This is a genomic window from Halomonas sp. JS92-SW72 (assembly GCF_003547075.1).
GTDB lineage: Bacteria > Pseudomonadota > Gammaproteobacteria > Pseudomonadales > Halomonadaceae > Halomonas > Halomonas alkalicola.
This window is the reverse complement of record NZ_CP032147.1, coordinates 1,009,430-1,120,341: the sequence shown is the minus strand read 5'-3', so window position 1 is coordinate 1,120,341 and position 110,912 is coordinate 1,009,430. Positions and strand designations below refer to the sequence as shown.

General features: G+C 66.2%; 121 protein-coding genes, 1 tRNA gene and 1 other RNA gene (2 of these 123 running past the window's edge). 80 read left to right on the top strand and 43 right to left on the bottom strand.

Annotated elements, in window-relative coordinates; genetic code table 11:
• The 5 genes from ahpF to D1793_RS05345 all read right to left on the bottom strand — a co-directional run.
• On the bottom strand, window positions 1-1,329 hold the 5' portion of the coding sequence (ahpF, locus tag D1793_RS05365; protein ID WP_119021232.1) for an alkyl hydroperoxide reductase subunit F. It extends 228 nt beyond the left edge of the window; the window shows 1,329 of its 1,557 coding nt (coding positions 1-1,329); its start codon is at window positions 1,327-1,329; its stop codon lies beyond the left edge, outside the window.
• A gap of 167 nt (window positions 1,330-1,496) precedes the next feature.
• Window positions 1,497-2,060 (bottom strand): alkyl hydroperoxide reductase subunit C, encoded by a 564-nt coding sequence (ahpC, locus tag D1793_RS05360; protein ID WP_119021231.1) that lies wholly within the window; start codon window positions 2,058-2,060, stop codon window positions 1,497-1,499.
• A 138-nt stretch (window positions 2,061-2,198) separates the two neighbouring features.
• Complete coding sequence (locus D1793_RS05355; RefSeq protein WP_119021230.1) at window positions 2,199-2,603, bottom strand: ribonucleotide reductase subunit alpha; 405 nt, start codon at window positions 2,601-2,603, stop codon at window positions 2,199-2,201.
• 150 nt (window positions 2,604-2,753) lie between these two features.
• A complete protein-coding gene (locus D1793_RS05350) occupies window positions 2,754-3,794 on the bottom strand; it encodes a proline racemase family protein (RefSeq protein ID WP_119021229.1) in 1,041 nt (346 codons plus the stop codon).
• Entirely contained in the window at window positions 3,791-5,011 is a 1,221-nt protein-coding gene (locus tag D1793_RS05345) for a zinc-binding dehydrogenase (RefSeq protein WP_119021228.1), read from the bottom strand. Before D1793_RS05345 ends, D1793_RS05350 begins: the two co-directional genes overlap by 4 nt.
• Window positions 5,012-5,258: 247 nt before the next feature.
• On the opposite strand from D1793_RS05345, the gene D1793_RS05340 reads away from it, so the two are divergent.
• From D1793_RS05340 to D1793_RS05320, 5 genes are all read left to right on the top strand, one after another.
• The gene (locus D1793_RS05340; protein ID WP_162899920.1) at window positions 5,259-6,107 is read left to right on the top strand and encodes an alpha/beta hydrolase; all 849 of its coding nucleotides are present in this window, start codon (window positions 5,259-5,261) and stop codon (window positions 6,105-6,107) included.
• Window positions 6,108-6,115: 8 nt separating this feature from the next.
• Window positions 6,116-7,108 (top strand): sensor domain-containing diguanylate cyclase, encoded by a 993-nt coding sequence (locus D1793_RS05335; protein ID WP_119021226.1) that lies wholly within the window; start codon window positions 6,116-6,118, stop codon window positions 7,106-7,108.
• A gap of 593 nt (window positions 7,109-7,701) precedes the next feature.
• Window positions 7,702-8,709, top strand: coding sequence for a DctP family TRAP transporter solute-binding subunit (locus tag D1793_RS05330; protein WP_119021225.1), 1,008 nt, complete (start codon window positions 7,702-7,704; stop codon window positions 8,707-8,709).
• A gap of 60 nt (window positions 8,710-8,769) precedes the next feature.
• On the top strand, window positions 8,770-9,324 hold the full coding sequence (locus D1793_RS05325) for a TRAP transporter small permease (protein ID WP_119021224.1): 555 nt from the start codon (window positions 8,770-8,772) through the stop codon (window positions 9,322-9,324).
• 12 nt (window positions 9,325-9,336) lie between these two features.
• Entirely contained in the window at window positions 9,337-10,632 is a 1,296-nt protein-coding gene (locus tag D1793_RS05320) for a TRAP transporter large permease (protein ID WP_119021223.1), read from the top strand.
• Window positions 10,633-10,715: 83 nt separating this feature from the next.
• Here the strand turns inward: D1793_RS05320 and D1793_RS05315 are convergent, their stop codons facing one another.
• The 22 genes from D1793_RS05315 to D1793_RS05215 form a co-directional block, all read right to left on the bottom strand.
• Complete coding sequence (locus tag D1793_RS05315) at window positions 10,716-11,663, bottom strand: acetamidase/formamidase family protein (RefSeq protein ID WP_119021222.1); 948 nt, start codon at window positions 11,661-11,663, stop codon at window positions 10,716-10,718.
• Window positions 11,660-12,934, bottom strand: coding sequence for an amidase (locus tag D1793_RS05310; protein WP_119021221.1), 1,275 nt, complete (start codon window positions 12,932-12,934; stop codon window positions 11,660-11,662). Before D1793_RS05310 ends, D1793_RS05315 begins: the two co-directional genes overlap by 4 nt.
• 39 nt (window positions 12,935-12,973) lie before the next feature.
• Entirely contained in the window at window positions 12,974-13,762 is a 789-nt protein-coding gene (locus tag D1793_RS05305; RefSeq protein ID WP_119021220.1) for a sulfite exporter TauE/SafE family protein, read from the bottom strand.
• A gap of 72 nt (window positions 13,763-13,834) precedes the next feature.
• Window positions 13,835-14,809 carry an ABC transporter substrate-binding protein gene (locus D1793_RS05300; protein ID WP_119021219.1) on the bottom strand — a complete coding sequence of 325 codons (975 nt, stop codon included), beginning with the start codon at window positions 14,807-14,809 and terminating at the stop codon, window positions 13,835-13,837.
• A 75-nt stretch (window positions 14,810-14,884) separates the two neighbouring features.
• Window positions 14,885-15,715, bottom strand: a complete 831-nt coding sequence (locus tag D1793_RS05295; protein ID WP_119021218.1) for an ABC transporter permease — start codon at window positions 15,713-15,715, stop codon at window positions 14,885-14,887.
• On the bottom strand, window positions 15,712-16,554 hold the full coding sequence (locus D1793_RS05290; protein ID WP_119021217.1) for an ABC transporter ATP-binding protein: 843 nt from the start codon (window positions 16,552-16,554) through the stop codon (window positions 15,712-15,714). Before D1793_RS05290 ends, D1793_RS05295 begins: the two co-directional genes overlap by 4 nt.
• Window positions 16,535-16,702, bottom strand: coding sequence for a hypothetical protein (locus tag D1793_RS19385; protein ID WP_162899919.1), 168 nt, complete (start codon window positions 16,700-16,702; stop codon window positions 16,535-16,537). The genes D1793_RS05290 and D1793_RS19385 overlap by 20 nt, the downstream gene beginning before the upstream one ends.
• A gap of 168 nt (window positions 16,703-16,870) precedes the next feature.
• Window positions 16,871-17,242 (bottom strand): hypothetical protein, encoded by a 372-nt coding sequence (locus D1793_RS05285; protein ID WP_240407779.1) that lies wholly within the window; start codon window positions 17,240-17,242, stop codon window positions 16,871-16,873.
• 69 nt (window positions 17,243-17,311) lie between these two features.
• Complete coding sequence (locus D1793_RS05280; RefSeq protein WP_162899918.1) at window positions 17,312-17,821, bottom strand: YgjV family protein; 510 nt, start codon at window positions 17,819-17,821, stop codon at window positions 17,312-17,314.
• Window positions 17,818-19,326: an amidohydrolase gene (locus tag D1793_RS05275; RefSeq protein WP_119021215.1), complete on the bottom strand. Its 1,509-nt coding sequence runs from the start codon at window positions 19,324-19,326 to the stop codon at window positions 17,818-17,820. Before D1793_RS05275 ends, D1793_RS05280 begins: the two co-directional genes overlap by 4 nt.
• A 60-nt stretch (window positions 19,327-19,386) precedes the next feature.
• The gene (locus D1793_RS05270) at window positions 19,387-20,355 is read right to left on the bottom strand and encodes a tripartite tricarboxylate transporter substrate binding protein (RefSeq protein WP_162899917.1); all 969 of its coding nucleotides are present in this window, start codon (window positions 20,353-20,355) and stop codon (window positions 19,387-19,389) included.
• Window positions 20,352-21,902, bottom strand: a complete 1,551-nt coding sequence (locus D1793_RS05265; RefSeq protein WP_119021213.1) for a tripartite tricarboxylate transporter permease — start codon at window positions 21,900-21,902, stop codon at window positions 20,352-20,354. Before D1793_RS05265 ends, D1793_RS05270 begins: the two co-directional genes overlap by 4 nt.
• A complete protein-coding gene (locus tag D1793_RS05260) occupies window positions 21,899-22,384 on the bottom strand; it encodes a tripartite tricarboxylate transporter TctB family protein (RefSeq protein WP_119021212.1) in 486 nt (161 codons plus the stop codon). The genes D1793_RS05265 and D1793_RS05260 overlap by 4 nt, the downstream gene beginning before the upstream one ends.
• On the bottom strand, window positions 22,381-23,151 hold the full coding sequence (locus D1793_RS05255; protein WP_119021211.1) for a fumarylacetoacetate hydrolase family protein: 771 nt from the start codon (window positions 23,149-23,151) through the stop codon (window positions 22,381-22,383). Before D1793_RS05255 ends, D1793_RS05260 begins: the two co-directional genes overlap by 4 nt.
• Window positions 23,139-24,590: a dihydropyrimidinase gene (gene hydA / locus D1793_RS05250; protein WP_119021210.1), complete on the bottom strand. Its 1,452-nt coding sequence runs from the start codon at window positions 24,588-24,590 to the stop codon at window positions 23,139-23,141. Before hydA ends, D1793_RS05255 begins: the two co-directional genes overlap by 13 nt.
• A complete protein-coding gene (locus D1793_RS05245) occupies window positions 24,587-25,318 on the bottom strand; it encodes an aspartate/glutamate racemase family protein (RefSeq protein WP_119021209.1) in 732 nt (243 codons plus the stop codon). The genes hydA and D1793_RS05245 overlap by 4 nt, the downstream gene beginning before the upstream one ends.
• Window positions 25,315-25,767: a DUF3830 family protein gene (locus tag D1793_RS05240; protein ID WP_205527631.1), complete on the bottom strand. Its 453-nt coding sequence runs from the start codon at window positions 25,765-25,767 to the stop codon at window positions 25,315-25,317. Before D1793_RS05240 ends, D1793_RS05245 begins: the two co-directional genes overlap by 4 nt.
• Entirely contained in the window at window positions 25,764-26,516 is a 753-nt protein-coding gene (locus tag D1793_RS05235; protein WP_119021208.1) for an aspartate/glutamate racemase family protein, read from the bottom strand. Before D1793_RS05235 ends, D1793_RS05240 begins: the two co-directional genes overlap by 4 nt.
• Before the next feature lie 14 nt (window positions 26,517-26,530).
• Entirely contained in the window at window positions 26,531-27,889 is a 1,359-nt protein-coding gene (locus D1793_RS05230) for an amidohydrolase family protein (protein ID WP_119021207.1), read from the bottom strand.
• Window positions 27,890-27,907: 18 nt separating this feature from the next.
• Entirely contained in the window at window positions 27,908-29,188 is a 1,281-nt protein-coding gene (locus tag D1793_RS05225; RefSeq protein WP_119021206.1) for a TRAP transporter large permease, read from the bottom strand.
• Complete coding sequence (locus D1793_RS05220) at window positions 29,185-29,736, bottom strand: TRAP transporter small permease (protein ID WP_119021205.1); 552 nt, start codon at window positions 29,734-29,736, stop codon at window positions 29,185-29,187. Before D1793_RS05220 ends, D1793_RS05225 begins: the two co-directional genes overlap by 4 nt.
• Window positions 29,737-29,745: 9 nt before the next feature.
• Window positions 29,746-30,744, bottom strand: coding sequence for a TRAP transporter substrate-binding protein (locus tag D1793_RS05215; protein WP_119021204.1), 999 nt, complete (start codon window positions 30,742-30,744; stop codon window positions 29,746-29,748).
• 370 nt (window positions 30,745-31,114) lie between these two features.
• Here D1793_RS05215 and D1793_RS05210 point away from each other — a divergent pair, with 370 nt between their 5' ends.
• On the top strand, window positions 31,115-31,795 hold the full coding sequence (locus D1793_RS05210; protein ID WP_119021203.1) for a GntR family transcriptional regulator: 681 nt from the start codon (window positions 31,115-31,117) through the stop codon (window positions 31,793-31,795).
• Window positions 31,796-32,194: 399 nt separating this feature from the next.
• On the opposite strand, the gene D1793_RS05205 is transcribed toward D1793_RS05210, so the two are convergent.
• Window positions 32,195-32,926 (bottom strand): FadR/GntR family transcriptional regulator, encoded by a 732-nt coding sequence (locus D1793_RS05205; protein WP_119021202.1) that lies wholly within the window; start codon window positions 32,924-32,926, stop codon window positions 32,195-32,197.
• 237 nt (window positions 32,927-33,163) lie between these two features.
• On the opposite strand from D1793_RS05205, the gene D1793_RS05200 reads away from it, so the two are divergent.
• The 9 genes from D1793_RS05200 (at window position 33,164) to D1793_RS05160 (ending at window position 42,644) form a co-directional block, all read left to right on the top strand.
• Window positions 33,164-34,141 (top strand): asparaginase, encoded by a 978-nt coding sequence (locus D1793_RS05200; RefSeq protein ID WP_240407778.1) that lies wholly within the window; start codon window positions 33,164-33,166, stop codon window positions 34,139-34,141.
• Window positions 34,142-34,274: 133 nt separating this feature from the next.
• Window positions 34,275-35,276, top strand: a complete 1,002-nt coding sequence (locus tag D1793_RS05195; RefSeq protein WP_119021200.1) for a TRAP transporter substrate-binding protein — start codon at window positions 34,275-34,277, stop codon at window positions 35,274-35,276.
• 44 nt (window positions 35,277-35,320) lie between these two features.
• Complete coding sequence (locus D1793_RS05190) at window positions 35,321-35,842, top strand: TRAP transporter small permease (RefSeq protein WP_119021199.1); 522 nt, start codon at window positions 35,321-35,323, stop codon at window positions 35,840-35,842.
• Between the two features lie 15 nt (window positions 35,843-35,857).
• Window positions 35,858-37,132, top strand: a complete 1,275-nt coding sequence (locus D1793_RS05185) for a TRAP transporter large permease (protein WP_119021198.1) — start codon at window positions 35,858-35,860, stop codon at window positions 37,130-37,132.
• Window positions 37,133-37,143: 11 nt separating this feature from the next.
• Window positions 37,144-38,412, top strand: a complete 1,269-nt coding sequence (locus D1793_RS05180; RefSeq protein WP_119021197.1) for a M20 family metallo-hydrolase — start codon at window positions 37,144-37,146, stop codon at window positions 38,410-38,412.
• Window position 38,413: 1 nt separating this feature from the next.
• A complete protein-coding gene (locus D1793_RS05175; protein WP_119021196.1) occupies window positions 38,414-38,884 on the top strand; it encodes a RidA family protein in 471 nt (156 codons plus the stop codon).
• Between the two features lie 17 nt (window positions 38,885-38,901).
• Window positions 38,902-40,302 (top strand): amidase, encoded by a 1,401-nt coding sequence (locus tag D1793_RS05170; RefSeq protein ID WP_119021195.1) that lies wholly within the window; start codon window positions 38,902-38,904, stop codon window positions 40,300-40,302.
• Window positions 40,303-40,369: 67 nt separating this feature from the next.
• Window positions 40,370-41,635, top strand: coding sequence for an amidase (locus tag D1793_RS05165; RefSeq protein WP_119021194.1), 1,266 nt, complete (start codon window positions 40,370-40,372; stop codon window positions 41,633-41,635).
• A 28-nt stretch (window positions 41,636-41,663) separates the two neighbouring features.
• Window positions 41,664-42,644, top strand: coding sequence for an acetamidase/formamidase family protein (locus D1793_RS05160; RefSeq protein ID WP_119021193.1), 981 nt, complete (start codon window positions 41,664-41,666; stop codon window positions 42,642-42,644).
• A 182-nt stretch (window positions 42,645-42,826) separates the two neighbouring features.
• Here the strand turns inward: D1793_RS05160 and D1793_RS05155 are convergent, their stop codons facing one another.
• Window positions 42,827-43,585 carry an XRE family transcriptional regulator gene (locus D1793_RS05155; protein ID WP_119021192.1) on the bottom strand — a complete coding sequence of 253 codons (759 nt, stop codon included), beginning with the start codon at window positions 43,583-43,585 and terminating at the stop codon, window positions 42,827-42,829.
• Between the two features lie 163 nt (window positions 43,586-43,748).
• On the opposite strand from D1793_RS05155, the gene D1793_RS05150 reads away from it, so the two are divergent.
• The 50 genes from D1793_RS05150 to D1793_RS04915 all read left to right on the top strand — a co-directional run bounded on the left by D1793_RS05150 (window position 43,749) and on the right by D1793_RS04915 (window position 79,761).
• Window positions 43,749-44,105, top strand: a complete 357-nt coding sequence (locus D1793_RS05150; protein ID WP_162899916.1) for a helix-turn-helix domain-containing protein — start codon at window positions 43,749-43,751, stop codon at window positions 44,103-44,105.
• A 2-nt stretch (window positions 44,106-44,107) separates the two neighbouring features.
• On the top strand, window positions 44,108-44,545 hold the full coding sequence (locus D1793_RS05145; protein WP_119021190.1) for a hypothetical protein: 438 nt from the start codon (window positions 44,108-44,110) through the stop codon (window positions 44,543-44,545).
• Window positions 44,542-46,632, top strand: coding sequence for a DNA-binding protein (locus D1793_RS05140; RefSeq protein WP_119021189.1), 2,091 nt, complete (start codon window positions 44,542-44,544; stop codon window positions 46,630-46,632). The genes D1793_RS05145 and D1793_RS05140 overlap by 4 nt, the downstream gene beginning before the upstream one ends.
• A gap of 38 nt (window positions 46,633-46,670) precedes the next feature.
• Entirely contained in the window at window positions 46,671-47,393 is a 723-nt protein-coding gene (locus D1793_RS05135) for an ATP-binding protein (protein ID WP_119021188.1), read from the top strand.
• A gap of 2 nt (window positions 47,394-47,395) precedes the next feature.
• The gene (locus tag D1793_RS05130) at window positions 47,396-48,025 is read left to right on the top strand and encodes a hypothetical protein (RefSeq protein WP_119021187.1); all 630 of its coding nucleotides are present in this window, start codon (window positions 47,396-47,398) and stop codon (window positions 48,023-48,025) included.
• Window positions 48,022-48,423: a hypothetical protein gene (locus D1793_RS05125; RefSeq protein WP_119021186.1), complete on the top strand. Its 402-nt coding sequence runs from the start codon at window positions 48,022-48,024 to the stop codon at window positions 48,421-48,423. The genes D1793_RS05130 and D1793_RS05125 overlap by 4 nt, the downstream gene beginning before the upstream one ends.
• Window positions 48,420-49,040: a hypothetical protein gene (locus tag D1793_RS05120; RefSeq protein ID WP_119021185.1), complete on the top strand. Its 621-nt coding sequence runs from the start codon at window positions 48,420-48,422 to the stop codon at window positions 49,038-49,040. Before D1793_RS05125 ends, D1793_RS05120 begins: the two co-directional genes overlap by 4 nt.
• Entirely contained in the window at window positions 49,037-49,330 is a 294-nt protein-coding gene (locus D1793_RS05115) for a hypothetical protein (RefSeq protein WP_119021184.1), read from the top strand. Before D1793_RS05120 ends, D1793_RS05115 begins: the two co-directional genes overlap by 4 nt.
• Entirely contained in the window at window positions 49,317-49,727 is a 411-nt protein-coding gene (locus D1793_RS05110; protein ID WP_119021183.1) for a hypothetical protein, read from the top strand. The genes D1793_RS05115 and D1793_RS05110 overlap by 14 nt, the downstream gene beginning before the upstream one ends.
• A gap of 2 nt (window positions 49,728-49,729) precedes the next feature.
• Complete coding sequence (locus D1793_RS05105; protein WP_119021182.1) at window positions 49,730-50,359, top strand: DUF3164 family protein; 630 nt, start codon at window positions 49,730-49,732, stop codon at window positions 50,357-50,359.
• A gap of 1 nt (window position 50,360) precedes the next feature.
• Window positions 50,361-50,609 carry a hypothetical protein gene (locus tag D1793_RS05100; protein WP_119021181.1) on the top strand — a complete coding sequence of 83 codons (249 nt, stop codon included), beginning with the start codon at window positions 50,361-50,363 and terminating at the stop codon, window positions 50,607-50,609.
• On the top strand, window positions 50,602-50,754 hold the full coding sequence (locus D1793_RS19380) for a hypothetical protein (RefSeq protein ID WP_162899915.1): 153 nt from the start codon (window positions 50,602-50,604) through the stop codon (window positions 50,752-50,754). The genes D1793_RS05100 and D1793_RS19380 overlap by 8 nt, the downstream gene beginning before the upstream one ends.
• A 1-nt stretch (window position 50,755) precedes the next feature.
• Entirely contained in the window at window positions 50,756-50,995 is a 240-nt protein-coding gene (locus tag D1793_RS05095; protein ID WP_119021180.1) for a hypothetical protein, read from the top strand.
• Window positions 50,996-51,005: 10 nt separating this feature from the next.
• The gene (locus tag D1793_RS05090) at window positions 51,006-51,230 is read left to right on the top strand and encodes a hypothetical protein (protein ID WP_119021179.1); all 225 of its coding nucleotides are present in this window, start codon (window positions 51,006-51,008) and stop codon (window positions 51,228-51,230) included.
• An RNA gene (locus tag D1793_RS05085) (hammerhead ribozyme type II) lies at window positions 51,228-51,304 on the top strand. Before D1793_RS05090 ends, D1793_RS05085 begins: the two co-directional genes overlap by 3 nt.
• A 9-nt stretch (window positions 51,305-51,313) precedes the next feature.
• On the top strand, window positions 51,314-51,721 hold the full coding sequence (locus tag D1793_RS05080) for a hypothetical protein (protein ID WP_119021178.1): 408 nt from the start codon (window positions 51,314-51,316) through the stop codon (window positions 51,719-51,721).
• Window positions 51,718-52,134: a regulatory protein GemA gene (locus D1793_RS05075; protein ID WP_119021177.1), complete on the top strand. Its 417-nt coding sequence runs from the start codon at window positions 51,718-51,720 to the stop codon at window positions 52,132-52,134. Before D1793_RS05080 ends, D1793_RS05075 begins: the two co-directional genes overlap by 4 nt.
• Window positions 52,127-52,543, top strand: a complete 417-nt coding sequence (locus D1793_RS05070; RefSeq protein ID WP_119021176.1) for a Mor transcription activator family protein — start codon at window positions 52,127-52,129, stop codon at window positions 52,541-52,543. The genes D1793_RS05075 and D1793_RS05070 overlap by 8 nt, the downstream gene beginning before the upstream one ends.
• 12 nt (window positions 52,544-52,555) lie before the next feature.
• Window positions 52,556-53,002: a hypothetical protein gene (locus D1793_RS05065; protein ID WP_162899914.1), complete on the top strand. Its 447-nt coding sequence runs from the start codon at window positions 52,556-52,558 to the stop codon at window positions 53,000-53,002.
• A 174-nt stretch (window positions 53,003-53,176) separates the two neighbouring features.
• Window positions 53,177-53,500: a putative holin gene (locus tag D1793_RS05060; protein ID WP_205527630.1), complete on the top strand. Its 324-nt coding sequence runs from the start codon at window positions 53,177-53,179 to the stop codon at window positions 53,498-53,500.
• 1 nt (window position 53,501) lies between these two features.
• Entirely contained in the window at window positions 53,502-54,056 is a 555-nt protein-coding gene (locus D1793_RS19375) for a hypothetical protein (protein ID WP_162899913.1), read from the top strand.
• Window positions 54,053-54,787, top strand: a complete 735-nt coding sequence (locus D1793_RS05050; RefSeq protein ID WP_205527629.1) for a transglycosylase SLT domain-containing protein — start codon at window positions 54,053-54,055, stop codon at window positions 54,785-54,787. The genes D1793_RS19375 and D1793_RS05050 overlap by 4 nt, the downstream gene beginning before the upstream one ends.
• Entirely contained in the window at window positions 54,781-55,173 is a 393-nt protein-coding gene (locus D1793_RS05045) for a hypothetical protein (protein WP_119021173.1), read from the top strand. Before D1793_RS05050 ends, D1793_RS05045 begins: the two co-directional genes overlap by 7 nt.
• Window positions 55,163-55,576 (top strand): hypothetical protein, encoded by a 414-nt coding sequence (locus tag D1793_RS05040; RefSeq protein ID WP_119021172.1) that lies wholly within the window; start codon window positions 55,163-55,165, stop codon window positions 55,574-55,576. Before D1793_RS05045 ends, D1793_RS05040 begins: the two co-directional genes overlap by 11 nt.
• Window positions 55,573-55,920 (top strand): hypothetical protein, encoded by a 348-nt coding sequence (locus tag D1793_RS05035; RefSeq protein ID WP_205527628.1) that lies wholly within the window; start codon window positions 55,573-55,575, stop codon window positions 55,918-55,920. The genes D1793_RS05040 and D1793_RS05035 overlap by 4 nt, the downstream gene beginning before the upstream one ends.
• Entirely contained in the window at window positions 55,917-56,225 is a 309-nt protein-coding gene (locus tag D1793_RS05030; RefSeq protein WP_119021171.1) for a hypothetical protein, read from the top strand. Before D1793_RS05035 ends, D1793_RS05030 begins: the two co-directional genes overlap by 4 nt.
• A gap of 10 nt (window positions 56,226-56,235) precedes the next feature.
• On the top strand, window positions 56,236-56,784 hold the full coding sequence (locus D1793_RS05025) for a DUF3486 family protein (protein WP_119021170.1): 549 nt from the start codon (window positions 56,236-56,238) through the stop codon (window positions 56,782-56,784).
• A complete protein-coding gene (locus tag D1793_RS05020) occupies window positions 56,784-58,286 on the top strand; it encodes a hypothetical protein (protein WP_119021169.1) in 1,503 nt (500 codons plus the stop codon). The genes D1793_RS05025 and D1793_RS05020 overlap by 1 nt, the downstream gene beginning before the upstream one ends.
• Window positions 58,280-59,929, top strand: coding sequence for a DUF935 domain-containing protein (locus D1793_RS05015; protein WP_119021168.1), 1,650 nt, complete (start codon window positions 58,280-58,282; stop codon window positions 59,927-59,929). The genes D1793_RS05020 and D1793_RS05015 overlap by 7 nt, the downstream gene beginning before the upstream one ends.
• Complete coding sequence (locus D1793_RS05010) at window positions 59,926-60,747, top strand: phage minor head protein (RefSeq protein ID WP_119021167.1); 822 nt, start codon at window positions 59,926-59,928, stop codon at window positions 60,745-60,747. The genes D1793_RS05015 and D1793_RS05010 overlap by 4 nt, the downstream gene beginning before the upstream one ends.
• The gene (locus tag D1793_RS05005) at window positions 60,740-61,237 is read left to right on the top strand and encodes a phage virion morphogenesis protein (RefSeq protein WP_162899912.1); all 498 of its coding nucleotides are present in this window, start codon (window positions 60,740-60,742) and stop codon (window positions 61,235-61,237) included. The genes D1793_RS05010 and D1793_RS05005 overlap by 8 nt, the downstream gene beginning before the upstream one ends.
• 268 nt (window positions 61,238-61,505) lie before the next feature.
• On the top strand, window positions 61,506-62,429 hold the full coding sequence (locus D1793_RS05000; protein ID WP_162899911.1) for a hypothetical protein: 924 nt from the start codon (window positions 61,506-61,508) through the stop codon (window positions 62,427-62,429).
• A 103-nt stretch (window positions 62,430-62,532) separates the two neighbouring features.
• Window positions 62,533-63,690 (top strand): phage protease, encoded by a 1,158-nt coding sequence (locus D1793_RS04995; RefSeq protein WP_119021164.1) that lies wholly within the window; start codon window positions 62,533-62,535, stop codon window positions 63,688-63,690.
• A 36-nt stretch (window positions 63,691-63,726) separates the two neighbouring features.
• Window positions 63,727-64,161 carry a hypothetical protein gene (locus D1793_RS04990; RefSeq protein WP_119021163.1) on the top strand — a complete coding sequence of 145 codons (435 nt, stop codon included), beginning with the start codon at window positions 63,727-63,729 and terminating at the stop codon, window positions 64,159-64,161.
• 15 nt (window positions 64,162-64,176) lie between these two features.
• Window positions 64,177-65,079, top strand: a complete 903-nt coding sequence (locus D1793_RS04985) for a Mu-like prophage major head subunit gpT family protein (protein WP_119021162.1) — start codon at window positions 64,177-64,179, stop codon at window positions 65,077-65,079.
• Window positions 65,080-65,155: 76 nt separating this feature from the next.
• On the top strand, window positions 65,156-65,581 hold the full coding sequence (locus D1793_RS19660) for a hypothetical protein (protein ID WP_205527627.1): 426 nt from the start codon (window positions 65,156-65,158) through the stop codon (window positions 65,579-65,581).
• A 118-nt stretch (window positions 65,582-65,699) separates the two neighbouring features.
• Window positions 65,700-66,107: a DUF1320 domain-containing protein gene (locus D1793_RS04975; protein ID WP_119021161.1), complete on the top strand. Its 408-nt coding sequence runs from the start codon at window positions 65,700-65,702 to the stop codon at window positions 66,105-66,107.
• Window positions 66,107-66,583: a hypothetical protein gene (locus D1793_RS04970; RefSeq protein WP_119021160.1), complete on the top strand. Its 477-nt coding sequence runs from the start codon at window positions 66,107-66,109 to the stop codon at window positions 66,581-66,583. Before D1793_RS04975 ends, D1793_RS04970 begins: the two co-directional genes overlap by 1 nt.
• 29 nt (window positions 66,584-66,612) lie before the next feature.
• Window positions 66,613-66,831 carry a hypothetical protein gene (locus tag D1793_RS04965; protein WP_119021159.1) on the top strand — a complete coding sequence of 73 codons (219 nt, stop codon included), beginning with the start codon at window positions 66,613-66,615 and terminating at the stop codon, window positions 66,829-66,831.
• 3 nt (window positions 66,832-66,834) lie between these two features.
• A complete protein-coding gene (locus D1793_RS04960) occupies window positions 66,835-67,623 on the top strand; it encodes a hypothetical protein (protein ID WP_119021158.1) in 789 nt (262 codons plus the stop codon).
• 10 nt (window positions 67,624-67,633) lie between these two features.
• Window positions 67,634-68,116 (top strand): DUF6631 family protein, encoded by a 483-nt coding sequence (locus D1793_RS04955; protein ID WP_119021157.1) that lies wholly within the window; start codon window positions 67,634-67,636, stop codon window positions 68,114-68,116.
• A gap of 160 nt (window positions 68,117-68,276) precedes the next feature.
• A complete protein-coding gene (locus tag D1793_RS04950; protein ID WP_119021156.1) occupies window positions 68,277-68,666 on the top strand; it encodes a hypothetical protein in 390 nt (129 codons plus the stop codon).
• 8 nt (window positions 68,667-68,674) lie between these two features.
• A complete protein-coding gene (locus tag D1793_RS04945) occupies window positions 68,675-71,209 on the top strand; it encodes a phage tail length tape measure family protein (RefSeq protein ID WP_119021155.1) in 2,535 nt (844 codons plus the stop codon).
• A 26-nt stretch (window positions 71,210-71,235) separates the two neighbouring features.
• Window positions 71,236-71,976 (top strand): hypothetical protein, encoded by a 741-nt coding sequence (locus D1793_RS04940; protein ID WP_119021154.1) that lies wholly within the window; start codon window positions 71,236-71,238, stop codon window positions 71,974-71,976.
• Between the two features lies 1 nt (window position 71,977).
• Window positions 71,978-73,288, top strand: coding sequence for a hypothetical protein (locus D1793_RS19370; protein ID WP_162899910.1), 1,311 nt, complete (start codon window positions 71,978-71,980; stop codon window positions 73,286-73,288).
• A 2-nt stretch (window positions 73,289-73,290) separates the two neighbouring features.
• Entirely contained in the window at window positions 73,291-74,121 is an 831-nt protein-coding gene (locus D1793_RS04935) for a phage BR0599 family protein (RefSeq protein ID WP_162899909.1), read from the top strand.
• 12 nt (window positions 74,122-74,133) lie between these two features.
• Window positions 74,134-74,364, top strand: coding sequence for a hypothetical protein (locus D1793_RS04930; RefSeq protein WP_119021152.1), 231 nt, complete (start codon window positions 74,134-74,136; stop codon window positions 74,362-74,364).
• Window positions 74,361-74,579, top strand: a complete 219-nt coding sequence (locus tag D1793_RS04925; protein WP_119021151.1) for a hypothetical protein — start codon at window positions 74,361-74,363, stop codon at window positions 74,577-74,579. The genes D1793_RS04930 and D1793_RS04925 overlap by 4 nt, the downstream gene beginning before the upstream one ends.
• Window positions 74,569-77,634 (top strand): phage tail protein, encoded by a 3,066-nt coding sequence (locus tag D1793_RS04920; protein WP_119021150.1) that lies wholly within the window; start codon window positions 74,569-74,571, stop codon window positions 77,632-77,634. The genes D1793_RS04925 and D1793_RS04920 overlap by 11 nt, the downstream gene beginning before the upstream one ends.
• Before the next feature lie 9 nt (window positions 77,635-77,643).
• Window positions 77,644-79,761, top strand: coding sequence for a LamG-like jellyroll fold domain-containing protein (locus D1793_RS04915; RefSeq protein WP_119021149.1), 2,118 nt, complete (start codon window positions 77,644-77,646; stop codon window positions 79,759-79,761).
• 368 nt (window positions 79,762-80,129) lie between these two features.
• Here the strand turns inward: D1793_RS04915 and D1793_RS04910 are convergent.
• Window positions 80,130-80,206, bottom strand: a tRNA-Arg gene (locus D1793_RS04910).
• A gap of 246 nt (window positions 80,207-80,452) precedes the next feature.
• Here D1793_RS04910 and D1793_RS04905 point away from each other — a divergent pair.
• The gene (locus tag D1793_RS04905) at window positions 80,453-81,289 is read left to right on the top strand and encodes a c-type cytochrome (RefSeq protein ID WP_119023578.1); all 837 of its coding nucleotides are present in this window, start codon (window positions 80,453-80,455) and stop codon (window positions 81,287-81,289) included.
• Window positions 81,290-81,420: 131 nt separating this feature from the next.
• Here the strand turns inward: D1793_RS04905 and rep are convergent, their stop codons facing one another.
• From rep to pyrE, 4 genes are all read right to left on the bottom strand, one after another.
• A complete protein-coding gene (gene rep / locus D1793_RS04900) occupies window positions 81,421-83,496 on the bottom strand; it encodes a DNA helicase Rep (RefSeq protein ID WP_119021148.1) in 2,076 nt (691 codons plus the stop codon).
• Window positions 83,493-83,984, bottom strand: coding sequence for a tRNA (uridine(34)/cytosine(34)/5-carboxymethylaminomethyluridine(34)-2'-O)-methyltransferase TrmL (gene trmL / locus D1793_RS04895; RefSeq protein ID WP_119021147.1), 492 nt, complete (start codon window positions 83,982-83,984; stop codon window positions 83,493-83,495). Before trmL ends, rep begins: the two co-directional genes overlap by 4 nt.
• A gap of 79 nt (window positions 83,985-84,063) precedes the next feature.
• Window positions 84,064-84,618: a YfaZ family outer membrane protein gene (locus D1793_RS04890; protein WP_119021146.1), complete on the bottom strand. Its 555-nt coding sequence runs from the start codon at window positions 84,616-84,618 to the stop codon at window positions 84,064-84,066.
• A gap of 66 nt (window positions 84,619-84,684) precedes the next feature.
• The gene (gene pyrE / locus D1793_RS04885; RefSeq protein WP_240407777.1) at window positions 84,685-85,365 is read right to left on the bottom strand and encodes an orotate phosphoribosyltransferase; all 681 of its coding nucleotides are present in this window, start codon (window positions 85,363-85,365) and stop codon (window positions 84,685-84,687) included.
• Between the two features lie 92 nt (window positions 85,366-85,457).
• Between pyrE and D1793_RS04880 the strand changes: the two genes are divergently transcribed.
• Entirely contained in the window at window positions 85,458-86,225 is a 768-nt protein-coding gene (locus tag D1793_RS04880) for an exodeoxyribonuclease III (protein WP_119021145.1), read from the top strand.
• Window positions 86,226-86,329: 104 nt separating this feature from the next.
• On the opposite strand, the gene rph is transcribed toward D1793_RS04880, so the two are convergent.
• Window positions 86,330-87,067 (bottom strand): ribonuclease PH, encoded by a 738-nt coding sequence (gene rph, locus D1793_RS04875; RefSeq protein ID WP_119021144.1) that lies wholly within the window; start codon window positions 87,065-87,067, stop codon window positions 86,330-86,332.
• Between the two features lie 147 nt (window positions 87,068-87,214).
• On the opposite strand from rph, the gene D1793_RS04870 reads away from it, so the two are divergent.
• From D1793_RS04870 to D1793_RS04860, 4 genes are all read left to right on the top strand, one after another.
• Window positions 87,215-88,078 carry a YicC/YloC family endoribonuclease gene (locus D1793_RS04870; protein ID WP_119021143.1) on the top strand — a complete coding sequence of 288 codons (864 nt, stop codon included), beginning with the start codon at window positions 87,215-87,217 and terminating at the stop codon, window positions 88,076-88,078.
• 346 nt (window positions 88,079-88,424) lie between these two features.
• Window positions 88,425-89,687 carry a site-specific integrase gene (locus D1793_RS04865; RefSeq protein WP_119021142.1) on the top strand — a complete coding sequence of 421 codons (1,263 nt, stop codon included), beginning with the start codon at window positions 88,425-88,427 and terminating at the stop codon, window positions 89,685-89,687.
• Between the two features lie 100 nt (window positions 89,688-89,787).
• Complete coding sequence (locus tag D1793_RS19365; protein ID WP_162899908.1) at window positions 89,788-90,426, top strand: hypothetical protein; 639 nt, start codon at window positions 89,788-89,790, stop codon at window positions 90,424-90,426.
• Window positions 90,419-91,600, top strand: coding sequence for an XRE family transcriptional regulator (locus D1793_RS04860; protein ID WP_119021141.1), 1,182 nt, complete (start codon window positions 90,419-90,421; stop codon window positions 91,598-91,600). Before D1793_RS19365 ends, D1793_RS04860 begins: the two co-directional genes overlap by 8 nt.
• Window positions 91,601-91,936: 336 nt before the next feature.
• On the opposite strand, the gene dmpG is transcribed toward D1793_RS04860, so the two are convergent.
• Both dmpG and D1793_RS04850 read right to left on the bottom strand, forming a co-directional pair.
• On the bottom strand, window positions 91,937-92,962 hold the full coding sequence (dmpG, locus tag D1793_RS04855) for a 4-hydroxy-2-oxovalerate aldolase (protein WP_119021140.1): 1,026 nt from the start codon (window positions 92,960-92,962) through the stop codon (window positions 91,937-91,939).
• A gap of 11 nt (window positions 92,963-92,973) precedes the next feature.
• Entirely contained in the window at window positions 92,974-93,915 is a 942-nt protein-coding gene (locus tag D1793_RS04850) for an acetaldehyde dehydrogenase (acetylating) (RefSeq protein WP_119021139.1), read from the bottom strand.
• Between the two features lie 179 nt (window positions 93,916-94,094).
• Here D1793_RS04850 and D1793_RS04845 point away from each other — a divergent pair, with 179 nt between their 5' ends.
• Window positions 94,095-95,852, top strand: a complete 1,758-nt coding sequence (locus tag D1793_RS04845) for an IlvD/Edd family dehydratase (protein WP_119021138.1) — start codon at window positions 94,095-94,097, stop codon at window positions 95,850-95,852.
• Between the two features lie 101 nt (window positions 95,853-95,953).
• Here the strand turns inward: D1793_RS04845 and D1793_RS04840 are convergent, their stop codons facing one another.
• From D1793_RS04840 to D1793_RS04830, 3 genes are read right to left on the bottom strand one after another with little or no spacing between them, the layout of a single operon-like run.
• Window positions 95,954-97,387 (bottom strand): FAD-binding oxidoreductase, encoded by a 1,434-nt coding sequence (locus D1793_RS04840; protein ID WP_119021137.1) that lies wholly within the window; start codon window positions 97,385-97,387, stop codon window positions 95,954-95,956.
• A 1-nt stretch (window position 97,388) separates the two neighbouring features.
• Window positions 97,389-98,690 (bottom strand): L-fuconate dehydratase, encoded by a 1,302-nt coding sequence (locus D1793_RS04835; protein ID WP_119021136.1) that lies wholly within the window; start codon window positions 98,688-98,690, stop codon window positions 97,389-97,391.
• 25 nt (window positions 98,691-98,715) lie between these two features.
• Window positions 98,716-99,879 (bottom strand): fumarylacetoacetate hydrolase family protein, encoded by a 1,164-nt coding sequence (locus tag D1793_RS04830; RefSeq protein ID WP_119021135.1) that lies wholly within the window; start codon window positions 99,877-99,879, stop codon window positions 98,716-98,718.
• A 198-nt stretch (window positions 99,880-100,077) separates the two neighbouring features.
• Between D1793_RS04830 and D1793_RS04825 the strand changes: the two genes are divergently transcribed.
• From D1793_RS04825 to nanR, 8 genes are all read left to right on the top strand, one after another.
• Window positions 100,078-100,842 (top strand): SDR family oxidoreductase, encoded by a 765-nt coding sequence (locus D1793_RS04825; RefSeq protein ID WP_119021134.1) that lies wholly within the window; start codon window positions 100,078-100,080, stop codon window positions 100,840-100,842.
• Window positions 100,839-101,837 carry a 4-hydroxythreonine-4-phosphate dehydrogenase PdxA gene (gene pdxA, locus D1793_RS04820; protein WP_119021133.1) on the top strand — a complete coding sequence of 333 codons (999 nt, stop codon included), beginning with the start codon at window positions 100,839-100,841 and terminating at the stop codon, window positions 101,835-101,837. Before D1793_RS04825 ends, pdxA begins: the two co-directional genes overlap by 4 nt.
• A complete protein-coding gene (locus D1793_RS04815) occupies window positions 101,834-103,033 on the top strand; it encodes a four-carbon acid sugar kinase family protein (protein WP_119021132.1) in 1,200 nt (399 codons plus the stop codon). Before pdxA ends, D1793_RS04815 begins: the two co-directional genes overlap by 4 nt.
• Before the next feature lie 99 nt (window positions 103,034-103,132).
• Window positions 103,133-104,128 carry a sialic acid TRAP transporter substrate-binding protein SiaP gene (locus D1793_RS04810; protein WP_119021131.1) on the top strand — a complete coding sequence of 332 codons (996 nt, stop codon included), beginning with the start codon at window positions 103,133-103,135 and terminating at the stop codon, window positions 104,126-104,128.
• A 72-nt stretch (window positions 104,129-104,200) separates the two neighbouring features.
• Window positions 104,201-104,734, top strand: a complete 534-nt coding sequence (locus tag D1793_RS04805; protein WP_119021130.1) for a TRAP transporter small permease — start codon at window positions 104,201-104,203, stop codon at window positions 104,732-104,734.
• A gap of 48 nt (window positions 104,735-104,782) precedes the next feature.
• Entirely contained in the window at window positions 104,783-106,162 is a 1,380-nt protein-coding gene (locus D1793_RS04800) for a TRAP transporter large permease (RefSeq protein ID WP_119021129.1), read from the top strand.
• 63 nt (window positions 106,163-106,225) lie between these two features.
• Window positions 106,226-107,275: an Ldh family oxidoreductase gene (locus D1793_RS04795; protein WP_240407776.1), complete on the top strand. Its 1,050-nt coding sequence runs from the start codon at window positions 106,226-106,228 to the stop codon at window positions 107,273-107,275.
• A 66-nt stretch (window positions 107,276-107,341) separates the two neighbouring features.
• Window positions 107,342-108,064, top strand: a complete 723-nt coding sequence (nanR, locus tag D1793_RS04790; protein WP_119021128.1) for a transcriptional regulator NanR — start codon at window positions 107,342-107,344, stop codon at window positions 108,062-108,064.
• A 72-nt stretch (window positions 108,065-108,136) separates the two neighbouring features.
• Here the strand turns inward: nanR and D1793_RS04785 are convergent, their stop codons facing one another.
• The 3 genes in view from D1793_RS04785 to D1793_RS04775 are tightly spaced (at most 12 nt apart) and all read right to left on the bottom strand, a layout consistent with a single transcriptional unit that may run on beyond the window.
• The gene (locus D1793_RS04785) at window positions 108,137-109,777 is read right to left on the bottom strand and encodes an altronate dehydratase family protein (RefSeq protein WP_119021127.1); all 1,641 of its coding nucleotides are present in this window, start codon (window positions 109,775-109,777) and stop codon (window positions 108,137-108,139) included.
• Window positions 109,755-110,825 (bottom strand): zinc-binding alcohol dehydrogenase family protein, encoded by a 1,071-nt coding sequence (locus D1793_RS04780; protein WP_119021126.1) that lies wholly within the window; start codon window positions 110,823-110,825, stop codon window positions 109,755-109,757. Before D1793_RS04780 ends, D1793_RS04785 begins: the two co-directional genes overlap by 23 nt.
• Before the next feature lie 12 nt (window positions 110,826-110,837).
• Window positions 110,838-110,912, bottom strand: the end of a protein-coding gene (locus D1793_RS04775) for a fumarylacetoacetate hydrolase family protein (protein WP_119021125.1). The gene runs 777 nt beyond the window's last position; only the last 75 of its 852 coding nucleotides appear in the window; its start codon lies beyond the right edge, outside the window — the gene reads right to left on this strand; its stop codon occupies window positions 110,838-110,840.

Genomic DNA, 110,912 nt, shown 5'->3' with positions numbered 1-110,912 from the left:
GCCTTCCAGGTCGAGCTTCCTGATCTCGCCGCTGGCGCGCTCTTCAAAGGTGAGGCCGTTGACGCGGGTGCCGTCGCCGTTCACCTCGGTGGTGCGGGCCCCGAGGATGATGTCGACGTTGGGCAGGCTCTTCAGCTTCTTCTGCAGCACGGCGTCGGCGCGCATCTCGTCCATGAACTCGATCAGGGTCACATGGCCGACGATGCCGGCCAGGTCGATGGCCGCCTCGACGCCGGAGTTGCCGCCGCCGATCACCGCCACGCGCTTGCCCTTGAACAGCGGGCCGTCGCAGTGGGGGCAGTAGGCCACGCCCTTGTTGCGGTACTCGGCCTCGCCCGGCACGTTCATCTCGCGCCAGCGGGCGCCGGTGGCCAGGATCAGGGTCTTGCTCTTCAGGCTCGCCCCGGACTCGAACTGCACCTCGTGCTCGCCGCCGGCCTCGCCGGCCGGTACCAGCTTGACCGCACGCTGCAGGTTCATGATGTCGACCTCATACTCCTTGACGTGCTCCTCCAGCGCCGCGGCCAGCTTGGGGCCCTCGGTGTGGGAGACGGAGATGAAGTTCTCGATGGCCATGGTGTCGAGCACCTGGCCGCCGAAGCGCTCGGCGGCAACGCCGGTGCGGATGCCCTTGCGAGCGGCATAGACCGCCGCCGCGGCGCCGGCCGGGCCACCGCCCACCACCAGCACGTCGAAGGCGGCCTTGTCGTTGAGCTTGGCGGCCTCACGCTTGGCGGCACCGGTATCCACCTTGGCCAGGATCTGTTCCAGGCTCATGCGGCCCTGATCGAAGGGCTCGCCGTTGAGGTAGATGCTGGGCACCGACATCACCTGGCGCTCTTCCACCTCGTCCTGGAACAGGGCACCGTCGATGGCCACGTGGCTGACGCCCGGGTTAAGCACCGCCATCAGGTTCAGCGCCTGCACCACGTCCGGGCAGTTCTGGCAGGAGAGCGAGTAATAGGTCTCGAAGTGAAGCGGACCCTCGAGGCCCTTGATCTGCTCGATCACCTCGGCTCCGACCTTGGGCGGATGACCGCCCACCTGCAGCAGCGCCAGCACCAGGGAGGTGAACTCGTGGCCCATGGGGATACCGGCGAAGACGACACCCGTCGCCTCCCCGCCACGGGTGAGCGCGAAGGAGGGACGACGGGCGTCCTGACCATCGAGCTCGAGAGAAATCTTGTCGCTCAGGCCGGCGATATCGGTCAGCAGACCGTGCAGTTCCTGAGACTTGGCGCCGTCATCGAGGGAAGCGACGATCTCGAACGGCTGGGTGACCTTCTCCAGATAGGCTTTGAGCTGGCTTTTCAGATTGTCGTCCAACATGACAGCGGTTTCCTTCATGTTCGCGAAACAGGGTCACAAGGGGGCCGTACGAGCGCCGCAGGGCGTCGCGAGGGCGGTCTTGTGAGGGGGTAGGAACACCCGGGCAGGACTGCCCGGGTGGGGAGCGGCGAGGCCCGGGGCGGGGCCTCGCGGCAGGGGCAGATCGTTTAGATCTTGCCGACCAGGTCCAGGGACGGAGCCAGGGTCTTTTCGCCTTCCTTCCACTTGGCCGGGCAGACTTCGTTCGGGTTGTTGCGAACGTACTGGGCGGCCTTGAGCTTGCGCAGGCTCTCGGTGACATCGCGGGCGATGGCGTTGTCGTGGATCTCCAGGGTCTTGATCACGCCGTCCGGGTCGATCACGAAGGTGCCGCGCAGGGCCAGGCCGGCTTCTTCGATGTGCACACCGAAGGCGCGGGTCAGCTGGTGGGTCGGGTCGCCGACCAGCGGGAACTTGGCCTTGCCCACTGCCGGGGAGGTCTCGTGCCACACCTTGTGGGAGAAGTGAGTGTCGGTGGTGACGATGTAGACTTCGGCACCGGCCTTCTGGAACTCCTCGTAGTGGTCGGCAGCGTCCTCGACCTCGGTCGGGCAGTTGAAGGTGAAGGCGGCCGGCATGAAGATCACGACGGACCACTTGCCCTTCATGTTCTCTTCGGAGATCTCGACGAACTCACCGTTGTGGAAGGCGGTGGCGTTGAACGGCTGGACTTCGGTGTTGATCAGGGACATTCGAGAATGATCCTTTCGACTTTGGTATGAGGGGTGACCGGAATACGAGACGCATGGTAGCCCGCATCCGCCGATAGCGTAAATTGAATGGTGGCATCGAGGTGATAATTCAACCCTATGGGTGATGACACCCCGATGTCAGCCGATCTGGACGGCCTCGCCCTGGCGATCCAGCGCCAGGAACTGCTCGACGTTGCCCATCTTGAGCGACTCCACCATGCGGTTGAGCTGGGCCTCGGCCTGCTCCGCGCTCGGCGCCTCGCCGCCGCGGCCTGAGAGGGCGCCGACGAAGACGATGTCCCACTCGATGCCGGTCTCCCGGGACTCCGCCACCAGGGCGGCCATGTCGCTGAGCTCCTCGGGCGCCTTGTCGACGCAGAGCACCGGGGTGAGCACGCCGCCTACGCCCTGCTCGAAGTTGCGGCGCTGCTCGGCGGTGGGGTTATCGGGCAGCTCGGCCCGGGTGAAGACGAAGAGCAGGCGCTGGGCGTCGGGCTGCAGGCGCGACTCGCCGAGCAGATCGGCAAAGTTGGTGATGGCCAAGGGAACCTCCGGAGCGAAAGCGTGATCGATGAGCGCTAGCCTGCCCCCTTTCACGATGGCGCTCAAGGGGCAGGCGGGCGAATTGATTGAGTCAAGAGGGGCGGGGCAAGCTTGCCCCCGGCGCCCCTGGCTTGGCGGCTTGCGTGAGACTCAGCCGTGGCGGGCAGAGAGGATGGAGGAGAGGCCGTCGCAGGCCACCAGAGGGTCGTCGCAGTTGACCACCACCTCGGTGTGGCCGAGCACAAAGGCCTTGCCGGTGATGGTGTTCTCCACCACGGTGTGGGGCCCCTCCTGGCGGGTGCCGGTGAAGGTGCCGATGAAGCCGGTCTCGCGCAGGGAGACGGTCTCCAGCCGGTCGCCGGGGCGGATGCGCCCCTCGTGGTTCATCAGCGCCAGCCGCGCCGAGGTGCCGGTGCCGGTGGTGCTGCGGCAGATCACTCCCGGGTGAACGTAGGTGGTGGAGCGGGAGCGGTAGAAGTCGTCGGCCACCTGCTCCACCGGCCCCATGAAGTGCAGGAAGGGCAGCGGGCCCACGTCGCCCAGGGTGTAGTGGGAGAAGCCCCGCTCGGCCTGGATCGCCTCGACGATGCGGTGGGCGCACTCCGCGAGGCGCCGCTCCTCCTCCCGCACCAGCGAGAAGCCGAGCTCGGTGGCATCCACCAGGGCGTAGAAGCCGCCGCTGTAGGCCACCGAGTAGGTGACATCCCCCACCTCCGGCACATGGATCGACGCGCGGTAGGTGTCGATGTAGCTGGGCAGCCCCTCGCAGGTGATCGCCTCCACCACCCCGTTCTCCACCCGGGCCTCGATGTGGACCCGTCCCGCCGGGGCCTCCAGGGTGAAGTGCTGCACACCCTCCCGCTTGGGTACGATGCCGGCCTCGAGCACCGCGGTGGCGGTGCAGATGGTGTTGGAGCCCGAGTAGATGGGGTAGCCCATCACCTCCATGATGATGTAGCCGGCGGCGGCCTCCGGGTCGGTGGCCGGCACGATCAGGTCCACCGACATCTCGGGGATGCCGTAGGGCTCGAAGAGCAGCAGCTTGCGCAGGCCGTCGGCGGCGTCGCGCAGGTAGTGCATCTGGTCGCGCACCGTGTCGCCGGGCAGCGGCGCGATGCCACCGAGCACGATGCGGCTGACGTCGCCGCCGGCGTGGGTGTCCATCATCTGGAAGGTCAGCGGGCGGCTCATGGGCGCGGCTCCTGGCGGGCAGAGGGCTGGCTGGTAGAGGAAGAGACAAGGGCGAAGGGAGCGCCGTGCTCGTCCCACTGGCTATCGGGGACGATCACGATCTTGCCCAGGAAGTTGCTGCCGCGGCTGACGAAGTAGCGCTCGGCGGCGTGCAGCTCGGAAAGCTTGAAGGCGGCGTGGAGCACCGGCTTGAGCTGGCCCCCGCGGATCCACTCGACCAGCTGCTCCGCCTCCTCGCGGGTGCCGTGGGAGACGCCGAAGATCTGCACCTGGTAGAGGTAGATGCGCGTCCAGAGGATCTCCGAGATGTTGCCGCCGCTGGCGCCGGCGATGGAGAGCCGCGGATAGGTAGCGCGGGCCTTCATGTCGTGGATCATGGTGTCGATGAACAGATCGGTCATCTCGCCGCCAACCAGATCCATCACCGCGTCAACCGGCGCGCCGCCGGTGGCCTCCAGCACCCGGGGCACGAAGGTGGCCAGGTCGCCGCGGTCGATCACCGCCTCGGCCCCCAGCGCCTTGAGCGCCTCGGCCTTCTCAGGCTGGCTCACCGCATAGGGAATGGCCCCGACGATGCGGCAGAGCTGGATCAGCGCCGTGCCCACCCCGCCGCTGGCGCCGGTGACCAGCACCCGCTCGCCGGCACTGACCCGCGCCGAGGTCATCATATGATAGGCGGTCTGGTAGGAGCACATGCCCAGGGCGGCGAGCTCGGCGTCGGCAAGCTCAGGGTTAGACACCTGGTGGAACTGGTCCGCGGGCACCGCCACGTACTCGGCGAAGCCGCCGTCGGCGCCGTGGCCGTAGTAGTCCGGAGTCAGGTTGATGTCGCGGCGGGCGTCGGCGTAGAGGTTGAAGTCGAGCAGACCGCGCTCGCCGATCCGCGCCGGATCGACCCCCTCGCCCACCGCCGCCACGCGCCCGGCGATATCGGCACCCTGGATGCGCGGGAAGGTCAGCGTCGGCTCGCCGCCCATGGCAAAGGAGGTCACCTGCCCCTTCTTGACCGGGTAGAGCCCCTCGCGGGCCTTGCGATCGGTGTTGTTCTTGGCGGTGGCGGTGACCCGCACCAGCACCTCGCCCGGCCCCGGCCGGGGAACGGGGACATCGTCACGGTAGACCAGCCGGTCGACGTCACCGTGGCCGGTCAGCAGCATGGCCGACATGGTGGCGGGAATCTCGGTGGAAAAGGGAGAGTCGGGGGACGTCTCTGCCATCTGCTGCCTCCTCTGGCGATGCGCCCGGCAGGAGGCCGGGCGCAGGTTGTGCTGAGCGAGACGATAGCAGAGGCGTCCCGGGCGGACCGAGGGGGCCACCCGGTATTTCGGCCTCCCATTCTTTCTGTTCTTGCCGCCCGGAAGTTGCGATTCTTTCGGCTCGCTGCGGATGGCGCCGGGCCCGGAGCGAAATCAACGCCGCCGATGCGCTACCCTGAAGGCGACCGCCACGCCACCAGACCCGACCATGACCCGCAACCTGACCCGCAACCTGACCCGCAACCTGACCCGCAACCTGACCCAGCAACTCAATGTGACCCGGCATGGACGCGGTGCCATCCCGGTGGTTATGCTCCACGGCTTCGGCTGTGACCAGACGGTATGGAGCCGCCTGCTGCCGCGCCTGGAGGCCGACTACCAGCTGATCCTGCTCGACCTGCCCGGCTTCGGCGCCGCCGACCCCGCCGCCTTCGACCCGGACCGCCACGGCACCCCCGCGGGCCATGCCGAGGACGTGGCCGCCCTGTGCGAGGAGCTCCAGCTTGAGGGAGCGATGCTGGTGGGGCACTCCATCGGCGGCACCATCGGCATGATGGCCTCGCTGCTGCGCCCCGGCACCTTCGACAAGCTGGGCCTGATCTGCAGCTCGGCCCGCTACCTGGATGAGCCACCCCACTATCGCGGGGGCTACAGCGAGGCGGAGCTGGAAGGACTGATGCAGCTGATGGAGCAGAACTACCTGGACTGGGCCGGCGCCCTTTCCACCATCGCCCTGGGCGATGCCGGCACGCCGAGCCACCGACACGACCTCCAGCAGCGGCTGCTCGCCGTGCCGCCGGAGGTACTGCGCCCCCTGGCGCGCAGCATCTTCTTCGGCGATACCCGCCATCTGCTCCCCGGGGTGAGCGTGCCCAGCGTCGTCGTGCAGACCGCCCACGACGCCATCGTGCCGATGGAGGCCGCCGAGTATCTCGCCGACCACCTGCCCCAGGGCGAGCTGGTGGTGATGCAGAGCGCCGGCCACTATCCGCAGCTCACCGACCCGGAGACCCTGGCCTGGGTGCTGCGGGGCTGCCTGACCCTTCACGACCACTGAGGCGCTGCATGTCCATAGGCCCCACCGAACTGGCCCACTTCTGGGATCTCGCCCCGGCAGGCCAGGCCGTGGTCGACGAGCACGGCATCCTCCTGGCCGCCAACCGCACCCTGGCCGACTGGATGGGGGTGCCTCCCGCCGCGCTGGCCGGCAGCCCCGCCAGCGACCTCTTCACCTCGACGGCCCGCGTGCTCTACCTGGGCCTGCTGGCTTACCGCCTGGCCGAGCGCGGCCGGGCGGAGGAGGTCCACCTCGAGCTGGCCGTGCCCGGGACGCTCTCCCTGCCTGTGCTGTGCAGCGGGCGACGCATCCGCTACCACGGGGCTCACCTCATCCTGCTGACGCTGCAGGAGTTCTCCCGCAAGCATGCCCTCGAGAAGGAGATGCTGGCGTCCCGCCAGGCCAGCGAGCGGGCCCTCAGCCAGCGCGAGGCGGCCATCGCCGAGCTGGAATCCCTCGGACGCATCCTGGAGGCACGGCGCCTGGAACTCGAGGCGATCAACCAGCGCCTGGACCACGAGGCCAGCACCGACCCGCTCACCGGGCTGCCCAATCGGCGGCGGCTGGACGAGGCCCTGCTGGGCGCCATCCGCCACGGCGAGTCCCTGTCACTTCACGGCAGCTTCAGCCTGGCGCTGCTGGATGTAGATCACTTCAAGCAGATCAACGACCACCATGGCCACGCCGCCGGCGACCGGGTACTGGCGCGCCTCGCCGCCCTGCTCGAGGCCACGCTGCGCGGCGACGACCTGGCGGCTCGCGTCGGCGGCGAGGAGTTCGCCCTGCTGATGCCCCACACGCCCATGGGGGCGGCCCGCGGCGCTCTCCAGCGGCTGCTCGAGGCCATCCGGGCCCATGACTGGGAAGGTCTCAGGGTCACCGTCAGCAGCGGGCTGACCGACTTTCGGCCCGGCGACAGCCCACAGGCGATGCTGGAACGCGCCGACCGGGCACTCTACGCGGCCAAGGCCGCGGGACGGGACCGCATCGAGGACGGCTAGCCGGGTGGGCGTGATCACCGGAAGAAACAAGGGCCTACAACATCGTTGTAGGCCCTTGTCATTCTGGCGCGCCCGGCAGGAATCGAGCCTGAGAATGGCTCGCTGACCTCGGGCCGCTGAATACTTGACCCGCTCCCCAGGAACCATACTTGGCATGAATCATGCTTGAGTATATTGCGGTGTAGCCTCTTGACCAGGCCCGACAGACAGCAACGGAGGCATAGCTGTAGGCCAATTTTTTGAATTCATTATTCTTTTAGAAAATGGCTCGCCGGATCATGCGCAGCTTTCTGCACCAGGATGGAACGCAGGTGATGAATAACGGAGTGACAATGCACCGAAAAGTACCTCACCACCCTCACTGAACCGGCGCCCATCAAAGGCCACCGACCGGGAAGAAAGGCGCGAGAGCGTTACCTATCCAGAGCCGGACAGAGAGAGCGCCTGAAGGATTCGCAGCTGGACACAGGCAACAAGAAATGCCAGCGACCATTCATCTGACTGGAAAAGGAGGAGCTAGCGTTACACCGGCATCATGAAGCCAATCAACAAGTGCAAACAACGAAACCTAACCGCACCTTGGGAAATTCATCATGAAAATCAAGAAAGCATTTCTCGCTACCACCTTGTCTCTGGCGAGCCTCATGGCTGTCGCAACGGCCTACGCTCAGCAGCCAGTGAATGTCTCCTATAACGTAGCCGAAGGATCAAGCTGGCACCAAGGCGCGGAGCGCTTTCGTGATCTGGTAACCGAGTATTCAGATGGCGCTTTCCAGGTTCGCCTGCACCCCAATGCCGCCCTGGCCGGCGGTAGCGATCGGGTAGAAATGGAAATGACGCAGTCAGGCGCTATTCACTTCTTGATCAAGTCTACTACTTGGATGACAGGTCTGGATTCTCGATACCAGGTGCTGGGCTTACCATGGCTGTTCCCCGACCATGACACCGCCAATGCCGTGCTCGACGGCCCTGCAGGCGAAGCGCTTCTCCAGGACCTGGAACAGCGCGACTTGGTGGGGCTCGCCTGGGGCGTCAATGGGTTCCGCCAAGTCACCAACTCGCGTGGGCCCATCACCGAGCCAGCGGACCTGGATGGTCTGCGAATCCGCGTACCCGGCATCGAGCTATATCTTGCCATCTTCGAGGAATTGGGTGCCTCCCCCACCACCATGAATTTTGCTGAGGTGTTCACCGCATTGCAGACTGGAGCAGTCGATGGGCAGGAAAATCCTCTCTCCCTTATCTGGTCTTCAAGATTTCATGATGTCCAGGATCATGTGACGATCTGGAACTACTCCTACGATGCCTTGGCCTTCCTCGGCAGCGGCCCTTTCTGGCAAGGACTGAGTGCTGAAGACCAAGAGATGTTCCGTCGTGCCGCCAAGGAAGCCATGGACTTCCAGCGTGAAGTCGTCAAGCAGGAAGATATTGATCTTGTAGCAGAGCTGGAAAATGCCGGCATGACCGTGACCACTCTCAGTGATGAACAACTGGCTGCATTCCAAGAGGTTCTGGCGCCCGTCTATGAGCAATATAAATCCTCACTGGGCGAAGATTTCGTCAGCCTATTTGAAGAGGGAGTTGCGGAACAACAGCAGTAACTAGCCAGGCGGCCTGCAGTGCAGGCCGCCTGATATCCTGGACGGCGTGAGGCGCACTTGATGCAACTCCTGAAGAAGCCACTTACCTTTCTGCTCAGCCACTTTGAAGAAATCATAGTGGTCATCTGTATGTTCGGCATCGTGATATTGACCTTCACGGCTGTCATTGCCAGATATGTATTACGCATGCCAATCGCAGGGGCTGACGAAATAGCCACCTTCATGTTTCTCTGGGCGTCCTTGTTTGGCGCTTCCGCGGCATTCAAGTACAACAAACATGGCGGTGTGCCACTGCTGGTCGACCTGCTGCCAGTCAAGCTTCGCCGACTATCCGATCTGCTGGTACTGACTATAACCGCGATGTTCTTTGCCTTTCTTTCCTATTACAGCTGGAAGTTTCTCAGCCAATCGATAAGAGTGGGCCAAACCAGCCCAGCTACCGGCATACCGGTCTGGACCATTAATGCCGGAATCTTCGTAGCCTTGAGCATGTGCGCGATACGATGCCTTGAGGCCGTCGTGAGAGATCTGATCGGCATAAGCCGATTCCCTGCCGTACCTGTGTCGGACAACATAATATCCGAAGACAACCTGGAAGCATCAAACAAAACTTAAGCGAGCGCCTCAATGGACATCTTAACAAGCTCTGGAATTATCGCACTACTGCTTTTCTTTATATTCCTGCTCGCCAGCTTCCCCATCTCCGTTGCCTTGGGCCTGGGGGGTCTTGCTGTTTTTGCCTACCAGCAAATTGCACCCTTCACGACATTGCCACAGATTTTTTCAGGTGCAATTGACTCATTCACACTACTGGCCATACCGCTCTTCATTATCGCAGGAAACATGATTGCGCAAACAGGAATAGCGGCAAAGCTGGTATTTCTGGCTCAATTCATCCTTGGCAAGGTGCCGGGTGGACTTGCCATTACGGTCATAGTAGCAGGGGCATTCCTGGGGGCACTATCGGGGTCCAACGTGGCCGCCATCGCAGCATTAGGTTTCATGATTGCCGCCATGCAAAAAGCCGGTTATCCACTGGGCTTTTCCTGTGCTACCGTTGCAGCAGGCTGCACCTTCGGTGTCGTCATCCCCCCCAGCATCAACCTTATTCTCTATGGTGTGATTGCCAATGCTTCCATCCCGGCCCTGTTTGCCGCCGGGATTGGCCCCGGGATCATACTGGCAGTTGTGCTGTGCTCATACATATACATCGTGGCAAGGAAGAACAACTTCCCCATTGCCGATATCGAACGAAACTGGCCGGCATTCAGGCGTGCCTTCAAGGATGCCTTCTGGGGGTTGATGGCGCCGGTGATCATACTTGGCGGCATTTATGGAGGCATTTTCACGGCTACCGAAGCCGCCGCCGTCGCCGTTATCTATGTATTTATCATCGACCGCTTCGTCTATCGTAGGATTCGACTGAAAGATTATCCCTATCTCATGCTTCAATCCGGCCTGACCACCGGCGTGGTCATGCTGATTCTTGCCATGGCATCCATACTATCGTTTATCCTCATGGTAGATGGCACCGCCATGCAAGTGCGCGACTGGCTATTAACTGCAAGTGGCGGCAGTGCAACCATCATGCTGTTGCTGGTCAACTTCATCCTCTTTTTTGCGGGGGCCTTCCTGGACCCGGTCTCGGCGATTTACCTTCTTGTTCCGCTTCTCTTGCCTTCCGTACAGGCGGTAGGTGTCGATACCGTGCACTTCGGAGCCATCATGACCACCAACCTGTCGATGGCCCACATCACGCCCCCAATCGGGCTGGCGCTGTATCTGGCATCGCAGATCGCAGGTATTCCATTCACCAAGGCTGCCAAAGCCGTTCTCCCCTTTGTCGCCTGTGAAGTGGTGGCACTGATGATCGTCACCTTCGTGCCCGGCTTCACGCTGTTCTTTGTCAATCTCCTGACCTGACTGAAAAAACCCCACCGCCATGAGGCGGTGGGGTGGTCAGGTGCCATATGACTGGCGTGACATAGCGCTCGATACCGGCTCCTTCACTCAAACACGATGCGGGGAAAGTAGAAGCTCACCACCCAGTTCGGTGCATCGACGATCTCACTGATGCGCAGGTCGCCACACACCGAGCACAGCATGTACGCCTGCTCGGCGGGCAGGTTGCGGGTCTGGACCAGCCACTCGATGGCGCCCTCCAGCGCCTGGCGAGCCCCGCTCATCAGGTCGGGACCGATGCCGGTGAAGACCTCGTACCCGGCTCCGTCCAGGTGGCGCGTCACCGGGCCGGGGGTCGAGAAGCGAGGCATGGCAAGCGGGGTGTCCTTGATCAACTCCAGGGTGATGCTGACGTCCATGGCACTCTCGATGGCGGTGCCGCACACCTCGCCGTCACCCTGGGCGGCATGGGTATCACCGATGGAAAACAGCGCACCAGCCACTTCTACCGGCAGGTAGAGTACGCTTCCGGCCCCCAGGTCGCGGATGTCCAGGTTGCCGCCAACCCGGCGCGGCGGCACGATGGAGTGGCAGCCCTGGGCAGCCGGGGCCACGCCGATGGTCCCCGCAAACGGCTTGAGCGGTACCCTCGCATGCTTGCCGAAGGCGGCCGGGGTGAGTGTCTCACGCTCATAGCCCCATAGCGCCAGCGCTGGCTCGGGAAACTGGTCGGCGAGCAGGCCGAACCCGGGAATATTGGCGGTCCAGCCGAACCCGGAGGGGATGAAGTCGTTGAGGGTGATCTTCAGTATGTCACCGGGGACCGCGCCCTCGACATGGATTGGCCCGGTCACCGGGTTGATACGTTCGAAGGGCATCGTGGTCACCGCCTCGACACCCGATTCTCGAGTGAAGTGGCCTCCCGCAGCGTCGTGGCAAGCAAAGAGGAGCGTGGTGCCCGGCGCCACTCTCTCCACTGCGGCAATGCTGTTGTCCCAGCCGTGATGACAGTGGTGACCGTGAATGGTCTTGATCGGCAGTGACGGGCTCATGCGGGCGTCTCCTGCCCCATCAGGGTGAGGGCGATCTGCAGCAGCCGTGCATCCTGCCAGCGGTCGGCCACCAGTTGAACGCCCACCGGCATGTCGTTCTCGCCGTGGCTGAGCGGCAGGTTGAGGCATGGCACACCGAGCAGCGTCCAGGCCCGACAGTAGAGCGGATCGCCGGTGGCATCGATACCCTTCGGCGCCACCCCGGCTGCGCTGGCGGCGAGAATGACGTCGACCTCGCTGGCGAACACACCGGTCAGCGCCTTCTGCATGGCATCCGCAGCTCGGCGTGCCTCAAGATAGCGCGAGTGGCTCAGCGCTCTCCCCTCCTCGATTATCTCGACCAGCTTGGGGCCCATATGCTCGGATAGCCGCGCATATTCGCTGGCCAGGGTCTGGGCGGCCTCATAGGCCATGACCACTTTCTGATGCTCGACCAGCGCCTCATAACGCGCATCCAGCGCAAGCGGCACCACGATGGCGCCGGCCTGCTCCAGGCGCTCCTGGGCGTGGGCCAGGGCTCGCTCGACGTCGGCGTCGGCGTCGAGCGGCGTATCGCCAGGCAGGCTCCTTACGCCGACACGCACGCCGGCGAGACTCTCCAGCGGCTTGATGCGCGGTGCCCGGGTCAATGCGGAGTAGGTGGTGCAGATGTCCTCCATATGCCGCGCGAACCAGCCCAGGGTATCCAGCGACGGCGAGAAGGACTTCACGCCGGCGGCGCTGAGCGTATCGAAGGTCGGCTTGAAACCGAACACCCCGCAAAAGCTCGCCGGACGTATCATGCTGCCGGCGGTCTGGGTGCCGAAGGCCAGCGGCACCATGCCGGCGGCCACTGCCGCCGCCGAACCGCTCGATGAACCGCCGGGGGTTCGGGTGGGATCATGGGGGTTGCGGGTCTGGCCGGGGGTGAAGTAGGCGAACTCGGTGGAGACGGTCTTGCCCATGATCAGCGCCCCCTGCTGCTTGAGCAGCGTGACCAGGGCGGCATCCATCAGCGCAGATGGGGAGTGCAGGTAGCCGCGGGTCCCCCAACTGGTGGGCAGATCGACGGTGTCGATGATGTCCTTGAGGCCAACCGGGACGCCGTACAGCGGCTTGTCGGCCAGGCGGGCATCCAGCGTCGCGGGCTCTGCCGTCAGCGTTTCCCACGCCTGTACCTCGGGCTCCCGCTGCTCGATACGCTCACGGCATGCCTGCCACCAGTCGAGCGGCTGTGCGCTGCCCTCGCGCAGCGCGGTCTGATAGTTATCAATGGTGATGTCGTAGTTCACGTCACGTCTCCGCTTGCGTCCAGCAGCCGGATGGCTCGCTCAGACGATCAGATTGAAGCCGACCAGCAGCATCAGCAGCGCGAACAGGCGCCGGAGTAGCCGCTGCGACAGGTGGTGTGCGAGCCTCACGCCGAGTCTCGCGCAGGGCACGCTGAACAGCGCGATGCCGGCGAGTGCCGGCCAGTAGAGGTAACCCGTGCTGTAGGCAGGGAGATTGGTCTGGCCATGCCCCGTGATCAGGAAGGTAGCCGCCCCGACCGCTGCGATCGGCAGACCACAGGCCGCCGAGGTGCCGATGGCCCGCGCCAGGGTGGCACCGTTGCGCGACAGCCATGGCACGCTGAGCACCCCGCCGCCAACGCCAAATAGCGCCGAGAAGCTGCCAATCAAGGTACCCGCTGCCAACATGGCCGGCATGCCGGCCGGTTGCCGACCCTGGGCGGGCGGCCTGGCCAGCAGCATGCGTAGCGCCAGCAGCAGCATGAACAGCCCGAAGTACCGCTCCAGCAGCTCTGCTCGCAGCTGACCGGCGATCACTCCACCGATCACCGCGCCAAGCATCAGGCCGGGCAGCATCTTCCGCAGCAGAGCGGTCACTACCGCGCCTTGCTTCCAGTGGCCCAGCGCTGAGGACGCCCCGGTGACGGTGATGATCGCGAGAGAGGTGCCAATGGCCAGGTGAATCACCACGCTGGGCTCGACCCCCTGCTGGTTGAGGGCAACGATCAGCGCCGGCACGATCACCACTCCGCCCCCGATACCGAACAGACCGGCAATTACGCCGGCCACCGCACCCACCAGGCAGAAAAAGAGCAGCGCTGAAAGCATCCGGGTCTCGCTCCAACGTCGGTGACGGGTGGGGCCGACAGGCCCCCACCCGAGGATACGCTGCCACGGTGGTTACTGGACGACCTCGCTGGCAAAGGAGGCGTCGACGATATCGTCGTAGTACATCTCACCCTGAATATTGCCGACGAACTGCTGCATCTCGATGGCATTGGTGAAGGCGTCTTCGGTGATCATGACGCTCTCAGGATAGACGTTATTGTCGATCATCCTCTGCACGGCCGCGTTGACGACGTCACCTTGCAGGTCGCCGAATTCAATCCTCGCCACCGCCTTTGCGGTCTCGGCGTCGGAGTGGATCAGTGCCAAGGAGTCGTTGATCGCGCTCACGAAGCGCAACACCAGGTCGGGGTTGTTGTCGATCATGGCCTGCGAGGTATTGATGGTCGAGAAGGCATACTCGGGGTAGTCATCCGTGAAGGCGTGGATGATCTCGAGCCCCTGTGAGATGCCTTGCTCCACCTGAGGCTGGTAGGCGACGGCGATGTCACCCCGGCCGGACAGCACCGGACCCAGTTCGGAGCCGTTCTGCACCTCGGTGACGGTGACCTGTCCGTTGAGCCCGGCATCCTCGATCATTCGCCGGATCAGGGTGTTGGAGGTGCCCGGCGCCAGCCCGACTACCACGGTTTTACCTTCAAGATCCGCCGGCGAAGAGTAGCCAAGCTCGGGGTGCGCCAGCACCCAAACCGGCGCACTGTTGGCCACGGCACTGATTGCCTTGCCGCTTCCGCCCTGCTCCTGGGCGAAGCCGACATGCTCGGGGCCATGCACGGAGAACTGCGACTCTCCTGAGAGCACCGAAGCCAACGCCGCCGGCCCCGAGCCCGCGGAACGTACCACCGGCACATCAATATTGTGGTTGTTGAATAATCCCTCATGCTTGGCCACATACACCGGCAGGTAGAGAAGCGAGTGGAACGCCTCGTTAATCAGGATAGTGTCCATGTCCTGGGCTTGAGCAGAAGCCCCCATGGCCAGCAGGCCAGCGCCGAGAGCGAGTTTCTTGTAAGCGGAAGATATTTTCATCGTTAAATACCTCTTGTGATAATGATAAGCCTTTCTTTAATGTTAACGATACCGACAACATTACTGGTGTTATTATTATCCTTTTGCCCACGGCAACAATCGCTTCTCGACCTGAGAGACGATGATATAGAGCACGATTGCCACGATCATCAACATGATCACACCGACCCAGACCACGTTGAGATTGAACAGGTTTCCGGCGACGAAGATCATGCGGCCAAGGCCACGATCAGAGGAGATGAACTCACCGCCGATTTCGGCAATCAGCGCAAAGCCGATATTCAAGCGAAAGGCCGAAATGATCCACGGCAGGGTCGCCGGCGCCACCACCTTTGTAAAGATTTCACGGCGGCTCGCACCCAGCGAACGCATCAGGTTGATCAGGTTTCGATCGATCTGGTGAGTCCCCTGGTAAGCGGACAGCAGAGCGACCACGAAGGTGGCGACGAACGCCAGCATAATTTTGGAAAACATGCCCGAGCCGAACCAGATGATGATCATTGGTGCCAGGGCGATCTTGGGCAGGCCGTTGAGCGCTACCATGAAGGGGTCGATGATGCGCGCCGTGGTGCGCGAGAACCAGAGCATCAAGCCACACAGTGAACCCAGAATACTACCAGCCAGGAAGCCCACCACCGTCGCATAGACCGTAGCGACCGTGTCGTTGAGCAGCTGTCCCGACTGAATCAGCCGCCAAGCCTCTCCGACGATACCCACCGGCGAGCCCATCAGGAAGGGATTGATCCAGCCCTGATTGACCCCGACTTGCCACATGATGATGACCAGCGCCAGGCCAGCTCCGCGCCAGAGATTGTCGGTCAGCAGCGTATTTCGATGCAGGTTCTCGTTGTTATCCTTGACGCTACCGGCGCGAATGGTATGTGTGTACAGCTGTGCTTCACTCATGACTCATCCCCGGTGATTTGAATATCGAGGTCATTCCAGATACTGTCGAAGAGCTCCTGGTAACGGGGATCGCTGCGCGCCTTGAGGCATGACCCCAGTTCACGGGAAAGGCCGACGTCGTAGACCTTCTTCACCGAAGTAGGGCGCTGGGTCATCACGGCAACTCGATCCGACATGGCAATGGCCTCACCGATATCATGCGTAATCAGCACCACTGTCTTGTGATTCTCCTTGAGGATATTGACTATTTCTTCTTCCAGAACCAATCGGGTCTGATAATCGAGAGCCGAGAAGGGCTCATCAAGAAGTATCAGGTCAGGATCGGTGATCAGGGTACGAATCAACGCCACCCTTTGGCGCATACCGCCGGAGAGTGTGCTGGGATACTGTTCCGCAAAGTCCGCCAGCCCGTAGCGGGCCAGATGGTCTCGCGCCATTTCGTAGCGCCGCGCCTTTTGCATGCCTCTTATCTCGAGGCCCAGACAGACGTTATCGATGATAGTGCGCCATGGAAACAGCAGATCACGCTGGAGCATATAGCCGATGCGCGCACCACACTCAGGGTCACTCCCGCGCAGAGTGATGCTTCCATCACTGGGCTCGAGCAGGCTGGCAATGATGTTGAACATCGTGCTTTTCCCGCAACCGCTGGGCCCCACAATGCTGACAAACTCTTCACTATGAATATCCAGGGTGATGTCCCTTATCACCTCAACATCTTCACCACCTGGGCTCGAGAATGTCTTCCTGACCCCCTCCAGGCTTATGACACCTTCACTGAGGAACCGCGAATCATCTGAACCTTTGAATCTGGCCGGACTAGAGACTGGAGCATTCATGGTCAATCCTTCCCAAGGCAGGGCGCCATAAAGAAAATAATGAATGCAAAATACAAAGCATCATTGATGCCACGACGAGATAAAAACCAACAGAATCAATAGATAATTTAAATTCCCCCGTCATCACGGACCAGGCATCCAGCGCCATGCCGCCCTCCAGTGGTGCAGGGCGTCACATGAATGCACTAAATCGCCCTGGCCAACAGGCAAAGGAAAGTTTCATGAATCACGCAGGCAGGCCTGGCAACCCAGCTGCTAATCGACAAAACCAGGCCCCTTGATACTTGATATTCACCCAGCACACGAACAAGGGCGCTCAGGGAGTCTTCACGCCACGCCTCGGCGCCGCCTGGCGCTGCTCCAGTCGTCGTTCGTAGAATCCCTTGGCAATGAGTGTCATCAGCAAGGAGAGGGCCGCGGCGATCAGAGGGCAGGTAGCCAGGATCAGCAACACGTTGCCCGCCCTGGTGTACTGGTTGCCGAGCACGAAGCCGCAGGTGGTCAAGCTGAACAGCAGCGCCACGGCGATTCCGATGCCGCCGCAGCGGCGATAGGCGGCCAGAGTGTCGCGGCCATGGCGGGCCAGCACGATCAGCAGGAAGCCGAGGGCCGACAGGTAGCCGCGCCACATCAGGATCTCGGCATCGGGCAGGGCCGCCAGCTTGATCAGCAGGGCATCGGGCGCCATGATCAGCGCCCCGGCCCCGGTGATATGGCCAAGGCTTCAGCCGGCTGCCTTCCCTCTGAAGCCTACCTCTCAGTCGCCCATCGAGCGAACTGCTCGCCGCAGCCGGTACATCCTCAGCGCGTTGGACAGTGCATCCGCCCCCATCACCACGACGCCGGGTATCGACCCCGCTTGCAGATTGAACGCCACCCAGAGCAGGCTGCCGAGAAGCAGGGCCCCGCGGCGGGAGAGGCCTTGAAGGAAGAACACCCCCACGCTGCCGGATACCACCGCAGTGATCGGCAGCAGATCCCAGGCGCTCTGCCAGCTCATGCCCCCTGAGACCAGGTAGAGCAGGATGAACAGGCCCGCCAGCCACGCACCCCGGTAGCGGATGCCGACCAGATTGCGCACCGCCGTGATCAGGTTGAGCAGTGCCGCCGTGGGCTGGGCCAGCATCAGGAAATGCAGGCTCCAGGCCACGCAGGAGCCCGAAAGCAGCACCAGCATTCTGACGTCCTGACGGCACTGGAAGGCCAGCACGCCGAGCAGGGCCGCCACGCCGCCGATCCCCTGTGACCACAGCCAGGCATCGCTCACGAAGCGTCGAACCGCGCCGCGATGGTGCCGGGCGCCAGTGGCAGCGCCTGGCAGCGCGTCCAGATGCGCTCATAGGCGGGGCGCAGTGTCTCCGTGCGTTGTTCGGCTTCCCCGATGGCCGGCCTCAGTCGCTCCATCGCCTGCTCAATGCGCCGGGCGATTTCGCGCTGATCGAGCCGCGTCAGCTGGCCATCGGCCACCACCCGCTCGCCCTCGACGAACACCGAATCGATGCCGATACCGCTTTCACCAAACACCAGCTGGCGCAGGGGGTCATTGAGTGGCGTGAAGGCCGGCGCATCGAGCCGGTAGAGCACCAGGTCGGCACGCTGCCCCGGGGCGATACGCCCCAGGCGGTCCTCCAGGCCCAGGGCGCGGGCACCGCCCAGGGTCGCGGCCTCAAGGGCCTCTTCGGCCCCGATCCAGCGCCGGTAGTCGTCGCCACGCAGCTTGTGGAGCAGCGCCGTGTTGGCGACCACGCGGAGCATGTCGGTGGATTCCAGCGAGCCGCAGCCGTCGGTGCCCAGGCTGACGTTGACACCGGCGTCGAGCAGCGCACGCATCGGCATCAGCCCCGAGCCCAGCTTGAGGTTGCTGTTGGGGTTGTGCTGCACGCTGGCACCGCTCGCCGCGATCCGGGCGATATCGTCGGGAGTCAGCCAGACGGCATGAATCAGCGAGGTCCCAGGGGCCAGGAAGCCCAGCTCGTCGAGATGCTGGAACAGCGTTTTGCCGCGCTCGTGCCAGGCCGAGGCGGCCTGGAGCCGGGTCTCCTGCACGTGGATGATCACCGGCAGTTCGGTGGCATCGGCCAGCTCGCGCACCCGGCGCAGGAAGCCATCGCTGCAGCGCTGAGGTGCCGAGGGCGCCAGCAGAACGCCAACCCGGTTCTCTCGCGGGTGGCGAGTGGCCGCCAGGGTCTCGACGAGCCGCAGGTACTCGTCCGGCGGCGTGGCATGGGCAGGCGCCAGGCCGGCCAGGGTCTCGGCACAGCACTCCTCACGGATGAACGGCACGCTTTCGTGAAACGGCACATCGAACAGCGTCGGGCCGAGCAGCGCGCGAATGCCGATATCCTCGTAGGCGGCCAGCGCCGCCTCGACGTGTTCGGGGTCGAGCACCGGTGACGCATTGAAGTCGTCGACGATGCAGGTGGTCCCTGAGAGCAGAGCCTGGCTCGCTCCCACCAGGGTTCGCAGGTAGACGTCATCGGCGGTGAGCGGCAGCGGCTTCGCCGGGCGGACGTAGTTCATCCACAGCTCGAGGGGCAGACGGTCGTAGCGCCCCTTGTGGAAATTCTCGTGGGAGTGGTGATGGCCGTTGATGAAGCCGGGTACGGCCAGGGTATGCCGGGCATCGATGGCCTCGCCCACCGGTGGCGCCGACCCGGCCGGTCGCACGGCACGAATCTCGCCGCTTTCGATGACGATATCCACGGGATCGGGCAGCACGCCGGCCCCATCCTCGGTGAGGGCTCTCGGCCCCATCAGGGTCAACTGGGTCATGATGAAACGGGCCGACGACCGCGAATGGGCGGCCGTCGGCGCTCTCCTTGAGGTAGTGGGTCACTCGCCCAGGTAGGCCTCGCGCAGGGCGGCCTGCTCGGCTTCCAGCGCCTCGGCAAACTCCTCATGCCCCAGGAACTGGATACCGGAGCCGATCTGGCCGATCAGGCGCAGGAAGCCTTCGTCCTGGGTCAGGCGCTCGAAGCCGTCGCTGAGCTCGGCAATCACCTCCTCGGGCGTGCCGGCCGGCGCCATCACCCCGCGCCAGAACTGGAAGACCACGTCATAACCCTCCTCCTGGCAGGTGGGGATATCGGGAAAGGCCTCGTCGCGCTCGATGTCGGTCACGCAGAGCCCCACCAGGGTCCCCGCTTCGAGGTGCTCGCCCACCACGCTGGCGTCGCCGGCATAGGCCATGGTGTTGCCGCCCAGCAGCTGGGTCACGGCGGGGCCACCACCGCCCAGCTCCACCCCGCGCATCTCGATATCGGCAGTGGACTTGAGCATCTCGAAGACGGTGTAGGTCCAGCCGTTGCGGTTATCGGAGCTATAGACCAGGTCGCCCGGGTTGTCTGCGGCATGCTCGACCAGCTCGCCGATGGTCTGGAAGGGCTGATCCGGCGTGGTGACGAAGATCGCCGAACTGTAGTTGATGCGCGCCACCGGCACGAAATCCTCCATGGCGTAGGGCAGGTCCTCGACCTGGGGGCGCAGCGAGTTGATGGTGGGGTCGCCGAACAGCAGCATGGTGCCATCGGGCGTGCTGCCGGCGACCTCCGCGGCCGCCACGGCGCCGCCGCCGCCGCCGCGGATCACCGAGATCAGCGGACGCCCGATGAACTCTTCACCGACCGCGGTGATGATGCCCGCATGCAGCGAATGGGAGCCACCGGCCGGATAGGGGGTGACGAAGCGAATCGGTTCGTCGGGAAGATGGCTCTCCTCGGCCAGTACGGCAGTGGCAGAGCCGAGGCTGGCGGCGGCCAGCGATGCAGAGAGCAGCGTCAGGGACAGGGCGTGACGGGTCATGAGTCGCCTCCTTTGGCGTTGTGGGACTTCATGCGACGGGACCTGGGGAGCCGAGAGGCGGCCCCCTGGGGCTTCAGCCCTCGCCACGCCATGACGACGATGACCAGGGCCAGAAGACAGAGAAGCGCGAGGCTGCCCGGGCGCGACCAGAAGATCGCCAGGCTGCCGTTGGAGAACACCAGGGACTGCCGGACGGCGGTTTCGAAGCCCGGCCCCAGCAGCAGCCCGATGATCAGCGGCGCGATGGGAAAGCCGGTGCGCCGCATCAGGTAGCCCAGGCCGCCGCCGAAGGCCAGGATCAGCAGGTCGAAGCGGCTGGAATTGACGGCATAGGCGCCACATACGCAGAGCAGCAGCACGCAGGGGTAGAGCACGCTCGGCGGGATGCGGGTCACCTGCTTGAGCCAGCGAATCGCCGCCAGGCCAAACACCAGCAGCAGCACATTGGTCACCAGCAGCACCAGGAAGAGCCCAAACAGGAAGCCGGGATTCTGCTGGATCAGCAGCGGCCCCGGCATCATGCCCTGGGCCATCAGCGCCCCGATCAGCACCGCCGTGATGGTGTCACCGGGGATCCCGAAGACGGTCATGGGAATCAGTGCCGCGGGCACCACGGCATTGTTGCCGGCCTCGGCGGCGGCCAGCCCCTCGGGGGAGCCCTTGCCGAACCGCTCCGGTTCGCGGGAGCGGCCGCGTGCCAGGCCATAGGCGATCCAGCAGGCGATCTCGGCACCCAGCCCCGGCAGCGATCCCAGGAAGGCCCCCACGGAGGTAGAGCGAAGGAGGGTGGGTCGCAGCGCCCAGAACTCCGCCCAGCGCAGCCGTTCGCCGCCATGCTGGACCCGCCCGGCGCTCTCCTGTGCAGAAGGCGGATGGGTCAGCTGCATCAGGATCTCGCTGAGGGCAAACATGCCGATCAGCAGCGGAATCAGTGATACCCCCGCCAGCAGGTCGGTATTGCCGAAGGTGAAGCGCTGGTAGCCCGACATGGGGTCGAGCCCGATGCAGGCCACCAGCAGGCCCAGCCCTGCCGCCGCCAGGCCCTTGAGGAAGCTCTCGCCGCTCACCGTGGCGATCATGGTCAGGGCGATCAGGTAGAGGAGCGCAAACTCCGGCGAGCCGAACCGGATCGCGATGGTCGCCAGCGGCACCGCCACCAGGATCAGTACCAGGGTGGCCATGAAATCGGCGACCACCGAACTGTAGAGGCTCAGTTCCAGCGCCTTGCGCGACTTGCCCTGAACCGTCATGGCGTAGCCGTCCCGGGCGGTCGCAGCCGCGGCCGCCGTGCCCGGCGTATTGACCAGGATCGCCGGAATGGAGCCGCCGTAGATGGCCCCCTTGTAGATGCCCAGCAGGAACGGGATGCCGATGGCCGCTTCCATGAAGAAGGTGAAGGGCGCCAGCACCGCCACCGCCATGGTCGCCGTGAGGCCGGGCAGCGCACCGATCAGGATGCCGCCGGCCAGACCCGCCGAGAGCGCAAGGAAGGTCCAGGGCGAGGCCAACATGGCGAGCCCCTGCTGGAGGATGCCGAAATCGATCACCGCAGCACCCCCCGGGGGAAATAGATCCCCATCACGCCTTCGAAGAGGTGAATGACCAGGGTCGGCGGCACGATCGCCAGCGCCAGCAGTAGCGGCCAGCGCCGCTCACCGAACAGCAGCGCCAGCGAGGGCACCGCGAGCATGGTCACCAGCCAGATGCCCAGCCAGGGCAGGCCTGCCGCCACCGCGACCATCAGGCCATAGGCCACCAGGGCACGCGACGTGCGCCCCCGGGACATGCTCACCGGGGCAGCCGGGCGCCAGGCCATGAGCACCAGCACCAGGCCGACGCCCGTGACCAGCAGGGCCACCAGGCCCGGAAAGAAGGCCGCCGAGCCGATGTCGCCCGGATCGCCATAGGGCGGGGGCGTGGCATGGACGATCCGCAGGAACAGCAGGCCCACCGCCATGACGGCCAGGCCCATCAGGGTCTCGACCGTCCGCGCGAGCCGCGACGGCAGGAGAGGCGTGTCGGAGGTCATCTCGTCACCTCCCCGGCCGGACGCGTCAGCGCGACCTCGCCCACCCCGTCAAAGCGGGCCTTTACGCCTCCACCCGGTGGCACCTCGAGCATGCCGCACCAGCTGCCCGTGGCGATGAGGTCACCGGCCTGCAGGGGCCAGCCACGCGCGGCGGCATGGGTGGCCAGCCAGGGCAGCAGGGCCAGGGGGTCATCCAGGGGGTGGTGCCAATCGTCATGAGCTTCCGCCACCCCCGTGGCCTCGAGGGACAGCCGAGCCGGGTGGACCCAGCCCGATACGCCGGCGCCTGTCACCAGGCCTCCGTGCATCTGCAGGTCGGCCAGGAGAAAGGCCGGGGGCAGCTTGCGCCAGGCCTCTGCCCGCACATCGAAGCACTCGATCACGGCAAGGGTTTCCCCTACCGCGGCCTCGGCCTCCTGGCGGCCGGCGCCTGCCGGCAGCGGGCGAGACAGGCGAACCGCCAGCTCCACCTCGATACCGGCCACGCTCACCGGGTCGCGCATCCGGGCCGGGCTTTGCTGGTAGAGGCCATCGGGAATCGGCGCTGCCTTGGGTGGATGGCCCATGGCCAGCTTCCATCCGTGCGGGCGGCCAGATGGCCACCAGCCCAGGCGCGTGCCCAGCGCCGTCTGAACCGCATAGGCGGCATCGTCCCCCGTCGGGGACAGGCGCCGGGCCTCCTCGGCCGACATCGGCTGGCCCGTCTGCCAGGCCAGGGCCAGCGCCTCGACCAGGGGCGCCGCCGGCTTGCCGCTCACGCCGACCATGTCACGCCACCCTCGGGTCGCGGCTTGGGTCGGGCCGGCTCCGGCAGGTCGCAGGGCAGGAAGTGGCCGCGACCGGCGACCCCCAGGTAGGCGCCATCACGCCAGACGACCTCACCACGGGAGAGGGTCAACGCCGGCCAGGCACTGACCGGTATGCCCTCATAGGGGGTGTAGTCGACGGCGTGGTGCAGGTCCGCGTTGCGAATGGTGCGCGCAAGCCCGGTCTCCCAGATCACCAGATCGGCATCCGCCCCCACGGCAATCGAGCCCTTGCGGGGATAGAGCCCGTACATCCGCGCCACGTTGGTCGCCGTCAGGGCCACGAACTGCTGGATAGTCAGTCGGCCGGTCTCCACGCCATGGCTGAACAGCAGCGCCAGACGCGTCTCGAGACCGGGAATCCCGTTGGGGATACGGTCGAAGCTGGCCTCTTCGCCGGCGGCAAACTTGCCCTCGGGGCCGGCAAAGGTGAAGGGGGCATGGTCCGAGGAAAAGACCTGGAAGACACCGCTCTCGAGGCCGTCCCAGACCACCTGCTGATTGGCACGATCCCTGGGTGGCGGGCTGCAGATGCACTTGGCGCCATGATGATCGTCATCGCTGATGCCGAGATCCTCGGCGGTCAGGAAGAGGTACTGAGGGCAGGTCTCGGCATAGATCCGCAGGCCGTGGCTGTGGGCCCAGCGCAGCTGTTCCACCGCCTCGCGACCGGACACATGCACGATCAGGATCGGCACATCGACCAGCTCGGCGTAGGCGATGGCCCGGTGGGCGGCCTCCCGCTCGACCAGCATGGGACGGGCCGCCGCGTGGTAGCGCGGGGCGGTATGGCCCTGCGCCAGCAGGCGCTCGGTCAGCCAGGCGATGCAGTCGGCGTTCTCGGCGTGCACCATCACCATGGCGCCGTGCTCGCGAGCGACCGCCAGCACGTCGATGATCTCCCGGTCGGCGAGCTTCAGATCGTCATAGGTCATGTAGATCTTGAAGGAGGTGTAGCCCTCGCGTATCAGTGCCGGCAGTTCCTCGCCGAGCACCTCGGGCGTGGGGTCCGTGACGATCAGGTGAAAGGCATAGTCGATGCACGCCTTGCCCTCGGCGCGGCGGTGGTAATCCTCCACGGCCGCTCGCAGGCTCTGTCCCTTGATCTGCAGCGCGAAGGGAAATACGGTCGTGGTCCCGCCGCAGGCCGCCGAACGGGTCCCGGTGAGGAAGTCATCAGCCATCCGCGAGCCGTCCGATGTTGGCTGGTCGAGATGGCAGTGCCCATCGATGCCCCCGGGGAGTACCCAGCGGCCGGCGGCATCGATCTCCTCGCGCCCGGCGGCCAATCCGCTGCCCAGCGCCACGATGATGCCGTTGCGGATGCCGATATCGGCCTCGAAGACGTCGGCCGCCGTGGCGCAGCGGGCGTGACGTATGACCAGGTCAAATTCGCTCATGGGTTCAGTCCTCCTTCCATCAGGCGGCCCCAGCCGGTGACGGGAATGCCCCCTTGCCCGGTCATCCGCAGCATCTTCCATACGACGGTGGCGGTGGTGTCCAGCACCGGCACTCCCAGCTCGGCCTCCCACTGGGGTACCAGATGGGCGGAACAGAGATTGGTACAGGCCACCACGATGGCCGGTGCTCCGGCCGCCGCCACCCGCCTCACCTGTGCCGTGAGGGCCTCCGCCGTGACTTCGGCGTAGGCGAAGTTCTCGCTGATACCGAGGTGATCCTCGGCCACGACCTCGAAGCCGGCGGCGCGGTAGTTCGCCAGAATCCGCGCCTGAACGTCCTCCGTGTAGGGAGTGACCAGGCCAAACTGCTTGAGCCCATGGGTCTCGAGGATCTCGTTGAGCGCCAGCATGGAGGTGGTCGCCGGCGTGCCGGTCTCCGCCTCGATGCGCTGACAGAGCGCGACGTCATGGTCGAACCCCAGCCATCCCGCGGAGGTCCCGCTCCAGCCGATCACATCGACGCGGGCGTCGGCGAGCAGGTTTGCCGCAGCGAGCACGTGGCGGTCGTCGAACTGCCCAAGTGCCTGCTCGCTCAGGGCAATCTCGGTAACGGTGAAGCGTGAGAAATGCGCGCTGACGCCAGGCAGCTGAGCCACCATCGCCGACGTGAGTGGCTCCAGGGCGGTATTGGACGAGGGTGTGAGCACCCCGAAACGAATGCGGGTCATAGTGAGGTTTCCCGATGAGCGTTGGTTTCAAGGCGGGTCAGCGTCAGCGGCTGTGCGCCCTCCCAGAGACAGCGGCGGCCCAGCTCGGGAAGCTGATCAAGCCCCTCCACCACCGTCATCACGTGATTACCGGCGATCGGCCCCAGCCGGCTGGCGAAGGCACAGGGTCCGTAGGCCAGCAGGATCTCGGTCTCGCTGTAGCCGCCGGGGTAGAAGAGCACCTCGCCGGGGGCGGGATAGCGGGTAGGTGTCTCCCAGGGCAGATCGAAGTCACGATCGCCAAGCGGTACCCAGACGCCCTCACCGCTCCAGCGCACGTGCACCAGCTCGGTCTCCCAGGGCAGCAGGCCCAGCAGGACCTCGACGCTGCGCGGTGCCTCCGGGTGCGTCTCGGCAATGAAGGTCAACTCACGACTGGTCAGGCAGAGGCGGTGCACGGGGTGGCTCATGACACGCCCTCCCGCCCCACCAGCCCGGCCAGGGCGCCCGGCAGGCCCAGGCAGGGCTTGGTGGGAGGAGCGGCATAGCTGCCTGAGGTCGCCGGGCGCGGGGCCAGCCGGGCCAGCAGCTCGGCCTGGCGCACCGCGCAGCTCACGCCATCGACGATCGGCACGGGGATTCGGCTCTCCACCTGACGGGCCAGGCCGGCCAGCGGCGCACCGGCGATGATCAGCACGTCGGCGCCATCCTCACGCACCGCCGATTCGCACAGGGCCACCAGTTGCTCTCCCTTGTCCTCCTGCACGGACCCGATGTTGCGCAGGGGCTCGTCCAGGCAGCGGATACCTGCCAACCGCGAAGCCATGCCGTAACGATCCACGGTCTCGCGATACCAGGCCTGAATGCGCCGGGAGATCGCCACGATTCCGATGCGACCACCCAGCATGGCGGCGCTCATCAGCGCACTCTCGGTCAGCCCGACCACCGGGATCGGCAGCATCTCGCGAGCCGCCTCGAGGCCCGGATCGCCGAAGGCGGCGACCACGGCCGCGTCATGCCCGCCATGGTGCTCGGCCAGCTCCACCAGCGTGGCGTAGGCGCCGATCGCCGCCTCGGCCCGCGTCTCGATATAGGCCACCCCGAAGGCGGCGGTGCGCAGGGTCAGTTCGGTGTCGGGAGCGGCGCTGCGCCGTGCCTCGTTGGCGATCAGCTCGGTGACGCTGTGGGAAATGTTGGGATTGACGATCAGCAGCTTCATCGGGTGCTCTTCCTTCATAGCTGGGCACGGGCACGCTGCCACAGCGCCTCGGCGGCAGACTGGGCATCGGCCAGCAGGGTCGCGGTGTCGGCGCGGCAAAGCTCACCGCCCTCGACCACGACCTCTCCGTTACAGATCACGACGTCGATATCCCGCCCCTGGGCGGTATGCACCAGGTTGCCGAGGGCATTGATCAGCGGGACGAGATGCGGACGGCGGAAATCGAAGGCGACCAGGTCGGCGCGCTTGCCCGGGGTGAGCGACCCCAGCTCGGCCTCCAGTCCGAGTGCCCGGGCGCCACCGAGAGTGGCCATCTCCAGCACGTGATGAGGCTGCCAGGTCTCGTTGACCTCCCCCTCCTGCACGCGCCCCATGATCAGCGCCCAGCGCATCACCTCGACCATGTCGGCATGCATGTTGTCGGTGGCCAGTGCCAGGTTGGCGCCGGCCTCGCGCAGGCGGGTGGTGGGCGCGATACGTCCGCCGGTGGCATTGCCGCGCGGCACATGGGCGATATTGGTGCCGCTGGCGCCGATGCGTGCGATGTCGCTGTCGCTGACGTACATGCAGTGGGCGGCGGTAAACCGGGGCCCGAGCAGGCCGACCTCCTCGAGCAGCTCGGTGGGGCTCATGCCGTCGCGCTCCTGCACGCGGTGGTTCTCCTTGAGGCTCTGGGAGAGATGGCCATTCACCCGAATGCCCAGGGCGTCACGGGCCTCGGCCACCCTGGCCAGCAGGTCACGTGAGCAGGTGTCCGGGGCATGAGCCGCCAGCTCGACTCCGAGCCGCCCGTCCATGCCGCCCTGCCAGCGCTCATGCAGTGCCACGGCCTGGGCCAGGGTGCGCTCGCCGATCTCGGCGCGGTGCTCCCAGATCCCTTCGTGCACTCGGCTGAAGTCCACGTCGTGGATACGCCCGCAGGTGATCACCCGCATGCCCAGTTCCCCCATGGCCGGCAGGGTCAGGTCGGCATGCACATAGCTGTCGTTGATCAGGGTGGAGCCGAACAGCAGCGCCTCGGCGGCACCCAGCCGGGCCAGTGCCACCGCCTCCTCCTCGCTGACCTCGTGACCGTGGGGCACGCCCGGGGTATAGGCCGGGGCAAAGCCCATGTCCTCGGCGACACCGCGCACCATGGTCAGGATGGTGTGGGTATGCACATTGACGAAGCCCGGCGTGATGACATGGCCGCTCAGGTCCAGCGTTCGCCGCGCCGGTGGCAGCGGGACGCCGGGGTCGTCCGGCCCGATCTCGACCAGGCGTCCGCCGTGGATCACCAGTCGTGCGCGGGGAATCTCGCCGAGCACCGGGTCGACGGTGATGGCGCGAGGGCCATGAATCACCAGGTCGGCGGGGTGGGCAGCATCAAACATCAGCGTCTCCTTGTGGAATCAGAAGCCCAGGGCCCGCGGCAGCGCCGTGACGAGCTGCGGGAAGGCAATGCAGAGGCCGAGGATGGCGAACTGGAAGGCGACGAACGGCAGGGATTCGGCGACGAGCTTCATCATGGGAACGCGGGTGATGCCGCTCATGACGAAGTAGAGAACACCGACGGGCGGCGTCATCATGCCGACCACCAGGTTGTACATGAACAGGAAGCCGAAATAGAGCGGATCGATGCCGTAGGCCACCGCTACCGGCGCGAACAAAGGCACCAGCATGATGTAGGCCGCATTGGACTCGATCAGCATGCCCACCAGGACCAGCAGCGCCATGGTGAGCAGGATGAACAGCATCGGGTCGCTGGTCAGGGATTGGATAAAGGCCGACAGCATCATCGGCACCATCTCGATGGTGAAGACGAAGGTCAGCGCCGAGGCGAAGGCGATCAGGGCCCCGACCATGGCGGAGGTGACCGCCGCCCGGTAGAGGCAGCCCGGCAGGTCGGCCAGGCGCAGCCGCCGGGTGATCACGAAGCCGATGAAGGCGGAATAGACCACCGCAATGGCGGCACCTTCCGTGGCGGTGAAGACGCCGCCGACGATGCCCCCCACCACGATCACCGGCATCAGGATGATGACGACGGCGCGCCGCGCCTGATGGGCCACGTTGCAGAGGTTGAAGCGCTCGCCGGTCAGGGCGTAGCCGCGCTTCCAGGAGATGAACGAGGCGATCGCCATGAACCCCAGGGCCAGCAGGATGCCGGGCACGATCCCGGCCAGGAAGAGCCCGCCCACCGAGACCGATGAGCCCGCCATCAGGGCGTAGACGATCATGGCGTTGCTGGGCGGAATCACCGGGCCAAGATTGGCGGCCGAAGCGATGACGGCGCCGGAGTAGGCGTCCGGGTAGTACTTGCGCAACGCCGGCACCAGAGTGCTGCCCATGGCGCTGGCGCTGGCCACGGCCGCCCCGCTGACCGAGGCGAAGATGGTGCCTGAGGTGATCGTGACATGGGCCAGGCCACCGTGCATGCGCCCGACCAGGCTGTTGGCGAAGGCGATCAGGCGATCCATGATGCCGGCCCTCACCATCAGCTCGCCTGCCAGCATGAACAGCGGTATCGCCATCAGCGGGAAGCTGTTGACGGCATGCATCATGCGCTGGGGCATCACCACCAGCTCGAAGTCGAGCATCCAGAGCCCGGCCAGGGAACCGAAGCCCAGCGCAAAGGCAAGCGGCATGCCGAGCACGGCAAGGAAGAGAAAGAGTCCTACGGCGAGCCAGGTCATGCGATCTCCTCCTCCCAGGTGCGCGAGCCGCCCCAGGCCAGCAGCGCCAGGTGCAGAAAGGCATGCAGGCCGCAGATCAGCACGGCGATGTAATAGATGGATGAGGTGATGGGCAGGGTCGGCATCAGCTCCGGCCAGCGGTCCACGGTCGCGACCCAGGCCCCCAGGGTGACCGTCAGCATCAGCAGGGTGGCGATAGCGGCCATGGCCCGGAAGAGCCACTCCCGCAGCCAGACAGGCATCAGCATTACAAAGAGGTCGATGCCCACATGGACGCCATGCTTCACCCCGTGGGGAATGGCCAGGAAGATCGCCCAGATGAAGAACAGCCGGGACAGCTCATCGGCGGAATCGATGGACGACCCCAGCACGTAGCGCCAGAACACCTGCAGCGACACGATGGTGGCCATCAGACCCATGACCAGGACGATGGCCCAGTAGGTCGTCGCGTCGCAGACGCCGACCAGGCGCTTGAGGGCGCCGAAGGCCCCGCCCCTGGGCGGCGGGGCAGGACGGGTCTCACGGGACGGATCGGACGAGAGCGTCATGACGAGACCTCACAGCGCCGCTTCGGCTTCCTGGAACACCAGCTCGATGAAGTCCGGGTCCACCCGGTCCTTGAGGCTCTCGGCGACCTCCAGGGTGGCCTCACGCAGTTCGGCGCGCAGTTCGGTGGAGATCGGGGTGAACACCATGCCCCCCTCGATCAACTGCTCGCGCCAGGCGTCCTCTTCTTCCGTGGCGGCCTCACGCTGCCAGAGCATCGCCGTCTGCATGGCATCGTCGATGATCTCGCGATGCTCCTCGGACAGGGCGTTGTAACGTCGCTGGTTGGCCACCGCGTTGATGAAGTCGTAGAAGTGCCCGCTGTCCGACAGGTGCTCCTGAACCTCGTTGAAGCGACGACTGGCGATGATGTTGTAGGGGTTCTCCTGCCCATCCAGCACGCCCTGCTGCAGGGCAGAGTAGAGTTCGGAGACATCCATCGAGACGGGGTTGGCGCCCAGTGCACGGAAGGTCTGCAGATGTACTTCGTTGGGCTGCAGGCGAATGCGCATGCCCTCGAAATCCTCCACCGAGGTGATGGGACGCAGGTTGTTGGTGACGTGACGAAAGCCCAGCTCGCCGTAGCCCAGGTTGACGAGGCCCAGTTCCGCCATCTTGGCGTCAAGATGCTCGCCGACGGGGCCGTCCATCACCGCAAACGCCTGGTCGCGGTTGTCGAACAGGAACGGAAGGCTAACCGCCTCGTAGTCCGGGACGGAGCGGGTGAAGTAGGCAATGGATGTGAACACCGCGAAGATGCTGCCGGAGCGGACCTGATCCACGTTCTCGGTCGCCCCACCCAGCTGCATGGCCGGGAACAGATCGACGCGGATCTCGCCGTTGGAGGCGCTCTCTACCTCCTCCTTGAACACCTCCATGGCACGGGACACCGAGTGGTCGGTCGGGAAGTTGCCAGCGACCCGCAGGCGTTCGGTGGCCAGCACCGAGGAGGACAACAGCATGCCAGCCGTCAGCAGAGACGCTACTTTCAGCAGGTGGGACTTGGACATCAGGAAACCCTCCGTTCGTTGTCGTGGGGGCGGCCTGGACATGATTGACCCTTGCCGCCTGCCAGGATCCAGCAAGCGGTATGCCAGCCGCATAGGCCCACATCGGGCGTTAGCGCCAGCGATGTCTCAAGCTCCTGATTTTAATTGTAAAAGATTTTGTCTTTAATTTTTTACAAAGATAATGTTTTATATATTGAGTACAATTTGTGAGTTAGGAACCGCACGCAAAGTGTGCAAGAATCACGGCAACGCGCCCTGACGGTGCATTCCAGCTGCCGATCGACATGGTCGGCCCCGGGGCAGATCGCCGTTTCTGGCACGCATCGAGCTGCGGCATACTGAGCCCCACCATCAGACGGACGAGGACACCATGGACGCCTCCACCTCGAAACTTGCCATCGAGCAGATCGCCGAACGCATCACCGATGCGGTCATGGAGCATCGGCTGCCGCCGGGCATCAAGCTGGTGGAGGAAAAGCTGGCAAGCGCCTTCGGGGTGAGCCGGACGAAGATTCGTCAGGCGCTGACGCTGCTCGCCAAGGAGGGGCTGGTGACGTTGCACCCGAACCGGGGGGCCTTCGTGACGCGACCCAGCGCAGCTGAGGCACGCGACCTATTCGCCACACGCCGCCTGGTGGAGCCCGAGATTGTTCGCAACGTCATCGAAAGAGCCTGCCCGGGTGACCTGGCCAGGCTGCGTGCGCATCTTGAAGAAGAGGCCGAGGCGCGCCGCCAAGGTGACCGGCGGCGCATCATTCGGCTATCGGGGCAGTTTCATATGCTGCTGGCGAAGGTCAGCGGCAACAGCTTCATCGAGAAGCTGATGGCAGAGCTCTGCCCTCTGACCTGTCTGATCATCGCCCTCTACGACGAACCGCAGACCCCCGCCTGCCCGGAGGACGAGCACAGCGACATCGTCGAGGCGATCGCTCAACGGGATGAGACGCGAGCCATTGCGCTCATGCTCCATCACTTGCACCACATCGAGCAGGCACTGCATCTGGACTCCCCCTCCGAGCGGGACATCCACTGGGAAACCCTCTACGGGTAGTGGCAGTTTCAGGCTTGCATTGCCACCCAAACGGGTAGAGGCCGGTGTCACCCCCGGCGCCCTCCCACACCACCTCGGGTACCTTTGGGCATACGGCGGTTCATGAAGAACGGCTAAGCCCTCTCGCCGTGTCGAGTACCGAGACCGGGCCAAGCCAGTCGAACCACTTCCGCGGCAGCGCCTGATTCATGCGCGAGGCGCCGACATTCCGCCAGGGGCCTCGCCCGCTACCCGGTGACTGCCAGGCACGCTGAGGATCCAGCCCCAGCCCTGCAGGACAGGGGGCCGCTCTTCGATCACACGTCCGATGGTTCGCCCCCTGTCGCGCTTGAGGGTCTCACGAACACGCTGCATCAAGCGCTGCAGACGGGCCATGGCGATGGCCAGCCGGGCCTCAGATCAGTCGACGTAGGTCAGGTTGGTCTCCCAGCTCTCGCTGCTGACCTCGATGGCCGCCCTTACCGCCGCCTCATCGCCCGCCTGGAAGGCGGCATAGATGGCCCGATGGTCCTTGAGTGCGACCTCGGGCAGCGTCTGCATGGAGGTTTCCAGGGCCGCCTCGATCAGTTGGATCAGGGTCTCGCCCACCCGGATGGTCATCGGGTTGTGGGTCGCCTGCAGGATCGCGCGGTGGAAGGCGACATCATGACGCGCCGTCTGCTCCCCGTTGGCGATCGCCGAGGCCATGGCCTCGATGCTCTGCTGGATGCGGACATGGTCCTCCGGCCGGGCATTGTGCATGGCCTGCAGGGTATAGGCGGGCTCGAACATCTGGCGGAACTCGAGCACGTCTCGTGTCATGCCCCGAGCCAGGATCATGCCGAAGGCCATCGGGTCCACCAGGGGGGCCCCCGGCTCGCGGCAGATCATGGTGCCCTGCCCCCGCTTGACCTCCACGATGCCAATGGCCTGGAGCATCTTGATGGCCTCACGGACGCTCGACTTGCCGATCCCCAGGGTCTGGGTCAGCTCGGTCTCCGATGGCAGGTAATCGCCCGGCTGGAGCTCACCGCGAATCAGGGCCTCCTTGATGCGTTCCAGTAGCTGCAGGGCGACAGAGCTGCGGTCGATGGAGCTGCCGAAACTCTCCATGGAGGTGAGCGGCAGTGTGGGCTGGCGTTTCAGGCTCATGCTGGCCTCTCGTGTTGGCGTGGCGTGCCGCATCGAAGCGAATTTTGATTTGTCGATGCCGAAAAAGTTGGACGTCCTGTCATTTCCCGCTTGCAGGCGACTCGAAATCGAGTCTAGCATGGGCTCAGACAGCAGACAGCAGACATCTGATGTCTGAACACTGAAACGGCATCACGGGCCCAGGCCCGCATGCCCGAAACGGTGACAACAATGACAAGAACCAGGACAAGCGCCCGAGTGGTGGTCCTCACCACCGGCGGCACCATCGCCAGTAGCCCGGATGACTCAGGCCGCAACCGGTCAGGAGCGCTGCAGGGTGACGTACTGATGAGCCGGGTCTCGCTACCGGAAGGCGCGGCCATCGATGTCGAGGTCCGCTCCCTGCTGCAGAAGCCCAGCAATGCCATCACCCGCGATGACCTGATGCGCCTGCGCCGGGAGTGCCAGGCCCTGGCCGAGTCCCCTGATGTAGCGGGCATCGTCATCACCCATGGCACCGATACCCTCGAGGAGACCGCCTACTTCCTCGATATCACCCTGTCGGCTTCCCCCACCATCGTGCTGACTGGCTCGCAGCGCGCCCCCCACGAGCCCGGGACGGATGCCTTTCGCAACATCGCCGACGCCGTGATGGTCGCCGCCAGCGATGAGGCCCGCGGCCTCGGCACTCTGGTGGTGTTCAACCAGTCGATCTTTTCTGCCAGGCAGGTGCGCAAGGTCAGCAGCTTTCAGGTGAACGGCTTCGCCGCACCCGAGGCCGGCCCGCTCGGCTATGTCGACGGCGCAAGGGTGTGCGTCGCGATGCACCCCGCTCGCCCCGAGGCCCTGGGGCTCCCCGCCGATGCCACGCTGCCGAGGGTCGACATCCTGCCCGCCTACCTGGACGCCTCGCCCACCCTGCTGGAGGCCGCCGTTGCGGGAGGGGCCGCAGGCCTGGTGATCGATGGCCTGGGGCGTGGCCATGTCCCCCCGGACTGGCTGGATGCCATGCCGCGCATTACCGCGCAAGGCATCCCGGTGGCGATCGTCAGCAGCTGTCCCTCCGGGCCGGTCCACACCAGCTACGAATTCCTGGGCAGCCTGGCGAGCCTGGAGGCGACCGGCGTCATCGCCGTACCCGACCTGAGCGCCCGCAAGGCACGGCTCGCCCTGTCGGTCCTCCTCGCATCCGCGAACGGTGAGGTCGCCGCACCACTGCGAACCCTGACGGCCTGAGCATGGCCGGCAACATGCTCCGCCTGGCCGCGTCAGGCTGAAAGGGCCCGTACCGAGTGCGGGTGGCGCCGGGTCACGCCGGTGTCGAACGTCACGCGAAGATGCACACCAACAACCCAACAAGGTGCTGACAATGAAGAGCAAACTGACCAAGGTGTCACTGGTGGCGGCGATTGCCGCTGCATCCTTCGGCATGAGCCAGGCACAGGCCGCCGAGTACACCTTCAGCTTCGCCCACGTCCTGATCGAGGAGACCCCCAACGGGCAGGCAGCACTTCGCTTCAAGGAGGAAGTCGAGGAGAAATCCGAGGGACGCATCCAGATCAACGTACTGCCCGCAGCCCAGGTCGGCGGCGACGTGGAGATCATCGAGCAGATTCAGATGGGCCTGGTCGATATCGGCATCCCGCCCACCGCCACGCTGGGCAACTTCGAGCCGCGCATGCAGATCCTCGACCTGCCATTCCTGATCGCCGACTACGACACCATGGTGTCGACCCTGGATGGCGAAGTGGGGCGCGAGATCCTGGACACCCTGAGCGGCCACAACATGTATGGCGTGAACTTCTGGGGCGCCGGCTTCCGCCACATGACCAACAACATCAGGCCCCTCCATGGCCCAGAAGACCTCGATGCCATCCGCATGCGCACCATGCAGGCACCGATCATCATCTCCACCTATCAGAACTTCGGTGCCAACGCCACCGCCATGGCCTTCACCGAGGTCTACAACGGCCTGCAGCAGGGCGTCGTCTCCGGGCAGGAGAACCCGCTGGCCAACATCTACACCATGCGCTTCCACGAAGTGCAGGACTACCTGTCGCTGACCAACCACGCTTACCACGCCTATGCGGCGGTGATCAATCAGGACTCCTGGGACTCCCTCCCCGAGGATCTGCAGGCCGTGATGCTCGAGGCCTTCGACAACGGGCGTACCGCCTCACGCGAGCTGACCTTGCAGGACGAGGAGACGATTCTGGCCGCCATCCAGGACGAGATCGCGATCAACGAGATCACCCCCGAGGCGCGCGAGGCCTTCATCGAGGCCAGCATGCCGGTGCATGAGGAGTACGAGAGCGTGGTCACCACCGAGCTCCTGCACAAGGTCTATGACGCGGTGGGCATCGAGTACTGATCCCGCCATCCCCTTCGATGTCATGCTAATCCGGTGCACTCACCATGTTTGAAGCACTCAACAAGGTGATTGATTTCCTGGAGAGTGTGGCGATGGTCGCGTTCATGTCGATCGCGACCATCATCACCACCATCCAGGTCGTCTATCGCTACGGCTTCAATGGCTCGCTGTTCTGGGCCGAGGAAGTCGTCATCTATTCCATCATCTGCATGAGCTTCGTCGGAGCCAGCATGGGGGTCAGGCACGGCGTGCATATCTCCGTCGACGTGCTGAACGCCTTTGTGCCGCCCGCCATCAACCGCTGGTTGCATATCATCGCCGCCGTGCTGGGCATCGCCTTTGCCGGCTTCCTGGCCTACTACGGTTTCCAGCTCTACTTCAACACGCTGGGACGCGGACAGCTGACGGCCGCCCTGCGACTGCCCATGGCCTGGTTCTACCTGCCCATCGGCATATCCGGAATCCTGCTGATCCTGCGCTACCTGTGGGTCATCCATGAGGCCTGGACCAAGCCGCCGGTCACTCTCGCCGAAGAGCTCGCCGCCGAGAAAGACAAGCTCGTCTAACGACTGGAGACCCTCATGATCACGGCACTTCTTCCCATCTTCTTCGCGGTGCTGCTGCTGGGACTGCCGATCTTCGCGGCCCTGGCCTTCTCCGTCATCCTGGCCATCGAGTTCTTCGGCACCACCAACCCGGTCATCGTGCCGATGCGCATGTTCACCGGGATGAACAACTTCTCGCTGATGGCCATCCCCTTCTTCATTCTGGCCGCCGAACTGATGCGCATCGGGGGGCTCTCGGATCGGCTCATCAACCTGGCGAAGGCGCTGGTTGGCTGGGTACCTGGAGGCCTTGCGGCAGCCACCGTGCTCTCCTGTCTGTTCTTCGGCGCGATCTCGGGTTCCAGCCCCGCCACGGTGGTGGCCATCGGCACGATCATGTTCCCTGCCCTGGTGGCTGCCGGGTACGACAAGCGCTTCGCCATCGGCTTGATCGCCACCGCGGGCACCCTAGGGCCCATCGTGCCGCCCAGCATCGCACTGATCATCTATGGCTCGGTGACCGGCACCTCGGTCGGCCGGCTGTTCGCGGCGGGCCTGCTGCCGGCCATCCTGATCGGCTCGCTGCTGATCGCCTACTGCATCGTGTACGCCTCGTTCAAGGGCTACGAGCGCTCGCCATTTCCGACCCTTCGCGAAATCGGCGCGGCGTTCAAGTCAGCCGCCTGGGGCCTGGGTCTTCCGTTCATCCTGCTCGGCGGGATCTACAGCGGCATCTTCACCCCCACCGAGTCCGCGGCGGTGGCCTGCATGTATGGGCTGTTTGTGGGCATGGTGGTCTACCGCAGCATCGATTTCCGCACCCTGCTCGGCACCCTGCGCAGCTCCGGCCTGATCTCGGCCACCCTGCTGCTGATCACTGCCGGGGCCTCGGCCTTCTCGTGGCTGCTGGCCATTACCGGCACCCCGACCCAACTGGCTGGGCAGGTGTTCTCTCTTACCGACGACCCGTTATTGGTGATGGCGCTGTTCAACGTGGTGATGATCGTTGCCGGCTTCTTCCTCGACAGTGCCTCGGCCATCATCGTGCTCTCGCCGCTGCTGCAGCCGATTGCCGCCCAGGTCGGCGTGGATCCCGTCCACTTCGGGGTGATCACCCTGGTCAACTTCTCCGTCGGCATGATCACTCCGCCGGTCGGGCTCAACCTGTTCGTGGCCATGGCAATCTCGAAGATGTCGCTGCAGGAGGTCTTCAAGGCCTGTCTACCGCTGATCCTGATCATGTTGATCGCACTGATGGTAATCACCTACGTGCCCTGGATCAGCACCTGGATGCCATCGCTGCTCTACTGAGGAGGCCAACTATGCAGACAACGAGTTTATCCCTGGCCGCCGCGGTCGACGGCGAGCGCTTCTGGGCCGATCTCGAGGCACAGGCCCGGATCGGCGCCCTTTCCCCTCGCGGCATTCGTCGCCTGGCCCTGGACGATCAGGACAACCGCGCCCGGCGGTGGCTGATGGCGCAAGGCGAGGCGCTGGGGTGCAGCGCCCACTACGATGCCATGGGCAACGTCTTCCTGCGCCGAGAGGGGCAGGATCCGACCCTCGCCCCGCTGCTGATCGGCAGCCACTTGGACAGCCAGCCAAACGCGGGGGCCTATGACGGCACCCTGGGCGTGGTGGCCGGCCTTGCCGTGCTGCGCGCCCTGGCCGAGCAAGATGCCACCCATGCTCGCCCGGTCGAGGTGGTCTCCTGGACCAACGAGGAGGGGGCACGCTTCGCCCCTGGCGCCTCGGGCTCCGCCTGGTTTACTGGCCGGCGTGACGCCGAGACGATCCTCGCCGCGCGGGACGACGAGGGAATCACCTTCGAGGCGGCGCTGGCCGACTGCCTGGCACTGCTGGAGGCCCATGGGGCCCACTTCCGGCCCGAGCCGGTCGTGCCCCACGCCTTCCTGGAACTGCACATCGAGCAGGGGCCCGTGCTGGAAGAGCAAGGGGCCCCGGTGTGCGTGGTCACCGGCATCCAGGGCGTCCACTGGTATGAGGTCGAGGTCCATGGACAGGCCAACCATGCGGGCACCACACCGGAGGCGTCGCGCCGCGATGCCTTCATGGGCGCCCACGCTCTGGTTGGCGCCCTGAAGGCGGCGGTGGCAGCCCACGACGACCAGGTGCGCTTCACCATCGGCAAGTTCGCGCTGTCGCCCAGCTCGGTGAATACCATCCCCCAGCAGGCTCGCTTCACCATCGACCTTCGCCACCCCGACCCGGCAGTGCTGGAGGCGCTGGATGCGGCCTTCCAGCAGCTGGCGCAGCAGCAGTGGTCCAGCTGCACGGCCAGCCTGCAGATTACCTCGCGGGTGGCCCCGGTAGCCTTCGATGACGCACTGGTTGCCGTGCTCGACGAGGCCGTCGAGGCGCACTGGCCAGAGGCCCCGCGGCTGGTGTCAGGGGCCTTCCACGACGCCATCCATCTTGCCCACCTCTGCCCCACGGCGATGCTCTTCACCCCCTGCCGCGCGGGCATCAGCCACCACCCCGATGAACACATCGAGCGCGCCGACGCCGAGGTTGCCGTCCGCACCCTGGCTCATGCCGTCGAGCAGCTGCTCATGACAAGGAATGATTGAGATGACCCAGACCATTGACGCAGCCGTGGCCGCACAAGGCCTCACCCTGCCCGCCATCCCCCACCCCCGAGGCGCCTTCCTGCCCTGGTCACGGCTGGGCAACCAGCTCTTCCTGGCCGGCCAGATCTGCGAGCGGGGCGGCGAGGTCCTCTACCCCGGCAAGGTGGGTGCCGAGTTCGACCTCGAGACCGGCAAGCTGGCCGCCCAGGCCTGTGCCCTCAACCTGCTGGCCTCGCTCGGCGATGCGGTGGGCGGCGACATGAGCCGCGTCGTGCGCTGCGTGCGGATGAACGGCTTCGTCAACGTGGCGCCCGGTTTCCACGACGTGCCGCTGGTGATCAACGGCGCCTCGGAGCTGTTCATCGCGCTGTTTGGCGAGAACGGGCGCCATGCCCGCACCGCCATCGGCGTCGCCACCCTGCCCGGCAACGCCGCCGTCGAAGTCGAAGCGATCTTCGAGATCCGCGACTGATCAAAAGGAAGCCCGCCATGACCGACTCTCCCCTGAAGCGCCCGCTCCGCGAGCTGTACGCCGGGCTGCGCAGCGGCACACTCACTGCCACCCGCCTGGCCGAGGCCTCCCTGGCGGCCCACCAGGCCCGCGGCAAACATGACCATGCCTACCTGACCTGGAACGGCGAGGCCACGCTGGCCTTCGCCCGTGCCACCGATGCGGTGATCCACCAGGGCGGGGATACCGGGGCCCTGATGGGCATTCCCGTCTCCATCAAGGACATCTATGCGGTACCGGGCCTGCCGACCTACGCCGGCTCGTCGCGGCGTCTTCCCAAGGCGTGGGAACAGCCCGGCCCCATGGTCGCCGCTCTGCTCGCCCAGCTGCCGAGCGTCATGGGCAAGACCCACACGGTGGAGTTTGCCTTCGGCGGTCTCGGGACCAATGCCCATTGGGGCGCGCCTCGCAACCCCTGGGACCGCCAGAACCACCGGACGCCGGGTGGCTCCAGCGCCGGCGCCGGGGTGTCACTGGTGGGCGGCACCGCCAGTCTTGCCCTCGGCACCGATACCGCCGGTTCGGTGCGCATTCCCGCCTCCATGACCGGGATCGCGGGACTCAAGACCACCGCCGGCCGCTGGTCGACGCAGCAGATAGTGCCCCTTTCCAGCACCCTGGACACCCCGGGGCTGCTGGCTCACCGAGTGGACGACCTGGCCTTCGCCTTCGATGCGCTAGACGGCACCCTGACGAGCCGGGCCACCCGCGTTCCGGCGCCGCCCGCGCTGGCCGATCTGACCTTCGGCGTGCCCAGCACCTTCTTCTGGGAAGACTGCAGCCCGGGGATTGCCGAAGCCGTCGAGGAGGCCATTCGCCGGCTCGAGGCGGCCGGAGCCCGCGTGGTGACCCTCGACCTGCCCCATACCGACGAGGCGTACACCCTGTTCCAGCAGGGGGGGCTGGCCGCGGCGGAGCTGGCGGCCTTCCTCAAGACCGAGCTGCCCGAGATGATCGAGGCACTCGATCCCAATGTCGCTGCCCGGGTCAAGGCCGCGGACGACATGCCGGCCTGGGAGTACGTGCGCCGTCGCGCCGTCATCGACAAGCTGACTGCCGCGGCCGCAACGCGCCTGGCCGACGTGGACGCCCTGCTCACCCCCACCGTGGCGATCACGCCGCCCACCCTGGCGAGCCTGCTCCCCGAGGGCGCCTATGCCCGGGCCAACATGCACGCGCTGCGCAACACGGTGATCGCCAACTTCATGGGGCTGTGCGCCTTGACCCTGCCGGTGGGCAAGGACGCTGCCGGCATGCCGGTCGGGCTGCAGGTGCTGGCCGGCCCCTGGCAGGACGCCCGCTTGCTGGCCATTGGGCAGGCCATCGAGGAGCAGCTGGGCACCGGCCCCGACCTGCTCGGCGAGCCGCCGGCCCCCTGAGCCTCCGCTTGGCCGGAGCGCTCACGCCCCCCTTCACGCAGCAGCGTCAGTCAGGAGAGTAAGGCAGATGACCGATTGGGCCCGGATGACCCTGGCGGGCTTTCAGCGCGGACTCGCCCGCGGCGAGTTCGCGCCACTCGACTGGTGGCGGGCCTGCCGGGAACGCATCGATGCCCTGGAGCCCACCCTCCAGGCCTGGGAGTGCCTGGCCCCCGAGCCCGCCATCACCGCCCCTGATGGCGTGAAGCCTGGCCAGTCCCTGTTCGGGATACCGGTGGGCATCAAGGACATCATCGATACGGCCCGGCTGCCCACCACCTGGGGCACCCGAGGCTATCATCGGGTCGCTCAGTCTGATCTGGATGCCTCCATCGTCACCGAGCTCGTCCGCCTCGGCGCCCTGCCCCTGGGCAAGACGGTATCGACGGAATATGCCTACTTTCAGCCGAGCAAGACGCGCAATCCGCACGACCCGACACGCACCCCGGGCGGCTCCTCGAGCGGTTCGGCGGCGGCTGTTGCCGCTGGCATGGTGCCCGTAGCGCTGGGCACCCAGACAGTGGGCAGCATCATTCGTCCCGCCAGCTACTGCGGCGTCGTGGGGTTCAAGCCCACCCACGGCATGCTGAGCGTCGCCGGGGTGAAGGCACTGGCGCCGTCGCTGGACACCCTGGGGTGGTTCACGCGGCACCTTGCTGACACTCGCACCCTCTTCACCGCCCTCACCGACGGTGAGCCAATCGCGGCGCTGGCTCGGCTCGATGGCGTGCGCGTCGGCCTCTGCCGGGTGCCCAGCACGCGGCCTCCGTCGCCAGAGACCACCGCCGCCCTGCAAGGCGCCGCCGCGAAGATGTCGTTGCTCGGCGCCCAGGTCAGCCACGCTGACCTGGGTGCATCCTTCGATGAGCTCGTGGCGCACCAGCGGATCATCCTGGCCTATGAGGCCACGAGAGCCCTGGCCAGCGAGCGTGAACGCCTCGGGGCATCGATGAGTTCGCCCCTGCTTGAGCTGCTGGACGAGGGGCAGCGCCTCACCCTCGCCACTTACTGGCAGGCGCGGCAGGCCACCGAGCGGGCCAGGCTCGAGTTGTCGCGACAGCTTGCCGAGCGCTTCGACGTGCTGCTGGCCCCCAGCGCCCCGGGCGCGGCTCCGGAAGGCCTCGCCAGCACCGGCGACCCGATCTACTCGCGGGCCTGGACCCTGCTGGGAGTGCCCTGCGTGAACCTGCCCCTGCACTGGACGCCCCAGGGCCTGCCCGTCGGCGTGCAGCTGATCGCCGACCGCTATCGGGATCAACGGCTGCTGAGTATCGCGAGCGCCCTGATGCCCTGAGTCATCCACCCCGGAAGGAGATGCCGCCATGGCCCACCCGACGCCCATCAAGACGATTCATGGCCAGCACTGCCATCACGGCTGGAACCATGCCAACGCTCCCGTCGAGACAGTGACCCCCGGAACCACGCTCTCCTTCGAGTGCCAGGATGCAGCGGGCGGGTACTTCACCCGAGAGGCGAAGGCGGCGGACGTGGCGACCATGCCGTTCGAGCACCTCAACCCGGTGACCGGCCCCATCTTCGTCGATGGTGCGCAACCGGGCGACATCCTCAAGGTGACGATCAACGAGTTCCGCCCCTCCGGGTTCGGCTGGACCGCCATCATCCCCGGGTTCGGACTGCTGCACGATCAGTTCACGTCCCCGGCGCTCTTCCTCTGGGACTACGACACCAGCACTCGGACACCTGCCGCCTACGCAAGCCAGGCACGAATCCCCATGAAGCCATTCGCCGGCACCATCGGGCTGGCTCCCGCCGCCGCGGGCACCCACTCCATCGTGCCGCCGAGGCGCATCGGTGGAAATCTCGACATTCGCGACCTGAGCGCCGGCAGCACGCTCTATCTCCCCGTGGAGGTCGTCGGGGGGCTGTTCTCGATCGGGGATACGCATGCCGCCCAGGGCGACGGCGAAGTCTGCGGCACCGCCATCGAAAGCGCGATGACGGCCAGCGTCACCCTGGACCTGATCAAGGACACACCCCTGGCCATGCCACGTTTCAGCACGCCAGGGCCCGTGACGCGCCACCTGGACGGCGCCGGCTATGAGGTGTTCACGGGCATCGGTCCCGACCTGATGACAGGGGCACGCCAGGCGGTGGAAGGGGCCATCGACTGGCTGGGCAAGTCTCGGAACATGCCGGCCGAACAGGCCTATGTGCTCTGCTCGGTGTGCGGCGACCTGCGCATCAGCGAGATCGTGGATGCGCCCAACTGGGTGGTCTCCTTCTATCTGTGGGTTAGCAGTAGATATGGCACCAGAGGCGCAATGTGGGACAACAAACGATGAAGTGGGATTATCTGTGACGAGGTAGGTCAGCAAGTGGCTGATATATCAGTGACTAAGGTTGACCAGGAGGGTTTATCCGGGCGCGCTGGATAAACAGAAGAAGTGCCAAAGGTGCGCGAAACAGGAAAAGGGCCGTCTCGGTATGAGGCGGCCCTTTTTGCTGGGTGTTTGGCACAGGGCTGTCAGAGCCACCCCGCCGCCCAGACGGCGCGGCCGATGATCTCCAACTCATCGAGGCGGTCGCGGGGCACCTGGATCTCCCTGTATGCCGGGTTCTCGCTGATGATCGCCACGCCATCGAAGCTGCGCTGCAGCCGCTTGGCGTAGAGGTGGTGATCCAGGCGGATGATGTAGATGCCTTCACCCTCGATGTGCGTCCTGGTGTGGTCGATCAGTACGGTGTCGCCTGCCTCGAGCACCGGCTCCATTGAGTCGCCATCCACACGGATCGCAGAGAGGTGCTCGGGAGTCAGGCCCTGCTTGCGCAAGCTGTAGCGGGTGAAAGCCAGGTGGGTAAGCACCTGGCAATTCTCGTTCCAGGCGCCGTCACCGGCACTGCATTGGGCGTCGTAGAGCGGAACCAGGGCATAGTCCGCCATGGCGGATTCGCTCTCCGGCGATGAAGCGGACGCCTCCTGGGCGCACATCAGCTCCTCGCTGGCGTTTGCATAGACCCTGTGCATCGCTCTGGCCATGTCGTCGCCATAAGCCACCCAGTCAAGCGACACACCTGCCGCCATGCACAGCCTGGCGACCCCAGCGAAGACCGGAACTGACTCTCCAGTGGTCCAGCGATTCAAGGTCGACACGGAAACACCTGCAGCGCTGGCGGCCTTTTTACGTCCTCCCAAGCGGTCTGCCACCTCTGCGATTCGAGTTCCGATTCCATCTGTGGGATTCGGAACCGGGTTTGGTTCTTTCTCGTCCAGTTCCGTTTCCATCTAAGCACCTGATTTCATTTGATTGTCGCCAAGTTTGGTGGCATCCCGGGCGAGTTGAGGAAAAAGAACACCAAACATGGGTTGATAGCGCTCCAAGTTCGGGCTAGTGTTTATGGCAAGTGCCAGGTTAGACACGCCAGAAAAACGCCACCGAGGTGACGCCATGAAGCCCGACATTCCACGCAATCCCCACCAGCGCTGGGAATGGATCAAGTACCAGCTGCGCAGCAAGGGATCCAGCCTCAGCCGTCTGGCTGGCGAGCTGGAGGTATCGGGCAGTGCCGTGCAACTAGCCAAGTACGTGCCATACCCAAGAATGGAGCGGGCGATCGCTAAGAAGCTGGCGCTTGCGCCGACCCAGATTTGGCCAGAGCGCTGGAATGCCGACGGCACTCCGGCTCGGCAGCGACCCAATCGCGCGGAAAAGCGCTCCAGCACCAACCCATCTTCGCGCCTCCATTCCGCTCAGGATAGCGATTCTAACGCTATCGCGCACCGTCAATTGGCGCGGGAGGCGTGATCATGCGACGTGTCAACGATACCGAGACGCTTGACCTCTTCGAGGTACCACGTCCGGTGATCCCAAACCCGGGTTGCGGCAACTACGCCGCCCTGGTGAGTGAGCTGGTAGGGGCGGTGCTGAAGGACACCCCGGTGGATCGCCACGAGATCGCCGCGCAGATGAGCCGCCTTTCCGGCGACGACGTCTCCAAGCACATGCTGGATGCCTGGAGCTCCCCGGCGCGGGCCGATCACAACATCCCGTTATACCGCGTGCCGCTTCTCGAGGAGGTATGCCACAGCCACGCCTTCACCGACTGGCTGGTGCACCAACGCGGCGGGCGGGTGGCCTATGGACGCGAGGCGCTGGCCGCCGAGTATGGCAAGCGCCAGCGGATGATGGACCAGCTCAAGGCCGACATGCGTGAGCTGAAACGGCTGATGGGGGAAGAGGAATGAACTGCCAGACCTCCAACCTCACCCGCGGCTGGTTCACCGCCAGGGAGCTCGCTGGGCTGCCCGGGATGCCGGGCACCGAGCGCGGCGTGAAGAAGGCCGCCGAGCGCGAAGGCTGGGAAGGCCAGCGCCGTCTGGGCACCAAGGCCCTGGAGTACGCCTTCGCCGTGCTGCCGGCCGAGACCCAGAAGGTGCTGATCGCGCGCAGCGTGGGCCAGGCCGAGCCTGAGACCGTCGAGCTCGAGGCCACCCAGCCCGCCGGCGAGATCCGGCCCGCCGACGTCGACACCCTGCGCCTTACCGACACCCAGCGCCGGGTGATGAGCGCCCGGGTCGCCTTCGTTCGCGAGATCGAGCGCATGAGCCAGCTGGTCAGCCAGCAGCAGGCCATCGAGACGTTAGTCGCCCTGGCCAAGGCCGGCGATCTAACGCCGTACCTCGCCGAGCGGGTGGTGATCGCCAACGACCGCAAGAGCGAGACTCGCACCCTCAGCGAGCGGACCCTCAAGCGCTGGGTCTCCGCCTTCAAGAAGGAGGGCGAGCGCGGCCTGGCACCCAAGCGGCGTCGCGCCGATATGAGCATGCCGCCCTGGGCGGGGGCGTTCCTGAAGCGCTACCAGCGCCCGCAGAAGCCCAGCGTCGAGGCCGCCTACCAGCTGCTGGTCGAGCAAACCGATCCGCCGCATCCCAGCATCCACCAGGTGCGCCGTTTCCTGGCCAAGCTCAGCCCCGAGGCCCGCGAGCGCGGCCGCATGGGCCCCCGAGAGCTCAAGGCCCTGCAGCCGTTCAAGCGCCGCAAGACCGAGCACCTGCTGCCCAACGACGTGTGGGTGGCCGACGGCCACACCTTCGATGCCGAGGTGATCAACCCGCTGACAGGCCAGGCCTTCCGCCCCGAGGTCACGATGATCATCGACTGGGCCACGCGCCGCATCGTCGGCTTCGCCATCAACCTGGCCGAGTCGACCCTCGCCACCCTGGACGCCCTGCGCGACGCCGTCAGCCGCGTCGGCATGTTCAACCTCTTCTACGTCGACAACGGCTCCGGCTTCGACAACGCCTCGGTCTATGAAGTGGTCGATCGTCTCGGCGGCACCATCACCCACTCGCCGCCTTACAACTCCCAGGCCCGCGGCGTCATCGAGCGCCCGCACCAGAGCATTCTGGTGAGACTGGCCCGCGAAATGCCCAGCTATATCGGCGCCGACATGGACCCCGAGGCCGCCAATCGTGTGCACAAGCTGTCGCGCAAGGCGATCAAGGAAGGCCTCAAGCCGGCGATGATTCCCACCTTCCAGGAGTTCTACGAGCGCCTGAATGCCGCCCTGGATGCCTACAACTTCCGGCCACATTCCGCGCTGCCCAAGATCCGCGACCTGGAGACCGGCCAGCGCCGCCACCAGAGCACCATGGAGGCCTGGAAGAGCGCCGAGGCCGAGGGCTTCGAGGCGCTGACCGCGCCGGCCGAAGTGGTCGCTTCGCTGATGCGCCCCCAGGAGATCCGCAAGACCCATCGCGGCGAGGTGCGCTTCGCCGGCGGCCTCTATTTCCTGCGCGAGCTGAACGACTTCCACGGCGACGAGGTGAAGGTGGCGTGGGACTACCGCGACGTCAGCCGCGTGGGCGTGTTCACCCTGGAGGGCGAGTGGATCGGCGAGGCCATCCTCGATGGCAATGCCACCCCGGCGATGCCCGCCAGCATGATCCAGCGCGCCGCCGACAAGCGCGAGGCCGGCCAGCTGAGCCGACTGGTCAAGAAGGCCAAGACCATCACCGGCCAGGACGTCGAGATCCGCACCCTCGAGCCGGCCACCGAGCGCACCTATGACGAGCGCCGCCTTGAAGCCGGCCGTGCCAAGGCCCGCGAGCTGGCCGCGCCCCAGGCGCAGACCTTCGAGATTCCACGCGACCCCACCCAGCGCTATCGCCTGTGGCAGCAGCTGGACGCGCGTCAGCACTCCGGCGAGGTGCTCGCCGAGCAAGAGAAGAAGTGGTGGGAGAACTACCCGAAGACGACAGGATTCCGCGCCATCCAGCGCGTGATGGATGCCGAGGGACGGCAATCCCCCGGCACCCGGCGGGCCATGTAAAGGCATGGCCCATGACACCCAAGCAAGTGAGGACTGATATGAGCGTCAACACCATTGTACCACTGACCAACGTGGGCCTCCTGGCCACCGCCGTCGAGAACGTGATGAACCGGCCGCCGGAGCTGCCCGGGGTCGCGGTGATGTACGGCTTCAGCGGGCTGGGCAAGAGCCTGGCCGCCGCCTACACCGCTAACCTGCACCGCGCCTACTACCTGCAGTGTAGGGAGAGCTTCACCCGCAAGGCCTTCGTGCAGGCCATGCTGCGCGAGATGGGCATCACGCCGATGAAGACGCTGAACGAGATGATCGACCAGGTCGCCGAACAGCTCAGCCGCTCAGGCCGTCCGCTGATCATCGATGACGTGCAGTACGTCATCGAGAAGAGCGCCGCCAACATCATCACCGACCTCTACGAGGCCAGCCAGGGCACCCTGGTGCTGATCGGCGAGGAGCATGTGCCCACCGCCATGAGCAAGCGCCTGGAGCGCCTGCACAACCGGGTGCTGGAGTGGGTGCCCGCCCAGGAGGCCACGCTGGACGACGTGCGCCTGTTGGCCGAGAAGAGCTACCCCGACATCGAGATCGGCGTCGACCTGCTCGAGCGGGTGAATACCCGGGTGCGTGGCTGCCTGCGCCGGGTGGCGGTGAACCTCTACCAGATCCACAGCGAGGCGCTGGCCAACGGCTGGGCCCACGTGGACCTAGCCACCTGGGGGGATCGTGACATCCACACCGGCCAAGCGCCGGCACGGAGGGGCTGACCATGTCACGCAAGCCCGTCCATCTCGAAGCCCAGGGCCCCAAGGGCGACCGCCAAACGATGTGGGAAGTGGTGCGCCGCCTGCATGCCGACGAGCTACCGATCAGCGCCCCCGAGATCCGTGGCCAGCTGAGCGGCGCGGTGCCGCTGGGGCGCGTGCGCGACTACGTGACCGGCCTGGAGCGCGCCGGCTACCTGGCCCGTCTGGAGGAGCCCCGCAAGAACGGCGAGGCGGTGCACTACCGACTGGACCGGGACGTCGGCGTTGAGGCCCCGCGAGTCAACAGGGATGGCCGCCACGTCACCCAGGGCCTGGCCCGCGAGCAGCTGTGGCGCACGCTCAAGATTCTCGGCGACTTCAGTGCCGCCGAGCTGGCCGATGCCGCCAGCACCCCCGCGGTGCGGGTGGCCGAGCCCAGCGCCGCCGAGTACTGCCACTTCCTGGAGCGTGCTGGCTATCTGCGCATCACCCGCCAGGCCAGCCCCGGGATCGCTGCGCGCTACAGGCTGGTGCCCAGCCGCTGGAGCGGCCCGCGCCCACCGATGATCCAGCGCGTGAAGCAGCTCTATGACCCCAACCTGGGCGAGGTCGTGTACACCCGCGAGCCCAGCGCGGAAGGAGGTGCCGAATGAGCCCGCGCAACCCCCGCCCGGTGGATCTCTCCGCCTGGGGCCCCGAGCCGCCGCGCTGGATCCGCCTGCTGGCCAGCGAGGTGCAGGCCAGCAACCGCACTGAGACCGGCCTGCGAATCGGCATCTCACGCACCGCGGTGTCGCTGTGCCTGGCCAACAAGTACTCGAGCCCCAGCACCGCCGGCATCGAGCGACGCGTGCTGGCCGCACTGGATGGCCGCGACTGCCCCGCCCAGGGCAAGCGCATCAGCGCCGAGGCCTGCCGGGAGTTCCGCGCCCGCCCGGCCCCCACCCACAACCCCATGGCGATGCGCATCTGGCGCACCTGCCAGGGCTGCCCGCACAACCCCGAATGCGAGAGCGCGCGCGGGCAGGACGCCAAGGGAGGTGAGTCATGACCATCCGTGGCATCTGCCCCGAGTGCGGGCTCTCCGCCGAGCTGGCGGCATTCGTCACCCAGGGCGAGCACAACCAGGCGCTGGCCGCCGCGCTGGAGATCCCCGCGCTGCTCGGCCCCCGCGTGGTGCGCTACCTGGGCCTGCACCGGCCGCCCAGCCGGGCGCTGGCCGGGGCCAAGGCGGTGCGCCTGCTCACCGAGCTCCGCGACGTGATCGTCAGCGGGCGCATCGAGCGCAAGGGCATCAGCCGCCCGGCGCCGCTGCAAGCCTGGATCGCCGCCCTGGACAAGCTCCTCGAGCGCCCACCCAGCAAGTTGCCGCTCTCCGGTCATGGGTATCTCTTCGAGATTGTCGCCAGCGAGGCCGACCGGCTCGACGCCGAGGCCGAGAAGCGCAAGGAAGAGGCCGTTAGAAGCGGGGCCAGCGCACCGCCTTCTAACGCCTCGCCCGCCGTACGCGAGCGCAGCACCGAGGACGTGCTCGCCGAGCACCGCCGCCTGGCCGCCCAGGGTGGAAAGCCCCGGGCAGGCGGCAAGGAAGCGGCACCGCGCCGCGGCAAGCAAACCATCAGCCAGCTGCTGGAGGGCGCACCGCGCCCCGAGGAAGGCGAGTCATGAGCGAGCAACCCATCATCCGCAACCCCTACCAGGCCCCGCGCGTCGCCTACCGCCCGCGCTACGCCTGCCCGGAGTGCGGCCCACTGGGCAGCAACGAGTTCACCCTCGACCACCGCTGCGCCCGCTGCAACCGCCCGGTCCTGGCGATTCGCAAGCTCAGCGAGCGACACGACCGTGTGATGGTCAGCCTGCCGCGCCGTGACCTGGAGCTGATCATCGAGCACTGCGGCTGCGCCTACACCCACACCGCCCTGCACGAGCTGCTGGAGGCCCACGATGCGGACCTATAGCGACGCCACCCTCGAGCACTACGCCGACCGCTTCATCGCCCTGCGCCTGGCGCGGCACGGCGTCAACCTCGAGCAGTACCTGGCCAACCCGGCGCGCTTCGAGCGCCTGGCCCTGGAGCCCGAGCCCCCGCTGCCCGCCCAGCAGGCCGCTGCCCTGCGCCTGTGGTGGGCCTGGGATACCGGCCTGGCGCCGGCCGGGGCCAGCACCGTTCCCACGGCGCTGCCTGCCAACTACCAGTGCTGGCGCGAGCTGATCGCCCAGTGGCGCCATGCCGAGGCCACGGTGGAGCGCGACATCGCCCACCTGCCGCGCCGCAATGGCGCCTTCATCGAGCCGCTGCATCACCACCGCTTCCCGCGCGGTGGCCAATCCGACTTCACCAAGCGAGGAGCCTGACCATGAACGCCAAGACCCCCACCGCCGACAGCGTGCCCGAGGGCTTCCGCCAGGATGCCAAGGGCCGGCTGGTGCCCGAGGACCAGATCAAGGAGATCGACAAGCTGCGCGACGAGTTCGTGCTCTCCATCGTCGACCGCGCCTGCGAGCTGCGTGACGAGCTGCGCGACTTCAAGGGCGACGTCTTCTCCGAGATCGAGGCCTTCGTCGAGACCAGCGCCCAGGAGTACGACGTCCAGATCGGCGGCAAGAAGGGCAACGTCCAACTCACCAGCTTCGACGGCCAGTACAAGGTGATCCGCGCCATCCAGGAGCACATCACCTTCGACGAGCGCCTGCAGGCCGCCAAGGGGCTGATCGACGAGTGCCTCAAGGAGTGGACCGCCGACGCCCGGCCCGAGATCGCCACCATCGTCCAGGACGCCTTCCGGGTGGACGCCGCCGGCAACATCCGCACCGGCCAGGTGCTCGGCCTGCGCCGGCTCAACATCCAGGACCCGCGCTGGCTGCGCGCCATGGATGCCATCGCCGACGCCGTGCAGGTCACCGGCTCCAAGAGCTACGTGCGCATCTACAAGCGCGACGAGAGCGGCCGTTACCTGCCCATCAGCCTGAACATCGCGGAGGTGTGAGATGCAGTTCGATGAAACCGAGTTTTCGAAGCTGAGCACCAAGGCTGACCGTGCCCGGTATCTGCTGAGAGTTGGTGTGACAGCCAGGCTGACCATCGACCCGGAAAAACTTCATCCGGCTTATGTGCCGAAGGTTGGCGACATCCTCATGGCCTCGCTATGCGGCTATTTCGATAGCGAAGAGGGCGCGATAGAAGCTGGCACCAAAAGGCTTCAGGACTACGCCGGCGAGGAGGTGTGTGATGCCTAGCAAGTGCGAGTTCTTCCATCGACTCCAGGCGCGCGGGGTGACCCCCGCCGCCGCCAAGAAATGGCTGAAGGCCAACCCCCCGCCCAAGGGCTGGAAGCACAGCGCCTGGCGCTGGGCCTTCGAGAACATGACCCCGGAGGTGTGACATGAGCACCGCAACCCAGGGGCCCACCGGGCCCCGCTGCACCATCACCATCGAGCAGGGCGAGGCCGGCGTCATCGTCGCCGCCGAGCTCGGCGAGGGCCTGGACTTCCGCGAGCCCATGCTCACCCAGGCCCTGGCGCTGAGCGGTATCGACGCCATCAACCGCCAGCTCGCCGACCTGCGCGAGATCGCCGAGGCCAGCGGCCAGCCGCTGCACCCCACCCGCCCCTACAACCACTGAGGTGACTGCGATGAACGAGCCGATCCTGATCCGCGTGCGGCTCAGCACGCAGACCTACACCGCCAGCGCCGCCGGCAAGCGCGCCAGCGCTACCGCCGGGCACCGCCAGGCCGCCGAGCGCCTGGCCGAGAAGCTGGCCGAGCCCGGCACCTGTGAGCTGTGCTTCGCCGGCATCGACAACCGCGACCCGGCCCGCGCGGTGCACTGCTACAAGCTCTACCCCAACCCGCAATAGCGAAACGTCCCGGCTCTGATTCAGAGCCGGGCGTCGTCCGGCGGTGGTGCGCCGGGCCTGATGAGCAGCCAACGAGGTGACGTGTGAACAAGTGGCAACAGCTCGAGGAGCAACTCAAGGGCGTATTCGGCAGCGCGACGATACTGGCCGATGGCCACGAGGTGATATTCCAGAAGCGCCTCGACGGCGAGAAGCTGGTGATCCAGGTCGGCGTCGACGGCTGGATCAAGGGCACTTGGCACAAGGTTGACGAGCACGGCAATCCAGAGCACCCCGAGGGGCGCTTCTGGCGACCCATGAAGCGCCGCGCCTGGCAGCTCAAGCAGTACAAGGAGCTGAAAAAGGTCTTCGGCAAGAAGAAGGCCGACGAGATGACGGCCCTGCGCACCGTGGCCTTCAGCCCCTACTGGGGTAGCCCGCGTCCGCTGATCAGCCACCTCAAGCGCCACTTCCCGGATCTCGAGCTTAAGCGCGACGAGGTGACGTCATGATCAGCAAGGGCAAGCTCGCCCAGATCCATATCGCCAAGGCCCAGCTCGGCCTGAGCGATGACGAGTACCGGGCTATCCTGGCGCGCACCGCCGGGGTGAGCAGTGCCAAACAGCTCACCAACCGCAACGTCGGCAACGTGCTCCACGAGTTCCGCCGGCTGGGCTTCGTGCCTAAGCCGGCCAAGAAGGCCGGGCGGAAGGCGCCGCGCCCGCCGCGCAGCCGCGCCCGGGTAATGGACAAGATCGAGGCCATGCTCGCCGAGGCCGGCCGCCCCTGGGGCTACGCCGACGGCATGGCCCGCCACATGTTCCAGGTCGAGCGGGTCGACTGGCTCGACGACGACCAGCTCCAACGGCTGATGCAGGCGTTGATCATCGACGCCAAGCGGCACAAGAGGTACCCCGATGAGTGATGACAACCTGGATCTCGGCTTCGCCATCCCCGACGACGCCCTGGAGCGACTCGAGGACCCCGAGCTGCTCAAGAAGTGGCCCCAGGGCCTCACCGACATGATCATGGTGATCGAGGCCGCCATGGTGCGCCGTGGCGCCACCCGCGAGCAGGCCCGCCGGGTCGCCTTCGTGGCGGTGCGGGCCCTCAGCCAGTTCGCCGGTGGGCGCAGCTTCTACATCCCCAAAGGCGAGGCGCTGGACCGCGCCCTGCGCGACCGTGAGCTATGGGAGCGCTTCGACGGCAGCAACGTCAGTGAGCTGGCCGCCTGGGCGCACCTGACGGAGGTGCAGGTCTACGCCATACTGGCAGAGCAGAGGAAGCTGGCGCGCCGGAGAGTGCAGCCAGGGCTGTTTGAACACCAGGCCTGAGGGGAACAGGGCATGAAGAGAAAAACGATAATAGGGATCGTCCTGCTGTGCGCAGGACTCGCGGGGTGCTCATCCACCCCGGTCAACAAGGAGACACGCTCGGGATACGCCGAGGCGATGATTCCGCACCTCAGCGGCGAGGAGATCCGCGATAGGATTGTGTCTCGCTGCCTGGATCGTGGCTTTTCGATCGACACTTCTACCGAGACCCAGGTGGTCTGTCGCCAGCGGATAGACGGTGCGGCAGGCATCATGACCTGGGCCATGATCGGCAACAGTTACTCCACCCAGCCCGATGCAGTGCTGCGCTTCACCATTGCCAACAGCGAAGGCGCCTACCGTGTGGTGGCACAGCCTCATGCCGAGACCCAGATGGCCATGGGCCAGATGCAGCGCATGGACTTGAAAGCGAACAACGAGCTGCGCAACAACATCCAGGCCTTTCTGGACTCGCTCTAGCCCGGCTTTACAGCCCGCCCACGATCACGCTAAATACCTCCACCACGCCCCGCCATCGAGCGGGGCGTTTTTGTAAGACGCCTGATTGCCGGGCATCTATAGCCAGCCTCTAGCCTGAATTCATAAGAGACATGAATCCATCAGGCGAGGTTCCCCGTGTTATCAAGAAAGGTTTTGGACAAGCTGCGCGTTGGCCCCTGGCTGGTCGCCGCGCTGATCATGGCCGCCGTCGTCGGCCTGCTCTACCCCCACCAGTTGGGCGTGCTGTTGTGGAGCCTGACCAAGCTGAGCTTCGGCGCCTACCTCGGTTACTGGATCGACCGCTCGATCTTCCCCTATGCCCGCCCGGGCGATGCCCTGGATCCACCCCCGCCGGAAGCCCGCGACTACTATCTGCCGTTGATGGTCGAGGAAGGCATGATGGACCCCGCCATGCTGATGCTGCGCCGGGCGATTATCATCGCCGCCGCCATCATCGCGCTGGGGCTGGGGGTGTAACGTGGCCCTCGATCGGCGCACCGTGCTGGCGGCCATTGCCGCGGAGACCGCGGACCGTTCCGGCCCCATGCCGGTATGGCTGGTGGAGGTGGCGGCCAACGCCAAGACCAAGCCCGAACGAGACTTCGTGGCCACCGAGCTGATCGCGCTGCGCCAGGAGCAGCTGATCGAGTGCCACCGCCAGAACGGCGCCAGCGGGATCTCGTTGACCGAGGCCGGCCGCGCCGAGCTCAGGGCCCTCAACCAGGGCAAGCCTTCGCCGGCTGCCTCTCGGCCAGCCCCCACCCCGGCCGCCCCAGTGCCGCCGGGCGCGCCCCCAGTGTCCGAGGTGGTGTCTGAGTCGGCGCCCCCGGCGCCACCTGGCGACGCCTTGCTGCCGGTGGCGGAGATCCTTGACCCCATCGATCAACCTCGGCTTTACGCCCTGGTGATGGCGCTTTCGCGCGTGACCATGAGCGAGCTCGAGGCTGCTATCGAGACGCGCGACCTGGCCCGGGCCCGCGAGCTGCAGGCCCTGCTGGACGGGGTGCGTCGGCACCTGGGGAGGCCGTCATGAAGTCGCGCATGCCACCTTGCCTCGAGCCGTACCTGGGGATTGCCGTGTGGGGCCTGGCGGCGGTGCTGTGGTACCTGGTCCTGTGGACGCTGCTGGCGTGCCGCGCGCTGGCCAGCCGCTATGGGCTGGCGGCACTGCTGGTGGTGTTGATCATCGTCAGTTGCCAGCCCGTCAGCGCACAGGGCATCCCTTCCGCCGCTGCCCAGTATCAGCGCGAGCTGACCCGCGTGGTTCAGCACGAGTGGGGAATGAATGGCCGGGTGGCGGTGCATGCCGCACAGATCCACCAGGAAAGCGCCTGGCGCCCCCACGTCAATAGCCCGGTGGGCGCCCAGGGTCTGAGTCAGTTCATACCGACGACCTCGGCATGGATCGTCGAGATCTATCCGGATCTCGGCACCGCTGCGCCTTACTCCCCAGGCTGGGCGATGCGCGCCCAGGCCCGTTACAACAAATGGCATTGGAACCGCCTTGCCGGCACGGCCGATCAGTGCGAGCGCTGGGCGATGACCATGAGCGCCTACAACGGCGGGCTTGGGTGGGTGAATCGCGACCGGCGCCTGGCGCGCGCCGCCGGCGACGACGATGCCCGGTGGTTTGGCCACGTGGAGCGCTACACGAACCGCGCCGGCTGGGCCGAACGCGAGAACCGCGACTATGTGCGACGCATCCTGCTGACCCTGACCCCGCGCTATGTGCGAGCTGGCTGGGCGGGAGGTGCCCCGTGCTAAGCGTCGCTCGCAAGCTGGTGCCCGCCTGGGTGTGGGCCGCACTGCTCGGCCTGCTGGCCTTGGGTGGACTGGGCTGGTGGGGCGTGACCACCTGGGAGGGCCGCGTGGCCGAACGCGAGGCGCTCGCCCAGGAGGTGGAAGCCCTGACCGCCAACCGCGACCGCTGGCAGCAGCGCACCATGGACGTGCTCGAGCAGCTGGGCCAGGCCCGCGAGCGCACCCGCCAGGCCGAGGCCGCGCTGGCCGAGCTGCAGGAAGCTCTGGCCGAACGCGACGCCGACTATCGCGAGATCCGCCGGCGTATCCGCGAGGCCCCTGCGCAGGACGACGGCCCCGTGGCCCCGGTGCTGCGTCGCGCCCTGGAGGAGCTGCCTCATGCCGATTGAAGGAATTGTGTTCCTGGTGCTGATGATCGTCGGCGGCGGCCTTCAGGTGTATTACACCTGGGGCTGGAATCAGTGGCCGGCGAGATGGGTCCCTCTTATCCCCTGGCTGGTGGTGCTGGCATTGATGCTGCTCAACGGCTGCACCACCCGCGAGGCACCGCCCCCCGAGCCGCCGCCGCTGCCCGCCCCGGTGCTGTGCGCGCCTTCGGTGGGGGCCACCGAGCCGGAGCCGGAGCCGGATCGACCGGGCGAAAGCGCCACCCAGCAGGACGTCGCCCTCTACCTGATCGACCTGCACCGCTGGGGCTGGCGTGGCTGGCGCCGCCTGGCAAGCGTTAGAGAGACCGGCGCGACCTGCGCCTCTAACGCCCAAGAACCGACAACCAACGAGCCGAGGGAATGATGGGAGCCATCGACTGGACCGCCGCGCGCTTCTTCTTCGACGTGATCTCCGCGCTGTTCATGGTGGGGGTGGCCATCTACGTGTGGTGGAGCAATCGCAACCGCGCCACCGGCGACGCCATCCAGGATGTGCACGCCCGGCTAGATCAGGTGGACCGGCACGTCGCCCGCATCGAGCAGACGCTCGACAGCCGCCCGGGCTACGCCGAGATCGACGTGCTGCGCGCCGAGATGGCCACGATCAGCCGCGGCATGGCCGAGATCAGCGCCCAGATGCAGAGCACCACGGCACTGCTGGGCCGCCTGCATGAATACCTGCTCACGGAGAAGGGGAACACGCGATGAGCACCGACTTTCAGGACTTCGAAACCGAGGGGCGCCGGCTGGGCATCCTGCGCATCCTGTCGCGCCGCAACCAGTTCACCACCAACGAGTACAGCCTGCACGACGAGTTGAAGGGCGCCTACGCCCACCACGTCAGCCGCGATCGCCTGCATGGGGATCTCGCCTGGCTGGAGGAGCAGCAGTTGGTGATCACCCAGCAGCCGCGCGCCGGCTGGATCATCACCCTCACCGCCCGCGGCTCGGATGTGGCCGAGGGCCTGGCTCAGGTGCCCGGGGTGGCCAAGCCGCGCCCGGGCATCCGCTGAGGAGCCGCCCATGCCTCCACGCAACAAGGTCTACGACCTGCCGCCGGAGATCCGCGAGGCGCTCAACGAGCGCCTGGTCAGCACCGGTTTCCAGGGCTACGAGGAGCTCGCCGCCTGGCTCGAGGAGCAGGGCCACAAGATCTCCAAGAGTAGCGTGCACCGCTACGGCCAGGATCTTCGCGAGGAGTTTGAGGAGGCCATGGGCGACGTGCGCAAGACCACCGAACTGGCCCGCGCCATGGCCGCTCAGGACGACGACGAAAGCGGCCATCTGATCGACGCCACGGCCCGGATGGTGCAGGACCAGCTTCTGCGCATCACCATCGCTATGCGCAAGGCCGAGGAGGACCCGGCCAAGGCCGCCAAGCAGTTGGGTAGCGTGACCCGAGCGTTGGCCGAGATCGGCCGCGTCTCCCTAGGGCAGAAGAAGTGGGCCCGCGAGCTGCGCGTGGAGGTGGCCCGCGAAGCGGCCGAAGCCGCCGAGGGCGCCATGGCCAACCAGGGCATGAGCCGCGAGGCCATCGACTCGATCAAGCGCGACATTTTGGGGATCGCCTGATGAGTGCGCTGCCTGAATCCGTGCTGCTGCCCTACCAGAAGGCGTGGATCGAGGACGACGCCGACCTCAAGATCGCCGAGAAGAGCCGACGCACCGGCCTGACTTGGGGCGAGGCGGCCGATGCCGTGCTGAGTGCCAGCGCGGCCCGCACGGCCGGTGGCTGCAATCACTTCTATGTGGGCTCCAACAAGGAGATGGCCATCGAGTTTATCGACGCCTGTGCCATGTGGGCCAGGGCGTTCGACCGAGCCGCCAGCGCCATCCAGGAGGAGGTGCTGCACGACGAGGACAAGGACATCCTCACCTTCAACATCCACTTCGCCAGCGGCTTCAAGATCCAGGCGTTGAGCTCGCGACCCAGCAACCTTCGGGGTCGCCAGGGTAACGTGACTATCGACGAGGCCGCCTTCCACGAGAAGCTGGCTGAGGTGCTCAAGGCGGCCCTGGCGCTGACCATGTGGGGCTCGAAGGTGCGCTTGATCAGCACCCACAACGGCGTCGACAACCTGTTCAACGACCTGATCCAGGACAGCCGGGCCGGCAAGAAGCGCTACAGCGTGCACCGCATCACCCTGGATGACGCCTGCGAGCAGGGCCTCTATCAGCGCATCTGCCAGGTGCGCGGCATCGAATGGAGCCAGGCCGCCGAGGACGAGTGGAAGGCCAACCTGCTGGCCGACACCGCCACCCGAGAGGATGCCCTCGAGGAGTACTATTGCGTGCCCAAGAGTGGCGGTGGGGCGTACCTCTCACGCGCCTTGATCGAGGCGCGCATGATCGATGCCCCAGTGCTGCGCTTCGAGGGAAGCGCCGAGTTCAACGCCGTGCCGGAGCGCTATCGGGCGCTGGAGGTCGAGGAGTGGTGCCAGCGTGAACTGGCCCCGCTGCTCGAGCAGCTCGATCGCCGCGATGAGCACGTCTTCGGCGAGGACTTCGGCCGCTCCGGGGATCTCACCGTGATCGCGCCCATGGCCATCACCGCCCACCTGGTGCGCCGCGTGCCGTTCCTGGTTGAGCTGCGCAACGTGCCCTTCAAGCAGCAGGAGCAGGTGCTGTTCTTCATCGTCGACCGCCTGCCACGGCTGCGGGGCGGCAAGCTGGACGGGCGCGGCAACGGCCAGTATCTGGCCGAGCAGGCGGTGGAACGCTACGGCAGCACCGTGGAGGCGGTGATGCTCACCCAGGGCTGGTACCTGGAGAACATGCCGCCCTTCAAGGCCGCCTTCGAGGATGCCGGCATCGAGATCCCGCGCGACCGTGACACCGGCGACGACCTTCGCGCCCTGGAGGTGATCAAGGGCGTGCCCAAGCTGCCCGATGCCAAGACCGGCGCGAAAGGCGACCGCCACGGCGACGCCGCCATCGCCCTGGTGCTGGCCCACGCCGCTAGCCTCGACGACGCCGTGACCATCGACTTTATCCCGGTGCCCCGAGGCTCCGCATCGGCCTTCGCAGATGACGACGACAACATGACAACCGACTGGGGAGGTGGCGCATGGTAGCCATTCGAGGATTGATCAACCGCCTGTGGGGCGGTGGCCACCAGGCGCTGGACGAACAGCAGACCGAGGAAGACGCCGCCGGGACCGCCCGCATCGGCTCGCTGAAGCGCGAGTTCGCCGAGCATCCCAGTAAGGGGCTGACTCCGGCCAAGCTCTACCAGGTCCTCGAGGAGGCCGAGCAGGGCCAGCTCAAGGCCCAGCATGAGCTGTTCGACGACATGGAGGAGAAGGACGCCCAGATCGGCGCCGACCTCGGCAAGCGCCGCCAGCTCGCTGCCGAGCTGGAGTGGCAGATCGTCCCGCCGGATGGCGCCGATGCACGCGAGAAGCGCGCCGCCGACCAGGCCGCCGAAGTGTTCTCGGGCTTCGAGGTCGAGGATCTGATTCTCGACCTCGGCCAGGGCATCGGCCACGGCTGGGCCAATCTGGAGCTTACCTGGTCGCGCGACGGCGCCACCCGCTATATCGAGCAGCCGACGCTGCGGCCCCACAGCTGGTTCCGGCTGCATCCGCACGATCAGAACGTCATCACCCTGCGCGACCACAGCGCCACCGGCGCCGAGCTTTGGCCGCTGGGATGGGTACAGCACCGCCACCGCGCCAAGGCAGGCTACGTGGCCCGCATGGGCCTGCACCGCATGCTCGCCTGGCCATACCTGTTCCAGAACTACGCCCTGGGCGACCTGGCCGAGCTGCTGGAGGTCTACGGCCTGCCCGGGGTGGTGGGCAAGTTCCCCAAGAACGCCACCGACAAGGAGAAGGCCACGCTGCTGCGTGCCGTGGTGAGCATGGGCAAGGATGCTCGCGGCATCATCCCCGAGGGCATGGCGATCGAGTTCCAGGAGGCTGCCGGCAAGGGCACCAGCGCCGACCTCTACAAAACCATGATGGACTGGTGCGAGCGCGCCAAGGCCAAGGCAATTCTCGGCGGCACCCTGACCAGCGGCACCGGCGAGGGCACCAACACCAATGCCTTGGGCAACGTGCACGAGCGCGGCCAGGCCAGCCTGATCCGCTCCGACATCCGCCAGTACGCCGGTACCATTCGCCGAGCGATCCTGTGGCCCATGGCGGCGCTCAACTTCGGTATCGAGAAGGCCAACCGCGCCCCGCGCTTCTACCTCGACCCCGGCGAGACCGAGGACTTCAAGCAGCTGGCCGAGACCCTGCCCACCTTCGTCGACATGGGCGCGCGCATCCCCAAGTGGTGGTTCCACGAGAAGAGCGGTATCCCCGAGGCCGGCGAGAACGAGGAGATCCTCACGCCCCGCGCCCAGCCTGCCGATCCGTTCGCCGGCCCGGCGGCCCTGAAGGGGCCGATCCTGCCGATCCTGCGGGGGCGGCGCCCGACAGCGGCGTTGGCAGCGCTGCGCCAGGGCGACGATGCCGGCCCGGTGGAGCTGCTCGCCGATGGTACCGCCGAGACCGTCCAGCCCCAGGTACTGGCCTGGCTCGAGACCATCGAGGAGATGCTGGCCAGCGCCGGCAGCCTCGAGGAGTTCCGCGAGATGCTGCTGGCCGCCTATGACCGTCTGCCCACCGAGGGCGTGGCCGACGCCTTGGGTGACGCCCTGGAGGCCGCCCAGGCCGCCGGGCGCTTCGACGTCGAGGTGCAGGCCGATGAGGCCGAGGGCAGCGCATGACCACGCCCCAGCAGCCCAGCGCCGTCAGCGGGACTTTCCGCCGGCCGTTCGCCGAACAGGTGGCGTTCTTCCGCGCCCGGCTGGCCAATCTGTTGCCGACCGAGCGCTGGGACGATATCGAGCGCCAGGCTCACGACGCGGCATTCGTCGTCGCGGGTGCGACCAAGGCCAGCCTGCTGGCTGACCTGGCGGCGGCGGTGGATCGCAGCATCAGCGAGGGCCAGAGCCTGGAGCAGTTTCGCCGCGACTTCCGCGACACGGTAGAGCGCCGCGGCTGGCACAACTGGACCGGCGAGGGATCGCTCGCCGGTGAGGCGTGGCGCACCCGGGTGATCTACACCACTAACGCTCGCACCAGCTACGCCGCCGGGCGCCGCGCGCAGATCCGCGAGGGCGGCTTCGCCTTTCGCGTCTACCGCCACGGGGGCAGTGCCGAGCCGCGCCCCGAGCACCTGGGTTGGGATGGCCTGACCCTGCCGGCAGACCACGAATTCTGGGAGAGCCACGCGCCGCCTAACGGCTGGGGGTGCAGCTGCTACGAGCTGGGGGCCCGCTCCGAGGAGGGCGCCCAGCGCCTGGGGGGCAACCCATCGAAGCGCCTGCCGGCGGACTGGAGCGCCACCGACCAGCGCACCGGCGCACCGCCTGGCATCGACCGCGGCTGGGACTACGCCCCGGGCGATAGCGTGCAGGATGCGGTACGCGCAGGCACCGAGACCCTCTCGCGCTTGCCGGCGGCACTCTCGGCGGCGGCGATCCGCGACTGGCAGCGTCGCGACATCCAGGCGCCAGGCCTCATGGAGGACGACGATGTATAGCGTGGAGATCACCGGGCACGAGGCGTTGTTGGACACCCTGAACCGCCTACTGTCGGCCGGGGAGAACACCCTGCCGGCCATGCAGGACATCGGGGAGTACTTGATCGGTAGCACTCGCCAGCGCTTCCACGACATGCAGGGACCCAATGGCGAGCCCTGGGTGCCCAACACTGAGACGACCCAGGATGCCACCGAGGCACGGGGCGATCGCTACGACCCCCGGCCGCTGTTCGGCCCCACCAAGCGCCTCTCCTCCGAGATCCTCGCCTTCCCCAGTAATCATGCGGTGGCGGTGGGCTCGGCGCTGATCCAGGCGGCAGTGATGCAGTTCGGCGCCGAGCAGGGAGAGTTCGGCACCTCCTCCAGGGGCGGGCCGCTGCCCTGGGGGGATATCCCCGCCCGGCCGTTCATCGGCATCTCCGATGCCGATGAGGTGCAGGTCCTGGAGATCCTCAACGGCTATCTGGCCGAGGCCCTCGAGACGAGGTGATCGTCCACGCCCTTGAGGCACTCGAGCACTACCTGATGCGCTAAACACCCCGCCTGCCTGTAGGCCCCTGTGAGCCTCTCTGAGCCGCTACCCGCTACGCTGGCCCGCGTTTTCCCGGCGAGCCCCGTTAGACCCGCGTTAGAAAAGCGAGACGGGGCATTGCCACCCGAGGGCGGTGGACGATAGGGGCGCTATAGTGAATGATGAGCCGCATTCGATAACACAATGACGCAGGGATGGGTTCGGTATGGAGGAGGTGAAGGACGATATGTTGCGCTTGCACCTGGTGTATGACGGTCCCGCCCTGGAAGAGCATCGGATGGACGTGCGTGCCCTCGCTCCGGCGCTGTTAGCCGTGGGTGACCTGGTCGAGCGCGCCAACGAGATCCTCAACGGCGACCAGGCCAAGGTCAGCGTCAACGTGCATGCCTCCTTCAAGACCGGCTCCTTCGGCGTCGACCTGGAAACCATGCAGACCCTGTGGGGCCGCATACAGGACCTGGTCAGCAACCACCATGTCACCTCGATCGCGACCCTGTGCGGCTTGCTCGGACTGACCGCCCGGGATGCCGCGCGAAGCGTGGTCGCCGTGGTGCGCTGGATGCGCGGCCGCCAGATCACACGGGTCGAGCCGCTGGGCGATGGCGTCGTCCGCCTGCACATCAACGATGAGCACCTCGATACCGAGGAACGCATCATCCAGCTGGTGCGCGACTACAAGCTGCGCAAGGCGCTGGAGGGAATGATCAGTGAGCCCCTGGAGCGTGAGGGCATCGATTCGGTATCGGTGCTGCCGCGCAAGGGTGGCGAGGTGGTCATGCACGTGGAGCGCGACGAGGCCCCTTACTTCAAGGCGCCGCCGGCAGAAGACGAGATCCTCGATGAGGATACCTTCGTGGCCAACCTGCAGGTGGTCACGGTGGCCTTCCAGGATGGCAACAAGTGGCGCTTTACCGAGGGTGGAGGCGGTAACGCCTTCTTCGCCAACGTGCTGGACGAGGCCTTCCTGAAGCGCGTGCAGCTCAATCAGGAGAACTTCGCCAAGGATGACATCATCCGAGCGAAGGTCTGTCGCCGTCAGCGCATCACGCCCCAGGGGCTTCGCGCCGACTACGAGATCCTGGAGGTCATCGACCATCGCAGTGCCTCGCCGAAGGTGCAGTTCGGTATCGACTTCGGCGATCCGTCGTGATTTCTTGACCGCCTGAGGCGCCACCCCTGGCGCCTTCAGGACCTCCAAATTTCCCAAGCCCCTTTAAATCCGCCCCCCGGTTCCCGGGCGCCATGCTGCGCCCATGACCACGCAACGCTCCACCTCACCCCTGGCCGCTCTGGCGGCTCGCCCGGCACAGCCCGTTGCCGCTTGCGCCTTGGCCGTTAGCCTCGACCGGGGTGAGGCCAAGACGCGGCTGATTCCCGCCGGGCAGTTCGATGCCCCGCGGGGCTCGATGCGCGGTGGCGGTCCCTGGCGCCTAGACGAGACCCATGCCCGCCGCATCATCGAGATGGCGGCGGCGCGCGGTACCGACATCGTCGTCGACTATGAGCATCAAACCCTGCTCAGCGAGAGCAACGGCCAGCCGGCCCCGGCGGCCGGCTGGGTCGACCCGCGCTCGCTGGAGTGGCGCGACGATGGCCTCTATGGACGTATCCAGTGGACGGCGGCTGCCAAGCGGTCCGTGGCGCCTGGCCCCGAGGGCGAGCCCCCCGAGTACCGCTACCTCTCCCCTGTATTCCCGTATGCCGCCGAGACCGGCGACGTGCTGGACCTGCTGCACCTTTCCCTGACCAACAATCCCGCCATCAGCGATGGCGATGCCGTTCTGGCTGCCGCCCGCCGTGCGGCTGCTGCCGAGCCTCACGATCCCCATGCCACCCATCAAGAGGATGACGCTGTGAACCGTGAACAGCTGATTGCCCTGCTCGGCCTGGCGGCCGACGCCACCGACGAGCAGATCGAAACCGGACTGGCCGCCCTCAAGGCCCAGGCCGATACCGCCCACACCCTGCGCCAGGCCCTCGACGTGGGCGAAGGCGACGACCCGGCCGCGGCCGTGGCGGCGCTGAAGACTCAGGCCAGCCAGCGCGCCAACCCGGACATGAGCCAGTACGTGCCCAAGGCGGTGTATGACGAGGCCGCCCAGCAGCTCGCCGCGCTCAAGGCCGGCGGCGACAACGCCGAGCTCGACCGCCTGATCGAGGAGGGCCTGGCCGACGGGAGAATCCCCGGCCAGGCCACCGCGGACTGGCTGAAAACGCAAGGCCTGGCCGCCTGCAAGGCGCATCTGGAGGGCGCGCCCGCCATCGCCGCGCTGAAGGGCACCCAGACTCAGGGCCGCCAACCCGAGGGCGACGCTAAGGCCAAGGGGGCGCTCTCCGAGGCCGAGCTGGCGGTGTGCAAGGCCATGGGGTTGACCGCCGAGGCCTACCGCGCGGCCAACCCGGTCGAGTAACCCGCCACCCGGATCGCCAACGAGGAGAGTGCCGTCATGGCCACCACCAAGAACCGCAACACCCCGACCCGCGCCGGCTTCCGCCGTAGCGCTCCTGTCGCCGCTGATGCCGTGTGCCATGCCGGCGCCATCGCTGTGCTCAACGCTACCGGCTACGCCGAGCCGGCCAGCACTGCCACCGGCCTCACCGCCCTGGGCGTGTTCCACCACTACCAGGACAACACCGGCGGCGCCGATGGCGACCAGACGGTCGAGATCGAGCGCGGCTTCTTCCACTTCGCCAACTCGGCCGGTGCCGACGAGATCACCCGCACCCTAATCGGCTCGGTCTGCTACCTGGTCGACGACGAGACCGTGGCCGCCACCGACGACACCGGAGCCCGCAGCCCGGCCGGCATCGTCGACGACGTCGACGCCCACGGCGTCTGGGTGTGCATCGATCCCACCAACGGCGTCGCCGCCAGCGCCTGATAGGAGCCTCGAATCATGAACCTCACCAACGCCAACCTGCAGGTCCTGTTCCAGGCCTACAAGGCCAACTTCCAGCAGGGCTTCAGCTCGCTGGGCGAGCAGGCCGCGCTATACGAGCTGTTCTGCACCGTGGTGCCCTCCAGCACCGCCGTGGAGGTCTACCCCTGGCTCAAGAGCCTGCCGCGCATGCGCGAGTGGCTCGGCGACCGCATCATCCACGGCCTGGAAGGCGCGGACTTCTCGATCCGCAACCGCAAGTTCGAGCTCTCCACCGGTGTGCCCCGCGACAACATCGAGGACGACACCTACGGGCTCTTCGCCCCGGTGTTCGAGGAGTACGGCCGCAGCTCCCGCGAGCATCCCAACGAGCTCGCCGTGGAGGTCCTGGAGGCCAACCCCGAGTGCTTCGACGGCCAGCCGCTGTTCGACACCGACCACACGGTGCTCGACGAGGGCGGCCAGGAGATCTCGGTCTCCAACGACATGGGTGGCAGCGGTGATGCCTGGTACGTGATGGACCTCACCCGGGTGATCAAGCCGATGGTGTTCCAGCGGCGTCGCGACTACGACTTCCGCGCCATCACCAACCTCAACGACCACCAGGTATTCATGACCGACAACTTCGTCATGGGCGTGGATGCCCGGGTCAACGCCGGCCCCGGCCTGTGGATGCTGGCGGTGCGCTCCAACCAGGAGTTCAACGCCGACAACTACAAGGCCGCGCGCAAGGCCCTGCAGGCCATGAAGGGCGACCACGGCCGACCGCTGGGGCTGCGCCACAGCCACACCATGGTGCCCACCAGCATGGAAGGCGAGGCCCGCCGGGTGCTGCAGAACCAGCTGACCACCGGTGGCGAGACCAACGAGTGGGCCAACACCTCGCAGCTTATCCTCAACCCCTGGCTGGCCAGCGCCTGACGCTGCGCTGAGGTGATCTGAGCCGGTGCCGCCGCCCATCCGGGTGGCGGCCCGACAAGACCCACAGGAGAGCCCCATGACCACCCGCAAGCGCAACACCAAGCCCGCCGAGGCGAAGGCCAGCGAGTCGACCCCGAACACCCAGGCCGCGCCCGCCCAGGGCGAGGCCGTACCGAACACGGATGCAGCCACCGCCACGGATGGCCCTACTCAGGACGCCCAGCAGGATACCCCGCCCGCCGCTGGCAAGGAGGCAACCGGCACCAAGGATGGCGCCACCAACGCCAAGGCGGCCAATGGCGAGATCCCGGCGCTGTTCGTGCGCACCAAGCGGCGCTTCAAAAGCCGCCGACGCGCCGGCCACCGCTTCGATCGCAACGGGCATGGCATCGCCCTGGAGGCGCTCTCCGCCGAGGAAGTCGCCGCCCTCAAGGCCGACCCCGCCCTGGAGGTGGAGGAGTGCACCTTCCCGGCAGAGCCGGACGAGCCCGAGACAACCTGACCACGGCAACCGCCGCAGGAGGTGATCCATCTCCAGGCCGGGCTCTGGAAACCCGGCAGCCGCCGGCCCGCCGCGAGGCGATCAGGCGGCCTTTCATCCACCCAGCAGGTAGCGCGCCATGTCCTACATCACCCTTCAAGACCTGACCCGGCGATTCGGCGAGAGCGAGATCCTCGCCCTGGCCGATGACGGCACCGGCCAGGTCGACCAGGAGGAGATCGACCGCGCCATCGAGGACGCCGGCGGCGAGATCGACGGCTACGTGGCGGGCGGCGGCTACACGGTGCCGCTCTCCCCGGTGCCGAAGATCGTCGCCAGCTACGCCTGCGACATCGCCCGCTACCGCCTGTATGACGACGCCGCCACCGAGCAGGTGACCAAGCGTTACGAGGACGCCATCCGCTTCCTGCGCATGGTCGCCAAGGGCGAGGTGCTGCTCGGCATCGGCATCGAGGACGGCGGCGAGACTGCCGGCACGGTGGAGTTCCAGGTCGGCCGTCGGGTGATGCCGGGAGGGGGGTTCTGATGAGCCAGGCACTGCACCACGCCGACTACCTGGTCGCCGGAGGGCGGATCATTCAGCGGCTGGAAGATCTGCTCGAGGATCTTGAGGAGCTGAAGGTGTTGTCGGCGGCGGATCTCGCCGAAGTGGCCGAGCAGGCCCAGCACACCCCGGCGGTATTCGTGCTGTATGCCGGCGATGTGGTGCCGGGTGGCGCCGCCACCGACCAGGGCGACTATCACGTGCTTCGGCAGCGCTGGCTGGTCGTGCTGGCGGTGCGTTCCCCGCGCAAGCAGATGGGCGGGCAGAGCGTGCGCGATGCGGCGGGACCGATCCTGTCCCGCACCCTGCAGGCGCTCTCCGGCTGGCGGCCCGGGCCAGGCTTCGGCCCGCTAGTGCGGGTTAATGCGCCGGCGCCGGCCTACCGCCGCGGCGGCTATGGCTATTTCCCGCTGCAGTTCGAGGCCGTGCTGGCCACCCAGGCGGCATCGGTCGACTGATTCGGCAGTATCACCCAGGAGAGAGAACCGTGAGCACCAAGCCCCACACCACCAAGACGCCGGCGCCACGCCGCGAGGTCGATCTGGCCAAACCCATCATCCAGGGTGGCCGCGAGTTCAAGCCCGGCGACAAGGAAAAGCCGCGCCTCACCGAGGCGCAGATCGCGCGGCTGACCAAGAGTGGACACGTCAGTGCGAGTGCCAAAGGCGTCGCGAAAGCCAGCGCATCCACCCCCCAGGAGGGCTAAGCCATGCCGCAGTCACTGGACAACCTCAAGATCGTCGTGCCCGCGGGGCGCGTGTATTTCAATGCCCAGCGGCCCGACGGCAGCTACGAGGGCTACCGCTATCTGGCTCAGACGCCGGCCTTCACGATTACCGCCCAGGGCGAGAACCTGACCGTCGATGAATCGGACGGGCCAATCGCTGAGCGTATCCGCGACATCCCGATCCGGGTGACCCGCTCCGGGCGCACCACCCTTCGCGACATGGCGATCGCCAACTACGCGCTGTTCATCATGGGTGAGACATCCGAGGTCAACCAGGCATCCACCCCGGTGACCGACGAGGAGCACGAGGTGATGCCGGGTCGGTTCTACCAGTTGGGGCAGAGCGCCGCCAACCCCGGCGGGGTGCGCAACGTCGCCTCGGTGGAGGTCACCGACGAGACCGATACCACCACCTATGTGGCGGGCACCGACTACGTGGTGCATGCCGAGATCGGCATGATCGAGGTTCTCGAGGGTGGCGCCATCACCGAAGAGACACTGCATATCGACTATACCCCCGCGGAGGAGACCCGCCAGCGGGCCACCAGCAGCCAGCAGGGGGCACGTATGGGCGAGATCCGGTTCGTGGCCAACAACACCGATGGGCCCAACAACGACATCTTCGTGCCCCATGCCAGCCTGAGCCCCGATGGTGAGCTGCCCATGAAGGGCCGCGATAACCCCCAGGAGATGCCCTTTACCATTTCGGTGCAGAGCCGTCCGGGCTACGCCCAGGTGTATGTCGATGGCCGCGCAGCACCTGCCAGCTGAAGGGTGAACCATGACTGATCAGACCGAGACCGGCACGGATGCTGAGATCCTGTTCCCCGATGTGGTGGTGACGCTCTCCAGCGGCGAGCAGGTCACGGTGCGCGAGTTCCGCTACCTGGAGGGGCTGCGCGCCTGCGCCCTGGCTCGGCCGCTGCTCGATCGGCTGCGTGAGCTCGGGGCGTCCGCCGCCACCCAGACGGTGATCGAGACCCTGCTGCTGGAGCACTGGGAGACCTGGACCGAGCTGCTGTGCCTGGCCTGCGATCGGGACAGGCGTTGGCTTTCCCAACTGGCCGATCAGGACGGCATGACCCTGACCATGGCGTTCTGGAGGGCCAACAGCGGTTTTTTTATGCGTCGGCTGGTGTTGCATTCGGGGGCGGAGCGGACCCTGGGGGCAGTGCTGGCGACCCTGTGCCCCTCGCCGAGCTGTTCGATGAGCTCGTCGGCGCCGGCTACGGCCGAGACCCGCGAGAGATCGCCGACCGGCTGACCCTGCGCCAGGTTCGCCGGCTGTTTCAAGCCGTCGAGCGCCGTCGTGACCGCCAGCGCGCCGATCTGATCGAGGCCGTCTCTGTCGCCTGGGGCGCCAATCCAGCCGATGTCATCCGCCAGCTGCGCGATGGCGTAACACATACCTAAGGAGTCACGAAATGCCCCCTCTTACGCTGGGCGACCCTCACCCCTTCTGGATGCCGCTGATCGTCGAGCATTGCGATGATCAGGCCGAGCCCGCCGCCATGCGTTTCGATCTCCAGGTGCTCGATGTGGGCCGCAAGGCCTGGCAGCAGCTCATGGTGAAGCTGGACGAGGTAGTGGCTGACGCCACCACCAGCGAGCAGGAGCAGGAGGAGGCCGTGGCCGCTCTGCTGCTTCGCGTGATCCTCGATTGGCGGCACGTACAGGACGAGCACGGCAATCCGCTGTCATTCACTCCCGAGGGCTTCCGCCGCCTGCTCGACATCCAGGGCATGGCCCTGGCCATCGTGCAGGCCTACGACAACAGCTGCCCCCGGGCGATGCCCGGCGGCGCAGAGTCGTGAGCTAACCCATGGCCATGGCCGGTAACGACCTGCGCCTCGGCGTCCGCCTAGAGGCCGACCCCAGCAACCTGCGGGCAGGCACCGAACAGGGTGTGCGTGAGGTGCGGCGGCTGACCGAGCAGACCCAGCGCAGCGGCCAGCAGGCCCGGGGCGCTGCCCGCGAAACCCGCAGCTTCAGCGACAGCATGCGCAATGCGGCCTCGGCCTCGGCGGTGCTGCATGGCCCGCTGGGCGGCGTCGCCAGCCGCTTCTCCTCCATTGCGACCCTGGCGAGCAGGGCCGGCGTGGCCATGGGGGGCGCCGGCCTGGCGGCCAGCGCCGGGGTGATGGGGTATGTCTCCTTCACCCGAGCCGCTGGCGAGGCCGAACGTCAGCTATTGCGAATCGAAGCGCGCCTGCAGGCCACCGGCAACGCCGCCGGGGTGTCGGCGCAGGAGATCAATGCCTTCGCCCGCCAGCTGGCCGAGGACACGCTGACCTCTGCCGGCGCCGTGCGCGAGGCAGCCGCCGAGCTGCTCGGCTTCAGCAATGTGACGCGCGAGGACTTCTTCCGCACCCTGACCCTGGCCCAGGATCTGGGGGGCAACCTGGCGAGCAATGTCCAGCAGCTTGGCCGCGTGCTGGAAGCGCCTGAGGAGGGGTTGGGCCGCCTGGCGCGGCGCATGACCGACCTCTCCTTCGAGCAGCGCGAGATGATCCGGGAGATGGTCGAGAGCGGGCGCCAGGCCGAGGCCATGGGTGTCATCCTCGAGCACCTCGAGCGCCAGATCGGCGGCACCGGGGCCGGCGAGGCGGCGGGGCTGGCGGGCGCGACGGATACCCTCGGCGAACGCTGGACGCGGCTCAAGGAGAACCTGGGCGATACCGGCCCGGTGACCAATGCCACCAACGCCATGTCCGGGCTGCTGGGTACGCTCAACCAGTACCTGGAGGCTCGCCGAGGGCTCGAACAAGAGGGGTTCTCCGGCCTACCAGGGCCGCTCGGGCTCGGCGTGACAGCGTTGCAGCTGCGCAACCGGGCTGGGGAGCCGACCACCCCTCGGGTGGATACGTCTGGCCCCGAGGCGCTGCAACGCGCCCAGCAGGCGGCAGAGGCGGCTGCTGGGCGGCGTCTGGATCGTATTCGGGAAATCGAGAGCGAGGCCAATAACGAGCGCGTCGAGATCGAGCGCACGGCGAACGAGCGCATCATCGCAGAGCGTGATCGCATGCTGCGCGAGCTGGAGGGTCTGGCCGCCCAGGGCGGCATCAATGACGCCGACCTGGCCAGCGCCCGGGCTTCGGTAGAGGCCCGCGCCGCCGCCGCCATCGAGGCCGCCGAGCGCCCGGCCCGGGAGGCGGCTGAGCGTCGCGCCCAGGCTGAGGCCGAGCGGGCCGCCGGCCAGGCGGCAAGCAACCAGCAGGTGCTGCAAGGGCTGCAGCGCGAAAAGCAACTGTTGGACACGCTGGCCGGTACCGAGCGCGATCGCGCCCAGGCCATGGATGCCGCCGCGGCGCGCCTCAACGAGTTTGCCAGCCCCGCCCAGATCGAGCAGGCCCGCACCCTGGCCGGTCTGATCCATGACGCCATGGAGGCGGAGCAGCGCCAAGCCGAGATCCGCGCCGCCCAGGATGACCTCGACCTGCGTATCGCCCAGCAGCAGTTGCTCGCCCAGTTCGCTGGCGAGGAAACCCAGGAATATCGCCTCCAGGCCGCCCTACTGGAGCTCAAGCACCGCGTCGGCGAGGTAGGCGCCCGCCAGTTAGAGGAGCAGGTACGGCTCGCCCATGAGCTGACCCGGGCGAACCAGGAGCAGCTAGAACAGCAGCGCAACCTGGAAGGTATCCTCGATCGCGCGGATCCCACCCGGGCGCTCGAGCGTCAGCTGGAGCTGATCGAGGAGCTCAAGCGTCAGTTCCCCGAGTACGCCGCCGCCCTCGACCAGGCCTATGCCCAGGTCAGCCAACGCATCGAGGAGATCAACCGGGGGCTGCTCAGCACCACGGCCATCAATCGCCAGTTCACCTTTGGCGCCGCGCGTGGCCTGGATTCGTTTGCCGAGGATCTCGCCAACGGCCGCAACGCAATTGATTCCCTAGCCGACGCCTTCCGCCAGTTCGCCGCCGACTTCCTGCTGCAGATCGCCCGCATGATTGCCCAACAAGCCATTTTCAACGCCCTGCAGGCAATGGGCGGCGGCAGTCCGGGCGGGATCATCTCGGGCTTGCTGCAGTTCCACGGCGGCGGCGTGGTCGGCCAGGGCGGCACCTCTCGCGACCTGTTTGGCACCGCGCGCCGCTACCACACCGGCGGTATCGCCGGCCTAGCCCCCGACGAGGTGCCGGCCATCCTGCGCCGGGGCGAGGAGGTGCTGACCGCCGCCGATCCGCGGCACCGCGACAACCAGGGCGGCGGCGCGCCCAACGTGAGCGTCAAGAACGTCAACGTGTTCGACGCTGTGGACGTGCTTGAGCAGGCCATGGCGGACACCGCGGGCCAGAAGGTTCAGCTCAACTACGTGCGCTCCAATCGCAGTGCCTGGCGCAACGCTCTGGGCCTCTAGGCCTTTCTCCATAGGGATACACGACGATGCCGTTCCGCTTCCTCAACAACTATGCCACCCAGCTCGCTGAGCCGCTGACGATCGGACAGACCAAGCTCACCATCATCGGCAGCGGCGACGAGTTCGCTGATGCCTCGCCCAGCACGCCCTACGCGTTGACCCTGGTCGAGCGCAACATCCGCGGGGTCGACCTGCGCCGCGAGATCGTGCATGTGACCGGCCGGGCCGGCAGCGAGCTGACGGTGCTGCGCGCCCGCGAGGGCACTGGCGAGGACGACTGGCCTCAGGCCACGCCAGCGGAAGCCCGCCAGACGGCCGAGGGGCTGAATGAGGCCGCCCAGGCGGTCGCCGAGCATGAGGCCGAGGCGGATCCGCACCCCCAGTACGAGCAGGCCATTGAGGGAGCCAGCTACGCCCGCCAAGTGGCGCTATATGCCGGCCCCCTCGACCTCACCGACAACACCGCTTTCGTCGAGATCGCCGTGCCGGCGGGGCATCAGTTGTTCCTGGATGCCCTAGACCTGATCGTCGAGGCCGCCGATAGCGTGAGCGGCATCCCCGAGTTGCAGGCCGGCCCTGACGACCAGGCGCCGAGCGACTACCTCGCCGCCACCGCCGTCAGCGTGGATGCCACAGGCGAGCGTCAGGTAGAAAGCCCCGGGATGGCCGCCGCGGTGACGGCAGTGCGCGTCAGCGTGGCCACCGCCGGCAGCGGCACCGCCTGGTCGGTGCGCCCTGTGCTGCGCGGCTATCTGATGGAGGTGTGAGGTGCTCAACGCCTGGCCGGTCAACACCCAGATCCTGCATGGCGCCGATGCCCTCGAGACCGAGGGGCCGGTGGTGCCGCCCGACGGCGAGCGGCGCGCCTGGCCCTTCGCCATCGCCTGGCCGCCCAGCGGGCAGAGTGTGCAGGAGCGCTACCGCTACCTGACCGAGATCCAGGTCTCGCGCTCCGGGCGTGAGTTCCGTAGCGCCCGGCGCAGCCGTCCCCGGAAGCGTCTGGAGTTCAGCTGCGTGCTGCATGATGGCGGCCTGGCCACTTGGCAGGCCTTCGTGCATCGCGCCCTGGTCCAGAACCTGGTGGTGCCCCAGCACCACCTCGTCCGCCATCTACCCACCGAGATGCCCGAGGGCACCGGCGCCCTCTATCTCGAAGACTCCCCCGACTGGATGCTGCCCGGCCTAACCATCGTCATTGGAGATGGGCCTCGGCGCGAGGCACTGACCATCGGAGCCGTATCCGGCGACGTGAACTACTTCACCGGCCAGAGCCAGCGCAGCTGGCCGGCTGGAGCCCCGGTGTATGCCGGTTTGATCGGAGTGCTCGACCAGGCCCACCAGGCAGAGCTGCTGACTGCCATGGTGGCGCGCCTGGATCTCACCTTTTACGTGCGGCCGCTCTCCGAACCGGCGCCGTCGCCCGCCGAACCCGCGCTCACCTTCGATGGTCGCGAGGTGTTCCTGATGCGTCCCAACTGGGCGCAGCCGGTGAGTCAGTCCTGGGTGCGCCCGGTCGACGAGCTCGACTACGAGACCGGCCCGACCAGCCGCTACTCGCCGGTGCCCTTTGCCGCGGACACCCTGCAGGCGACCTACGTGGGCGCCACTCGCGAGGAGGTGCAGGCCATCGTCGACCTCTTCCACCGCATGCGCGGCCGCCAGGGCGAATTCTATGCCCCCAGCTGGCTGCCGGATCTCACCCTACGAGAGGGCCTGACCGCGGGCGCCACCACCCTGCGGGTGCAGGGTAGCGAGGTTGCCGAGGTCTACGCCGCCAGCCTGACCCATCGTGCCCTCTTTGTGCGCTTACGGGGCGGCGAGCTGCTGCTGCGCAAGGTGCAAAGCATCGGCATCGTCGACGATACCCAGGGGAGGGATTCGGTCATCAACCTCGACAGCGCCTGGAGCGACAGCGTGCCGGTGAGCCAGGTAATGATGGCCGGTTGGCTGCTGCTACGCCGCTTCGCGTCAGACGATCTCACCGTGGAGTGGCGTACCTCGGCGGTGGCCACCGTCCAGTTCGGCATGGTCACTCTGGAAGCGCTGCCCGCAGAAGCGTTAGACACGGGAGGGTTCTAACAGTGTTCGAGACCTTCTTCACCAGCCGGTCGCTCTCCCGCCCGGTCTACCTCTACGACATCACCTTCGCCGAAGGGGATGCGGGGCGTCTGCGGCTGACCTCGGCGGGCACGCCGATATTCACCAACGGCGGACGCTACGACCCCGCCCAGATCAAGCACGGCGAGATCGAGAGTTCGGGGACGCTGGACAACGCCACCCTGGAGGTCAAGACGCCGCGCTTCAACCCGCTGGTCGAGGTGTTCCGCGTCTACCCGCCGGAGCAGGTGGTCAACCTGGTGATCTACCGCGGCGAGCTGGACGACCCGGAGGCCGAGTTCACCGCCGTGTGGTCGGGCCGCATCCTGAACTTCGGCATGGAGCTGCTGGAGGCCACCTTTAGCTGCGAACCCATCGCCACGGCGGTGCGTCGCCCGGGGCTGCGCCGCAACTACCAGTACGGCTGCCCGCATGTGCTCTACGGCCCCCAGTGCCGCGCCGACAAGGCCGCCGCCAGTGTCGCCGCCAGTGTCGCGGCGACGGACGGTTCGGTGGTGACCCTCAACGCCGGCTGGAACGCCCACCCGACCGCCAAGTACCTGCGCGGCATGCTGGAGTGGCAGACCGAGGCGGGCACCACCCGGCGCACCATCCTGCAGGTGATCTCGCCCACCGAGCTGCTGCTGGCGGGGGTGGTGCGCGACCTGGCCCCCGGCACCGAGGTGACGGCGGTGCTGGGCTGCGGGCGCATGGGCGACGACTGCCTGAACCTGCACGGCAACATGCTCAACTACGGCGGCTGCCCTTGGATCAGCGAGATCAACCCGCTGGGCCAGCGTAGCCCGTTCTACTGAGAGGAGTTCGAGATGCCGGCTTTCCTGATCGCCATCGTGGTCGCCATCGTGCTGGCGGTGGTCGCCTACATGCTCATGCCCAAGGCCAAGACCAACACCCCGGACATGGCCCGTGACCTGGAGACGCCGACGTCGGAGGCGGGACGCCCGATCCCCGTGGTGTTTGGCGACATCACCATCAAGTCACCCAACTGCCTGTGGTACGGCCAGGTCCAGACCACGCAGCACGAGATCAACGTATGAGCGAGGAGCGCTTTACCCTCGACGACGTGATCCGGGCGGGCGGCTGCCCCGCGGGTATCCGCCGCTGGTTCACCGCCCGGGGTGACGACCTGCCCCCGGGGGTCGAGCTGCGCAGCTTCCTGCGCGAGGGCATCACCCTCGACCAGGCGCGCGCCTGCCGGGACGGTTTCGTGGACCGGGCGATTCGCCTGAAGGAGACGCGTCATGGGCGGTAGCAGCAAGCCGAAGATGATCGTGACCCGCTACTACCTGTCGGGTCACTGGGGTATCTGCCAGACCGCCGACGCGGTGCGAGACATTCGCATCGGCGAGAAGATCATCTGGAAGGGCATGGCGCGCAACAACGGCACCGTGAACATCGCCCGGGAGGGGCTGTTCGGGGGCATGAAGAAGGAGGGCGGGGCCAAGGGGGGCATCGACATCATGCTCGGCCGGGACAACCAGGTGCCGCCGAAAAGCCTGATCTCGCGGCTCAGGATCGCCGCCGCCAACGTGCCGGGGTTTCGCGGCATCACCTCGCTGATGTTCCACGGCGGCGCCTTCTGGGACGGTGACGTCTACGGCGACCCGGTGGGCGGTGACGGCGGCAGCGACTACGGCGAGAGTCGGACCATCTTCGGCATGGCGACCTCGGTGTTCGCCCGCCTGGCCTATCGCAACTCGGCCTTCTACTGGGGCACCCAACCCTATTTGAAACCACTCTGGGTCACCGTGCAGCGCATTCCAGTGCGAGAACTGCACTCCGGTACGGCGGAAATCCCCCGTCTGTCTGACAACCCTGACTGGGCGGCATTCTATGAAGGCTTCGAGGCCGGGCTTGACGGTTACCTCTCCTACGAGGACTTCGGCAACGTCAACGATCCGGCGGACCCCTTCAGTTACTTCGACGTCGTAGACGGTTACCTCGGCGCCGGGCTCAGGGTGGGCCCCATCCCGGCCAACGCTTACACCACACACCCCAGCGTCTACAAGGCATTGCAGGTGGTGGCACCGCTGACCCGGGTGGAGTGTAAGATGCGCCTCGACCAACTGGAGGCAGATGATTCGGGCTGGCTGGTGCTCAGGGACGCCAACGGAAACTCCGTATTTAACGTCAGCGCCGGACGGGACTCGGGGGTGGACGCGCTACAGCGCCCCACGGTCAGTTTCATCTACGCCGCGGGCAACCTGGGCACGGCGCTGGGCTCCGGCCCCCTGGAGATTGGCGTCTGGTACACCTTCGTGGCGGAGTTCAACCCCGCCACCCAGACGTTCACCGCCCGGATTGTCCGAACAGACACGGGAGCCGAGTTTGGCAGCATGCAAGTGCAAGTGCCGGAGCCCTTGCCCGTCAGCACGGTTCACATCGAGTCAGATGCCTCCGTCTCCCGAGCGGCCGGCGCATCTACGTGGGATGAAATTCATGTCTTGACCGGAACCCCGGTGGTGGACGCCAACCCGGCCCACGTTATCTACGAGTGCTTGACCGACACCGACTGGGGGATGGGCGCCAGCCCGGGGGACCTCGACACGGCCTCTTTCCAGTCTGCCAGCGTCCGCTTATTCGAGGAGGACTTCGGCATCGCCATGGCCTGGATGGCGCAGTCTAGCATCGAGGACTTCGTCAACGACGTGCTGGCACATATCCAGGGGGCGATCTTCCCCCACCCGCGCTCCGGCAAGATCACCCTCAAGCTGCTGCGCGACGACCTCGACCTCGACAGCCTCAAGACCATCACGCCGGACAACGCCAACCTGCGCAGCTTCTCGCGCAAAGGGTGGGGGGAGACGGTCAACGAGGTGGTGGTGACCTGGACGAACCCGATCACCGAGAAGGAGGAGACGGTCTACGCCCAGGACCTCGCCAATATCGCCCAGCAGGGTGGGGTGGTGTCGTCGAGCAAGAACTACCACGGGGTGCGCACGGCGACCCTGGCCAGCCGTCTGGCCGAGCGCGACCTGCGCGAGGAGAGCGCCCCGCTGTGCGCCTGCGAGGTGGAGGTCAACCGCGAGTTCTGGGACGTGACGCCGTTCGAGGGCATCAAGGTGACCTGGCCGGAATACGGGCTCGACGAGCTGGTGATGCGGGTGATGAAGGTCAACTACGGCGACTCGGCCTCGTCGACGATCCGCCTCTCGCTGGTGGAGGACGTGTTCTCGCTGCCGCTGGCCAGCTACATCGCGCCGGTCACTGGGGAGTGGCAAGACCCGTCGGTGCCGCCGGTGCCGGTTTCCGCCGCCCGCCTGATGCCGCCGCCCGCCTGGGTATCGGCCCGCCTGGGTATCGGCCTCGACACGCTAATCCACTCGGACACCGGCATCGTGCCGCTGGCGGTCAACCCGACCACCGCGGAGGGCGCGACCTACGACGTGCTGCGCGAGACCACCACGGCCTCCGGCGAGGTCCAGTGGGAGCAGGAGCTGGGCGACGTACCGTTCCCCGCCACGGCCGAGCTGCCCGCCGAGCTGCCCGCCGAGGTGACAACGACCGGGCTGCTGCTGGCGGGGATGCTGGGCGAACCCCCCATGACCGAGGACATGCTGCTGATCGGCGACGATGACCTCCCGGACGAAGCGCTGGAGCTGGCGCTGGTCGTCGCCACCGACCCGGAGACCGGCGGGCTCACCCTGCGTCGTGGCGTGCTCGATACGGTTCCCCGGGCCTGGCCGGCGGGCACCAGGGTCGCGGTGACCCGCGAGTTCCACTGGCGCCCGCTGCCGCGCACTTTCCTCGACGGGCAGAGCGTGACCCTCAAGTTCCTGGTCAGTACCCCGGGCGGCATGCTGGAGGAGTACGAGGCGCCGGCGTTCACCGGCCTGGCCGTCGCACGGCCGACGCTGCCTACGCGCCCGGCCAACCTGCGCGTCTTCGGCGACCTCTACCCCGACCCTGACCACTACCCGGAGTACCCGGTGACGATCACCTGGAGCCACCGCAACCGGCTGCTGGAAGATTCGGTGATGCTGGCCTGGGACGAGACCGGCATCCCGGTAGAAGCGGCCGTCGAGTTCCGGGTGCGGGTCGAGGCGATCCAGGAAGACGGCACGGTGGACGGCACGGTGGCCGACGTCACCCAGGCGGGCACCAGCTACGAGCTTCCCGAGGGTGCCATCCCGGCGGGGCTGATGGGGAGCCCGTTCATGCGCGCCACGGTCACCGCCCGGCGAGACGGATTGGATAGTTGGCAGTCGCCGTCGATCCGCTTCCGCGGGCCGCTGCGTCCGCCGCAAATCATCTGGGTGGAGGCGTCGTTGTTCGCCCCTGAAATTATCGACGTAGAACCTACCTGAGAGGTCAACATGCCCCTTAAAATCGTGTTTCGAGAGTTCAATGCCAGCGAAGACGGGTTGCGTTTCTACGTCAGCTCGACGCCCATTGATCCGGGTAATCCCCCGGTCCCTGTCGACGAAACGGGCGACAGCACGACGCTCACCGACGAGTCGGCCTTGTTCGGGGCGAATGCCGTCAGCCACACCGTGTCGTGGGACGAGACGCAGAACGCTTTTGTACGTGTGGCGGCGTTCAAGGGTGATAACGAGGTTGCCAGTCAGGAGTGGTACTACGAGGCCGACGGGTCCCAAGTGCCCCTGGCCGGTCTGGACTTCTGGTATCCGCTGACCAATGTTTCCGGTGGGACGGTGCCTGATGCCATGGGCACCTATGATGGTCAGTTGATGGGGGGTGCCACCGTGGTCGCCGGGGCTTTGGGCGGGTCGGCCATCGACTTCGACGGTGACGGTGACTACCTTGCCACCGGCTATCGGACGTCCGGTGGCAGCTACACGCTCAGCCTGTGGGTAAAGCCCCGCTCCCTCAACACCACAGACAATCCGGTCCTTTACGCCGAGGTATCGAATACCGCCAACGACATCGGCGCCTTCCTGTGGGTGACTTCCTCGAACCAATTGGAGTTCGGACACTTCAAGCAGGTCAGCGGAAACTATGACGGCGTCTCTGCCGGGGATTTCTCCCTCTATACCGGAGGCATGGTCCACGTATGCGTGGTCCGGGAGGACGGGGTTGCCCACCGGGTGTACCTCAACGGGGAGTTGGCGGCCGAAGGTCCCTGCACGTCCGTCACCGGCCAGGCATCGTACCCCGGCACGCTAGGGGGCAACCCTGACGCAATGAACCCCGGCCCGCGCTGGTTCGACGGCATCATCGAACGGGACGTTCGTATGTACAACCGAGTTCTCGATGCGGCGGAAGTCCAGCAGCTCTACGCGGAGCACGCGGCGGACGTCCCGTTCACCCTGGACGAGAACTTCGTGTTCACCGACGAAGGGGACGACCTCACCCCCTGGAGCCAGGTTTCCGGCAGCAACACCGTCTCGACCGCGGGCAGCGAGGTGTACCTGCCCGCGGGGTCGTCCAGCAGTCCCTCAACTGCGAAGCGAAGCCTCAGCATCCCGGCGATGGCCACCGACTCGCTGATCTTTGTCAAGATGCGCGCCTCTTACCTGTCCGGCAAGCACGCCTACTTGTTGTTCCTGAACGGATCAACCCAACTCCTGTACCTTAATTTCGGGTACGACTGGGTGGCCGGGGCTACTAGCCTGGGGACCGTCAGCGTACTGAATACCGTCAACACGGTTACGCGCGTTCTCGAAACGGGGGTGGACTACTCAGCACCCCGGGAGTATGCGATCCACATTGATCGCAAGTTCGACCAGATTTCCTTCTACCTCAGAGAGCCCACCGGGTGGAAGTTGTTGAACTCGATGCCGTACTTCTCGGCGTTCGGGGCGGCCAATGAGGTCAGGCTTGTCCAGGGTGCTTCGAGCGGGGATATGGAGATCGCCCTGGACTACCTTAGCTGGGCGCGCCCGAACTTCGCTTCCATCGGGGACAGCATCACCGCGGGTCACAACTTCTTCGACCCCGACCCAACCTTTTACGCCGGCATCGACGATGTGCGTAATTCTTGGCAGGGCCACTTCCAGTTTGCTGGATTGCGCAACAATTTCGTCGTCAACAAGGGGGTCGGAAGCAACACCAGTGCCATGATCACGAGCCGGATCGGAGATGCCGCCGGGCTGGGGGCGAAGTACGTGTTCGTCCAGGCGTCCAACAACGACGCCTCTGGGGTTCCTCAGTCAACCCGGACGAGTAGTATCCAGGGGTCGGTTGACGCGGTGACGGCTTCCGGCGCCCGTTGCGTGCTTTATAACGCTATCTATCCGAACGCCAACAACGCCAACCACCCCGGCAGTGCAGCGTATGCTCAGGACTGGTGGGAAAACTACCGCTCTCAGGTTACTGGCGTCTATCAGGCTATCGACGTGATGGCCGCCCTGGCCGATGGGGCTGGGTACATCGACCCCGCCTACTGCGAGAGCGATGGTATCCACCCGAACGCTGCGGGTTTCGGTGTGATGGGCGATTACTTCCAGACCACGTTCAGCCACACGGAGTAGCCACACCAGGCATCGGCGCCCGCCGCGCTGCGCTGATCGGACAGGAAGGCGTGCTCTCCGCCCAGATCGCCGAGGCCGAAAGTGCGGACGAGGTGGAGGCGGTGGCGTGGGCGGAGCCGGAGGAGGTTTAGGTTGGCGATCCATCCTCAGCTCTAGCGGACCCGCTGGTTCCTCAGTGCCAAGTCTGCCGCGAAATTCATCCAATCACCTCTCCCTGCCCTTGTGCCAAATATACCGCGAGGCTGTGCCAATTGCGCCGCGCGGTTACACTATCTGCCACGGATCGTCTTCGAGTAGGGATCGGCATCAACAGCCTGGCCCCGAAAACACGAAAGGGCCTGCGACATCGTCGCAGGCCCTTGAATTCGTGGCGCGCCCGACAGGATTTGAACCTGTGACCCCTGCCTTCGGAGGGCAGTACTCTATCCAGCTGAGCTACGGGCGCGCAGTGCCTGGCGCAGACACCAGGCGGTCGACATCCTAACCGCCTCGCCGGCGCCTGTCCAGAGTGGGCCGGCCGCGTCGCCGGGGCCTCTCATGCGAATGGCGGGGGGTGCAGCATTTTCCAGCCGCCGGGGATGCCGGTATACTGGACCGCACTAAAATACGCGTCATGGCGTCTTCCGGCCGCATCGGCAACCGGGCCTGCGCCGCGAACAACTTCATACAGGACCGTCAAGAGGTGGTGAGAGTGAAATCCAGCAAGCTGATCATGGGGTGCCTGGCCACCCTGGGCCTGACCGCCGGCATGGCTTCCGCCCAGGCCAACGTCGACCGTGACGCCATCGCCGAGCGTCTCAAGCCGGCAGGCCAGCTCTGCCTGCAGGGCGAAGACTGCGGCACGGCGGCCTCCGCGGACGTCGCCCCGGCGGCCAACGGCAACGGCGCCGACAGCATCGACGGCGGCGCGATCTACAACCGCGTCTGCATGGCCTGTCACGAGACCGGTGCCGCCGGCGCGCCGGTGCGCAGCGATGCGGATGGCTGGGCGGCACGTATCGATCAGGGCTGGGATACGCTGCTCGATCACTCCATCAACGGCTTCAATGCCATGCCGGCTCGCGGCGGCAACCCCAACCTCTCCGACGAGGAAGTCGCCGCGGCCACCGCCTACCTGCTTGAGCCGGTGATGGATGTGCCGGAGCTGGGCGGCGCGGCGGAAGAAGCGCCCGCCGAGGAAGCCCCGACCGAGGAGGCTGCCGTTGAGGAAGAGGCCGCCAGCGACGAGGCCACCGAGGAAGCCGCCGCCGAGGATGGCGCCAATGGCGATGCCCCCTCCCATGCCGGCATCGACGGCGAGGCGATCTACAACCAGGCCTGCATGGCGTGCCACATGACCGGCGCCGCCGGCGCCCCGATCAAGGGCGATGCCGACGCCTGGGCCGCCCGCCTGGAGCAGGGCATGGAGACCCTCTATGACCACTCCATCAACGGCATCGGCGCCATGCCGCCCAAGGGCGGCAACATGAGCCTCTCCGATGACGACGTGAAGGCCGCGGTGGACTTCATGGTCGAAGCGGTGCAGTAAACAGTTCTCGATCTGCAGAACCGCAAGCGGGGCGCCTCAGGGCGCCCCGCTTGCGTTTGAGGGACCAGGACGACCTATGACCGGTGATAGCCCTCGGCCCAGCAGAGAGCCCTCAGCCGAGTAAAGAGCCCTCAGCCCAGTAGAGAGCGCAGCCCGGCAATGGCGTCCTGGCCGCGGGCCTGCTTCTTCTCCGGGTCCTCGCGGTCCGGCCGCCCCTCCCACTCCAGATCACCCGCCGGCAGCTCGTCCAGGAAGCGGCTCGGCGCGCAGTCCATCAGCTCGCCGAAGGCCTTGCGCTGGCGGGCCAGGGTCAGGGTCAGGGTACGCCGGGCCCGGGTGATGCCCACATAGGCCAGGCGGCGCTCCTCCTCCACGGTGCCCGCCTCGATGGCGTTGCGGTGAGGCAGCAGCTCCTCCTCGAGCCCCATCAGGTAGACGTGGGGAAACTCCAGCCCCTTGGAGGCGTGCATGGTGAGCAGCTGGACGCGATCGGAGTCGTCCTCCTCCGCCTGCTGCTCGAGGATGTCGCGCAGCACCAGCCGGGAGATGGCCGCCTCCACGCTGTCGGTCTCGGTCTCCTCGGAGGCCATGCTCTCCTCGGGGTCCGACTGCATCGACTTCTCGAGCTGGTCGATCAGGATCCAGACATTGGCCATGCGCCGCTCGGCGATGGTGGGGGCGCTGGCGTTCTGGTAGAGCCAGGCCTCGTAGTCCATCTCGCGCAGCATGTCGCGGATGGCGGCGATGGCGTCGCCCTGGTCCATGCGCCGCCGTACCCCGTCGATGAAATGGGTGAAGCGCCCCAGCCGCTCCACCGCCCGTGTCGGAAGCACCTGCTCCAAACCCAGCTCATGGCAGGCGGCAAACAGCGAGATGCCGCGTCCGGTGGCCGGGTCGTTGGCATAGTTGGCCAGCTTCTCCAGGGTGCCGGGGCCGATCTCCCGGCGCGGCACGTTGACGATGCGCAGGAAGGCGTTGTCGTCCGCCGGGTTGATCAGCAGTCGCAGGTAGGCCATGGCGTCCTTGATCTCGTTGCGCGAGAAGAAGGAGGTGCCGCCGGAGAGCTTGTAGGGCACCTGGTAGTGCTGCAGCTTGAGCTCCAGCAGGCGGGCCTGGAAGTTGCCGCGGTAGAGCACCGCGAAGTCGCGCCACTCGGCCTTCTCCTTGATGCGCCGGGTGAGGATCTCGCTGGCCACCCGCTCCGCCTCGGCCTCCTCGTGGCGGTTGACCACCACGCGGATCGGCGCTCCCTCGCCCATCTCCGACCAGAGGGTCTTCTCGTAGACGTGGGGGTTGTGACTGATCAGGGTATTGGCGGCGCGCAGGATGGTGCCGGTGGAGCGGTAGTTCTGCTCCAGCTTGACCACCTGCAGGCGCGGAAAGTCCTCGCCCAGGGTCACCAGGTTCTCGGGCCGCGCGCCGCGCCAGGCGTAGATCGACTGGTCGTCGTCGCCCACCACGGTGAAGGTCTGGCGCTCTCCCATCAGCAGCTGCACCAGCTGGTACTGGCTGACGTTGGTGTCCTGGTACTCGTCCACCAGCATGTAGTGGATGCGCTTGCGCCAGCGGGCCAGGGCCTCGGGGTCGTCGCGCAGCAGCACCACCGGCAGCAGGATCAGGTCGTCGAAGTCCACCGCGTTGTAGGCCTTGAGGTGGCGGTTGTAGGCCTCATAGACCCGGGCGGCGAAGAGCTCGTCGTCGTCCGCGGCGTGGGACATCGCCTGGCCCGGCAGCACCAGGTCGTTCTTCCAGGCCGAGATCTGGTGCTGCACCGAGTTGATCGCCTCGGCGTCCACCTGGGCGTCCTTGTGCATCAGGTCGCGCAGCAGCGCCTTGGCGTCCTCGGGGTCGAAGAGCGAGAAACCCGCCTTGTAGCCCAGCGCCTTGAGCTCGCGGCGGATGATGTTGAGCCCCAGGGTGTGGAAGGTGGAGACGGTGAGCCCGTGCCCCTCGCGCCCCTTGAGCATCTGCCCCACCCGCTCCTTCATCTCCCGGGCGGCCTTGTTGGTGAAGGTCACCGCGGCGATCCGCCGGGCGCTCATCCCGCAGGCCTGGACCAGGTAGGCGATCTTGGTGGTGATGACACTGGTCTTGCCGGAGCCGGCGCCGGCCAGCACCAGGCAGGGGCCGTCGATATAGCGCACCGCCTCCTGCTGGCGGGGGTTGAGCCGGGCCAGGCGCTGCTGGATGGTGACAGGAGCATTCATCGCACGGGCCTCGCAGAGTCCACCGCGGCAGCGCCGGGAAAGCCCAGCTGTCGCCAGGCCTCATAGACCAGCACCGCACAGGCGTTGGAGAGATTCAGGCTGCGGCTCTCCTCGCGCATGGGGAGGCGCAGCCGCTGTGCCTCGGGCAGGGCGTCGAGCAGCGCCTGGGGCAGGCCGCGGGTCTCGGGGCCGAACACCAGGGCATCGCCCTCGCCATAGGTCGGCTCATGATAGCCGGTCCGCCCCCGGGTCGACACGGCAAACACCCGAGCCGGCGCGGCCGCCTCGAGGTAGGCCGCCCAGTCGGGGTGCACCCGCACCGCCGCCCACTCGTGGTAGTCGAGCCCGGCGCGGCGCAGGCGCTTGTCGTCCAGCACGAAGCCCAGCGGCTCGATCAGGTGCAGGCGAAAGCCGGTGTTGGCACAGAGCCGGATCAGGTTGCCGGTATTGGGCGGGATCTCGGGCTGGTAGAGGACGACATCGAGCATGCGGGGTCCGGTAGGGGGTCCTGTAACGCAGGCGGGCCCCATGACGGGGCCCGCAGCGGCGAAACGATGGTGGGGGGCGTCAGAAGCGCAGGCGCACGCCGACCTGGGCGCCGCGATCCAGGGTGCGGGTGCCGGCGTCGTTGTCGAAGTCGGCGCCCAGCTGGCGCAGGCCGAGGTAGCCATCCACGTTGGGGGTGAAGGCGTAGCGGGCGCGCAGGCCGATCTCGTAGCCGTCCTCCAGGTCGCGGCTGGAGACCACGCTGGGGGTATAGAAGCCGTAGCCGCCCAGGGAGACCTCGGGCAGATTGGGCAGGTAGACATAGCCGTAGCCGCCGAGACCCAGGCCACCGCCCTTGCCGTAGTCGGTGTCGTACTGAGTCCAGCGCGCCCCCACGCCCACCTCGTGGTCACGGGTGTGGTTGGCGCCCATCAGCTGGGCGTGGAACACCGTGGCGTCCTCGCGATACTCGCTGTGGACCACCCCGCCGCCCAGGCTGATGCCGTCCACCACCTCACCGGCGGCCTCGAACTGCACCGCATCCGGCCCCAGGTTGAGATCCAGGCTGGCCGCCTGGGCCAGGCCCCCAGCGCCCAGCAGGGCCAGGCCGGTCAGCAGCGTCAGTGTCGTTTTCATCTCGCTCTCCTTGTCTATGGCCCGCTCTATGGCGGGCTTAACCCTTGCCTGCTGGTGCGCTCGCGTTCAGGCGGCCGTGACGCCGTAGCGTGCCCGGTAGTCGCGGATGGCGGCGGCATGGCCGCGCAGCGACTCGCCGGCCTGCTCTTCAAGATAGGCCAGGACCATGTCCAGCGTCACGATGCTGACCACCGGCATGCCGAAACTGGCCTCGACCTCCTGAATGGCGCTCATGCTGCCCTGGCCACGCTCCTGACGGTCCAGGGCGATCACCACCCCGGCGGCGCGGGCGCCGGCCGCATCGATCAGGCCCATCACCTCGCGGATGGCGGTGCCCGCGGTGATCACGTCATCGATGATCAGGATATTACCGGAAAGCTCGGCGCCGACGATATTGCCACCTTCGCCGTGGGCCTTGGCCTCCTTGCGGTTGAAGGCGTAGGGCAGGTCGCGGCCGTGATGATCGGCCAGGGCGACGGCCGCGGTGGCGGCCAGCGGAATGCCCTTGTAGGCGGGACCGAAGAGCACGTCGAAGGCCGGGGCACGGTCGACGATGGCGCGGGCATAGAAGCGCCCCAGCCTCGCCAGGGCACCGCCGGTGCGGAACAGCCCGGCGTTGAAGAAGTAGGGGCTGACCCGGCCCGACTTCAGGGTGAACTCGCCGAAGCGCAACACCCCCTGCTCGATGGCGAACTCGATGAATTCACGCTGGTAGTCCTGCAGCGCAGGCGTGCCGGATTGCTCCACCTCTGGCTCCTATCATCTTTATTGGCGCGGGCCATTTACCCAAACGTCGAAACGTCGGGTATCATACACGCGCGACGGTAAAGGGACCACGTATGAAAATTGCCACAGTCAATGTCAACGGTATCCGCGAGGCGGTCGGTCGAGGCTTTCTCGACTGGCTGGCCAGCCAGGATGCCGATGTCGTCTGCGTCCAGAACCTCAAGGCCAAGAGCTTCGAGCTGGACGACAGCATCCTCTACCCGGAAGGCTACGAGGGCTACTTCCTCGACGCCGAGCAGGACGGCTTCTCCGGGGTGGGGATCTACTGCCGGAAGATTCCCAAGGCCATCATGTACGGGCTGGGCTTCCCCCAGTGCGACCATGAGGCGCGCTTCCTGCAGGCCGACTACGACCGCTTCAGCATCGCCAGCTTCCTGATGCCCGACGGCAGCGATTTCGCCGCCAAGGAGGCCTTCATGGCCCAGTATCAGGAGTACCTGAGCAAGATGGCCCGCAAGCGCCGCGAGTACATCATCTGCGGCACCTGGCACATCGCCCACAAGACCATCGACCTGGAGAACTGGGCCGACAACCAGGACACCCCCGGCTTCAAGCCCGAGGAGCGCGCCTGGATGGATCAGGTCTTCGGCCCCACCGGCTTCATCGACTGCTTCCGCGAGATCAACCGCGACGCCGGCGAGTACACCTGGTGGCCCAAGCTCGACCAGGACGTGCCGCGCTCCCGCCAGGAGGGCTGGCGCATCGATTACCAGGTGGTGGGCCCCAACTTCCGCCGCCACGTGGTGGACGCCTGGATCGACTACGACGCCACCTTCTCGGAGTTCGCCCCGCTGATCGTCGAGTACGACCTGCCGATCTGACGCCCCTCCCCGTCGCCGTTCCGGTTCACCGGAACGCATCACGCCGGCCACCATGGCCGGCGTGATGCGTTGGGGGAGCTTGCCCGGCGCCCTTCGCTTCCCGCTTACCGCGGGATACCCAGCGCCTCGCGCTGGTGGTCGAAGAGCTGGTTGCCCGCGTTCTCGGCCAGCTCCAGCATGGCGTTGAGCTCGGCGCGGCTGAAGGAGCCCTTCTCGGCGGTGCCCTGCACCTCGATCAGGCTGCCGTCCTCGGCCATCACCACATTCATGTCGGTATCCGCCCCGCTGTCCTCGGGGTAGTCCAGATCCACCACCGGCATACCCTTGAAGAGCCCCACGGAGACCGAGCTCACCAGCTGCACGAAGGGGTCGCCCTTGATCAGCTTCTTGCGCTGCAGGTAGCGGATGGCGTCCACCAGCGCCACGCAGCCGCCGGTGATGGAGGCGGTGCGGGTGCCCCCATCGGCCTGGATGACGTCGCAATCCACGGTGATGGTGAACTCGCCGAGCTTCTTGAGGTTGAGCGACGCCCGCAGCGAGCGGCCGATCAGGCGCTGGATCTCCAGGGTGCGGCCGCCCTGCTTGCCGCGGGCCGCCTCGCGCCCGCCGCGGGTGTGGGTAGCGCGCGGCAGCATGCCGTACTCGGCGGTCACCCAGCCCTGGCCCTTGCCGCGCAGCCAGCGCGGCACGCCAGGCTCGACGCTGGCGTTGCACAGCACCTTGGTATCGCCGAACTCCACCAGCACCGACCCCTCGGCGTGGCGGGTGTAGTCGCGGGTCAGGCGGATCTCGCGGGGCTGCTCGGGCGCACGGCCGCTGGGGCGTCGAAACGGAGTGGACATATCACCTCTTTGGGTCGGGTCTGAAACGCACGGGAATCATGGCTGGCGGTCATTCTACACCCTTGGGCAGCCGCATCGGCGAATCGGGTACACTCGGCCTATTCGACACTTCTGTCCGTTCATCCGCGTCACCCCGGAGTCCTCGCCATGGTCCACAGCATGACCGCCTTCGCCCGCCAGGAGCACGCCGCCGACTGGGGCAGCCTGCAGCTCGAGCTGCGTTCGGTGAACCAGCGCTATCTGGAGCCCCACTTCCGCCTGCCGGAGAGCCTGCGCGACCTGGAACCGATCTTCCGCGAGGCGCTGCGTAGCCGCCTGGCCCGCGGCAAGGTGGAGGTGAGCCTGCGCTTCGAGGCCGCCGGGGCGGCCGAGGGCCTCAGCGTGAACGCGACGCGGCTGGCGCACCTCGCCCGCGTCCTGGGCGAGGTGCGCCAGGCCGTGGCCGATGCCACCCCGCCCGATGCCCTGGCGCTGCTCGACTACCCCGGCGTGCTGGAGAGCCGCGGCCCCGACCCCGAGAGCGTCAAGGCCGCGGCGCTGGCCCTGTTTCAGGCCGCGCTGGATGACCTGATGGCCGGCCGCGCCCGGGAGGGCGAGAAGCTCGCCGAGCTGATCCGCGAGCGGCTCGTCGCCATCGAGGCCCTGGTGGCCGAAGTGCGCAGCCTGCTGCCGCAGATACGGGAGCGCCAGCGCAGCCTGCTGCTGGAGCGCCTGGAGGCGGTCAAGAGCGAGCTCGACCCCCAGCGCCTGGAGGCCGAACTGACCCTGCTGGCCCAGAAGGCCGACGTGGACGAGGAGCTCGACCGCCTGGCCACCCATGTGGCCGAGGTGGAGCGCCAGCTCAAGCAGAAGGGCCCGGTGGGCCGGCGCCTGGACTTCCTGATGCAGGAGCTCAACCGCGAGGCCAACACCCTCTCCTCGAAGTCGGTGGTGGCCAGCACCACTCGCTGCGCGGTGGAGCTCAAGGTGCTGATCGAGCAGATGAGGGAGCAGATCCAGAACATCGAGTGATTTCTACGCTCTTCCGTGAAAATCCACAAACCATTATTTTTAATATGAAATCTACAGGCTCTTGTCTACGGTTGTCTACGAAAATCTAGCTTAAGCCCGCGCCAAGTGGGGAGTACAATGGGGAGTACAGGGGGGTACTCCCCACCAAAAAGGCGAAAAAACCTATGGGTACTCCCCACTTCAAACGCCGACTGCTAGCCATCACCCCTCATAAGCAGAGCGCCAGGCTGGCGAAAAAACAAGGAAAATCTATTATAAACAGAAGATTATTAACAACTCTCCTGCCTGCTTCTCGCAATATTCAAACCATCGTTTCAAATATTTTTAGCTGTGCTTGGAGGGGCCCATGGGGAGCTTAACTGCCAAGAAGGTCCAGTCCCTGATCAAGGACGGCACGCCAGGGCGCTACAGCGACGGGAACGGCCTCTACCTCAAGGTCCCCAGGAAAGGCGCCCCCTACTGGATGCACCGGTACACGCTCGCCGGAAAGCGTCGAGAGCTGACGCTGGACAAGTGCGATGACCTTTCCCTGGCCGATGCTCGCCTGAAGGCAGCAGAAGCCCAGAAGGCCATTCGTGACGGCGTCGACCCCATCGAAGAGCGAAAGCGGCAAGAGCAGATCCTGATCCACACCGTCAGGGAGTTGTTCGATGACTGGTACCACGACCTGGAGAAGCGCCTGAAGCACCCCCGCATCCCGAAGCGCATCTTCGAAAAGGAGGTCGCCCCGTCCATTGGGCACCAGGCCCTGGAGAACGTCACCCCCATGGACGTGCGCGGCATCATCCGCAAGGTTGCCAGCAGCGGGCGCCCGGCCATCGCCAATGACACCCTGATGTACCTGAAGCAGCTGTTCAATCACGCCATCAAGCTGGGGCTACTCACCTACAACCCGGCAGCGGCCTTCAGCGTCAACGACGCAGGCGGCATCGAGAGAAGCCGTGACCGCGCCCTCACCGTCGATGAGATCCACCAGGTCTTTCAAATCTTCAGGGACAACCGGGAGAGCTTCACCCGCGACAACTACCTCGCCTGCGCGCTGCTGCTCGTCCTGGGGGTGCGCAAGACCGAGCTGACCGAGGCCCAGTGGTCAGAATTTGACCTACAGGGTAAACGATGGAACCTCTCCGGCGAGCGAAGCAAGACAGGCCGGGGTATTGCCATCCCCCTGCCTCCACACGCTGTCAGCTGGCTGGAAGAGCTCAAGATCCGCGCCTGTGGCTCGCCCTACGTCTTCCCTAGCCGCCGCAGCAGCAAGCGGCCACACATGGGCAAGGACACCCTGAATCGCGCCATTGCAAAGCTGTTCGGCAAGGAGCCCGGCAAGAAGCAGCAGCCGGAGAACAGGATGGGCGACATCGCCGAGTTCACGGTGCATGACCTACGCCGCACCTGCCGAAGCCTGCTGGCCGCCGCTGGCGTCCCAGGCCATGTCGCCGAGCGCTGCCTGAACCACAAGCTCAGGGGCATCGAGGGCGTCTACGACCGTCACGACTACTTCGAAGAGCGCAAGGAAGCCCTGGAGAAGGTGGCAGCGCTGGTTGAACCTGCCATCGACGTAAAGCGACAAATGCACGCGGAAGACACCGGAGAGGTTGCGACAACATAAACGCTCCTCTCAGCCTGACAAGCCCTGCTCACACCCTAGTTGACAAAACTGACCTATTTTCGGCTATAGTTGCGGAAGCCATCCATGGAGTATGCTGCCGATGTCGAGCCAGATCGAAGGTTTCTTAGCTAACCAGCTTCCTATCTGCTACCAGTTGCACATTCCAGCAGCTCTCAAGACTGCGTATGAGACAGCAGCTCGAATAGCGAAGGAAGAACCAGTTTTTTCCATGATGTCTGCTAAGGACAACCATGGAAGACTCGTTTCGTGGGCAACAGACTTTGCAATCCTTAGGCTCATAAAATCTGGCTCTTGGCCATTCGATTACAAATGGGAAACATTCGATAAGCCTACTGGTCGCTTCCTACAAGTCGTGCTTCCAGAATCTACGTTATCAATAAGTCAGGTAAAAAACAGGCATCACCCTCCTAGAAAGGTTGGTTTTCGGGAAAATGCCGCACTCTCTAACCAGCCTTATCTTTTTCCGACAATGGAAGAAGAGAGAATGCAAATTTTTGGACTTCCCTCCTTCATACTCATCCATGGCCATCAAGGATTAAAATTTGCTCATATTGGAATGAGCAAACCTGGGCAAAAATCTTGGATGTACAGGACAGGAAATTTGCTAGAGCTACCCAAAGAGGTTGGTGACAGCGACGTTCCACCAGTTGAACATACCGAAGAATCTGTCCTAATGTTAAAAGAGGACATAATGAAGTGGCGTAGAGATAATGGTTAAAAAAGTTGTCTCAATCAAAAGCAATGGGGCGGAGCTAGCTAAGCGTCGCATAATTCCTGAGCGCTTAATCAAGGCCAGAAAATTTGCACGCCTAACCCAAACAGATTTAGCCTCTAAAATTGGCGTTACCAGGCAATCCGTTTCAGCTTACGAACAGGGGGCCAAGTCCCCAGATAGCCAAACATTATTTTCATTAGCAAAAGCCTTGGATCAGCCTTTGCAATACTTCACAGGAGAAATGCCTGAGCCAATCGGCCCGTTCAGTGTAAAAACTTTTCGGGCTTTCGGCGCCTCTACGAGACGACGCAATGATCAGTGTGAAGTTCTTTCAGAATGGATTTCTTCCATAGTTTCACTGTACCAAAAATTCATAAATTTCCCAAAATTTCACCCCCCACACATAACTCCAGACCTACCTAATGGAAGGTATTCATTCGAAAATATCGAGGAAATCGCCGACTCTTTAAGAAAACAATGGGGGTTGGGGAGCGGGCCCATTGGAAACGTTATAAGACTTGTTGAGGCCAAAGGAATAATAGTTTCCCACCTCCCTATCTCCGAAGAAAGAATAAACGCTTTCTCTTTCTGGAGCGGGGATCAGCCTTTTATCTTCATGGCTTCTGACAGCACAACTGCTGTCAGAACTCGGTTCGACATTGCCCACGAGCTTGGTCACCTAATACTTCACCAAGGAATCAGCGAAGAAGAACTTGAGGACAAAAAAACACTCAAGCAAATTGAAGCTGAAGCAAACAGGTTTGGAAGCGCCTTCTTGATGCCTGCAAAATCTTACATAAACGAAGTATATACAACTCGCCTGGATGCCTTTATACCATTAAAACAACGCTGGCTTACCTCTATCGCATCCCAAGTATATCGCTGCAGTGACTTAGAAATATTCTCCAGCGATCAGGTATTAAACCTGAGAAAGCAAATAAGCGCCAGAAAATGGAGAACTCACGAGCCGCTGGATAACGAGATAAAAAATGAGAAACCGGAGCTTCTTAAGAAAGCTGCAACCATGCTTATAGAAAACAAAATTATGTCAAAACAAGACCTAACCCAAGAAATAAAATTTAACCCTACGACAATCGAATTTTTATCCAACCTGCCTCCCGGATTTCTGCATGAACGCTCAGCAGAAAGCACAGTAGCAAAGCTTGAATTAAAGTAGAAAAAAGCCGCAGCTGATTGCTGCGGCTTATACGTTCCGACATCACCACCCTCTCTTGCACAGCCACTTTATTGGTGAGAAAACCACAAATACCATCGCACCTTACCTGTCGGGTCCCGTGTGATTGATTACCCGCTTGGTAAATAACTCTGGTCGCTTGGCCTGCCACGGCAGTGAGGGCGCGGCGTGCGAAACGCGTGGTCATGGCAATGTCCTCGATTGTTGTTGTGACGGTCATGGTGATGATTGGCTGGTGCGACGTTCAGCGGTGATGAGGCCTGGGCCTCGGTGGGCCGGCTGTCGCCCGGGGGGACGGCAGCCAGGAGGGGTGGGTATTCATGCCCGGGTCATGTCCAGAGCAACGTCGACGATCATGTCCTCCTGGCCGCCGACCATCCTGCGGCGACCGAGCTCCACCAGGATATCGACGGTCCTGAGGCCGTAGCGCTCGGCGGCCGCCTCGGCGTGGCGCAGGAAGCTGGAGTAGACCCCGGCATAGCCCAGCGCCAGAGTCTCGCGGTCGACCCGCACCGGGCGGTCCTGCAGAGGGCGCACGATGTCGTCGGCGGCGTCCATCAGGGTGTAGAGATCACAGCCGTGGCGCCAGCCGAGGCGGTCGGCATTGGCGATGAACACCTCCAGCGGGGCATTGCCGGCGCCGGCGCCCATGCCGGCCAGGCTGGCGTCGATCCTGTCGCAGCCTTCCTCCACGGCCACGATGGAGTTGGCGACTCCCAGGCCCAGGTTGTGGTGGGCATGCATGCCGGTTCGGGTCGCCGGGTCGAGAGCGTCCTTGAGCGCCCGGAAGCGGTCTCGCACGCCGTCCATGGTCAGGGCACCGCCGGAGTCGACCACGTAGATGGTCTGGGCCCCGAACTGCTCCATCAGCTTGGCCTGCTCGGCCAGGCCCCTGGGCGTCTGCATGTGGCTCATCATCAGGAAGCCGACGGTATCCATGCCGAGCTTGCGGGCGTGCTCGATATGCTGTCGAGAGACGTCGGCCTCGGTGCAGTGGGTGGCAATGCGCGCCCCCCGGGCCCCGGCGCCATAGGCGGCGTCCAGGTCATGTACGGTGCCGATCCCCGGCAACAGCAGGGTGGTGATGAGGGCATGCTCGACCACCTCGGCCGCTGCCGCGATCCAGGCGAGATCGGTATGAGCACCGAAGCCGTAGTTGAAGCTGGATCCCTGCAGACCATCGCCGTGGGCGACCTCGATGGAGTCGACCCGGGCCTCGTCCAGGGCGCGGGCGATGCGCCTGACGTCATCGAGGCTGTACTGGTGGCGAACCGCATGGCTGCCATCACGCAGGGTGACATCGGAGATATAGAGCGTCTTGCCGATGCGGTCAGGGGATGTCATGGCGGTTCACTTCAGACGGTGGTGCCCAGCAGGCGGGTCTCGGCGAGGCGCTCGGCGCAGGCCTTGGCGGCAGAGGTCATGATGTCCAGGTTGCCGGCGTAGGCGGGCAGGTAGTGGGCCGCCCCCTCGACTTCCAGATAGATGGAGGTCTTGAGTCCGCTGACGCGGCCGATCCCCTCTATCGTCAGCGGTGCTGACTCGGGAATCTCCTCGAACTGGACCCGTTGCTTGAGGCGGTAGCCGGGAACGTACTGCTGCACTGTGCGGGCCATCGCCGCCACGGAGGCCTCGATGGCGCCCCGGTCAGCGGGTCGTGAGAGCACGAAGATGGAGTCGCGCATCAGCAACGGTGGCTCGGCCGGGTTGAGGATGATGATTGCCTTGCCGCGTTGCGCTCCGCCGCACGCCTCAATGGCTCTGGCGGTGGTCTCGGTGAATTCGTCGATATTGGCTCGGGTGCCGGGGCCGGCGGACCGGCTGGCGATGGAGGCGACGATCTCCGCGTAGTACACAGGGGTCACCCGGGAGACCGCAGCGACCATGGGGATGGTGGCCTGGCCGCCGCAGGTCACCATGTTGAGGTTGGGAGCGGCGAGGTGAGCGTCAAGGTTGATCGGTGGGACCACGTAGGGGCCGATGGCCGCCGGGGTCAGATCGATGACCTTGATGCCGTGTGCCTGGAGCCGCGCGCTGTGACCCGGGTGGCTCGCTGCCGAGGTGGCATCGAAGGCGATCCTGATCTCATCGAAGCCGGGCATGGCCAGCAGCCCGTCGATGCCTTCGGCGGTAGCAGGCACGCCAAGCGCCCTAGCGCGGGTCAGACCGTCGGAGGCCGGGTCGATGCCGACCATGGCGCCCATTTCCAGGTGCTCGCCGTGGCGGTGGATCTTGATCATCAGATCGGTGCCGATATTGCCGGAGCCGATGATGGCGACCTTGACGCGCTGTGTCATGGGGCTGCCTCGTGACCGGGACGGGGTGTCAGAGAAATGTCGAACATACTCTGCATTTGTTCAACATAAACTTTCGTATGTATCGACGAGGCCCCTGCACTGGCCTTAGTGTCGATCGGGTCAGGAACCCGAGGACGCCACCCGAGACTCCCTCGGCGGCACGAACAGGAGCAACTCCCATGTCACCCAACAACAAGAATGATCGTCGCCCGCTACGCTCGGCCGAGTGGTTCGGTACCAACGACAAGAACGGTTTCATGTACCGCAGTTGGATGCGCAATCAGGGCATTCCCGATCACGAATTCCAGGGCAAGCCGGTCATCGGTATCTGCAATACCTGGTCGGAGCTGACCCCCTGCAACGCCCATTTCCGCAAGCTGGCGGAGCACGTCAAGAAGGGGGTGCTGGAGGCGGGAGGCTTTCCCGTGGAGTTTCCGGTGTTCTCCAACGGTGAGTCCAACCTCAGGCCGACGGCAATGTTCACCCGCAACCTCGCCAGCATGGACGTAGAGGAGGCGATTCGCGGCAATCCCGTGGATGCGGTCGTGTTGCTGGTAGGGTGCGACAAGACCACCCCGGCGTTGCTGATGGGGGCGGCATCCTGTGACATTCCCACCATCGTGGTCAGCGGTGGGCCGATGCTCAACGGCAAGCATCAGGGCAAGGACATCGGTTCCGGCACCGTGGTCTGGCAGCTCTCCGAGGACGTCAAGGCCGGCCGGATCTCGCTGCACGATTTCATGGCGGCCGAGGCCGGCATGTCACGCTCCGCGGGAACCTGCAACACCATGGGAACGGCCTCCACCATGGCCTCCATGGCCGAGGCGCTGGGGACTTCCCTACCGCATAATGCGGCCATTCCGGCGGTCGACTCCCGTCGCTACGTGCTGGCCCATCTCTCTGGCATGCGTATCGTCGAGATGGTGGAGGAGGGGCTCGACCTGTCGCGGGTGCTGACGCGCGAGGCGTTCGAGAATGCCATCCGCGTCAATGCAGCCATCGGCGGTTCCACCAATGCGGTGATTCACCTCAAGGCGATCGCCGGGCGCATCGGGGTCGACCTTGACCTCGAGGACTGGACACAGATTGGCCGCGGGACACCGACTATCGTTGACCTCCAGCCCTCCGGCCGTTTCCTGATGGAGGACTTCTACTATGCTGGCGGATTGCCGGCCGTGCTGCGTCGGCTCGGCGAGGCGGGGCGCCTGCCGCATCCCGGGGCTCTGACCGTCAACGGACATTCGCTCTGGGACAATGTCCGGGAGGCGCCGATCTACAACGATGAGGTGGTGCGTCCTCTCGACAATCCGCTCTGCGCCGACGGCAGCATGAGCATCCTGCGTGGCAATCTGGCACCCAACGGCGCAGTACTCAAGCCGTCGGCGGCGACCCCCGAACTGATGACACATCGTGGTCAGGCGGTGGTCTTCCAGGATTTCGACGACTACAAGGCCCGTATCGACGATCCCGACCTGGCGGTGACCGCCGACAGTGTCCTGGTGTTGCGCAACTGCGGCCCGCGGGGCTATCAGGGGATGGCCGAAGTGGGCAACATGGGCTTGCCGTCCAAGCTGCTCGAGCAGGGGGTCACCGACATGGTGCGCATCTCGGATGCGCGCATGAGCGGCACGGCCTACGGTACCGTGGTGCTTCACGTGGCTCCTGAGGCCGCTGCCGGCGGACCCCTGGCGGCGGTTCGCGACGGTGACTGGATCGAGCTGGACTGCGAGACGGGACGCTTGCACCTGGAGGTAAGCGACGATGAGATCGCCGCTCGCCTGGCCGAGCGCGATCCGACCGAGGAATCCCGGCTGATCGCCCGTCAGGGCGGCTACCGACAGCTCTACATCGAGCACGTGCTGCAGGCTGACGAGGGCTGCGACTTCGACTTCCTGGTGGGCAAGCGGGGAGCGCAGGTACCACGACACTCCCACTGAGACAAGGCCACGACATGCCGTTGCCATCACTCCTTACCCAGGCCGGGCGGTGTCGCCCGGCCTGACGCCTTCCCGCCTCGCCCCTTTCCGGGCGAGGCCAGTCACCGCCTGTCGGGCAATATCCGGCCCGGGTTCATCAGCCCGGCCGGGTCGAACAGTGCCTTGATGCCTTCCACCAGTTCCCGCTCCACCGGCGAGAGGCGCGCCAGGTAGGCGGCCTGCTTGGTGCGGCCGATGCCATGCTCGGCGCTGAGGCTGCCGCCGAACTGATCGAGGATATCGAAGAGCAGGGTCTCCAGGTCATGGAGGTGGGCCTTCTTCTGCGCTTCGGCCAGCCTCGCCGGCGGCAGGATGTTGAAGTGCAGGTTGCCATCGCCGACGTGGCCGTAGGCGATGATCTCGCAGTCGGGGGAGCGTTCATGGATCGCTCGGCTGGCCCGCGTCACGAAGTCGGGGATCGCCGAGATGGGCACCGAGATATCGGTGCGCAGGTGTTCGCCGCGCCGCCGCTGTCCCTCCAGCATGCTCTCGCGGAACTGCCATAGCCTTGACGCCTGGGCGTCGCTGGAGGCCAGTGCGCCGTCCCTGATCAGGTCGGCCTCCATGCCGTGGGCCAGCAGCCCCTCGAGCATGGCGTCCAGGTCCAGGGCGCCGCTCGCACTGACCTCCATCAGCACGTACCAGGGGTGGGGCGCGTCCAGCGGATCGGTTAGCTCGGGGGTGGCCTCCATGGCGAGCTCCAGGCAGCGCCGGGGGATCAACTCGAAGGCGCTGAGCAGGTCGCAGCACTCGCGCCGTGCACGGCCGTAGAGGGCAATCACCGCTTCCACCGAGGGCAGCCCGAGCAGTGCCGTGCGGCTCTGAATGGCGCGGGGCGAGAGCTTGAGCACCGCGCCGGTAACAATGCCCAGCGTCCCCTCGCTGCCGAGGAACAGCTGGGCGAGGGCATAGCCGCGGTTGTCCTTGTGCAGGGCGGTCAGGCCGTCCCAGACCCGGCCGTCGGGGAGCACCACCTCCAGCCCCAGCACCAGCTGACGCATCATCCCGTGGCGCAGCACGTTGAGGCCGCCGGCGTTGGTGGCGATGTTGCCGCCGATCTGGCAGCTGCCCTGGGCGCCCAGCGAGAGCGGGAAGTCGCAGTCGTGCTCGTCGGCCGCCTGCTTGACGGTCTCCAGGATGCAGCCGGCGTCCACCGTCATGGTGAAGTTGACCGGGTCGATGTCGCGGATCCGGTCCAGGCGCTCCAGGCTGATCACCAGCTCGCCGCCGTCGGCGGCGGGCAGGGCGCCGGCCACCAGGCCGCTGTGGCCGCCCTGGGGCGTCATGGCCACGCCATGGGCCCGGCAGAGTCGCACCGTCTCGGCCACCTCCGCGGTGGAGGCGGGGCGTGCCACCGCCAGGGGCAGGCCCAGGCGCTCTCCCGCCCAGTCGCTCAGGTAGCGGGCCATGGCCGCGGGGTCGCGCAGCAGGCCGCGCTCCCCGAGACACTGATGCAGGGCATCGAGCAGGTCGGCGTGCGGGCTCGGGTGGTCCATGTCACGTCTCCTCCTGCCAGGCGGAACCGTCGGGAAAGCGGTGCCGGGCCAGGGCGTCGGAGCGCATGGTGATGCTGTAGCCCGGCGCTTCGGGGACCCGGTAGCGACCGCGCTCGATCACCACCGGGTCGAGGAAGTGCTCGTGGAGGTGGTCGACATACTCCAGCACGCGCCCCTCGAGGCTGCCCGAGACGGCGATGTAGTCGAACAGCGAGAGGTGCTGGGTGTATTCGCACAGGCCCACACCGCCGCCGTGGGGGCAGACCGGCACGCCAAACTTAGCGGCCATCAGCATTACCAGGATCACCTCGTTGAGCCCGCCGAGGCGGGCGGCATCGAGCTGGCAGTAGTCCAGCGCCTCGGCCTGGAAGAACTGCTTGAACATCACCTTGTTGTGGCAGTGCTCGCCGCTGGCCACGCCGATGGGGGCCACGCGGTGGCGGATCTCGGCGTGGCCAAGGATGTCATCGGGACTGGTGGGCTCCTCGATCCACAGCGGGTCGAACTCGGCCAGACGGCGCATTTTCGCCACCGTCTCGTCCACCTCCCACACCTGGTTGGCATCCATCATCAGCACGTTGTCCCAGCCGATCTCCTCGCGCAGCAACGCGGCGCGGCGGGCATCCTCCTCGAGGTTGCCGCCGATCTTCTGCTTGAAGTGGGTCCAGCCCTCGGCCAGGGCCTCACGGGCAAGGCGGCGCACCTTGTCGTCGTCGTAGCCAAGCCAGCCCGCCGAGGTGGTGTAGCCGGGGTAGCCGTCGCGACGCATCTCGGCCTCGCGGTCGGCCTTGCCGGCCTGCTGCCGGCGAAGCAGCGCGATCGCCTCCTCCGGGGTGAGGGCGTCGGTGACGAAGCGGAAGTCGAGGCAGCGCACCAGCTGCTCCGGGGTCATGTCGGCCAGCAGCTTCCATACCGGCTTACCCTCGCGCTTGGCCCAGAGGTCCCAGAGGGCGTTGACGATGGCCGCAGTGGCCAGGTGGATGGCGCCCTTATCGGGACCGATCCAGCGCAGCTGGCTGTCGCCGGTGAACTCGTGCCAGAAGGCGCCCATGTTGTCGGTGATGGTGGCCAGGGAGCGCCCCTCGACCAGCGGCGCCAGCGAGCGCACCGCGGTGACGACGATCTCGTTCCCGCGGCCGATGGTGAAGGTCAGGCCGTGGCCCTCGGCCCCCCCGTCGTCGACGTGGAGGATCACATAGGTGGCGGAGTAGTCGGGCGCGGCGTTCATGGCGTCCGAGCCGTCCAGCGAGCGGGAGGTCGGGAAGCGGATGTCCTGGACCTCGACATGGGTGATGGTGGTCATCGGTGGCTCCGAATGGGGGGACGGCTCAGCGGTTTGCCAGGTGGCGCATCAGCTCGCGGATGCCGAAGGTCCAGGGCGGCAGCCGGTCGCTGCGGCCGACCGGATTGACCAGGGCGCCCAGCGCCGGGGTGGCGATGGTGACCCGGTCGCCGAGGTGGTGGGTGAAGCCCTGGCCCGGGCCATCGCGGTCCTGGATAGGCGAGAACATGGTGCCGAGGAACAGCATGAAGCCGTCCGGGTACTGGTGGTGGTCGCCGATGGTCTGGCGGACCAGGTCGAGCGGATCGCGGCTGATCTCGCGCATGTCGCTGGCCCCCTCGAGGCGGAAGCCGTCGTCCTCGCCCTCGATGCGCAGCGAGACCTGGCAGTGGCGCACGCTGTCGAGGGTGAAGCGCTCATCGAACAGGCGGATGAACGGGCCCAGGGCGCAGGAGGCGTTGTTGTCCTTGGCCTTGCCCAGCAGCAGGGCGCTGCGCCCTTCGATGTCGCGCAGGTTGACGTCGTTGCCCAGGGTGGCGCCCTTGACCCGGCCGCGGCTGTCCACGGCGAGCACGATCTCGGGCTCCGGGTTGTTCCAGCGCGAGGCGGGATGCAGGCCCACGGCGGTACCGAAGCCCACCGAGGAGAGCGGCTGGGCCTTGGTGAACACCTCGGCGTCCGGCCCGATGCCGACCTCCATGTACTGGGACCAGGCGCCCCGCGCCTGCAGGGCCTGCTTGAGGGCCATCGCCTCGTCGGACCCCGGGGTGATGCGCGACAGGTCGGTGCCGATCAGCGCCTGGAGCTCGTTGCGCAGCTCGGTGGCGCGGGCCGGGTCGCCGCCGGCCTGCTCCTCGATGACCCGCTCGAGCAGGCTGACCGCGAAGGTCACGCCGCAGGCCTTCACGGCGTGGAGGTCGCAGGGCGCCAGCAGGTAGGGCGCCCGGGCCGGGTTCGCCTGGGAGTTGGCAATCAGCTCCTCGAGGCGGCCCAGCGACGGCCCCTCGGCGTCGCGCACCACCGCCAGCGGATCGTCGTGTTCCAGCAGGTCGGCCATGGTCGGCCCATGGGCCGTGATGTCGATCACTTCCCCTGCGCGCACCGTGACCAGCGCCGGACCGGGGCGGTCGCCATCGCACCAGACGCGGCCGACCAGTCGTGCCTCGGTCAGGTCATGGGGAAGAGAGTCTGCAGCGGACAGGGGGTTCATCGGCGCCTCCGGGTCGGCGAACTGGCGGTTGGTCCGCCAGCGCCTATCATGTTATTGATGTTGTGCTGTATGACAGGTATGCCATCTGTGACTCACTCTAGCGCACCCTCCGGTTTCGGGTCGATAGGCAATCGCCAGGCGGCGAGCAGGGCGCCAGGACAGTGGGTCGTTCATCACGCCAGCCTTCAGGAGAGTGGCATGTTCGACGAGTGGAAGGGCAAGCGGGTATTGATTACCGGCGCCAGCCGGGGGATCGGCGCAGCGGTCGCCAGACAGCTGGGGGCCCTAGGGGCCCGGGTGGCGGTGCACTATCACAGCAGCCAGTCGCCGGCCGATGAGGTGGTGGCGGCGATCCGTGAGGCCGGTGGCGAGGCCTTCACGGTCAAGGGCGACGTGAGCCGCGCCGGCGAGGCGGCGCGGATCGTCGATGAGGCCGCCAGCGGGCTCGGCGGGCTGGACGTGCTGATCAACAACGCCGGCGACATGCTGGGCCGCGTTTCGCTGGACGAGATGGACGATGCCCAGTACGACCGGGTGATGGACCTCAACGCGCGCTCCGTGGTCATGGCAAGCCGGGCGGCGCTGCCCCATTTCCGCCGCCAGGGGAGCGGCAACATCATCCATACCACCTCCATCGCCGCGCGCAACGGCGGGGGACTCGGCGCCGGCCTCTACGCCTCGGCCAAGGGCTTCGTCAGCACCCTGACCCGCAACATGGCCAAGGAACTGGCCGGCGAGAACATCCGTGTCAATGGCGTGGCACCCGGTACCATCGCCACCGATTTCCATGGCCGCCACTCCAACGAGGACCACCTGGCGGCAGCCCGCGCTTCGATCCCCATGGGCCGGCTGGGCACCTCGGAGGAGTGCGTGGGGGCCTATCTATTCCTGGCCACCGATGCGCTGAGCGGCTATGTCACCGGGCAGGTGATCGAGGTCAACGGCGGGCAGTTGATGCCATGAGCACCGCGACCCGATTCGATATCGCCATCACCATGGGCGACCCGGCCGGGATTGGCCCCGAGATCATCTGCCGAGCGCTGGCGGCCATGACGCCTGGCGAGCGCGCCACCACCCTGGTGGTCGGCGACCCTGCCATCTATCGCCGCGCCGCCGACATGCTGGGGGCCGAGCTGAGCTTCGCCCCCCTCGATGACCCGGCGGCGCCGGCGGACAGTGTCGCGGTGGCGGTGGTGGAGCACCCCGCGGGCGAGGCGATCCCCGACGGGCAGATCAGCGCCGCCGCCGGCGACATGGCCTTTCGCTGCGTGAAGGCGGCGGTGGAGCTGGTGCAGGCGGGGCGTGCCGGGGTGATCGTCACCGCCCCCCTCAACAAGGCGGCATTGCACGCCGCCGGCCACCACTACGACGGCCACACCGGCATGTTGGCGGCGCTGACCGGGGCGCCGTCCTCGTTCATGCTGCTGGCCTCCGAGACGCTCTCGACCCTGCATGTCTCTACCCATGTGTCGCTGCGCGAGGCGATCGAGCGGGTCACCCCCGAGCGCATCACTGCGACGGTCAAGGCGGGGCACACGCACCTGGTCAAGCTCGGCATGGCGTCGCCGCGCATCGCGGTGGCCGGGCTCAACCCCCACTGCGGCGAGGGCGGCATCTTCGGTGACGAGGACGACCGGATCATCGCCCCGACGGTGCGAGCGCTGCGCGAGGCCGGGCTAGACGTGCGCGGTCCGATCTCGGCGGACACCGTCTTCTACCGGGCGAGCCGCGGCGAGTTCGACCTGGTGGTGGCCCAGTACCACGACCAGGGCCATATCCCGGTGAAGCTGATCGCCTTCGACACCACGGTCAACGTCAGCCTCGGCCTGCCGATCCAGCGCACTTCGGTGGACCACGGCACGGCCTTCGATATCGCCTGGCAGGGGCGGGCGGATGCCACCAACCTGGGATCGGCCATCGCCTATGCCCGTCGGCTGGTAGCAGGAAACCGGGCATGAGTCGCTGTCGGGTGGCAATCATTGCCGACGACCTGACTGGGGCGCTGGATGCGGCTGCGCCTTTCGCCGCGCGCGGTGCCACGACCCGGGTGGTGATTGCGCTGGAGCAGCTCGAGGCGGCGCTGGAGGCCTGGAAGGACGCGCTGCCCGAGGTGATCGCGGTCAACACCGAGTCGCGCCACCTGGCGCCGGGGCCCGCCGCTGCCAGAGTGGCATGGGCGGCTCGCTGCCTGGCGCGCGCGGCGCCCGAGCGGTGGTTCAAGAAGATCGATTCGACCCTGCGGGGGCAGGTGGTGGCCGAAACCCTGGCGCTTAGAAAGGCCACCGGTCGGCGCCTACTGGTAGCCCCGGCAGTGCCGGCGCAGGGGCGCACCGTGTGCAATGCCGAAGTGCATGTGGAGGGGGTTCCCCTGGCCGCGACGGCCTATGGCCAGGATGCGCGGTCGGCACCGCCGCTGGGGCCGCTGGACACCTTGTATGCGGTCGAGGGGGTGTCCCTGAGCCGCCATCGACCGTTGTCCGAGGGACCTTTGCCGACCGACGACTGCGTCTGCGATGCCGTCAACCAGGCCGATCTGAGTTACGCCTACCGGATCATGGTCGGCGAGCCTTCGCGCTGGCTGGCGGTGGGTGCCGCCGGGCTGGCGACGGTCATGGCACAGCATCTGTTCGGCCGCCTCCGGGGGCTCAAGGTGTCGCTGTCTCGCTGTCAGCACCGCCTCTACGCGGTGGGGTCGAGAAGTCCCCGCGCCGCCGCGCAGCTTGCCCTGCTGCGAGCCTCTGCCCCGGAACTACCGGTCTGCCAGGCCTTGTCACCCCAAGCTACCGCGCCTGACCGCATGGAAGCGGGGATCCTGGTACCCGGTCCGGGCACCGGCGAGGAGACGGCCGAGGCCGTGGCCGTGGCGATGGGAGAGCAAGTCGCTCGTGTGGTGGCCCTCTGGCCGGAGGGGGCAGGACTGCTGTTGCTGACCGGAGGCGATATCGCCATGGCGGCGCTGCAGCGGCTCGGGGTGGTGTCGATCGAGGTCATGGCCGAATGGGCGCCCGGTGTGCCCCTGGGGCGCCTGGATGGCGACCCGAATCGACTGGTCATCACCAAGGCCGGCGGGTTCGGTGAACCGGAGCTTTTGGGGGCGCTCGAGCGAGTGCTGCCGGCCGCGGGGCTTGCCCCGGGGCGCTATGACCAAAGTTGACGATCGCGGCAGTTGCGCTGCCATCCGTGAGCGTCTAGCTTGGTCACTGGTGGTATGATACGTATACAGCAAGACACTTGTCTTCAGGAGAACAACAAGATGACTCATTCACGCCAACGCAAGCTCGTCCGCCTGGTATCCCTGACACTGCTGGCCTCCAGCATCGGCATGGCCGGGATGGCTCAGGCGCAGCAGAGCCTTCGTTTTGCCCACGTCTACGAGACCTCCGAACCCTTCCACAAGTGGGCCGAGTGGGCTGCAGAGCAGATCAAGGAGCGCACCGAAGGGCGCTACACCATGCAGGTCCATCCGGCCTCGTCGCTCGGCAAGGAAGAGGACATCAACGAGGGCCTCGAGCTCGGGACCGTGGATGTGATCTATACGGGGACCCAGTTCGCCGGCCGCTCCTATGGGCCGATCGGTATTGCCGGGGCTGCCTACATGTTCCGCGATTTCGATCACTGGCAGGCCTACGCCGACAGCGATCTCTTCCAGGAGATCGCCGATGGTTACCAGAACGCGACTGGCAACGTACCAATCGCACTCAACTACTACGGCGAGCGTCATGTGACTTCCAACAAGCCCATCAACACGCCGGAGGACATGCAGAACCTGCGAATCCGCGTACCGAATGCGCCTCTCTACATGATGTTCCCACGTGCGGCCGGCGCCAACCCGACGCCGATCGCCTTCGACGAGGTCTACCTGGCCCTGCAGCAGGGTGTGGTGGATGCTCAGGAGAACCCGCTGCCGACGATCCGCGCCAAGGCATTTCACGAAGTCCAGGACTACATCAACCTGACCGGGCACATCACCGATTCACTGATCACCATCGTGGGGGGGCCGCGTTGGAACCGTCTCTCCGAAGAGGATCGCGAGATCTTCCGCGACGTGTTTGAGGAAGCGGCACGCAACAACACTGCCGAGATCGTCCAGGCCGAGCAGGATCTGGTCGCCTGGTTCGAGGAGCAGGGCAATACCGTGCTCCAGGTGGATCGCACCCCCTTCCGTGACGTGGTGATCCCGCACCACCTCGGTGACGCGGCCACCTGGGACGAGGACACCTACAACCGCCTGCAGGCCATCGGCCAGTAATCCCTTCCCTTTCCCGTTCGCGATCGCCTGCACCGCCCGGCTGCCTGGGCGGTGCAGGCAAGGAGGCTTGCCATGTCCGATCAACCCGAGGGCCAGGGACCCGTCATCGATTTCGAGGCTGCCTTCGAGGACGACGACAGTTTCTATTTCTCCGACCATGCCATCGAGGACTACATCACCCTCGTGGTCTTCTGGGCGCTTATCTTCGTTGTCTTTCTGCAGTTCTTCACCCGCTACGTCCTAGGTGACTCCACCACCTGGACGGAGGAGATCGCCCGCTACCTGCTGATCCTGGTCGGCTTCATCGGTAGCGTGATGGCCGTCCGCAAGGGCAGCCACATCATGGTGGAGTTCTTCTATCACTACATGCCGCCCTGGCTGGTCAGGATCCTCAATCTTGCGGTCGACCTGACCTGTGTCGCCTTCTATACGATGCTGGCCTGGGTGACGTACCAATTGGCAGGACGCACCGGCGGCATGATGGTGTCGGTGGATGTGCCCAAGAGCGTGCTGTACTACGCCGTCTGCATCGCCTTCGTGCTGATGGCGATGCGAGGCATGCAACGCATGGTGAAGCATTACCTGTCGGCGCCGCGCCGACTCTAACCGAATCGCGCCGCCCTCCAACAACGACAACGCTGCAAGAGGCCATGCATGTCCCGACTCACCGTGATGCGTTGGCACAAACCCATCGTGACTCCGTCGCTGTCGCTGCTCGCCGTACTCGGCTGCGTGATACTGGCGGTGATGGGCTACCACCTCTCGTTTCTGTTCTTCGCGCTTTTCACCATGCTGGTGCTGGGCGTTCCGATCGCAGTCAGCCTGGCGGGTTCCTGTCTGCTGTTCGTGCTGATCAGCGGGCAGGTACCGAACGTGGTCATCGCCCACCGCATGATCAACGGCATCGACAGCTTTCCGCTGCTGGCGATTCCCTTCTTCATCTTCGCCGGCAGCCTGATGAACAATGCCGGCATCACCGAACGCATCTTCAACTTCGCCAAGGCGTTGATGGGCTGGATGCGCGGTGGCCTGGGGCATGTCAATGTCGGGGCGAGCATCGTCTTCTCCGGGATGTCTGGCGCCGCGGTGGCCGACGCCGGTGGCCTCGGCATGATCGAGGTGAAGGCGATGAAGGATGCCGGCTACGACGAGGAGTTCGCCGTCGGTATCACCGCGGCCTCCTCAACCATCGGGCCGATCATTCCCCCAAGCCTGCCGATGGTCATCTATGGCGTGATGGCCTCGGCCTCGGTCGGGCAGCTGTTTGCGGCCGGCCTGATTCCCGGCCTGCTGATGGGCGGCATGCTGATGGGAATGATCTTCCTGATCGCCCGTCGCCGCGGCTACCAGCGCGATGCAGACTTCTCGTTCCGGGTGCTGGGGTACACGTTTTCACGGGCGTTTCTCTCGCTGCTGACGCCGGTGATCATCGTAGGCGGCATCATTACCGGTGCCTTCACGCCCACCGAGGCCGCGGTGGCAGCGGTCTTCTACGCGCTCGTCCTCGGCGTGGTGGTCTATCGCACCCTGACGTGGCGCAAGCTGCTGCGGGTGAGCATGGAGACCATCGAGACCACGGCGGTGATCCTGTTCATCGTCTCGGCAGCGTCGATCTTCGCCTGGATCCTGACCAGCAACCAGGTCACCCAATCCGTGATCGCTCTGCTCGGGCCCTTCGCCGACAGCAAGGTGGCGGTGCTGATGATGAGCAACATCGTACTGATCATCGTCGGCTGCTTCATGGAGACCATTGCCGCCATCACCATCCTGGTGCCGGTGCTGCTGCCGCTGGCCGTCGCCGTGGGCGTCGACCCGGTGCACTTCGGGGTGATCATGGTGCTCAACCTGATGATAGGCCTGTTGACACCGCCGGTGGGGATGGTGCTCTACGTGCTGTCGCGGGTCTCCAACGTCAGCTTCGAGCGCTGCATGCGCGGTACCATCCCGTTCCTGATTCCGCTGGTGATCTGCCTGCTGCTGGTGACCTTCATTCCGTCGCTTTCCATGTGGCTGCCCACCCTGGTCTACCGCTGATAGAACCCGAGGTCCCAGATGATGAACGATACCCGGCATGACATCCGACGGCAGGATATCCGTGTGACGGTCGACGACCTCGAGCGCTTCATGGGCGAGGTGTTGAGGCGGGCGGGGGCAGATGAAGCGTCCTCGGCCGCCGTGACCCGCGCCCTGGTCACCGCTTCACGGATGGGCACCGACAGCCATGGTCTGCGGCTGCTGCCCCACTATATCCGTGCGCTCGAGGGGGGGCGGATCAAGGGGGCGCCCAAGATGCGCTTCACCCGCCGCCTGCCGGCCACCGGCATCTTTGACGCCGACAATGGCTTTGGCCACCTGGCTGGCTATGCGGCCATGGCGCATGCAGTGGAGATGGCCGAGGAGATAGGTGTGGGCGCGGTGGCGGTGGGGCACTCCTCACACTTCGGCGCCGCCGGCTGCTACGCCCTGGCCGCCGCCGAGCGCGGCTTGATCGGCCTCTCCTTCTGCAACTCGGATCCCTTCGTGCTGCTACACGAGGGCCTGTCGCCCTTCCATGGCACCAACCCGATCGCCTTCGCCGCGCCGGTGGAAGGGCAGTCGCCGTACCTGCTGGACATGGCGACAAGCGCGGTGCCGTGGAACCGCGTGCAACAGTACGGCGCCATCGGGCGCGAGCTGCCTGACCAGGTTGCCGCCGATGCCCGGGGTCACGTGACCCGAGTGCCGGCCGAGGTGGCGGCCCTGCTGCCGCTGGGCGGCAGCGACTTTGGCTTCAAGGGAGCGGGGCTCGGCGGCATGGTCGAGGTGCTGAGCTCGACGCTCTCCGGCATGCTCAACGGCTTTCGGCTGCTGCCCATGGGCGGGCCGGACATGTCGACGCCTCGCGGGGTGGGCCACTTCTTCCTGGCGCTCAACCCGGCGGCCTTCGTCGACCGGGCGACCTTCGCGGCCTGCCTGGCCGAGTACCTGGCCGATCTGCGCAGTCAGCCGGCGGTTGATGGGGGCGAGGTGCTGGCCCCCGGGGATCGTGAGTGGCGCTGCCAAGCGCAACGCGATGTCGAGGGGATTCCCCTCGATAGTGCTAATCAGGTTGCCTACGCGACGCTGGCCGAGTCTCTGGATGTGCCGCCGCTGCGGTATCTGACCTGAGCGGGGCAGGGCCAAAATGCGGTAAGATAGTCACACAGAACACCGGTTCACCAGGAGAATCAGCCCATGTCTCGATATCGGATCGAGCGCAAGACGCTTTCCGAGCAGGTCGCCGAGCAGCTCGAGGCGGATATCCTCGACGGGCGGCTTGGCGAGAACGACCAGCTGCCCTCCGAGCGCGAGCTGATGGAGCAGTTCGGGGTCGGGCGCCCGGCCGTGCGTGAGGCGCTGTTCCATCTGCAGCAGCTCGGGCTCATCGCTATCAATAGCGGGACCCGCGCCAGGGTGATCCGGCCCACCGCCGAGGCGGTGATGGCGAGGCTCTCCGGGGTGACCCGCCAACTGCTCTCCAAGCCCCACGGCCAGCAGTACTTCCAGGAGGCAAGAGCGCTGTTCGAGATCTCGCTGGCCCGCTATGCGGCCCGCCAGGCCGGCGACGAGGACCTGGCGCGGCTGCGCGAGGCGCTGCAGGAGAACCGTGACGCGGTGGGCGACGAGGCGCGCTTCAAGCGTTCCGACAACGACTTCCACGGCGTGCTGGCGAGCATCGCTCGCAACCCCATCTTCGACGCCATCCACGTGGCGCTCTCCGAATGGCTCGACGACCGTCGCGCTCAGGTGCTGCAGCAGAAGGATGAGGACAAGGCGGCACTGGCGGCGCACATCGAGATCGTCGAGGCGATCGAGTCCCGCGACCCGGATGCCGCCGAGGCGGCCATGCGCCGCCACCTGGATCGCCACTACGGCACCTACATGCAGCTCAAGAAGCGCCTTTCCGACGCGGGATAGTCCGCCCGTTCGCCATGAGGAACGAGAAGGCCCGCCCCTCAGGGGGCGGGCCTTTGCTTGGGGGGCGCCAGATTACAGCGAGACGCCGCGCTTCCAGGGGATGAAGTCGTACTGGGCGAGTTCCACGGCGCGGGGGGCGTAGCGCCCCGACGCGGTGTCGATACACAGCCGCAGCAGGCGGTCGGCCAGCTCGTCGATGCTCGCCTCGCCGCGGATGATGGGGCCGGCATCGAAGTCGATCACGTCCTGCATGCGCTCGGCCAGTTCGCTGTTGCTCGAGATCTTGAGCACCGGGGTGATGGGGTTGCCGGTGGGCGTGCCCAGTCCGGTGGTGAAGAGGATCAGGTTGGCGCCGGAGCCGGCCAGGGCGGTGGTGGACTCCACGTCGTTGCCCGGAGAGCAGAGCAGGTTGAGGCCTGCCCGGGTGTGAGGCTCGGTATAGTCGAGCACATCCACCACCGGGCTGTCGCCACCCTTCTTGGCGGCGCCGGCCGACTTCATGGCATCGGTGATCAGGCCGTCGCGAATGTTGCCCGGGGAGGGGTTCATGGAGAAGTCCGCCCCCACCCGGGCGGCGTGGCGCTGGTAGGCCTCCATCAGCGCCCGGAAGCGCTCGGCCACGGCGTCGTCGCGGCAGCGGGCGATCAGCTCGTGCTCCACCCCGCACAGCTCGGGGAACTCGCTGAGGATGCCGCTGCCCCCGAGCGCGACCAGCCGATCGACCACGGCGCCCACCAGCGGGTTGGCGGAGAGGCCGGAGAAGCCGTCGGAGCCGCCGCACTCCACGCCCAGGGTCAGCGCCGAGAGCGGCGCCGGGGCGCGCTCGACCCGGTTGGCCTCGGCCAGGCCATCGAAGATGGTGGTCAGCGCCTCGCGGATCAGCGCCGATTCGCTCGTGCTCGCCTGCTGCTCCAGGTAGTGCACCGGGCGCAGCCCGCCGGGGTCGTGCTCTGCCACCGCCTCCTTGAGCATGTCGATCTGCGCCTTCTGGCAGCCCAGGCTAAGCACCGTGGCGCCGGCCACGTTGGGGTGGCAGATGTAGCCGGCCAGCAGGCGGCACAGCGCCAGGGCGTCGTCGTCGGTGCCGCCGCAGCCCAGGGTGTGGGTCAGGAAACGCACCCCGTCGACGTTGGGAAAGAGCCGCTCGCCGGCAGGCTCGGCGGGGGCCGTGCCGGCGGCACCATGGAGCAACTCGCGGGCCATGCGTTTGTAGTCGCGGTAGGGGTCCTCGCCCAGGGCGTCGGCCACGCACTGGCGCAGCACCTCGATGTTGCGGTTCTCGCAGAACACCAGCGGCACCACCAGCCAGACGTTGGCGGTGCCGACGCCGCCGTCGGGGCGGTGATAGCCATCGAAGGTCACGCCCTCGAACGCCGTCACCTCGGGAGCGCGCCATTCGCCGCGGCGGGCCTGGGGCTCGGTGGTGGCGGTGCTGTGCTCGGTGTTGTCGGTGGTGATGGCCGCCCCCGCGGCGATGGGCCGCGTGGCGCGGCCCACCGTGACGCCGTACATGATCACGGTGTCACCGGGGGCCATGTCGTGCAGGGCAAACTTGTGCTTGTGGCGGATCGGCTCGGCCAGGCGCAGCCGGCGCCCGTCATCGTCGATCTCGCTGCCGGCGGGCAGGTCCTTGAGGGCGACGCGCACGTTGTCGTCGGCGTGCACGCGCAGGCTGGCCAGCTGGCCGTGTTCACTGGCGATGGTCTGGGGCATGGACGGCCTCCGCTTCGGCGTGTTCCGGAAATTCGAGTTCGATCATCGCCTTGACCACACCGCTGCCGGGGACACACCAGGCGGGCAGGCGGTCGGGCAGGGCGTTGAGTTCGGCGCGGTGGGTGATCATGGCGCTGGCCACAAGGCGGCCCGTCGCCATCAGCCGGCACACCGTGTCGAAGTCCTCGCGGGTGGCGTTGCGGCTGGCGAGCAGGGTCATCTCGCGACCGTGGAAGTCGGGGTCGTGGAAGGCGATGTCGGCCTTGACGATGCTGACCAGCACATAGCGGCCGGCATGGGCGACCAGGTCGAAGCCACGGCGCATGGCGGCGGGGTTGCCGGTGGCGTCGAACACCACGTCGGCCAGTTCGCCGTCGCCGAGGGTAGCCAGGGCGGCGGGGACGTCCTGCTCGGCAGGGTCGAGCGTCACCGTGATGCCCAGCCGTTCGCGGCAGAAGGCCAGCCGCTCGGCGTTGGTGTCGACCATGACCACCCGAGCCCCGCGTTCCCGGGCCAGCTGGGCTACGCCCATGCCGATGGGGCCGGCGCCGACGACCACGGCGAGCTCCCCCTCGTCCAGTTCGCTGCGGCGTACCGCATGGGCGCCGATGGCCAGGCATTCGACCAGGGCTAGCTGGTCGAGGGACAGTGAGGCGTCGCTCACCAGGTGGTCGGCGGGAACCGCCAGGATGTCGCACATGCCGCCATCACGGTGTACCCCGATCACCTGCATCTGGCGGCAGCAGTTGGTGCGGCCCCGGCGACAGGCCCGGCACTCCCCGCAGTGCAGGTAGGGGATGACATAGGCCTGCTGGCCCACCCGCGCCGGGTCGACCCCGTCACCCACCGCGACGATCTCGCCGGCCAGCTCGTGACCGAGCACCCGGGGATAGGTGAAGTAGGGCTGGTTGCCACCATAGGCGTGGATATCGGTGCCGCACACCCCGACCCGGCGGATGCGCAGCAGCGCCTCGCCGGGCCCGCAGGAGGGGGCGGCGCGCTGCTCGAGGGTCAGGCGGCCAGGGGCCTGGCAGACGACGGTACGCATGACGATCTCCGATCAGCGGTCGGGTTCGGCGACAACGGCCTGGTGCTGCTCGCCGAGACCGGCGATGCCCAGGCGCATGCGCTGGCC

Bases quoted from the DNA above. Each gene is read 5' to 3' on its own strand.
- ahpC (WP_119021231.1), bottom strand. From the start codon at position 2,060: ATGTCCCTGATCAACACCGAAGTCCAGCCGTTCAACGCCACCGCCTTC.
- D1793_RS05350 (WP_119021229.1), bottom strand. From the start codon at position 3,794: ATGAGCCGCCCGCTGACCTTCCAGATGATGGACACCCACGCCGGCGGC.
- D1793_RS05345 (WP_119021228.1), bottom strand. From the start codon at position 5,011: ATGGCAGAGACGTCCCCCGACTCTCCCTTTTCCACCGAGATTCCCGCC.
- D1793_RS05340 (WP_162899920.1), top strand. From the start codon at position 5,259: ATGACCCGCAACCTGACCCGCAACCTGACCCGCAACCTGACCCGCAAC.
- D1793_RS05335 (WP_119021226.1), top strand. From the start codon at position 6,116: ATGTCCATAGGCCCCACCGAACTGGCCCACTTCTGGGATCTCGCCCCG.
- D1793_RS05330 (WP_119021225.1), top strand. From the start codon at position 7,702: ATGAAAATCAAGAAAGCATTTCTCGCTACCACCTTGTCTCTGGCGAGC.
- D1793_RS05325 (WP_119021224.1), top strand. From the start codon at position 8,770: ATGCAACTCCTGAAGAAGCCACTTACCTTTCTGCTCAGCCACTTTGAA.
- D1793_RS05320 (WP_119021223.1), top strand. From the start codon at position 9,337: ATGGACATCTTAACAAGCTCTGGAATTATCGCACTACTGCTTTTCTTT.
- D1793_RS05315 (WP_119021222.1), bottom strand. From the start codon at position 11,663: ATGAGCCCGTCACTGCCGATCAAGACCATTCACGGTCACCACTGTCAT.
- D1793_RS05305 (WP_119021220.1), bottom strand. From the start codon at position 13,762: ATGCTTTCAGCGCTGCTCTTTTTCTGCCTGGTGGGTGCGGTGGCCGGC.
- D1793_RS05300 (WP_119021219.1), bottom strand. From the start codon at position 14,809: ATGAAAATATCTTCCGCTTACAAGAAACTCGCTCTCGGCGCTGGCCTG.
- D1793_RS05295 (WP_119021218.1), bottom strand. From the start codon at position 15,715: ATGAGTGAAGCACAGCTGTACACACATACCATTCGCGCCGGTAGCGTC.
- D1793_RS05290 (WP_119021217.1), bottom strand. From the start codon at position 16,554: ATGAATGCTCCAGTCTCTAGTCCGGCCAGATTCAAAGGTTCAGATGAT.
- D1793_RS19385 (WP_162899919.1), bottom strand. From the start codon at position 16,702: ATGGCGCTGGATGCCTGGTCCGTGATGACGGGGGAATTTAAATTATCT.
- D1793_RS05285 (WP_240407779.1), bottom strand. From the start codon at position 17,242: ATGGCGCCCGATGCCCTGCTGATCAAGCTGGCGGCCCTGCCCGATGCC.
- D1793_RS05275 (WP_119021215.1), bottom strand. From the start codon at position 19,326: ATGACCCAGTTGACCCTGATGGGGCCGAGAGCCCTCACCGAGGATGGG.
- D1793_RS05270 (WP_162899917.1), bottom strand. From the start codon at position 20,355: ATGACCCGTCACGCCCTGTCCCTGACGCTGCTCTCTGCATCGCTGGCC.
- D1793_RS05260 (WP_119021212.1), bottom strand. From the start codon at position 22,384: ATGACCTCCGACACGCCTCTCCTGCCGTCGCGGCTCGCGCGGACGGTC.
- D1793_RS05255 (WP_119021211.1), bottom strand. From the start codon at position 23,151: ATGGTCGGCGTGAGCGGCAAGCCGGCGGCGCCCCTGGTCGAGGCGCTG.
- hydA (WP_119021210.1), bottom strand. From the start codon at position 24,590: ATGAGCGAATTTGACCTGGTCATACGTCACGCCCGCTGCGCCACGGCG.
- D1793_RS05245 (WP_119021209.1), bottom strand. From the start codon at position 25,318: ATGACCCGCATTCGTTTCGGGGTGCTCACACCCTCGTCCAATACCGCC.
- D1793_RS05240 (WP_205527631.1), bottom strand. From the start codon at position 25,767: ATGAGCCACCCCGTGCACCGCCTCTGCCTGACCAGTCGTGAGTTGACC.
- D1793_RS05235 (WP_119021208.1), bottom strand. From the start codon at position 26,516: ATGAAGCTGCTGATCGTCAATCCCAACATTTCCCACAGCGTCACCGAG.
- D1793_RS05230 (WP_119021207.1), bottom strand. From the start codon at position 27,889: ATGTTTGATGCTGCCCACCCCGCCGACCTGGTGATTCATGGCCCTCGC.
- D1793_RS05225 (WP_119021206.1), bottom strand. From the start codon at position 29,188: ATGACCTGGCTCGCCGTAGGACTCTTTCTCTTCCTTGCCGTGCTCGGC.
- D1793_RS05220 (WP_119021205.1), bottom strand. From the start codon at position 29,736: ATGACGCTCTCGTCCGATCCGTCCCGTGAGACCCGTCCTGCCCCGCCG.
- D1793_RS05215 (WP_119021204.1), bottom strand. From the start codon at position 30,744: ATGTCCAAGTCCCACCTGCTGAAAGTAGCGTCTCTGCTGACGGCTGGC.
- D1793_RS05210 (WP_119021203.1), top strand. From the start codon at position 31,115: ATGGACGCCTCCACCTCGAAACTTGCCATCGAGCAGATCGCCGAACGC.
- D1793_RS05205 (WP_119021202.1), bottom strand. From the start codon at position 32,926: ATGAGCCTGAAACGCCAGCCCACACTGCCGCTCACCTCCATGGAGAGT.
- D1793_RS05195 (WP_119021200.1), top strand. From the start codon at position 34,275: ATGAAGAGCAAACTGACCAAGGTGTCACTGGTGGCGGCGATTGCCGCT.
- D1793_RS05190 (WP_119021199.1), top strand. From the start codon at position 35,321: ATGTTTGAAGCACTCAACAAGGTGATTGATTTCCTGGAGAGTGTGGCG.
- D1793_RS05185 (WP_119021198.1), top strand. From the start codon at position 35,858: ATGATCACGGCACTTCTTCCCATCTTCTTCGCGGTGCTGCTGCTGGGA.
- D1793_RS05180 (WP_119021197.1), top strand. From the start codon at position 37,144: ATGCAGACAACGAGTTTATCCCTGGCCGCCGCGGTCGACGGCGAGCGC.
- D1793_RS05175 (WP_119021196.1), top strand. From the start codon at position 38,414: ATGACCCAGACCATTGACGCAGCCGTGGCCGCACAAGGCCTCACCCTG.
- D1793_RS05170 (WP_119021195.1), top strand. From the start codon at position 38,902: ATGACCGACTCTCCCCTGAAGCGCCCGCTCCGCGAGCTGTACGCCGGG.
- D1793_RS05165 (WP_119021194.1), top strand. From the start codon at position 40,370: ATGACCGATTGGGCCCGGATGACCCTGGCGGGCTTTCAGCGCGGACTC.
- D1793_RS05160 (WP_119021193.1), top strand. From the start codon at position 41,664: ATGGCCCACCCGACGCCCATCAAGACGATTCATGGCCAGCACTGCCAT.
- D1793_RS05155 (WP_119021192.1), bottom strand. From the start codon at position 43,585: ATGGAAACGGAACTGGACGAGAAAGAACCAAACCCGGTTCCGAATCCC.
- D1793_RS05150 (WP_162899916.1), top strand. From the start codon at position 43,749: ATGAAGCCCGACATTCCACGCAATCCCCACCAGCGCTGGGAATGGATC.
- D1793_RS05145 (WP_119021190.1), top strand. From the start codon at position 44,108: ATGCGACGTGTCAACGATACCGAGACGCTTGACCTCTTCGAGGTACCA.
- D1793_RS05140 (WP_119021189.1), top strand. From the start codon at position 44,542: ATGAACTGCCAGACCTCCAACCTCACCCGCGGCTGGTTCACCGCCAGG.
- D1793_RS05135 (WP_119021188.1), top strand. From the start codon at position 46,671: ATGAGCGTCAACACCATTGTACCACTGACCAACGTGGGCCTCCTGGCC.
- D1793_RS05130 (WP_119021187.1), top strand. From the start codon at position 47,396: ATGTCACGCAAGCCCGTCCATCTCGAAGCCCAGGGCCCCAAGGGCGAC.
- D1793_RS05125 (WP_119021186.1), top strand. From the start codon at position 48,022: ATGAGCCCGCGCAACCCCCGCCCGGTGGATCTCTCCGCCTGGGGCCCC.
- D1793_RS05120 (WP_119021185.1), top strand. From the start codon at position 48,420: ATGACCATCCGTGGCATCTGCCCCGAGTGCGGGCTCTCCGCCGAGCTG.
- D1793_RS05115 (WP_119021184.1), top strand. From the start codon at position 49,037: ATGAGCGAGCAACCCATCATCCGCAACCCCTACCAGGCCCCGCGCGTC.
- D1793_RS05110 (WP_119021183.1), top strand. From the start codon at position 49,317: ATGCGGACCTATAGCGACGCCACCCTCGAGCACTACGCCGACCGCTTC.
- D1793_RS05105 (WP_119021182.1), top strand. From the start codon at position 49,730: ATGAACGCCAAGACCCCCACCGCCGACAGCGTGCCCGAGGGCTTCCGC.
- D1793_RS05100 (WP_119021181.1), top strand. From the start codon at position 50,361: ATGCAGTTCGATGAAACCGAGTTTTCGAAGCTGAGCACCAAGGCTGAC.
- D1793_RS19380 (WP_162899915.1), top strand. From the start codon at position 50,602: ATGCCTAGCAAGTGCGAGTTCTTCCATCGACTCCAGGCGCGCGGGGTG.
- D1793_RS05095 (WP_119021180.1), top strand. From the start codon at position 50,756: ATGAGCACCGCAACCCAGGGGCCCACCGGGCCCCGCTGCACCATCACC.
- D1793_RS05090 (WP_119021179.1), top strand. From the start codon at position 51,006: ATGAACGAGCCGATCCTGATCCGCGTGCGGCTCAGCACGCAGACCTAC.
- D1793_RS05075 (WP_119021177.1), top strand. From the start codon at position 51,718: ATGATCAGCAAGGGCAAGCTCGCCCAGATCCATATCGCCAAGGCCCAG.
- D1793_RS05070 (WP_119021176.1), top strand. From the start codon at position 52,127: ATGAGTGATGACAACCTGGATCTCGGCTTCGCCATCCCCGACGACGCC.
- D1793_RS05065 (WP_162899914.1), top strand. From the start codon at position 52,556: ATGAAGAGAAAAACGATAATAGGGATCGTCCTGCTGTGCGCAGGACTC.
- D1793_RS05050 (WP_205527629.1), top strand. From the start codon at position 54,053: ATGAAGTCGCGCATGCCACCTTGCCTCGAGCCGTACCTGGGGATTGCC.
- D1793_RS05040 (WP_119021172.1), top strand. From the start codon at position 55,163: ATGCCGATTGAAGGAATTGTGTTCCTGGTGCTGATGATCGTCGGCGGC.
- D1793_RS05035 (WP_205527628.1), top strand. From the start codon at position 55,573: ATGATGGGAGCCATCGACTGGACCGCCGCGCGCTTCTTCTTCGACGTG.
- D1793_RS05030 (WP_119021171.1), top strand. From the start codon at position 55,917: ATGAGCACCGACTTTCAGGACTTCGAAACCGAGGGGCGCCGGCTGGGC.
- D1793_RS05025 (WP_119021170.1), top strand. From the start codon at position 56,236: ATGCCTCCACGCAACAAGGTCTACGACCTGCCGCCGGAGATCCGCGAG.
- D1793_RS05020 (WP_119021169.1), top strand. From the start codon at position 56,784: ATGAGTGCGCTGCCTGAATCCGTGCTGCTGCCCTACCAGAAGGCGTGG.
- D1793_RS05015 (WP_119021168.1), top strand. From the start codon at position 58,280: ATGGTAGCCATTCGAGGATTGATCAACCGCCTGTGGGGCGGTGGCCAC.
- D1793_RS05010 (WP_119021167.1), top strand. From the start codon at position 59,926: ATGACCACGCCCCAGCAGCCCAGCGCCGTCAGCGGGACTTTCCGCCGG.
- D1793_RS05005 (WP_162899912.1), top strand. From the start codon at position 60,740: ATGTATAGCGTGGAGATCACCGGGCACGAGGCGTTGTTGGACACCCTG.
- D1793_RS05000 (WP_162899911.1), top strand. From the start codon at position 61,506: ATGTTGCGCTTGCACCTGGTGTATGACGGTCCCGCCCTGGAAGAGCAT.
- D1793_RS04995 (WP_119021164.1), top strand. From the start codon at position 62,533: ATGACCACGCAACGCTCCACCTCACCCCTGGCCGCTCTGGCGGCTCGC.
- D1793_RS04990 (WP_119021163.1), top strand. From the start codon at position 63,727: ATGGCCACCACCAAGAACCGCAACACCCCGACCCGCGCCGGCTTCCGC.
- D1793_RS04985 (WP_119021162.1), top strand. From the start codon at position 64,177: ATGAACCTCACCAACGCCAACCTGCAGGTCCTGTTCCAGGCCTACAAG.
- D1793_RS19660 (WP_205527627.1), top strand. From the start codon at position 65,156: ATGACCACCCGCAAGCGCAACACCAAGCCCGCCGAGGCGAAGGCCAGC.
- D1793_RS04975 (WP_119021161.1), top strand. From the start codon at position 65,700: ATGTCCTACATCACCCTTCAAGACCTGACCCGGCGATTCGGCGAGAGC.
- D1793_RS04970 (WP_119021160.1), top strand. From the start codon at position 66,107: ATGAGCCAGGCACTGCACCACGCCGACTACCTGGTCGCCGGAGGGCGG.
- D1793_RS04960 (WP_119021158.1), top strand. From the start codon at position 66,835: ATGCCGCAGTCACTGGACAACCTCAAGATCGTCGTGCCCGCGGGGCGC.
- D1793_RS04955 (WP_119021157.1), top strand. From the start codon at position 67,634: ATGACTGATCAGACCGAGACCGGCACGGATGCTGAGATCCTGTTCCCC.
- D1793_RS04950 (WP_119021156.1), top strand. From the start codon at position 68,277: ATGCCCCCTCTTACGCTGGGCGACCCTCACCCCTTCTGGATGCCGCTG.
- D1793_RS04945 (WP_119021155.1), top strand. From the start codon at position 68,675: ATGGCCATGGCCGGTAACGACCTGCGCCTCGGCGTCCGCCTAGAGGCC.
- D1793_RS04940 (WP_119021154.1), top strand. From the start codon at position 71,236: ATGCCGTTCCGCTTCCTCAACAACTATGCCACCCAGCTCGCTGAGCCG.
- D1793_RS04930 (WP_119021152.1), top strand. From the start codon at position 74,134: ATGCCGGCTTTCCTGATCGCCATCGTGGTCGCCATCGTGCTGGCGGTG.
- D1793_RS04925 (WP_119021151.1), top strand. From the start codon at position 74,361: ATGAGCGAGGAGCGCTTTACCCTCGACGACGTGATCCGGGCGGGCGGC.
- D1793_RS04920 (WP_119021150.1), top strand. From the start codon at position 74,569: ATGGGCGGTAGCAGCAAGCCGAAGATGATCGTGACCCGCTACTACCTG.
- D1793_RS04915 (WP_119021149.1), top strand. From the start codon at position 77,644: ATGCCCCTTAAAATCGTGTTTCGAGAGTTCAATGCCAGCGAAGACGGG.
- rep (WP_119021148.1), bottom strand. From the start codon at position 83,496: ATGAATGCTCCTGTCACCATCCAGCAGCGCCTGGCCCGGCTCAACCCC.
- trmL (WP_119021147.1), bottom strand. From the start codon at position 83,984: ATGCTCGATGTCGTCCTCTACCAGCCCGAGATCCCGCCCAATACCGGC.
- D1793_RS04890 (WP_119021146.1), bottom strand. From the start codon at position 84,618: ATGAAAACGACACTGACGCTGCTGACCGGCCTGGCCCTGCTGGGCGCT.
- D1793_RS04880 (WP_119021145.1), top strand. From the start codon at position 85,458: ATGAAAATTGCCACAGTCAATGTCAACGGTATCCGCGAGGCGGTCGGT.
- rph (WP_119021144.1), bottom strand. From the start codon at position 87,067: ATGTCCACTCCGTTTCGACGCCCCAGCGGCCGTGCGCCCGAGCAGCCC.
- D1793_RS04870 (WP_119021143.1), top strand. From the start codon at position 87,215: ATGGTCCACAGCATGACCGCCTTCGCCCGCCAGGAGCACGCCGCCGAC.
- D1793_RS04865 (WP_119021142.1), top strand. From the start codon at position 88,425: ATGGGGAGCTTAACTGCCAAGAAGGTCCAGTCCCTGATCAAGGACGGC.
- D1793_RS19365 (WP_162899908.1), top strand. From the start codon at position 89,788: ATGTCGAGCCAGATCGAAGGTTTCTTAGCTAACCAGCTTCCTATCTGC.
- D1793_RS04860 (WP_119021141.1), top strand. From the start codon at position 90,419: ATGGTTAAAAAAGTTGTCTCAATCAAAAGCAATGGGGCGGAGCTAGCT.
- dmpG (WP_119021140.1), bottom strand. From the start codon at position 92,962: ATGACATCCCCTGACCGCATCGGCAAGACGCTCTATATCTCCGATGTC.
- D1793_RS04850 (WP_119021139.1), bottom strand. From the start codon at position 93,915: ATGACACAGCGCGTCAAGGTCGCCATCATCGGCTCCGGCAATATCGGC.
- D1793_RS04845 (WP_119021138.1), top strand. From the start codon at position 94,095: ATGTCACCCAACAACAAGAATGATCGTCGCCCGCTACGCTCGGCCGAG.
- D1793_RS04840 (WP_119021137.1), bottom strand. From the start codon at position 97,387: ATGGACCACCCGAGCCCGCACGCCGACCTGCTCGATGCCCTGCATCAG.
- D1793_RS04835 (WP_119021136.1), bottom strand. From the start codon at position 98,690: ATGACCACCATCACCCATGTCGAGGTCCAGGACATCCGCTTCCCGACC.
- D1793_RS04830 (WP_119021135.1), bottom strand. From the start codon at position 99,879: ATGAACCCCCTGTCCGCTGCAGACTCTCTTCCCCATGACCTGACCGAG.
- D1793_RS04825 (WP_119021134.1), top strand. From the start codon at position 100,078: ATGTTCGACGAGTGGAAGGGCAAGCGGGTATTGATTACCGGCGCCAGC.
- pdxA (WP_119021133.1), top strand. From the start codon at position 100,839: ATGAGCACCGCGACCCGATTCGATATCGCCATCACCATGGGCGACCCG.
- D1793_RS04815 (WP_119021132.1), top strand. From the start codon at position 101,834: ATGAGTCGCTGTCGGGTGGCAATCATTGCCGACGACCTGACTGGGGCG.
- D1793_RS04810 (WP_119021131.1), top strand. From the start codon at position 103,133: ATGACTCATTCACGCCAACGCAAGCTCGTCCGCCTGGTATCCCTGACA.
- D1793_RS04805 (WP_119021130.1), top strand. From the start codon at position 104,201: ATGTCCGATCAACCCGAGGGCCAGGGACCCGTCATCGATTTCGAGGCT.
- D1793_RS04800 (WP_119021129.1), top strand. From the start codon at position 104,783: ATGTCCCGACTCACCGTGATGCGTTGGCACAAACCCATCGTGACTCCG.
- nanR (WP_119021128.1), top strand. From the start codon at position 107,342: ATGTCTCGATATCGGATCGAGCGCAAGACGCTTTCCGAGCAGGTCGCC.
- D1793_RS04785 (WP_119021127.1), bottom strand. From the start codon at position 109,777: ATGCCCCAGACCATCGCCAGTGAACACGGCCAGCTGGCCAGCCTGCGC.
- D1793_RS04780 (WP_119021126.1), bottom strand. From the start codon at position 110,825: ATGCGTACCGTCGTCTGCCAGGCCCCTGGCCGCCTGACCCTCGAGCAG.